Here is an 86,475-nt window from a genome sequence, read left to right as displayed (position 1 = left end):
AAGCGGGTTACTGCTTGTTTCGCTTTCCAGTTCTTCGCTTTCGCGTTTCCCTTTCCGGCGAGTCCGACTCTATCAGATCCTTTCGGGCCTGATTCTCAGTCAGCGGGTTTTGCCATCTCGGCCGTTGGGCCGTTCCGACGAGTGAGACTTTAGCGGAATCCCCGGCCCCGACGCTAATCGGGTCACCTTCGAACGCTCATTCCTCATTTCGCACGTGCGCACATGAAAACGAGACGACAGATGTCGTTCGTATCGAGTGGTTCCTGCGGAATGGCTGTCCGGGGACCGACCGGAGTCGGCGCTCACGTCGGACAACTCGGAGCACACTACGGATCGGGGTCGGGCGTGTCAACTCCCCTCCGGCCACCTGCGTCGCGGAAGGCCAGCCTGTAGTCGCGCGGGCTGGTGGCGAGGTGGGTCGCGAAGTGCTGGCGCATCGTGATCTCGCTGCCGAAGCCCGCGCGGCGGGCGACCTCGGGAAGGGCCAGGTCGGTCCGTTCCAGCAGCTTCTGGGCGGCGGCCACGCGTTGTGTGATCAGCCAGCGCATCGGTGTCGTCCCCGTACTGGCCTGGAAGTGCCGGGCGAAGGTCCGCGGCGACATGCCGGCCAGGGAGGCGAGTCCGGCCACCGTGTGGGGCTCCCCCAGACGGGTCAGCGCGTGGGCCCGTACCTCGGCGAGGGCGTCGGCGTCCCGGTCGGTCCCGGGCGTGGGGTGTTCGATGAACTGCGCCTGGGTCCCCGTACGGAAAGGCGCCGTCACCATCGAACGCGCGATCGTCGCCGCCGCTTCCGCCCCATGGGTCGTCCGTACGAGGTGCAGGCAGAGATCGATGCCCGCCGCCGTGCCTGCCGAGGTCCATATGTTGTCCTCGTGGACGAAGAGCGCGTCCCCCACCACGTTCACCCGTGGATACCGGTCCTGGAGCAGTTCGGTGAGGTTCCAGTGGGTGACCGCCCTGCGGCCGTCCAGAAGCCCTGCCTGGGCCAGCGTGAAAGCGCCCCCGCAGAGCGCGGCGATCGGCGTACCCCGGTTGTGGGCGCGGCGCAGGGCGTCGAGCACCGGCGCCGGCGCCGGCGTCAGGTGGTCGTCCAGGCCGGGGACCACGACGAGATCGGCGCGGTCCAGCCACGACAGTGCGCGGTCGGGTGTCAGGGACAGGCCGCCGCGCAACGGAACGGGGTGCGGACCGTCGGCGGCGCGGCGCAGGTCGAACGCCGGCACACCCCGGTCGGTGCGGTCGACCCCCCACACCTCCGTGATGACGGAGACGTCGAAGGCGCGGATACCGGGAAAGGCGACCAGAGCGATACGGCCAGGTCGGCCCACAGGCGCACTCATGGTGGCAGTAAAGCATCGATCGATGACTTCTCCACCTCTGGGAACCCGCGCGTGCCGGGAGCAGAGTGGTGGGCATGGAGATCACGGAGAACGCAGCGCTGGTAGTCGTCGACGTGCAGAGGGGGTTCGAGGACGAGACGTACTGGGGTCCGCGCAACAACCCGGAGGCCGACCGGAAGATCGCGGAGCTGCTCGACGCCTGGCAGACCAGCGGCAGGCCCGTCGTGTTCGTACGGCACGACTCGCTCAAGCCGGACTCACCGCTGCGAGTGGGAGGGGCCGGCAATGCCTTCAAGGAATACGTCGAGGAACGTCGTGGAAAAGGCACCGGACCTGAGCTGTTCCTGACGAAGTCGGTGAACTCCGCTTTCTACGGCACGCCCGATCTGGACGCCTGGCTGCGTGCGGCAGGGGTGCGGCAGATCGTGGTGGCGGGGATCCAGACCAACATGTGCGCGGAGACGACGGCCCGCATGGGCGGCAATCTGGGGTACGAGGTGTTCTTCGCCCTCGACGCCACGCACACCTACGACGCGGTGGGCCCCTGGGGCTGGAAGCTGAGCGCCGACGAGCTGGCGCGGGCCACCGCCGTGACCCTGCACGGCGGTGGGTTCGCGAAGGTGGTGCGCAGCGAGGAACTGGTGGCGGCTGTGCGGTAGCGCGGCTCAGCCGTTGCCGGTGGCCAGCTCACGGCTTCGGTCACGGGCCGCTTCGAGCGCGGCGATGAGAGCGGCCCGTACCCCGTGGTTCTCCAGCTCGCGGATCGCGCTGATGGTGGTGCCGGCCGGGCTGGTGACGGCTTCGCGGAGCTTGACCGGGTGTTCGCCGCTGTCCCGGAGCATGACCGCGGCGCCGATGGCGGCCTGCACGATGAGGTCGTGCGCCTGGGCGCGGGGCAGGCCGAGCAGGATGCCCGCGTCGGTCATGGCCTCCACGAGGAAGTAGAAGTACGCGGGTCCCGAGCCGGACAGCGCGGTGGCCGCGTCCTGCTGGGATTCCGGGACCCGGGCGGTCTTGCCCACGCCGCCGAAGATCTCCTCCGCGTGGTCGAGGTGGGCGGCGGTGGCGTGGCTGCCCGCCGAGATGACGGACATGCCCTCGTCCACCAGGACGGGGGTGTTCGGCATGACGCGGACGACCGGGGTGCCCTCGGTGAGCCGGTCCTCGATGAAGCCGGTCGTGATGCCGGCGGCGGCGGTGATGACGAGGCGGTCGGCGGTGAGGTGGGGGGCGAGCTCGTCGAGGAGCGTGCCCATGTCCTGGGGCTTGACCGCGAGGATGAGGATGTCGGCGCTCTTGGCCGCCTCGGCGTTGGTGACGGTGTGGACGCCGTAGCGGGTCCGGAGCTCCTCGGCGCGCTCGGGACGGCGCGTGGTGACCAGCAGGTCGGAGGCCCGCCAGCCCGCCCGGATCATGCCACTGAGCAGGGCCTCGCCGATCTTTCCTGTGCCGAGGACTGCGACTGTCTGGGTCATGCGGTTCATCCTCCGGGGGCGGTACGCGGTACTGGTGGTGGCCGCCATCCTCGCACCGCGTCCTCAGACGGTGCGGCGACGGAGGGTGGCCGCGCCCAGGCAGAGGACGAGCAGGGCGCACCCCGCGACGATCAGGATGTCGCGGTAGAAGTCGGCGGTGACGTCGGTGTGGGTGAGGACCTGGTTCATCCCGTCGACGGCGTACGACATCGGCAGGACGTCGGAGACGGCCTCCAGGGCGGGGTGCATCTGGTCGCGCGGGGTGAAGAGCCCGCACAGCAGCAGCTGCGGGAAGATCACCGCCGGCATGAACTGGACCGCCTGGAACTCGGAGGTGGCGAACGCCGAGACGAACAGGCCGAGCGCCGTGCCGAGCAGGGCGTCGAGCAGGGCCACCACGAGCAGCAGCCAGGGGGAACCGACGACGTCGAGGCCCAGCACCCATACGGATACGGCGGTGGCCAGGACGGACTGGACCACGGCGATGGCGCCGAAGGCCAGGGCGTACCCGGCGATCAGGTCGCCCTTGCCGAGGGGCATGGTGAGCAGGCGTTCGAGGGTGCCCGAGGTGCGTTCACGCAGGGTGGCGATCGAGGTCACGAGGAACATCGTGATCAGCGGGAAGATGCCGAGCAGCGAGGCGCCGATGGAGTCGAAGGTGTCCGGACCGGAGTCGAAGACGTAGCGCAGCAGGGTGATCAGGAGGACCGGGAGGATCAGCAGCAGGGCGAGGGTCCGGGGGTCGTGGCGGAGCTGGCGCAGGACGCGGGCGGCGGTGGCGAGGGTGCGCGCCGTGCTGAGTGCGGGGGCGTCGGTGCTCATCGGGTGGTCTCCTGGCGGGTGGCCGCGGCCTCGTCCACGAGGTGGAGGAACGCCTCTTCCACGGTGGCGGAGCCGGTTCGGGTGCGGAGGGCGTCGGGGGTGTCGTCGGCGAGGATCTCGCCTTCGCGCATGAGCAGCAGCCGGTGGCAGCGTTCGGCCTCGTCCATGACGTGCGAGGACACGAGGACGGTGGTGCCCCGGTCGGCGGCGAGACCGTGGAAGAGGTTCCACAGGTCGCGGCGGAGTACGGGGTCGAGGCCCACGGTCGGCTCGTCGAGCACCAGGAGTTCGGGGGTGCCGAGCAGGGCGACGGCGAGCGAGACGCGGCTGCGCTGACCGCCGGAGAGGTTGCCCGCGAGGGCCTCGGCATGGCTCGCGAGGTCGACGTCGTCGACGGCGCGGGTGACGGCTTCCTCGCGTGCGGCGCGGTTCCCTCGGCCCGGCAGGAGTACGGCCGCGAAGTAGTCCAGGTTCTGCCGGACGGTCAGGTCGGCGTAGACCGAGGGTGCCTGGGTGACGTAGCCGACCCGTGTCCGCACAGCTGGGTGACCGGCGGGGCGCCCGAGGACGTGGAGGGTGCCCGTGACCTTGGCCTGACTGCCGACGACCGCCCGCATGAGGGTCGACTTGCCGCAGCCGGACGGGCCGAGGAGACCGGTGATCCTGCCCTGCTCGACAGTGAAGTCGAGGCCGCGCAGGACCGTGCGGTCTCCTCGTACGACGGTGAGGCCGCGGGCCTCGACGGCGCTCGTGTCCGTCACGCGCGAGGAATTCATCATGTGATGAATATTGATCCCGCCGGAGGTACGCCGTCAAGCGATGCGGCGGGCAGGTCCGGGGAGATCAGCGGACCAGCACCGCGACCTCCACCACGTACCGCTCCTCGACCCGGCCGTCGGGGAAGACCGCGGCCAGGTGACGGCGCTCCTCGTCCAGGAACCTGCGGGTGGACGCCTCGCCGTCGGCGCCCTGGACCAGGAACGCGGAGTGGCTGGAGAGGTTGGCGAGGTGGGTGTCGACCGGCACCGTTCGCGACCACCGCAGCAGTCGTCGCGCGAACGCCTCGCCGGGCAGCTGCCGGAGGTTCCGCGAGCCGGCGCCGCCCGGTGCGCCGTGGGCGCTGTCGCCGGTGCCGAAGTGGCGGCGCAGCCGGCTGTCCTGGTCGGCCGTCCAGGGGGTGGAGTGGTCGGCGACGTTCCACCAGAGCGCGAGGGCGCCGCCGGGTCGCAGGACGCGCAGCGCCTCGGGGAGGGAACGGTCGGGGTCGGTCCAGTGCCAGGACTGGGCGTAGGTGATCAGGTCGGCCGACGCGCCGGCCAGCGGGAGACGGTTGCCGTCGCCCCGGACCACGGGCACGGCGGGCAGCGACCGTCGCAGTTCAGCTGCCATGCCGGGCCCCGGCTCGACGGCGGTGACCCGAGCGCCCCGGGCACACAGGAGGCGGGTGGCGATGCCCGTCCCCGCACCGACGTCGACGACACGGGCGCCGCGCAGAGGGCGGCCGGCCAGCTCCTCGACGGTGTCGAGGAGAACGGGCGGATAGGAGGGGCGTGCGGCGGCGTACAGGGCGGCGGCACGGTCGAACGAGAGGGCGCGGGGCGCTGATGCGGGCATGCTCCATCGTGCCCGGGCCCCGGCGTGCGCGGGGCGTTCTTCGCGTCGGCGGCCTCATCGGCGTACGCGGGGCATGAGACATCGGCGGCTCGTCCGCGCCAGGTCGGCGGCCTCACCGGGGCTGCCGGGGAATGCTCCCGGCCGCTTCAGCGGCCTCGGGGCCGCTTGCCCTTGCCGCTCTTGGCGCTCTTGCGGGCCGCCGGGTTCCCGGTGCGGGACGAGCGGCGCTTCACGTACCGGGCGAGCGCCTCTTCGTACTCCGTACGCCGCAGCTTCTCGCCCGGCGCCTCGGTGAGGGAGCGGAAGAAGTAGGCGAGCAGCGATCCGATGAAACCGATCGACTTCAGGCCGCGCAGCCTGTCCTCCTGGGAGGGGTCGGCCGGGCGGCGGGTGAAGCCCTCCCACGTCTTGCGGAAGGCGATGGCGCTGCAGACCGCGAACATCAGCACCACGAGCAGGCCGACGAAGCTGCCGACCTCGGCGATCTCCAGCCCCTGGTAGGCGAAGCGCAGGACGAAGCACGAGGCGACCGCCGCCGCGAGGGACCCGACGGTGGCCCCCACGCGCCGCAGCCCGTACCCACCGTCGTGGTCGACCCAGGTCGTGCCGAAGAGACGGAGGGGTTCGGGCTGCGGCCCCGGTGCGGTGGCGCCGGGCGCCGTGCTGCCGGAGGGCGTGCCGGATGCTTCGCTGTTCTCGCTCACGGGATCGATTATCCCCGGGCGGGCTCCGGGTCCGTCAGTCGCAGCGCTGGGCGATGTAACCGTCACTGCCCGTGCGGACGTAGGCGTCGGACACGAACTGGCCGTTGGCGATGTTGTCCCAGAGGTTCGACGTGCCGTACGGACCGGAGATCCACTCCCCCGGCATCTGGCAGTAGACCGGGACGCTCATCCCGTAGGGCAGTGTCCGCACGATCCCGTACTGCGTTCCCGGCCCCCTGCGGACGTTGACGCGGTAGCCGGGCGCGATCGGGTAGACGACGGTCGCCGCGGCGAGCGCCGTCACCTCCTGCGCGCCGGTCTCCTCGACGTCCGTGGTGGCGGTCGCGACGTCCGTGGCGACGTTCTCCTCAACACCCATGCGGGCCTCCCCCGTTGAAAGCGATGCGTGTGACGCGCAGGCTAACAAGCCCCACGCTCCTCGCACGCACCATCGACTAGGCTCCGTGCGTCGCGCTTGCGGTCGAACACACGGGGGTGGGCGATGCCGCCGCTGCGAGGGACCGGATCACATCCGGAAGCGGAGCATCCTGAATACGCCGGGCGGTACCGGCTGGAGGCATGCCTCGGAGCGGGCGGCATGGGTGTCGTCCACCTGGCACGCTCCCCCTCCGGGCTACAGCTCGCGGTCAAGGTGGTGCACCGCCAGCACGCTGCGGACCCGGAGTTCAGGGCGCGTTTCCGTCAGGAGGTCGCGGCTGCCCGACGGGTCAGCGGGGCGTTCACCGCACCGGTCGTGGACGCCGACCCGACGGCGGCGCTGCCCTGGATGGCCACCCTGTACGTGCCGGGGCCGACGCTCTCCGCGCAGGTGAAGCGGAACGGCCCGATGAGCCCGGCCGAACTGCGCAGGCTCACGGCGGGGCTCGCCGAGGCCCTGCGCGACATCCATCGGGCCGGGGTCATCCACCGGGACCTCAAGCCGAGCAACGTGCTGCTCCCCGACTCCGGGCCCAAGGTCATCGACTTCGGGATATCCCGGCCATACGACAGCGATCTGCGTACGGAGACGGGCAAGCTGATCGGGTCTCCGCCCTACATGGCGCCCGAGCAGTTCCAGCGGCCCCGCGAGGTCGGTCCCGCCGCCGACGTGTTCGCGCTCGGGGCGGTGCTGGTGCACGCGGCGACGGGGCGGGGCCCCTTCGACTCGGGCAGCCCGTACCTCGTGGCCTACCAGGTGGTGCACGACGAGGCGGACCTGACCGGCGTGTCGGCGGACCTCGCGCCGCTGGTGGGGCGCTGCCTCGCGAAGGACCCCGCGGAGCGCCCCACTCCGGACGAGATCATGGCCGCGCTGCATCCTCCGTCGTACGAGGCGGCGGCCTTCATCCCGGGGCAGCGCGCGCCGCTCGCCGTCGAGGGCGGCCGGGCGGCGCCCGTGAAGGCCGCGCCCGAGGAGGCGGCGGAGACGGCCACCCACGTCAGGGCGGCGAACGGGGCGGCCTCCGGCTCCGGCGCGGGGACCGGCCGCGGCGCACGCCGCGGGCTCGTGGTGGCCGCCGCGCTGTCGGTCCTGGTGGCCTCGGGCGTCTGGGCGGTCCTCGCGCGTTCCGGAACGCCGTCGGCCGAGGTGCGGGGCGGCGGGCCCCAGCGCCCGGCGGCCTTCGTGCCGTGGCAGACACCGCTGAGGTCCCAGGCGGGTTCGACTCCGGCGTGCGCCCCCGCCGGTGCCTCGCTGTACTGCGTCTCCCCGGGATACGGCGCCGCGGCTCTGGATCCGTCGCACGGGCGGGTGCTCTGGTCGCACCCGGAGAAGGCTCCGGGTCGGTCCGGCCCGGCGTCCGGGGGCGCCCGTCCAGGCGGCACGGTGGCCGGGAACGTGGCCTGTGCCGTCGTGCCCGGCGAGGTGCTGCGCGCGTACGCCACGGCCACGGGCACGGAGCTGTGGCGCAAGGACCTCTCCGCGTACCTCGACACCCCGTTCCCGGCGGGGGACCTGCTGCTGACGGCCCGGCAGGACGGCACGCTCCAGGCGCTCGACGCGGGGACCGGGGCGTCCCGCTGGCGGCACGGCGTCCCGGGGCACCACGCGCCGGCGTACGCGCTGTACGAGGAGGGTTCCGGTGTGGCGTACGTCTTCGAGAACTCGGCGCAGGGCAGCACCACGCTCGTCACGGCACTCGAGGCGAGGACCGGGGACACCGTCTGGCAGCGCAGGCTGGCCGGGCTGCTCACCCCGGCCGGGACCTCGGGCGGGGCACTCCTGCTGACCGCGATGAACGAGAAGGCCCAGACGACCGGCCTCGTCCGCTACGACCCGGCGCGCCGTGCGGAGACCAGGGTGCCGCTGCCCTTCCGGATGAACGCCCCGGAGACCGTGCTCGACGGGGACACCGCCCTGCTGCTGGAGCGTGGCGGCACTCTGCTGGCCGTCGACATCCGCCCGGGTGCGGCACACACCGAGCGGTGGCGGCTGGAGACGGCCGTCGGGACGACCTCGGCGCCGGTTCTCGGAGCGGGCGGCCGGCTGTACTTCTCGGCCGCCGACGGGCGGCTGCTCGCCGTCGACACGGAGCACGGGACCCTGCTGGGCCAGACGCGGCCGAGGCTCAGGGCGGGGAAGCTCAGCCACGCCTCCTCGCTGCCCGCCCCCGTGGTCCTGGGCGGGAGCGTCGTCGGGAGCGCCCCGGACGGGACCGTCTTCGCCGTGGACGCGAACGACCCCGCCGCCTGGTGAGACCAGGGGCGGGGCCGGGTGGTGGCGCTGTGGGTCAGCCGAGCTTGGAGACGTCGCGGACCGCGCCTCGGTCCGCGCTCGTCGCCATCGCGGCGTACGCGCGCAGGGCAGCCGAGACCTTGCGCTCGCGGTTCTTCGGCGCGTACACGCCGTTCAGCGCCTCGCGCCGGGCGGCCAGTTCCGCGTCGGGCACGAGGAGTTCGATGGAGCGGTTCGGGATGTCGATCCGGATCCGGTCGCCGTCCTCGACGAGCGCGATCGTGCCGCCGGAGGCCGCCTCGGGCGAAGCGTGGCCGATCGACAGGCCGGACGTGCCGCCGGAGAAGCGGCCGTCGGTGACGAGCGCGCAGCTCTTGCCGAGGCCACGGCCCTTCAGGAAGGACGTCGGGTAGAGCATCTCCTGCATGCCGGGGCCACCGCGCGGGCCCTCGTAACGGATGACGACGACGTCGCCCTCCTTGATCTCCTTGCGGAGGATCTTGTCGACGGCGTCCTCCTGGGACTCGCAGACGACGGCAGGGCCCTCGAAGGTCCAGATCGACTCGTCGACGCCCGCCGTCTTCACGACACAGCCGTCCACGGCGAGGTTGCCCTTGAGGACCGCCAGGCCGCCGTCCTTGGAGTACGCGTGCTCCAGGTCGCGGATACAGCCGCCGGCCGCGTCCAGGTCGAGGGTGTCCCAGCGCTCGGACTGCGAGAAGGCGGTCGCGCTGCGGACGCATCCGGGGGCCGCGTGCCACAGCTCGACGGCCTCGGGCGACGGGGAGCCGCCGCGGATGTCCCAGTTCTTCAGCCACTCGGCGAGGGTGTCGGAGTGGACGGAGTGCACGTCCTCGTTCAGCAGGCCACCGCGGTGCAGCTCACCGAGGAGGGCGGGGATGCCGCCGGCCCGGTGGACGTCCTCCATGTAGTACGTACCGCCGGGGGCGACGTTGGGGGCGACCTTCGACAGGCAGGGGACGCGGCGCGAGACCTCGTTGATGTCGTCGAGGTCGTAGGCGAGCTCGGCCTCCTCGGCGGCGGCGAGCAGGTGCAGGATCGTGTTCGTCGAGCCGCCCATGGCGATGTCGAGCGCCATGGCGTTGTCGAACGCGGCGCGGGTGCCGATCGAGCGCGGCAGGACGGTCTCGTCGTCCTGCTCGTAGTAGCGCTTGGTGATCTCGACGACCGTGCGGCCTGCCTCCTCGTACAGCGCCTTGCGGGCGGTGTGCGTGGCGAGGACGGAGCCGTTGCCGGGCAGGGAGAGGCCGAGGACCTCGGTCAGGCAGTTCATCGAGTTGGCCGTGAACATGCCGGAACAGCTGCCACAGGTGGGGCAGGCGTTCTCCTCGATGCGGAGGATGTCCTCGTCGGAGATGGACTCGTCCACCGCGTCGCTGATCGCGTTGACCAGGTCGAGCTTGCGGACCGTGCCGTCGACGAGGGTGGCCTTGCCGGCCTCCATCGGACCGCCGGAGACGAACACCGTGGGGATGTTGAGGCGCATCGCGGCCATCAGCATGCCGGGGGTGATCTTGTCGCAGTTGGAGATGCAGATCAGGGCGTCGGCGCAGTGGGCCTCGACCATGTACTCCACGCTGTCCGCGATGAGGTCGCGGGAGGGCAGGCTGTAGAGCATGCCGCCGTGGCCCATGGCGATGCCGTCGTCCACCGCGATGGTGTTGAACTCGCGGGGCACCGCTCCCGCGGCCTTGATGGCCTCGGAGACGATCCGGCCGACGGGGGCGAGGTGCGTGTGGCCCGGCACGAACTCGGTGAAGGAGTTGGCCACCGCGATGATCGGCTTGCCAATGTCCTCACTGGCTACGCCGGACGCCCGCATAAGGGCGCGGGCGCCCGCCATGTTGCGGCCGTGGGTGACAGTGCGGGACCTCAGCTGGGGCATCGTCTCTCGCTCCTTCGACAGAAAAGACTGCTACCGAGGTTACGCCTCCCGTGCCAAGATCTGGACACGCTGTCCGTAATGCGGGATGCGGAACTCAACGGGCGGACAGCTGCGGCGCTTTCCCGGCCCCGCCCGCCCGGCCGCGGTCGCGGCACCCGCGCACCGAGCCGGCACCCGCCCGCACCGGCCGGCCCGTGCCGCACCGGCCGGCGGGTTCCGCATCGCGCACGACGCCGGCCGCCGCGTTCCGCACGGCCCGTCGCACCGGCCGCCGCGTGTCACACCGCGGGCAGCGCCTGGAGCCGTTCGCCGTGCAGGGCGGCCAGCCGCTTGCCTCCAGCGACCACGTACCACTGTTCCAGGGAGCCCTTGCCGTCGTTGTAGGTCCAGCGGAGCTTGCCGTCCCGCGCGTCGTAGGCCTGGACACCGCCGTCCTCGTCGAACTCCGTGGCGCCGTAGAGCGTGTCCCCGACCTTGGCGAACTGGAGCGGCACCGAGACGTCGAGCAGGTCGGGGTTGTGCCACCGCCGCTCGCCCGTGGCCGGGTCGACGGCCCACAGCGCGTGGGCGCTGTCCGAGGCGTAGAGCACCCCGTCGAGGATGCTCGGGCCGTTGAACGAGGAGAACTCCTCGGTCGCCAGCGACCAGCGCTCGCTGCCGTCCTCCACCGACCAGGCACGCAGGTGCCGGCCGTCGGCGACGTACACCACCCCCTCCTGCACGGCGATCCTCTCGAAGTTGGAGCTGCTGATCTTCTTCGTCCACAGCTGGCGGCCCGTCGCGGCGTCCCGGACGGTCAGGTTCTTGCGGTGGTCCGTGTAGACCAGCCGGCCGTCCCGCACCACGGAGGTGATGCCGGACTCCTCGGTCCCCGCGTCCCTGCGCTCGGTCCAGACGGCCTTGCCGGTGCCGATGTCGATGGCGGCTATCACGTTGTGCCGGGAACTGAGGTCCTTCTCCAGGATGCCCGCGATCACGTAGACGTGGTCCTTGTCGGCGCCGACGGGCCGGGGCTGGGCGTACCGCCCGTCCAGGCGGCTGCGCCAGGTCTCCTTGCCCGTGGCCGGGTCCAGACCCACGAGGTCACCGTCGTACGTACCGCTGGCCAGGTAGAGCGTGCCCTCACTGATGATCAGCCGCGCGCCGGGCTGGGCGGCGCCCTCCAGGGACCAGAGCTGCTCACCGGTGGCGAGGTCCCGGCCCACCAGGGGGTCACCGGCCACCAGCACCACGTTCCCGGCGACGGCGAGCACCTCCTGGTTGCCGAGGGTGCCCGCCTTGGCCTCGTGCTGCCACAGGGCGCGCGGCGCGGTCCCGGCGGGCGGTGTGGTGAACGCGTCCCCGCCCTCGGCTCCGCCACCGGGCTTCGAGGCCGCCGCACCCCCGGCGGGATCCGGCTCCTCCGGACCGCAGGCCGTCGTCAGCGCACCGGTCAGCACGAGACCGAGCCCCGCTCCGGCCATCCGCAGCAGGTTGCGGCGCGGCAGGGTGGCGGACTGGGCACTCCGCGCCGGCCCTTCCTGGCTGTTCGCGTTCCGAGTCGTCATGTTCCCGCTCCCCCATTTTTCGTTGCCATTCGCGACGTACGGCCGCGGTGGACGGATTGCGCACAGCCAAGCATCAGGATTCGGACAGGTCAGCACCTGATACAGATCCGCAACACCGTTGTGCATCCACCGGCACAGCCGTCACACGAGCAAAACCGGGGAGGGTCAGCGTTCCGCGAGGTACCGCTGCAGGGTGGGGGCCACCATGGCGACGATCTTCTCCGGTTCCGCCGACGCCAGCGGCTCGGCCTTGATCACGTACCGCAGCACCGCGATGCCGACCATGTGCGAGGCCGCGAGTTCGGCCCGGAAGGTCGGGTCGGGTACGTCCAATTCCGCCGCGATCCGCTCCAGCAGCCGCCGCAGCACGAAGCCGCGCAGCACCCTCGCCGCGGCCTCGTGGGTGAGCGCGGAGCGAAGTGTCGCCAGCATCGGCGCCCGCGACACCGGGTTCTCCCACACGCCGATGAAGTAACGCGCCAGCCGCTCGCCCAGGTCCTGCCGGGGACCTTCGAGGATCTCGGGGAGGACGAGCGCCGGCTCGAAGGAGACCTCCACGGCCGCGGCGAAGACCTCGTCCTTCGTGCCGAAGTAGTGGTGGACCAGGGCCGCGTCGACGCCGGCCGCCTTGGCGACGCCCCGGATCGACGTCTTGTCGTAGCCGCGCTCGGCGAACTCGGTGCGGGCCGCCTCCAGGATCCGGGTCCGCGCGTCGGGGCCCGTGGCGCGCGCCGTGCGCGGAGGCCGGCCCCGTCGCCGGGGGGCGGGGCCGTCGGTGCCCGGGGTCACTGGCCGGGCGTCCGCGCCGACGAGGCCAGGTGGAGCCGGGTGAAGGCGAGGGCCTCCGCGAGGTCGGCCTCACGTTCGGCCGACGACATGGCGCGCCGGGTGTTGACCTCGATGACCACATGGCCGTCGAAGGAACTGCGGGCCAGCCTCTCCAGCAGCTCCGCGCACGGCTGGTCGCCCCTGCCGGGCACCAGGTGCTCGTCCTTGCCCGAGCCCTTGCCGTCGGCGAGGTGGACGTGGGCGAGCCGGTCGCCCATCCGGTCCACCATGGCCAGGCTGTCGGTGCGCGCGGTCGAGGTGTGCGAGAGGTCGACGGTGAAGTGCCGGTAGTCGTCGTTGCTGACGTCCCAGGCGGGGGCGTACGCGAGCATCTCGCGGTCCCGGTAGCGCCACGGGTACATGTTCTCCACCGCGAAGCGCACATCGGTCTCGTCCGCCATGCGCCAGATGCCGCTGACGAAGTCACGGGCGTAGTTGCGCTGCCACCGGAACGGCGGATGGACGACCACCGTCGAGGCCCCGAGCTTCTCGGCAGCGGCCCTGGCCCGCTGGAGTTTCACCCACGGGTCGGTGGACCAGACCCGCTGGGTGATCAGCAGGCAGGGCGCGTGCACGGCGAGGATCGGGACCTGGTGGTAGTCCGACAGCCGCTGCAGCGCCTCGACGTCCTGGCTCACCGGGTCGGTCCACACCATGACCTCGACGCCGTCGTAGCCCAGGCGCGCAGCGATCTCGAAGGCCGTCGCCGTCGACTCCGGATAGACCGAGGCCGTCGACAGGGCGACCTTCGCATCCGGGATGCGCACCACTGGTTCTGCCACGTGGACAGGGTACGGGCAGCGGTACGCCTCGCCGAGGGACCCCGGCTGAAAGTGAGCAGGACCATGGCCCGGTCCGGCCACGGGACGGGCGGTCAGGCGAGGGCCGCCTGCTCCGCCGGCAGGTGGTCGAGGCGGCGCAGGATGACCCCCTCGCGCAGCGCCCAGGGGCATATCTCCAGCTCCTCGACGCCGAACAGGTCCATCGCCCCCTCGGCGACCAGCGCCCCCCCGAGGAGTTGCGCGGCGCGTCCGGGAGTGACCCCGGGAAGCCCGCCACGCTGCTCCACCGTCATCACCGACAGCTTCGGCACCCACTCCTCCAAGGCCTTACGGGTGAGGACGCGCTGGACGTACAGGCCCTCGGCTGAGCGGGCCGCGCCCGAGATCCTGGCGAGCTGCCGGAAGGTCTTGGAGGTCCCGACGACGTGGTCGGGCGGGCCCAGCCGGGTGAAGTCGCCCACCGTACGGGCGATTCCGGCGCGGACATGGCGGCGCAGCGCCCGCACGTCGGCCGGATCGGGCGGATCGCCCGGCAGCCACGCGGCGGTGAGGCGGCCGGCGCCGAACGGCAGCGAGACCGCGGCGTCGGGCTCCTCGTCCATCCCGTACCCGACCTCCAGCGAACCGCCGCCGATGTCGAGGACCAGCAGCTTCCCCGCGGACCAGCCGAACCAGCGGCGGGCGGCCAGGAAGGTCAGCCGGGCCTCCTCCTCGCCGCTGAGGACGGCGAGGGCGACACCGGTCTCGTCCCGCACCCGGGTCAGCACCTCGTCGGCGTTGCTCGCCTCACGCACGGCCGAAGTGGCGAACGCCAGCACGTCCTCGCACCCCTTGTCCTCGGCCGCCTGGAGCGCGTCGGCGACCGTCGTCACGAGGCGTTCCACGCCCTCGGGGCCGATGGCGCCGTCCCGGTCGAGGAGTTCGGCCAGCCGCAGCTCCGCCTTGTGCGAGTGCGCGGGCAGCGGGCGGGCGCCGGGGTGCGCGTCGACCACCAGCAGGTGCACCGTGTTCGACCCCACGTCGAGGACTCCGAGTCTCATACGCGCACGCTACTGCGGCTTACTCTGGGCGCGTGCCAAAGACGAAAAAGGCGAAGCCGGACAAAGCCACGAAGAAGCAGCGGAAAGCGAAGCAGGAGATGCAGCAGCCGGAAGCAACGGGGCCCGGCGGGCCCGACGAGAAGGGGCTCGACTTCGCGCGGGCCTGGGTCGAATTCCCCGACCCCGCCGACGACGAACAGGTCTACCGCTGCGATCTGACCTGGCTGACCTCCCGGTGGTCCTGCATCTTCGGCAGCGGCTGCCAGGGCATCCAGGCAGGCCGCGCCGACGACGGGTGCTGCACGCTGGGCGCCCACTTCTCGGACGAGGACGACGAGAAGCGGGTGGCCGGTCACGTGGCGCGGCTCACACCGGAGCTGTGGCAGTTCCACGACGTCGGCACGAAGACGGGCTGGGTGGGCGTCGACGAGGACGGCGAACGCCAGACGCGGCGCTGGGAGGGTTCCTGCATCTTCCAGAACCGGCCCGGCTTCGCGGGCGGAGCGGGCTGCTCGCTGCACATCCTGGCGCTGCGGGAGGGCAAGGAGCCGCTGGAGACCAAGCCCGACGTGTGCTGGCAGCTGCCGGTCCGCCGGACCTACGACTGGATCGACCGGCCCGACGACACCCGCGTGCTCCAGATCTCGATCGGGGAGTACGACCGGCGGGGCTGGGGACCCGGCGGCCACGACCTCCACTGGTGGTGCACCTCCGCCACCTCGGCGCACGGGGCGGGCGAACCGGTCTACGTGTCCTACCGGCCCGAGCTCACCGAGATGATGGGCGAGGAGGCCTACGACCGGCTGGCCGAGCTGTGCGAACAGCGGCTGGCGTCGCTGCTCCCGATGGCGCCGCATCCGGCGGACCCCGCCTGAGGCAGGAGGGCCACCGCTTGGCGTACGGGGGCCCGGCCTGCGGTGGCCGAACGTTCCGTCTCGCTCCCGGGCCGCCGGCCGCGTCATCCGGCCGCCCCGGGCGAGGAGCCGGAGGGCGCCGGGTCCGACGGCGCGGGTTCGGTGGAACCGCCGCTCGGTGAGGGCGTGGGAGAGCCGGGGGTCTCCGTCGGCTGCTCCGTCGGTGTGGGCGTCGGGTCCGGCGACTGCGGCGGGGACGGGGACGGCTCGGTCGGCGGCGGGGTGGACGGCGTGGGGCCGGGGGGCTGCGTGGACGGGGACGGCGAGGGGTGCGGGCTCGGGGGGCGGGGTGACGTGGCGCCGTTTCCGGTGATCGCGACCGCCGATCCCGTCGGGCTCAGCACGACCCGGGCGCTCCAGGCGCCCCGCGGTTCGGCCGCGCCGTTCACGAAGACGTAGAAGGTGACGCTGCGGCCCGGAGCGACCGTGCCGGACGTGCGGCTGAGGTGCAGCCATGCGGCGTCGGTGCGTGCCGACCAGGCGACGGGCTCGGTGCCGGTCGCGGTCAGGGTGATCGCCGTACGGCTGCCGGACGAGCGGGCCGAGACCGTGAGGGTGCCCGCCCCCTGCGGGCCGGGCCCCACGCTGATGACCTCGGCGGAGACGTCCGGCGTCCGCGGGTCCCGGGTGAAGGCGCGGTCCCTCTCGGGGCGTGCGTTGCCCGCGTTCTCGTAGTGGTCGTACGTGTCGCCGTCGAGCCCGGACCCTCCGTCGGTGTCCGCCGCGCTGACCGAGGTGTCGCGCCCCTCGCCGGTCAGCGGCGCACCCCGGTAGGCGGCCCACAGGGCGATCACCGGGGCGGCGACCACGGTCGCCACCACCGTCGTCGTCACGACCCGGGCGCGCACCCTGTCCCGGCGCGCGGCGTGGTCCTTGGGGTCCAGCGGGAAGCCGGTCCGGCCGAAGCGCGGCGCGCCGGACCGGGAGCGCCGGGCGTGGGCCAGGGCGACGCGCACGGAGGGGCGGGGCGCCTCGACGACCGGCAGGGCCGCCGCAGGGGTGACGGCGGCTCCGGGCCAGGGCCCGGCGGCTCCGGCCCGCTCGGCGGCGCGGCGGCAGCGGGGGCAGTCGTCGACGTGCCGGACGAGCTCCCGGCGCAGGGCCGCGGAGAGCAGCACCTGAGGGGTTCCGGTGAGCCGGGCGACGGCCGGGCAGTCGCCCTTCTCGACGACGGCGAGGGCGGCGCGCGTGCGCTCCACCTCGCAGGCGGCACCCGCCAGGAGCTCCCGGGCACTGCTGGGGTCGAGGCCGAGGACGGCGGCGACGGCGCGCGGCGTGAGCCCGTGGCGGACCGCGAGCTCCAGGGCCTCGCGCTGCTCGGGGGTGGTGCCCGCCGCCTCGGGCCAGGCCAGCTGGGCGAGTTCACGCCGACGCGCTTCCGCCGCCGGGGACTCCGGGGCGCCGGCGGCGGGGATGGCGGCGTCCTCCGGGGTGGCGCCGCCTCCGGCCGGACGGGCCGTCGCGGGTGGCGCGGCCTGCCGCCGGTGCGCCTGGCGGCCCCGCCGCTGTTCGGTGAGCGCCCGCAGGCACATCCACCGGGCCAGGGCGTACAGCCAGGATTTACGTTCCTCCTCGGCCGTGGGGCACCGGCCGTCCTGCCGTTCGGCGATCGCGAGGACCGCGCCGAGCGCGTCCGTGGCGGCCTCGTGGTCGCAGAGCACGGAGAGGCAGTAGGTGAACAGGCCGTCGAGATACGGCTCGTAACGTGCGGGCGAGCGCTGCGCCGTCGGACGGGCCGTACGACGGTGCGCCCGGTGGTGTGCGCCGGTGCGGTGTGCGGGGGTCTCCAGCCTGCTGCTCGTCACGGGGCGACCGTAGGCAGATGAGGGCGGAAGCATGACAGCACTTTCCGACATTTAATCCTTACGAGTGACGGTCTCCCTCGAAAGGGGACAGGAATCCCGTTTTCCTCAGGAACTACCGCATCGGTCACATGTTCGCTCCGGCTCGCCCGCGGCCGTCGCTGTCAGAGCCCACCTATACGGTGACGTCATGGCTGCCCGTACGAAATCCGCCAAGGACCGTCCGTCCTACCGCTGCACCGAATGCGGCTGGACGACGGCCAAATGGCTCGGCCGCTGCCCCGAGTGCCAGGCCTGGGGGACGGTCGAGGAGTTCGGCGGCGCCCCCGCGGTGCGCACGACCGCGGCGGGCCGGGTCTCCTCCGCCGCGCTCCCGATCGGCCAGGTCGACAGCAGGCAGGCCACCGCCCGCTCGACCGGGGTCGGGGAGCTCGACCGCGTGCTCGGCGGAGGGCTGGTCCCCGGCGCCGTCGTGCTGCTCGCGGGCGAGCCGGGCGTGGGGAAGTCGACGCTCCTGCTGGACGTGGCCGCGAAGGCGGCGAGCGAGGACCACCGCACGCTCTACGTCACCGCCGAGGAGTCCGCGAGCCAGGTCCGGATGCGGGCCGACCGGATCAGGGCGATCAACGACCATCTGTACCTGGCGGCCGAGACCGATCTCTCCGCGGTGCTGGGACATCTGGACGCGGTCAAGCCGTCCCTGCTCGTCCTCGACTCCGTACAGACCGTCGCCTCGCCGGAGATCGACGGCGCGCCCGGCGGCATGGCACAGGTCAGGGAGGTCGCGGGCGCTCTCATCAGGGCCTCGAAGGACCGCGGCATGTCCACGCTCCTGGTCGGCCACGTCACGAAGGACGGGGCGATCGCGGGGCCCCGGCTCCTGGAGCACCTCGTCGACGTGGTGCTGTCCTTCGAGGGCGACCGGCACGCCCGCCTCCGGCTCGTGCGCGGTGTGAAGAACAGGTACGGCGCGACGGACGAGGTCGGCTGCTTCGAGCTGCACGACGAGGGGATCACGGGGCTCGCCGACCCCTCCGGGCTCTTCCTCACGCGCCGCGACGAGCCCGTCCCCGGCACCTGCCTGACGGTCACGCTGGAGGGCAAGCGCCCGCTCGTCGCCGAGGTGCAGGCGCTGACGGTGGATTCACAGATCCCTTCGCCCCGGCGCACCACCTCGGGCCTGGAGACCTCCCGGGTCTCGATGATGCTGGCCGTCCTGGAGCAGCGGGGCCGGATCAGCGCGCTCGGCAAGCGGGACATCTACAGCGCGACGGTGGGCGGCGTGAAGCTCACGGAGCCCGCGGCGGACCTCGCGATCGCGCTGGCCCTGGCCAGCGCGGCCAGCGACACTCCGCTCCCGAAGAACCTGGTCGCGATCGGTGAGGTGGGTCTCGCCGGGGAGGTCCGGAGGGTGACCGGGGTCCAGCGCCGGCTGGCCGAGGCGTACCGTCTGGGGTTCAAGCACGCCCTGGTTCCGCGGGATCCGGGGAGGGTCCCGGCCGGTATGAAGGTCACGGAAGTCGCCGACATGGGCGACGCCCTCAGAGCCCTCCCCCGCAGGTCTCGTCAGGACGGACCACGGGAGGACGGCGCACGCCGGTAGACTTTGCCCTGGTCTCGCCCGCCCGTACGAACGGTATGAGGGACGCAAGGGCACCGCAAACCTGTGACCGGAGGAGTGCAGTGGCAGCCAACGACCGGGCAGCATCGCCCGGAAAGTCCGGCCAAGGCACGGGTAACGAGGCGCTGATGCGCGCCTCGTTGAGCGCGGTCGCGCCCGGAACGGCCCTCCGGGACGGCCTGGAGCGCATCCTCCGTGGCAACACCGGCGGCCTCATCGTTCTCGGTATGGACAAAACCGTCGAATCCATGTGTACCGGCGGCTTCGTGCTGGACGTGGAGTTCACGTCGACCCGTCTGCGCGAACTGTGCAAGCTGGACGGCGCGATGATCCTCGACAAGGACATGACCAAGATCCTCCGGGCCGGCGTGCAGCTGGTCCCGGACGCCTCCATCCCCACCGAGGAGACGGGTACCCGCCACCGCACGGCGGACCGGGTCTCCAAGGCCTGCGGTTTCCCCGTGGTCTCGGTCTCCCAGTCGATGCGGCTGATCGCGCTGTACGTGGACGGGGAGCGGCGGGTCCTGGAGGAGTCGTCCGCGATCCTCTCCCGCGCCAATCAGGCGCTCGCCACCCTGGAGCGCTACAAGCTCAGGCTGGACGAGGTCGCCGGCACGCTCTCCGCCCTGGAGATCGAGGACCTGGTCACTGTCCGGGACGTGACGGCCGTCTCCCAGCGGCTTGAGATGGTGCGCAGGATCGCCACGGAGATCGCCGAGTACGTCGTGGAGCTGGGCACCGACGGCCGTCTGCTCGCGCTCCAGCTGGACGAGTTGATCGCGGGAGTGGAGCCGGAGCGGGAGCTGGTCGTGCGCGACTACGTCCCCGAACCGACCGCGAAGCGGTCACGTACGGTCGCGGAGGCGCTGTCCGAGCTGGACACGCTCAGCCACACCGAGCTGCTCGAACTTCCGGTGGTGGCGCGGGCCCTGGGTTACAGCGGCTCACCGGAGACGCTGGACTCGGCGGTCTCCCCCCGTGGCTTCCGGCTGCTGGCCAAGGTCCCGCGGCTGCCCGGGGCGATCATCGAGCGGCTGGTGGAGCACTTCGGCGGTCTGCAGAAGCTGCTCGCCGCCAGCGTGGACGACCTCCAGGCGGTGGACGGGGTCGGCGAGGCACGGGCCCGGAGCGTGCGCGAAGGCCTCTCGCGGCTGGCGGAGTCCTCGATCCTCGAGCGGTACGTCTGAGGGCTGTCGCTCCGGAGCCACTTCCGGGGTGTGAGCGTCCCGGAGCCACTTCCGGGGTGTGAGTCCCGGAGCCACTTCCGGGAATCCTCCTGCCCGGCACACGGGTTCGCGTGCCCGGTCCGCGTGCCTCCGGGGTGCGGAGGGCGTCGTGCGGAATCGATTCTTCAGCGCGGGGCGGCGGTTGGCCCCCGCCGGAGTTCATCCCCGGCGGGGGCCTGCCGAGTTGTCAGTCCTTGGCCAGCACGAACGAGGCGCGCAGGACACTCTCGCCCGGGATCTTCGCTTCCAGCAGGTAGGTGCCCGGCCCGGCGGCACCGGCGGGCGGCGTGGCGCACTTGGGCGCGCTCGTCCCGCGGTTCCAGTCCACGGTGTGGACGACCGTCCCACCTGCCGGGACCTTCAGGAAGAGGGCCCCGGTCTTCGGGCAGTCCGCGGAGGACCACAGCCGCTCGTCGTCCTCGCCGGCTTCGGTGATCGTGAGGACCGCGCTCCTGGGCCCGAGATCGGCCTTGCAGTCGGCGGCCGAGGTGTTGCTCACGGTCAGCCGGAAGCGCGGCTTGTCGTCGGGGCCGTAGCTGAGCTCGGTCTTCAGGGTCAACCGCAGTGTGGCGGGCGTGCAGTCGGGGAGCGGGGAGCCGGCCGGAACCTGCTGCCCACCGCTCGTCCCGCCGCTCGTCCCCGCGCCCGCACCCGCCGAGGTGGAGCCCTCCGGGCCGCCGGTTCCCGAACCGGCCTCCCCGGCCGGACCGGTGGCCCCGCCGCTCTCTCCGGAGCCCGTGGACCCGCCGGTTCCCGACTCCCCCGACTCGTCGCGTCCGCCCGGGGGTTGCCCGACGACCGGGCCCGAGCTGGAGGGGCCGGGCGTGATGGACGGGGCGGGGTCCGAGCCTCCGGGCTTGCCGTCGTCCTGGCCGCCTCCGCTGCCGCCACCCGAGGTGACGGCCCACGCAACCAGGGCCGCGAGCAGCGCGATCACCAGCACCGCTACTGCTCTCCTGCGCCAGTAGATGCTGGAGGGAAGCGGCCCGACCGGATTGCGCATAGATCCCACGGACCGAACTGTACGAGAGATCCACGCCAACTCCGGCCCCCAACCGCCGCTCTGATCCACAAGTTTTCCGGATCATCATCACGGCTCGGCCGTTCCCGGGCAGTTATGGCCGCTTTGCACCGGCTCGGACATGGTCCGGGCCGTACGAAGGGACAGAACGGGTGGCGTTATCACCCCGTGAGCCCTCAGCCGGGGCGACACCCCCGCCGCCGTGCCCCCTGCCGGGTCTTCCGTGCCAGGATCGTAGGTGCGATGACTGCCACGACTTCGACACAGACGCCCCCCGCCTCCCTCCATGCCCCCGTCATCGGGTGGTTCGAGCAGCACGCCCGCGATCTGCCCTGGCGCCGCCCCGAAGCGGGCGCCTGGGGTGTGATGGTGAGCGAGTTCATGCTGCAGCAGACCCCGGTGAACCGGGTCCTCCCGGTCTACGAGCAGTGGATGGCCCGCTGGCCACGCCCCGCCGACCTGGCCGCCGACGCACCGGGCGAAGCCGTCCGCGCCTGGGGCCGGCTCGGCTACCCGCGCCGCGCGCTACGCCTGCACGGGGCCGCGCAGGCGATAACGGAACGCCACGGCGGCGATGTGCCGAGCGAGCACGGCCAACTGCTCGCACTCCCCGGGATCGGGGAGTACACGGCCGCGGCCGTGGCCTCGTTCGCCTACGGGCAGCGTCATGCCGTACTCGACACGAACGTCCGCCGGGTGTTCGCCCGGGCCGCCAGCGGCATCCAGTACCCGCCGAACGCGACGACCGCCGCCGAGCGCAAGCTCGCACGCGCACTGCTCCCCGAGGAGGACGAGCGGGCCGCCAGCTGGGCGGCGGCCACGATGGAACTCGGCGCGCTGGTCTGCACCGCGAAGAACGAGGACTGCGGGCGCTGCCCGATCTCCGGGCAGTGCGCCTGGCTGCTCGCCGGCAAGCCCGCCCACCAGGGGCCGCCGCGCCGCGGTCAGACGTACGCCGGTACCGACCGCCAGGTGCGGGGCCGGCTGCTGGCGGTGCTGCGTGACGCGGTCACGCCGGTGCCGCAGTCCGCGCTGGACGCGGTGTGGGAGGAGCCCGTGCAGCGGGCACGCGCCCTCGACGGCCTGGTGGCGGACGGTCTGGTCGAGCCCCTGGCGAACGGCCGGTACCGGCTGCCCCTGGCCTGACGCACGCACGGCTGTCCAGCGGCTGTTACACAACCGATGGACAGCCGTGCGTCCGCGTACGGCTGCTCCGCACACCCTCGTGACAACGCCTCCGTAACGTCACCGACGTCGGCGAAGGGACCGAACGGCCGACGGCGGTACGACGGGGATTCACGGGGACGGAGGCGGTTGTGATGGCGCAGGGCGAGGTGCTCGGCTTCGAAGAGTACGTACGGACCCGGCAGGACGCGCTGCTGCGCAGTGCCCGCCGGCTCGTGCCCGACCCCGTGGACGCGCAGGACCTGCTGCAGACCGCGCTGGTGCGCACGCTCGGCCGGTGGGACGGCATCGCCGACAAGTCCCTGGCCGACGCCTATCTGCGCCGTGTCATGATCAACACGCGTACGGAGTGGTGGCGGGCCCGCAAGCTCGACGAGGTGCCCACCGAGCAGCTGCCCGACGCGAGCGTCGACGACGGGACCGAGCAGCGGGCCGACCGTGCCCTGCTCATGGACGTGCTCGGCGTGCTGGCTCCCAAGCAGCGCAGCGTGGTCGTGCTGCGACACTGGGAGCAGATGAGCACGGAGGAGACGGCCGCGGCGCTCGGCATGTCCCCCGGTACGGTGAAGAGCACGCTGCACCGCGCCCTGGCACGGCTCCGTCAGGAGCTGGAGGACCGTGCGGCCCGGAGCGGCGAGTCCGAGGGGGCACCCGCGCCGGCACGGATTCCCGCACAGCGGGACAGGCGTCATGACGAGCGGGGGCGGGAGCGGTGCGCGGCCTGACAGGCAGCGGGGGCGGCAGGACGGCGGGCCGCAGAGGGCTCGGGGCGACCATGGCGGGGAGCACGGCGGTCGCCGGGCTCGCCGCCCTCGGGCTGTTCTGCTCCGGCTGCTCCACGGGCGGTACGGGCACCCGCGACGAAGGCCCCGCCGGTACCCAGCAGGTCGCGGTGGCCACCCCGTCGAGCGCCGTCCCCGCGGGGACGGCCGAGCCGATGCCCCGGGTCGACGCCGTGCGGCTGGTGAAGGCCGACCCCGAGGTGAGCCGTCGGCTCAAGCAGGACCTGAAGCCCTGCACCGGTGACGAGTACCCGGTCGACACCTCCTACGGCACGCTCACCGACGGGTCCTCGGCCGATGTCGTGGTCAACGTGATGACCTGCGGCGATTCGGTGGGCGTCGGTACGTACGTCTACCGCAGGCTCGCCGACGGTACGTACGGGAACGTCTTCGCCGCCGAGGTCCCCGCCGTCTACGGGACGATCGACCGGGGCGATCTGGTGGTCACCACCCAGGTGTACGGCTCGAAGGACTCGGTCGCCTTCCCCTCGGGCGAGGACGTCGTCACCTACCACTGGGCCTCCGGCCGGTTCACGGAGACCGACCGGGTGCACAACGACTTCAACCGGGCCGTCGGCGGCGGGGAGGCCGCCCTCCCCGCACCGCAGACGACGACGCAGAACTGAGAGCCGCTCGCATGGCAGAGACCCATGTCCTCTTCGTGGAGGACGACGACGTCATCCGCGAGGCCACCCAGCTCGCCCTGGAGCGGGTCGGCTTCGCGGTCACCGCGGTGCCCGACGGCCTGCTGGGCCTGGAGGCGTTCCGGGCGGACCGCCCGGACATCGCGCTGCTGGACGTGATGGTGCCGGGACTGGACGGGGTCAGCCTGTGCCGGCGCATCCGTGACGAGTCGACCGTGCCCGTGATCATGCTGTCCGCGCGGGCCGACGCGATCGACGTGGTGCTCGGCCTGGAGGCCGGGGCCGACGACTACGTCACCAAGCCCTTCGACGGGGCGGTCCTGGTCGCGCGCATCCGCGCCGTGCTGCGGCGCTTCGGCCATGCCGCCGGGGCGGGCGGCCGGGCCGACACGGGCGCCGGGTCCCCGGACGGCGCCGACGGCGTACTGGTCTTCGGTGACGTCGAGATCGACACCGAGGGCATGGAGGTACGCCGAGGGGGCGCGCACGTGGGTCTCACACCGACGGAAATGCGGCTGCTGCTGGAGTTCTCCTCGGCTCCCGGGACCGTGCTCTCCCGGGACAGGCTCCTGGAGCGGGTGTGGGACTACGGCTGGGGCGGCGACACGCGGGTCGTCGACGTGCACGTGCAGCGGCTGCGCACCAAGATCGGGCAGGACCGGATCGAGACGGTCCGCGGCTTCGGCTACAAGCTGCGCGCATGAGGCGGCTGGCGCTGCGGACCGGGGTCCGCTGGAAGATCAGCATCGCGATCGCCGCGGTCGGCGCGCTCATCGCGCTGGCGCTGAGCCTCGTCGTCCACAACGCCGCCCGTGTCTCGATGCTGGAGAACGCCCGCGAGGTGCAGCTGGAGCGCCTGCTGTTCGCCCAGCGGCTGTACGAGGCGACGAACACGCAGAAGCAGTCCCCGAAGTTCGGCGCCAAGATCAACGACCCGGCGCTGCCGCCGGGCCTGCGCGAGCGGATACGGGAGAACAGGCGCGCCACCCACGTCGACGAGTACGCGGACGGGGTGCCGGACGTCTGGGCGGCCGTCCCGCTGGCCAACGGCGACGTCCTGTCGCTGCACACCCGCTTCGCCGACCGCAGCGCCACGATCATGGGCGACCTCGACCGGGCACTGATCATCGGATCGGTCTCGGTCGTCGTCGGCGGCTGCGCCCTGGGCGTCCTGATCGGCGGCCAGCTGTCCCGGAGGCTGCGCAAGGCCGCGGCGGCGGCCGGCAAGGTCGCCCAGGGCAACACGGAGGTCCGCGTGCGGGAGGCCGTCGGGGGCGTGGTGCGCGACGAGACCGACGAGCTGGCCAGGGCGGTGGACGCCCTGACCGACGCGCTGAACGAGCGGATCGAGGCGGAGCGCCGGGTCACCGCGGACATCGCGCACGAGCTGCGCACCCCGGTGACGGGGCTGCTCACCGCGGCGGAGCTGCTGCCCCCTGGGCGGCCGACGGAGCTCGTACGGGACAGGGCGCAGGCGATGCGGACCCTGGTCGAGGACGTCCTGGAGGTCGCCAGGCTGGACAGCGCCTCGGAGCGGGCCGAGCTCCAGGAACTGCCGCTGGGCGAGTTCGTGAGCCGGCGGGTCAGGCTGCTGGATCCGGAGATCGCGGTACGGGTGGTGCACGAGTCCTGGGTGTCCACGGACCCGCGACGGCTGGAACGCATCCTGGGCAATCTGCTGGGGAACGCGGCCAAGCACGGCGCGGGACCGGTCGAGGTCACGGTCGAGGGCCGGGTGGTCCGGATCCGCGATCACGGGCCGGGCTTCCCTGAGGCGCTGCTGCGGGAGGGGCCGAGCCGCTTCCGTACCGGCAGCAGTGACCGGTCGGTGCGGGGGCACGGCCTGGGGCTGACGATCGCCACCGGGCAGGCGCGTGTCCTGGGCGCCCGGCTGACGTTCCGCAACGCGGAGCCGCCCGGGGACCCCGAAAGCGCGGGCGGGGCGGTGGCCGTGCTCTGGCTCCCCGAGCACGCGCCCACGAACACCGGAAGTTTCCCCGTCCTGCGGCAGGCCGACCTGGACTGAGCGGTGGACGCGCACACCCGGGCCCCGGAGACGAGTCGTCTCCGGGGCCCGGGTGTGTCACGCGGCTGCTCAGGCGTTCTGCGACGCCTTGGCAGGCGGGGAGGGCTTCGTTCCGGTGGAGTCCTCGGGGCCGGTGGAGCCGGCGGCGGCCTCCTCGGGGCCGGTGGCCGGCGTCTGCGGCTCGGCGGCGCCCCGGAGCGGGACCTCCTTGACGAACAGCGCCGCCACCAGGGCGATCACCGCGACCGAGCCGCCGACCAGGAAGGCGATGTGCGTGCCGGAGGCCACGGCGTACTCGTACGCCTCGCGGGCCGCGTCCGGGAGCTTCGCCAGGCTCGCCGCGTCCAGCTGTGCGGACCCCTCCGTCACCGCGGCACCGCCGCGGGCCGCCATCTCGTCCTGCACCCGTCCGGTGAACAGGGCTCCCATGATCGCGACTCCGAAGGAGCTGCCGAGCGTACGGAAGAGGGTGGTGGCGGAGGAGGCGACGCCCATGTCCTTGAGCTCGACGCTGTTCTGCGCGACGAGCATCGTGATCTGCATCAGGAAGCCCATGCCCGCACCGAGCACCGCCATGTAGACGCCGGACGTGAGGCGCGAGGTGCCGGTGTCCATGGTGGCGAGCAGGAGGAGCCCGCCGACCATCAGGACGCTGCCGGCGATCGGGAAGATCTTGTACTTGCCGGTGCCGGTGGTGATCCGGCCCGCCACCAGCGAGACGATCATCATCGCGAGCAGCATCGGCAGGAGGAGCAGCCCGGAGTTGGTCGCCGAGGCCCCCTGGACCGACTGCTGGTAGAGGGGGAGGAAGAGCACCGCCCCGAACATCACGAAGCCCGTCATGAAGCCGACGACCGACATGAGGGTGAAGTTCCGGCTGCGGAAGATGTGGAGCGGCATGATCGGTTCGGCGGCCTTCGTCTCCACGAAGACGAAACCGACCAGGGAGGCCACGCCGAGGGCGATCAGCTCCATGATCACGGCCGAGCTCCAGGCGTACTCCGTACCGCCCCAGGTGGTGACCAGCACGATCGCGGTGATGCCCACGGTGAGGAGTGCCGCGCCCAGATAGTCGACCCGGGCCGTCGAGCGCTCCTTCCGGGGGAGGTGCAGTACGGCGGTGACCATGGCCAGCGCGACCGCGCCCAGCGGGATGTTGATGTAGAAGCTCCAGCGCCAGCCCAGGTGGTCGGTGATGGTGCCGCCGACCAGCGGCCCGCCGATCATGGCGATCGCCATCACCCCGGCCATCATGCCCTGGTACCTGCCGCGCTCCCTGGGCGGAACCAGGTCACCGAGGATCGCCATGACGCCGACCATCAGTCCACCCGCGCCGAGTCCCTGGACCGCGCGGAAGCCGATCAGCTGGCCCATGTCCTGGGCCATGCCGCTCAGGACCGAGCCGATCAGGAAGATCACGATGGAGGTGAGGAAGACGCCCTTGCGCCCGTAGAGGTCGCCGAGCTTGCCCCAGATCGGGGTGGAGGCCGCGGTGGCCAGGGTGTAGGCGGTGACCACCCAGGAAAGGTGCTCCAGCCCGCCCAGATCGCCGACGATGGTCGGCATCGCGGTGCCGACGATCAGATTGTCGAGCATGGCCAGCAGCATCGTGATCATCAGGGCGAGGACCACCACCCTGACACTGCGCGCCGCCGGCTCGGCCGGCGTCTCCGCCGCCTTCTTCCTGAGTTCCGCCATCTCGTGCTCCCCGATCCCCTGAAACCCCTGGTCTGCCGCCATCCGGGCACTTACTTGCCGCCCGGCTAGCTGACTACACTGAGGGAAGGTAGACCCGTAACTAGCCGGGCGTCAAGTAAGTTCTTGGGAGAGTCACATGGGCAGCACGCCGCAGCCGCGCCGGGGCAACACCCGCCAGCGCATTCAGGACGTCGCCCTGGACCTCTTCGCCGAGCAGGGGTACGAGAAGACGTCGCTCCGCGAGATCGCTGAACGGCTCGGGGTCACCAAGGCGGCGCTGTACTACCACTTCAAGACCAAGGAAGACATCCTCACCAGCACCTTCGACGACATGAACCGGCCGATCGAGGAGCTCCTGGAGTGGGGCAGGCAGCAGCCGCGGACCCTGGAGACCAAGAAGGAGATCCTGGTCCGTTACAGCGAGGTGCTCGAGACGGCCGCGCCGCTCTTCGTCTTCGTGCAGGAGAACCAGGCGACGGTGCGCGAGCTGAAGATCGGGCACACCATCAAGCACCGGGTCATCGCCCTGGTGGACCTGATCAAGGAACCCGACGCCGCCCTCACCGACCAGGTGCGCTGCTTCACGGCCCTGATGGCCATGCACGCGGGCGTCTTCGCCCTCAAGGACGCCGAAGGCGACCCCGGTGAGAAGCGCAGGGCTGCTCTCGAGGTCGCCGTCGAGCTGGTGACCAGGGCCCATGAACAGGACCCCGGAGGCGCCGCGTAGGACGGGCGCCGGTCACGTCAGATGTGGACGTGCACGGAGTTCAGGAACGAGACCGGGTTGATCGCCGAGCCGTAGTTCGGGGTGGTCCGGATCTCGAAGTGCAGGTGCGGGCCGCTGGAGTTTCCGGTGTTGCCGGACAGGGCGATCTTCTCGCCCGTCTTCACGTGCTCGCCGATCTTCACCTGGATCTTCGACAGGTGGGCGTACTGCGAGTACGTGCCGTTGGCGTGCTTGATCACGACGGCGTTGCCGTACGCGGGACCGTCGCCACCGCCGTTGGGGCCGGCCTTGACGACCGTACCGGTGTGGGCGGCCTCGACCTTGGTGCCGACCGGCACCGCGAAGTCCTGGCCGGAGTGCTTGTTGCTCCAGCGGTCGCCGCCGGTGCCGTAGGTGGCGCTCAGCACGTACTTGTGGACCGGGGCCTTCCAGGAGGCGGCCTTCTTCTTCGCCGCGGCCTTCTTCTTGGCAGCCGCCTTCTTCTTGGCGTCGGCCTTCTCGGCCTTGTCGGTCTTCGCCTTCTCGGCGGCCTTGCTCTGGGCGGTCGCCTGCTGGGCGATCGAGCCGGCGGTGGTGGCACCGGTGAGGACCGCGGTGTCCGACGTGCCGGACGCGAACGCCGCGCCCGCACCGAACACCATCGACGCACCCAGGCCGGCGGCCACGACGGCGCCACTGACGCGGGACATGGACGGGCGGCGGGAGTGCTGGAACGTAACGCGCTTCGACATGCGGGGAGAACCTCCGGGGTGACTGGACCCAGTGCTCGGACCGGGCTTGCTCCACCTTGGTAACCCGCACCCCCATCCACACTCAAACCCCCCATCTACGATCAAAAGCCGTAGTCGAGGGGGCGGGAATTCATCGTCGACACCCACCCGGAAGCAGTGGACGATCTTCCCGGACATTTCCCGGAGAGCGGGTTTAACCCCAGCTCCAAGCGCATCTTTCCCGGACACAGGCCAGAAATACGGTCATACCGCCCCAAACGCCAAAAGCCTCGGACGGGGAGGGCCGAAGGTCCCTGCGCCGGTCTCCACCACTTCTCCTAAGGTGACTAGTAGGCCTCGAAAGGCCTGTGCGCCTTGTCACCGCCGGTGGGCCCGAAGCCTGTCCGTTTCGGGACCTTCGGTCCTGCGGCCTGACTGCGCCGGCCGCCACCTGCCCAGCACCCTGCGAAGGTCTCAGCAGGGAGAACAAGGCGGGCGGCCAGGGACGGCCTGGGGCGTCGAGGCGGGCGCCGACACCGCCCGGTCCACGGGCAGCACGCACACGGCTCATCGACCAGGTGGTGCTGACCTGCGCCCACGTCGTCACCAGGGGGAGGACGGTGCCCCTTCGCCGACCTCGCGCTCAGCTCACGGCGTCCGGGGTCCGGGTCGACCACGCCCTCGACGCGGCCCTGCTCCGGGCCGAGGGGGCCGATGATCGGGGCGGGGACCGGCGGCTCAGCCGCAGGGCGGGGACCGGCGGCTCGGCCTGGTGAGCACCTGGCAGGCCGTCCACGGCTGCGAGAGCACGGGCCACCCCCCTTATCCAGCGGTAGGGCTCCGAGAAGCGCGCGGAGGCCGAGCGGTACCCCGCGACCCCCCTGCCCATGGTGGAACGGCTGCGCCGGGGACCGGCGTGCGACCTCGACCCGCCTCCGTCCGGCCGGTCGAGGAGCCCTCGGTGCTCTCCGGCGGCCTCGTGTGGGCGGGGGATGGACTGCTCGGCACCGCCCGTCAGGTGCCACGAGCACTACGGCCCCCAGCTCCGCCACGAAAGCGCCCGGGGCCGCTTCCCCGAGGCCCTGCGGTACGAGATGAGCTGGGGCGTCACGACACCCGTACTGGACCGGGCGTCAGGGCGCCCGGTGCGACCTGTACACGCCCTCGGGCCTGGGAGCCCCCGGTCCCTCTCCATCCCGCCCCCAGGGCCCCAGGGCCCCACCGGGTCGACTCACGCTGCTCGCCGTCCGCCCCAGGGCGCCGCTCCACAGCGTCACCGAACCCGGCACGGCCACGCTCGCTCCTGTGGCGGGTGGGCCGACCGCCCACCTCGGCGCTCCAGGGACGCGTGGAACCCTCAGGCCTGTTCCCCTTCGGTCCCCCTGCGGTCCCTGCGCCGGCCGGGCGCTCCTCCTCGTCGACGGCCCGTCGAGGCGGATTGGCTCGGCACCGAGGGCTCCGAGCGCTCCGAGGGCACCGATGGCTCCCAGGCGCTCCGACTGCCACCGATACGGAACGAGGCCATCCAGTCCTTCGGCGCGTCGCGGCACAGGGCCGCGCGGCCGGCCGCGAGCGAGGACCTGGAGCGGCTGAACCGACCTGAGGCGGGACCTCGCGGCAGTTCGCCCAGAACTCCACCCTCCGGGCACCCTCCCCCCACGCACCGAGGGCGGTGATCCGCCGGATGGGAGGACCGGGCGACCGGCTCCACACCTCGCCCACTCATCCGCTCCCGGCGGGAACTCACGGCAAAAAGGGGCTGCCCCGGACCGAAACCGGTCCGGGGCAGCCCCTTCGACGCTCAGGCGCTACGCGCCCTACGCCTCCTTCGTCAGGTTCGGGCCGCCGCCCGCCGCCTGCTCGATCGGCGGGACGTCGGGCAGTGCCGACTTCTCCTCGCCACGGAACGAGAACTTCTTCTCGTCCCCTTCGCCCTCGGTGTCCACGACCACGATGTGACCGGGGCGCAGCTCACCGAAGAGGATCTTCTCCGAGAGGATGTCCTCGATCTCGCGCTGGATCGTCCGGCGCAGCGGCCGGGCGCCCATCACGGGGTCGTAACCCTTCTTCGCGAGCAGCGACTTGGCCTCGGCACTGAGCTCGATGCCCATGTCGCGGTCCTTGAGACGCTCGTCCACCTTCGCGACCATCAGGTCGACGATCTGGATGATGTCTTCCTCGGTCAGCTGGTGGAAGACGACCGTGTCGTCGACACGGTTGAGGAACTCGGGCCGGAAGTGCTGCTTGAGCTCTTCGTTGACCTTGACCTTCATCCGCTCGTAGTTCGTCTTGACGTCGCCCTGGGCGGCGAAGCCCAGGTTGAAGCCCTTCGAGATGTCCCGGGTCCCGAGGTTGGTCGTCATGATGATGACCGTGTTCTTGAAGTCCACGACCCGGCCCTGGGAGTCGGTCAGACGACCGTCCTCCAGAATCTGGAGCAGGGAATTGAAGATATCGGGGTGGGCCTTCTCGACCTCGTCGAAGAGGACGACGGAGAACGGCTTGCGGCGCACCTTCTCCGTGAGCTGGCCGCCCTCCTCGTAGCCCACGTAACCGGGGGGCGAACCGAAGAGACGGGAAACCGTGTGCTTCTCGCTGAACTCCGACATGTCGAGGGAGATCAGCGCGTCCTCGTCACCGAAGAGGAATTCGGCGAGCGTCTTGGAGAGCTCCGTCTTACCGACACCGGACGGGCCGGCGAAGATGAACGAGCCACCCGGGCGCTTCGGGTCCTTCAGGCCGGCTCGCGTACGGCGGATCGCCTGCGAGAGGGCCTTGATGGCGTCCTTCTGCCCGATGACGCGCTTGTGGAGCTCGTCCTCCATGCGCAGCAGACGCGAGGACTCCTCCTCGGTCAGCTTGAAGACCGGGATGCCGGTGGCGGTGGCCAGGACCTCGGCGATGAGCTCGCCGTCGACCTCGGCGACGACGTCCATGTCGCCGGCCTTCCACTCCTTCTCCCGCTTGGCCTTCGCCGCCAGCAGCTGCTTCTCCTTGTCGCGGAGCGAAGCTGCCTTCTCGAAGTCCTGGGAGTCGATGGCCGACTCCTTGTCGCGGCGGACGCCCGCGATCTTCTCGTCGAACTCACGGAGGTCCGGCGGCGCGGTCATCCGGCGGATGCGCATCCGGGAACCGGCCTCGTCGATGAGGTCGATCGCCTTGTCCGGCAGGAAGCGGTCCGAGATGTAGCGGTCGGCCAGGGTGGCGGCCTGGACCAGCGCCTCGTCCGTGATGGAGACCCTGTGGTGGGCCTCGTAACGGTCGCGCAGGCCCTTGAGGATCTCGATGGTGTGCGGCAGCGACGGCTCCGCGACCTGGATGGGCTGGAAGCGGCGCTCGAGCGCGGCGTCCTTCTCCAGGTGCTTGCGGTACTCGTCGAGCGTCGTGGCACCGATGGTCTGGAGCTCGCCTCGCGCCAGCATGGGCTTGAGGATGCTCGCCGCGTCGATCGCGCCCTCGGCGGCGCCCGCACCCACGAGGGTGTGGAGCTCGTCGATGAACAGGATGATGTCGCCGCGGGTGCGGATCTCCTTCAGGACCTTCTTCAGGCGCTCCTCGAAGTCACCTCGGTAGCGGGAACCCGCCACCAGGGCGCCGAGGTCCAGGGTGTAGAGGTGCTTGTCCTTGAGGGTCTCGGGCACCTCGCCCTTGACGATGGCCTGGGCCAGTCCCTCGACGACCGCCGTCTTGCCGACGCCGGGCTCGCCGATGAGGACCGGGTTGTTCTTGGTACGGCGGGAGAGCACCTGCATGACCCGCTCGATCTCCTTCTCGCGCCCGATGACCGGGTCGAGCTTGGATTCGCGAGCGGCCTGGGTGAGATTCCGGCCGAACTGGTCGAGCACCAGGGACGTGGAGGGCGTGCCCTCCGAGGGGCCGCCTGCGGTGGCAGCCTCCTTGCCTCCCGAGTACCCGGAGAGCAGCTGGATGACCTGCTGCCGCACCCGGTTCAGGTCGGCGCCCAGCTTCACGAGGACCTGGGCCGCGACGCCCTCGCCCTCGCGGATGAGGCCGAGCAGGATGTGCTCCGTGCCGATGTAGTTGTGGCCGAGCTGAAGTGCCTCGCGGAGCGACAGCTCCAGGACCTTCTTGGCCCGGGGGGTGAAGGGGATGTGCCCGGACGGGGCCTGCTGGCCCTGACCGATGATCTCCTCCACCTGCTGGCGGACCGCCTCGAGCGAAATCCCGAGGCTCTCCAGGGCCTTAGCGGCGACACCCTCACCCTCGTGGATCAGGCCCAGGAGGATGTGCTCGGTGCCGATGTAGTTGTGGTTGAGCATCCGGGCTTCTTCCTGAGCCAGGACGACAACCCGCCGCGCGCGGTCGGTGAACCTCTCGAACATCGTTAATCGCTCCTCAGAGCGGTCAGGCAGTAAGGGGTCGGTCCCCTCCCTGTCCTTCCGCAGCTTAGTCCCGCAAGCGGGGACCGCTCATTTCAACTGCCGACACCCGGCCTTGCTACCTGGCGGATCCCCCGCCCCGAACGCCGACAACTGCTCCAACCCGATGGTGCGAGACGATGTTCCCGCAGGCCAGGCAGATAGCCCTTTCGCCAGTACGCCGATGGCGAACGTGAGACGCTTTTGCCCGCGTGTCGCCCCTTCCCACTAGGGATGTCTTACCCGCACCCACTGACAGTCCATGCGGCGCACCCCCGTTTCCTCCGCTACGGGCGAACAACTTCGCGCCGCCGGACGCTCCCGCACTCCCTCTTGACGGACACAGGGAGCAGTCGATCATGCGCGGTGCGTAACCCTGAGGCGGGTTGGGCGGTTCATCGGACATGGCTTCCCTCGTCCCGCCTCCCCGCTCGGCGCCGGATTCCGACGGCTGCGCGCAGTGGTACGCACGCGAGCTGGACTGGGCCACGGCGGACTCGTCGCCGGTGCGGCTGCTGACGGGGCTGCGCTTCGACGTGCTGGAGGTGCCGGCCGCGGCCGGTCACGCGGCACTGCGCCGTGTCGGACCCACCGGCCCGGTGGCACTGGCAGGTGGTCGGATGCGGCTGCTGGTGGCCGCGGGCAGCGCCGACGAAATCCCCGGGCTGCTCGCCTGGCTGGAGTGGGGCGGGATCTCCCTCGACCTCACCGCCCTCGGGCACGGCGGGCACATCACGGCTCCGCTGCCGCCCGGCTGGGCAGCGGCGGGCTCGCCGGGGGCCGCGTCCTGGCTGCGGCCCCCTGGGACGCGCCAGGAGGTGGAGCTGTCGCTCCCGGCCCTCGGCGGCCTCGGGAGCAGGGGTGGGGATGCTCCCGATCTCGTACGACTCGTCGACGCGGCGGCAACGGAATGCCACCGGGTCAGGCTCACGCACGCACGGACACGCCTGCGGGCCCATCGGCCGACAGGTCAGCCGTTGGCCTTCTCGTAAGCCTCACGGATCTCGGCCGGAACACGGCCACGGTCATTCACATTGTGTCCGTTCTCGCGCGCCCACCGACGGATCTCGGCAGTGTCCTTGTTGCCACCGGTAACGGCGCGGCCCTTGCCACGGCCGGTCGCGGCGCGGCCACCGGTGCGACGGCCGCTCTTGGTGTACGGCTCGAGAAGACCACGGAGCTTGTCCGCGTTGGTCGTCGTGAGGTCGATCTCGTAGGTCTTGCCGTCCAGAGCGAACGTCACCGTCTCGTCCGCCTCGCCACCGTCGAGGTCGTCAACAAGAAGGACCTGAACCTTCTGTGCCACCGGATTTCCTTTCATCGAAAATGCAGTACGCGGAAAGGAAACCGCTTTTCCCGGGAAAACACAAACCCCTGGGAGAGGTTCAGGAGTGCAAGAACACGGGAAACATGCGCGATTCGGACATAGGGTTCCGGCGTCTTCCGCCGTTCACAGGTGCAGAAGCATCCGGCTGTTGCCCAAGGTGTTCGGCTTCACTCGTTCGAGACCGAGGAACTCGGCGACACCCTCGTCATAGGAACGCAGCAGCTCACTGTAGACATCTCCGTCGACCGGCGTCTCTCCGATCTCGGTGAAGCCGTGCGAGGCGAAGAAGTCCACTTCGAAGGTGAGACAGAAAACCCGGCGCACACCCAGCCAGCGCGCGGTCTGCAAGAGCTTGTCCAGCACCTGGTGGCCGACTCCGGCGCCCTTGATACCGAGGTCGACGGCGAGAGTACGCACTTCGGCGAGGTCTTCCCACATCACGTGCAGTGCGCCGCAGCCGACGACACGGGCGTCCTCGTCGCGTTCGGCGACCCAGAACTCCTGGATGTCCTCGTAAAGCGTCACCGTCGCTTTGTCGAGCAGGATGCCTTGGGAGACGTAGCCGTCAAGGAGTCCACGGACGGCCGCCACATCGCTCGTCCTGGCACGGCGGACGGTGATGGCCGGCTTATTTACCGACGGGCCGGTATGAAGATCTGCGCCCGACACGGTTTCCGGGCCGGTATGAGCTCCGGTTTGCGATGCGGCGCGGTGCGCGGTTTGCGGCTGCTCTGAGGACATCCCCCGACGCTATCGCCCGCTCTCCGGTGGCGCTTCATCGGCTACGGTCCTGTCGCCGGGGCCGCTCTCGGAGGGTTCGGGGAAGGCGGGTGCGACGACGCGCATCGCGTCGCCGAGAGCCTCGCGTTGCTCGGCGGACATCATGCCGAAGAAGGCGACCAGTGCGGCAGCCGGGTTGTCGCTCTGCGACCAGGCTTCGTTCATCAGTGCGGCCGAGTATGCGGCGCGGGTGGAGACCGCCGTATATCGATATGCCCGGCCGTCGACTTCGCGGCGCACCCAGCCCTTCTGATGGAGATTGTCCATTACCGTCATGACGGTCGTGTACGCGATGGACCGTTCCTGTTGAAGGTCCTCGAGAACTTCCCGCACCGTGACCGGTCGGTTCCATTGCCAGACCCGTGTCATCACGGCGTCTTCCAGCTCTCCCAATTGGCGAGGCACAGCATCACCTTAGTGCTAGATGTCTGGAATGGGATATTTCTGGGACGACGAAAGGGCGCACGGCTCCAGCGGAGCCGTGCGCCCTTCGTACTCCTCGGGCCGGAAGCCCTAGGCCCGCGGGGCCTGCTCGGCGGCCTCGGCACGGGCGATCGCCGCGTCCACGGCGGCGTCCTCCTTGGCCTTGTTCGGGCCGCCCTGGCTTTTGATGATCGTCACGACGACGCCGATGAAGAAGACGGCCATCACCACGGGGGGAACGAGCGCGGATACGTAGTCCATGCCGTCCAGGGTAGCGAGCCCGGCATTCCGGTCGGTGCCGGGCACCCCTTCAGGCGTGGCGCCGCTCAGCAGACGGCGCGCTCCTCCGGCGGGGTGGCCGGTGCGGGCCGCCGGCGGGGCGGGAAGACCTCGGACGGTTTCGGCATGGGCCGCTCGCCGGGGGACGGCGGCCGGGACGGGGTGGCGGGTCGCGCCGGGGTCCGGGGCCGCTCGGGGTCCTCGGCCGCCGCCGTGCCGCCGACGAGGGCCAGTAGCCTGCTGCGCGGCGCGGGTGCCCTGACGGGAACCGCGCGCCCGGCCAGCCGCGCCCGCACCGAGCGCTCGGCGAGCACCTGGCAGCGCTCCAGGAGGGCCGCGGCGACCGGTCCGCCGCGCAGGGCCCGGAGCGCCGCGAGATCGTCGGGACGGGGGTCGTAACCCGCCGCGAGGGCGTCCTGGAGGAGTTCCAGGTAGCCGCTGAGCGAGCCGGGGAGCGCTTCGCGGTAGCGGGCGAGATCGGCGAGGAGGAAGGCGCGCAGCCGGCCGGCCTCGCTCACCGCCTCGTCCACCGCGCCCGCGAGCCGCAGGCAGTCCTGGACATCCTCTTCCGGCAGGGGCGTGGGGTGGAGGGCGTTGGCGAGAGCGCGTCGGAGCACCCGGAGCTCGTCCGCGCTGAACGCCATGCCGCCGCGTGATCCGTAGGGCGTGGGCATGACGCGACAATACGTGCTAAATGGACAAAATCCGCTTAACTGGCCGCCTTGCGGCGCGGCGCCGGGCACCGCACCGCCGGACCGTTCCCGCAGGTGGCCGCAGGCGTGCGCTACATCCGGGCGATGTTGCGCTCGTACACCAGGCGCAGCCCGATGAGCGTCAGCCAGGGTTCGTGCTCGTCGATGACGGAGGAGTCCTTCAACACCATCGGAGCAAGGCCTCCGGTCGCGATGACGGTGACCTCGTCGGGGTCGGCCGCCAGCTCCTTCTTCATCCGCTCCACGACACCGTCGATCTGTCCGGCGAAGCCGTACACGATGCCGGACTGCATGGCCTCGACGGTGTTCTTGCCGATCACGCTGCGCGGCCTGGCGAGCTCGATCTTGCGCAGCTGGGCGCCCTTCGCGCCGAGGGCCTCCACCGAGATCTCGATGCCGGGGGCGATGACCCCACCCGCGTACTCCCCACGCGCCGACACGGCGTCGAAGGTGGTGGCGGTGCCGAGGTCGACGACGATCGCCGGGCCTCCGTAGAGCTCGACGGCGGCGACCGCGTTGACGATACGGTCCGCGCCGACCTCCTTCGGGTTGTCCATCAGGACGGGGACGCCGGTCTTGACGCCCGGCTCCACGAGCACCGCCGGGACGTCGCCGTAGTAGCGCCGGGTGACCTCGCGGAGCTCGTGCAGCACGGCGGGGACCGTCGAGCAGATCGCGATGCCCTCGATGCCGTCACCGAGTTCCATGCCGAGCAGGGGGTGCATGCCCATCAGGCCCTGGAGCAGCACGGCGAGCTCGTCGGCCGTGCGTCGGGCGTCGGTGGAGATCCGCCAGTGCTCGACGATCTCCTCCCCGTCGAACAGCCCGAGGACGGTGTGGGAGTTGCCGACGTCGATGGTGAGCAGCATCAGGCGTCGGCCCCGTCGGTCGGCGTGACGTCGCGGAAGTCCAGGCCGATGTCGAGGATCGGCGAGGAGTGCGTGAGCGCGCCGACGGCCAGGTAGTCCACCCCCGCCTCGGCATAGGCCCGGGCGGAGTCGAGGGAGAGCCGGCCGGAGGACTCCAGGAGCGCCCGGCCTCCGACGAGGGCGACCGCCTCCGCGGTGGCGGACGGGGTGAAGTTGTCGAGCAGGATCAGGTCGGCGCCCGCGTCGAGCACCTCGCGCACCTGCTCCAGCGTGTCGACCTCGACCTCGATCGCGAGGTCCGGGTATGCCTTCCTGACCCGCGTGAACGCCTCGGCGACGCCCCCTGCGGCGATCACGTGGTTGTCCTTGACCAGCGCGGCGTCCACGAGCGACATCCGGTGGTTGACGCCGCCGCCGCAGCGCACCGCGTACTTCTCCAGGGCGCGCAGCCCCGGAGTCGTCTTGCGGGTGTCACGGACCCGGGCCTTGGAGCCTTCGAGCACGTCGGCCCAGGCGCGGGTCGCGGTGGCGATCCCGGAGAGCCGGCAGAGCAGGTTGAGCGCACTGCGCTCGCCGGTGAGCAGGTCACGCGTGCGGGTGGTGACCGTCAGCAGCTTCTGCCCGGGCACGACACGGTCGCCGTCCTCGACGTGGCGCTCGACCTCGAACTCCTCCGTGCAGACGATCGACAGGACGGCCTCGGCGACGCGCAGACCTGCGACGACGCCCGCCTCACGGGCGGTGAAGTCACCGGTGGCGACGGCGTCCACCGGGACGGTGGCGACGGTGGTGACGTCCTCGCCCCCGTCGAGGTCCTCCTCGATCGCGACATGGGCGATGTCCTCGACCTGCACCGGGTCCAGCCCCGCGTCGGAGAGCAGCTGGGCGAGCGCGGGGTCGAGGCCGCACTCCAGACCGTCGGGGTCGTAGCCGTCACCGCAGCCGCAGCCGTCGCCGCAGCCGCTCGCGGACTCGGCGGGGACGCCGATGTGGATCAGCGGTACGTCCACGGGCGTGGGGCGCGGATTCTCTTCGGGCGTGCTCACGGTTACGGCTCCTCGGGGGCGTCGGCGGGCTGGTTGCGGAGGCTGGTGGGCGGCGCGGTGTCCGCCGGGTGCGCGGGGTCCTCGGCGCGTACGGGCGGGAACGCGGCACCGTCCGTGGTGCGGACGACGGGCTGCCGGTCGGGGGTGACGCGCACGACGAGGTGGCGGAGCCAGGCGGAGTCGTCGCGGTCCGGGAAGTCCTCGCGCCAGTGGCAGCCACGGGTCTCCTCGCGCTCCCGGGCGGCGGCGACCAGCACCCGCGAGACGAGGAGCAGGTTGGTGGCCTCCCACGCCTCGACCCCGGGCACGGCGTCCTTGGGGCCGTCCTCCTCGGCGGCGGCCGTGCGGAGCGCCTCCAGCTCCTCGGCGGCGGTGGCCAGGCTGGCGGCGGAGCGGATGACTCCGGCGCCTCGGGTCATGATGCGCTGGATCGTGGTGCGGGACTCGGCGGTGAGCAGCGGGACGGTGGCCGTGCCGACGGCGTCGGCCTCCTGCACCCGCCCGGCCCCGGCCCGGGGGGTCTCGCCGGCTCCCCCGGCCCCGGGGGAGCCGGTGATGTCCGCCGCGATGCGCTCGGCGAAGACCAGTCCCTCCAGGAGGGAGTTGGACGCGAGCCTGTTCGCGCCGTGCACACCCGTGCAGGCGACCTCGCCGCAGGCGTACAGGCCGGGCACGGTCGTACGCCCGCTGAGGTCCGTACGCACACCGCCCGAGGCGTAGTGCGCGGCGGGGGCCACCGGGATCGGCTCGGTCACGGGGTCGATGCCGTGGGCGCGGCAGGCGGCGAGGATCGTCGGGAAGCGCTGCTCCCACATCTCGGCGCCGAAGTGACGGGCGTCGAGATACATGTGCTCGGTGCCCTGGAGGTGCATCTGGCGGGTGATGGCCTTGGCGACGATGTCGCGGGGGGCCAGCTCGGCGAGCTCGTGCGTGCCGAGCATGAAGCGGGTGCCGGACGCGTCGACGAGATGGGCGCCCTCGCCCCGTACGGCCTCGGACACCAGCGGCTGCTGGCCTTCCGAGTCGGCGCCCAGAAACAGGACGGTCGGATGGAACTGGACGAATTCGAGGTCGGACACCTCCGCGCCCGCCCGCAGTGCGAGCGCCACCCCGTCGCCGGTGGAGACCGGCGGGTTGGTGGTGGCGGAGAAGACCTGGCCCATGCCGCCGGTGGCCAGGACCACGGCAGGGGCGCGGACGGCACCGACGCCGTCGTGCTGGCCCTCACCCATGACGTGCAGGGTGACGCCTTCGGTACGGCCCTCGGCGTCCGTGAGCAGGTCCAGGACCAGGGCGTTCTCGATGGTGCGCAGGGCGGCCGAGCGCACCGCGCCGACCAGGGCGCGGGAGATCTCCGCGCCCGTCGCGTCGCCTCCCGCGTGGGCGATCCGGCGGCGGTGGTGGCCGCCCTCACGGGTCAGGGCGATCGCACCGGTGTCGGTGGTGTCGAAGTGGGCGCCGGTGTCGATCAGCCTGCGGACCGCGTCGGGGCCCTCCGTCACCAGCGCGCGCACCGCGGTCTCGTCGCACAGTCCGGCCCCGGCGACCAGGGTGTCGTCGAGGTGTTGCTCCGGGGTGTCGCCCTCGCCGAGCGCCGCGGCGATGCCGCCCTGGGCCCAGCGGGTGGAACCGTCGTCGAGGCGCGCCTTGGTGACGACGACGGTCGCGAGGCCGGCCGCGGCGCAGCGCAGCGCGGTGGTCAGGCCGGCCACGCCGGAGCCGACCACGACCACGTCCGCTTCGATGGCCCAGCCGGGGGCGGGGGCTGTCAGCCGTATTCCGGTCACGTGAGGGCTCCGAGGGTCAGCGGGATGTTGTCGATCAGCCGGGTGCTGCCCACCCGGGCGGCGACGGCGAGGAGTGCCTCGCCGGTGACGCGGTCGTCCGGGATCTCGGTGAAGTCGGCCGGGTCCACGAGCGCCACGTAGTCCAGCACGAGCGGCACGGCGGCCTCGGCGGCCTCGTCCAGCACGGCCTGTGCGGCGGCCCGCACCGCGGCCGGTGCCACGGTCGGCCTGGCCAGCGCCACCGCCTGGGTGTCGGCCGCTGCCCTGGCCTCCCCGAGCCGGGTGAGGGCCGCGGCCCGGCCCTGACGCTCCGGGACCGTCCTGGCGCGGGCGTGCAGCGCCTGCTGCGCGGCCAGCCGGTCACGGGCCGCGAACAGGGCCCGGGGCAGGGCCAGCGCGGTGTGCCGCTCCTCGGCGGAGAGGAAGCGGTTGCGGCTGGAGAGCGCGAGGCCGTCCGGGTCACGGACGGTGGGTACGGCGACGATGTCCATGCCGAAGTTGAGGTCCCTCACCATGCGGCGGACCAGCGCCAGCTGCTGGGCGTCCTTCTGCCCGAAGAACGCCGCGTCCGGCCGGGTGAGGTGGAGGAGCTTCGCGACGACGGTGAGCATGCCGTCGAAGTGCCCCGGGCGGTGGGCGCCCTCCAGCCGCTCGCCCATGGGGCCCGAGACGATCCTGACCTGCGGGTCACCGCCGGGGTAGACCTCGTCGACGGACGGGGCGAAGACCGCGTCGGCCCCGGCCTCCGAGGCGACGGCGAGGTCGGCGTCCAGGGTGCGGGGGTAGCGGTCGAGGTCGGCCGCCTCTCCGAACTGGAGCGGGTTGACGAAGACGGTGACCACGACCTGGCCGGCGGGCCCCGCGGCGTCACGCGCCGCGCGGATCAGGGTGGCGTGGCCCTCGTGGAGCGCGCCCATCGTCATGACGACGGCGCGGCGTGCCCCGGGGGCCCGGCCGAGGGCGCCCAGCTCGGCGGCGGTGCTCAGCAGGGTGGCGGGTGCGGTGTTCATCGGCTCTCCCCCGGTCCGGGCTGGTCAGGACCGTGTGTTCCGTTCGTCCCGTTCATGGGATTGCTGTCCGAGAGGACGCCGAGGAGGTCCTCCGCGAGTTCCGCCTTGAGCAGCCCGTGATCCAGCGCCCGGTCGGCAGTGGCGCGGGCCATGGCGAGATATCCGGCCACCGTCTGCGGAGCGTGCAGCCGCAGCTCGCGGATGTGCGCGGACACCGTGCCGGCGTCGCCACGGGCGACGGGGCCGGTCAGGGCCGCGTCGCCGGAGCGCAGGGCGTTGTCGAGCGCGGCGCCCAGGAGGGGGCCGAGCATCCGGTCCGGGGCGCCCACACCGGCCTTGGCCAGCAGCTCCATGGACTGCGCGACGAGGGTGACCAGGTGGTTCGCGCCGAGCGCGAGCGCGGCGTGGTAGAGCGGCCGGGACTCCTCGGCGATCCATTCGGGCTCGCCGCCCATCTCGATGACGAGCGCCTCGGCGGCGAGCCTGAGCTCCTCCGGGGCGGTGACCCCGAAGGAGCAGCCGGCCAGCCGCTGGACGTCGACGGAGGTACCGGTGAAGGTCATCGCCGGGTGGAGCGCCAGCGGCAGGGCACCGGCCCGGAGCGCCGGGTCGAGCACCTTCGCGCCGTACCGTCCGGAGGTGTGCACGAGCAGTTGACCGGGACGCACGGCGCCGGTCTCGGCGAGGCCTTCGACCAGGCCGGGCAGTGCGTCGTCGGGCACGGTCAGCAGCACGAGCTCGGCCCGGGCGAGCACCTCGGCGGGGGTCACCAGGGGGACGTCGGGGAGCAGTGCGGCGGCCCGGCGCACCGACGCGTCGGAGACGCCCGACACCGCGACCGGGCGGTGTCCGGCGAGTTGCAGCGAGGCGGCGAGTGCGGGCCCGACCCGTCCCGCGCCCACGACTCCGACGGTGAGGCGGGCAGGGCGGTCCCTCGCGTCGAGGGGGTCCTTCGAAACTGATGCGTTCACGCGGCGACGGCCTTCCGTTCCAGTCCGCGGCGGGTACCGGACGATTTCTCTGCATGCTACGCCAGCGTTTCGGTACACCTCACGGCCGTCCACACCCTGTGGATAACTTCTGGCGGCGAGGGAACCCGCGGTGGGCGGCGCCGGCGGTCCGGGTGATGATCGTCCCATGGGAGTCACCGATGAGCAGAAGCAGCGGAACCGCAGGCTGACCGCGTGGAAGCGATCCGGAAAGGTGCTGGCGCGGGCCGCCGCCGACCAGACACTGGCCGAACGGCTGACCGCACTGGCCGCCGGCGCGGGCACGGTCCACGACCTGGACGCGTGGACGGACGTGTACGGCGACGGAGTCGTGGCCGAGGTCGAGCGGCGCACCGCGGACCTGCTGGGGACGGAGGCCGCGGCCTTCTTCCCGACCGGGACGATGGCCCAGCAGGTGGCGCTGCGGTGCTGGGCCGGGAGGACGGGCAGTCCGGTCGTGGCGCTGCATCCGCTCTCCCATCCCGAAGTGCACGAGCGGGGCGCCCTCGCCTCGGTGAGCGGGCTGCGCACGGTGCATCCCACGAGCGCTCCCCGGCAGGCCACCGCCGAGGAGATCCGGGACTTCGCCGAGCCCTTCGGCACGCTCATGGTGGAGCTTCCGCTGCGGGACGCGGGCTTCGTGCTGCCCTCCTGGGAGGACCTGGAGGCGGCCGTGGCAGCCGCCCGGGAGCGGGACGCCGTGGTGCATCTGGACGGGGCGCGGCTGTGGGAGTGCACGCCGCACCTCGGGCGGAGCCTCGCGGAGATCGCCGCGCTCGCCGACAGCGTGTACGTGTCGTTCTACAAGTCACTGGACGGCCTCTCCGGAGCGGTGCTCGCCGGCTCCGAATCCCTGGTCGAGGAGGCCCGCACCTGGCGCCACCGGTACGGCGGCCAGGTCTTCCAGCAGTATCCGGCGGCCCTGTCCGCCCTGCTGGGCCTGGAGCGGGAGCTGCCCAGGCTGCCGTCGTACGTCGCGCATGCGAAGGTGGTCGCCGGCGCCCTGGCGGAGGGCTTCACCGGCTCCGCGGTCCCGTGGTTCCGGATCCATCCCGAGCCCCCGCACACGCACCAGTTCCAGGTCTGGCTGCCGTACGCCGCGGACGTCCTGGACGAGGCGTCGGTGCGGCAGGCCGAGGAGACGGGCGTGACCCTCTTCCGGCGCTGGTTCGCGGCTCCCGCCGGGCCGCCCGGACTCTCGTACACCGAGGTCACGGTCGCGGCGCCGGGGCTGGAGTGGACCGCGCAGGACGTCCGGGAAGCGGTGGCGGAGTTCGAGGCACGGCTGGTGCAGGGCCCGCGCGAGGGCGGCCGGCGCAGGGCCTGCGGAGAGAGCGGGCGGAGAAGCTGAGGCCAAGGGCTGCCAGCCCCCTCGCGCCCGGCGTCACGCCAGGGGCGGCCGGTGGGTAGCCGTCCAGGCGCGGATCCGCGCGCGGATCGAGCGCAGGACCTCCCGGTCGTGCGTGCCGGGAAGCGGGGGCGGCGCCACGCCCTGCCGAGCCGCCCGAAAGCTGTCGAGCATCTGCTGCTGAACGATGTCCATGCCTCCAGCCTGAACCCGTCGTCGCAGGTCCGCCCGTGGATTGACGACCGTGGTCAATCCGCGTCCTGACCCGTCTCCGCACCCCGCACTATGGAGGGGTGAGTGTGCACATCGACATCGCGGGACTGCCTCCCGAACGCATAATCTTCGAGACCTCCCCTCTGGCCGAGCTGGGGCTCGCCCTGCACGCGCTCTCCGAGCCGGGCCACCATCCCGGCCTGCACGGCTGGGTGACGGCGACCTCCGCCGCGCTGGAGCCCGACCTCGCGGACCGGCTCCACGAGGCGGAGTTCCTCTGGCGGCACACCTTCTCCGACGTCTTCATGCCCTTCGCCGGTGTCCGTGGCGGAGACGGCAGGACCGGTACGACCCTCGCCGAGGACCTGGACATCCTGGACAAGCTCGACGACGAGCGCTTCGTCTCCGCCGCCCTGGAGTTCACCTGCACGAGCCTCTACGGCACGGGCACACCGTCACCACTCACGGACACCGCCATGCGGGACCGCGCGCTGTACATGGCAGCGGCCCGAGGATCTCAGCAGCTGGAGTTCACCCAGCAGCTGCTGGACGACCCCGTCTCCGTACGCGGCTGGATCAGGCGCCTGCTGGAGGACTGCGACCAGGCCTTCTTCGCCGACACCTGGCGGCGTGCCGAGGTCCAGCTCGTCGCCGACGCCCGGCACAAGACGGAGCTCCTGCGGCACAAGGGCATCCCGGCCGCACTGAGCGCGGTCTCCGCGGCCATGTCCCTGGACGAGGAGACCGGCAGGATCAGCGTCGACAAGCTGACCCAGGGCAGGACCGACTACTCGGGCTCGGCGGGCCGCACCGGTCTCACCCTCATCCCGACCAGTTTCGGCTGGCCGCACCTGATGGTGCTGCACGCGCCGGGATGGCGCCCCGTGATCCACTACCCGGTGCACCGCCCCGAGCTGCCCTCCCCCGCCTCCGTGGAGCTGCTCCGGCTCCGGATGGAGGCGCTGGCCCACCCCATGCGCATGCGGATCTGCCGCGACCTGGCCCGGTCCTCGTACACGACCGGCGAGCTCGCCTCGTCCCACGGCATCACACCGCCCGAGGTCTCCCGTCATCTCGCGGTGCTCAGGAAGGCGAGCCTGCTCACCACCCGGCGGCGCGGGAGGTACGTCCTGCACGCCCTGGACCTGACGGTGGTGGCCCGGCTCGGCAGCGACTTCCTGGAGGGGGTGCTCCGCTGAACGGCACGGTGTCCCCGGCCGGCCCGGCGGACCGGTTCAGCCCGCCCCGCCCCCGGCCCTGACCAGCCCCGTCTCGTACGCGAGGACCACGACCTGGACGCGGTCGCGCAGCGCCAGTTTGGTGAGGATGCGGCCGACGTGGGTCTTCACGGTCGCCTCGGAGAGCACCAGCCGCCCCGCGATCTCGCCGTTCGACAGGCCTTGCGCGACCAGCAGCATCACCTCGCGCTCGCGCTCGGTCAGCTTCCCGACGTGCTTGTTCTGCGGCTCCTGCGTGGTACTCGGCAGCATCGGCGAGAACCGGTCGAGCAGCCGGCGGGTCGTGGAGGGTGCCACCACGGCGTCGCCGCTGTGCACCGAGCGGATCGCGGAGAGCAGCTCGCCCGGAGGCACGTCCTTGAGCATGAAGCCGCTGGCGCCCGCCTTCAGGCCGGAGAAGGCGTACTCGTCCAGATCGAACGTGGTCAGGATCAGCACCTTGGGCGGATCGGTCTGCGCGCAGATGCGCCGGGTCGCCTCCACGCCGTCGAGCCGCGGCATGCGTACGTCCATCAGCACCACGTCGACGGCGGTGGACCGCAGGATCTCGATCGCCGCGGCCCCGTCACCCGCCTCCGCGACGACCTCCATGTCCGGCTGTGCGGCGAGCACCATCCGGAAGCCCGTACGCAAAAGCACCTGGTCGTCGACGAGCATCACGCGGATCGCCATGAGGTGTCCTGTCCTTCCGTCACTGGTTCGCGGGCTTGAGCGGAAGCAGCGCGCTGATCCGGAAGCCGCCGCCCTGGCGCGGGCCCGCGTCCAGCGTGCCGCCCACCATGCCGACCCGCTCACGCATGCCGATCATCCCCTGTCCGGCACCGTCGATCCCGCCGTCCTCGTACAGCTCGTGCGGCGCTCCCCGGCCGTCGTCCTCGACGAGGAGGCCCAGCCCGTCGTCGAAGTAGACGAGCCGCACGCTCGCCCCGGCGTCCGGGCCGCCGTGCTTACGGGTGTTGGTGAGCGCTTCCTGCACGATGCGGTAGGCGGTCAGCTCGACCCCGCTCGGGAGCGGACGCGGAGTGCCCTCGATCTTGAAGTCGACCGCCAGGCCGGTCTCCCGCACCTTGCCCACGAGCTCCTCGATCTGCTCGACGTCGGGCTGGGGGACGTACTCCCCGCTCTCCTGGGCATCGCCTGTCCGCAGCACCCCGAGCAGCCGCCGCATCTCGGCCAGCGCCTGACGGCCGGTGCTGGAGATGGTCTCCAGTGCCTGGCGCGCCTGGTCCGGCGAGGAGTCCATCACGTAGGCGGCGCCGTCGGCCTGGACCACCATCACCGAGACGTTGTGCGCGACGACGTCGTGCAGCTCGCGGGCGATACGGGCGCGTTCGGCCGCCACCGCCACCTTCGACTGCGCCTCACGCTCCCGCTCCAGCCGGGCGGCGCGCTCCTCCAGCTGACTGAAGTAGGCCCGCCTGGTGCGTATCGAGTCACCCAGCACCCAGGCCAGGACGAAAGGCACCGTCATGATGACGACGTAGCCGACGGTCTGCGCCCAGCCGCCCGTGGGGGCGTCGTCCGGCCAGCGGAGCCGCGAGATCCCGGCCGCGGCCAGGCTGCACCCGAGCGCGAGCCGGGACGCCCACCGGTCCCCGACCGTGGCGACGGTGTACGTGATCACCAGCATCGCGAAGTCCGCGACGTCCGGGCGCACCCCGAACAGCAGCTGCGCGACACCCATCACGATCGCGAGCAGCAGCATCTTCTCCGGCGCACGGCGGCGCAGCGCGACCACCACGCACAGACCGACGGCGAGCGGCACCGCCGCGATGCGCTCCAGGCTGCTGCCGGTCCGGTCGGCCACGATGGACACGCCGGAGAACCCGAGGAGACAGACAGCCCAGAGGATGTCGACGCCCGTCGGGTGTCTGCGGATGAAATCGTAGAAGCGCTGCACGTTACCCAGCGTAGGGACAGCTGATCGATACCAGGTCAGCCGAAGGACCGATCCGGCTCCTGGGACCGTACTCCCCAAGGTGGAGACTTGCCTACGTGACGTATGACTGGTGCCGCTGGCGGGAAGCCGCAGAGTCCGCTTTGTACGGCGAAAAGGGTTTCTACCGGCGCCTGGAAGGCCCGGCGGGCCATTTCCGCACCTCCGTGCACGCCTCCCCGCTCTTCGCGACCGCCGTCGCCCGGCTGCTCGTCGCCACGGCACGGGAGCTCGGCACGGACCGCGTCGACCTGGTCGACATGGGGGCGGGCCGGGGTGAGCTGGTGACCGGGGTCCTTGCGGCGCTCCGGGACGGCGCCCTCGGCCCCGCGCCCGCCGTGAGGGCGTACGCGGTGGAGATCGCCCCGCGCCCCGAGGACCTCGACCCCGCGGTCGAGTGGTGCGCCGAACCTCCCCGGGGCGTACGGGGGCTGCTCTTCGCCAACGAGTGGCTGGACAACGTGCCCACCGAAGTCGCGGAGGCGGACGCCGACGGGGTGGCCCGCTACGTCCTCGTCCGCGCGGACGGCACCGAACGGCTGGGCGATCCCGTGACCGGGGCGGATGCCGAGTGGCTGGACCGCTGGTGGCCGCTGTCGCGGCCGGGCGACCGTGCGGAGATCGGCCGGCCCCGCGACCAGGCCTGGGCCGGGGCCGTCGCGTCACTGACCGCCGGAACGGCCGTGGCGGTGGACTACGCGCATGTACGCGCGGCCAGGCCGCCGTTCGGGACGCTGACCGGCTTCCGGGACGGCCGCGAGGTGCGGCCCGTGCCCGACGGCAGCTGCGACCTGACCTCTCACGTGGCCCTGGACGCGTGCGCCGCGGCGGTCGGCGGAGCCGAGCTCCTGGACCAGCGGACGGCGCTGCGGGAGCTGGGCATCAGCGGCGAACGCCCGCCCCTGGCCAGGGCCTCGGCGGATCCGGCCGGCTATGTGCGGGCACTCGCCTCGGCGGGCGAGGCCGCGGAGCTCACGGCGCGGGGCGGTCTGGGCGACTTCGGCTGGCTGCGGCGACGGGTCGCGGACGGCGGGGAGGGAGAGCGGGGCCCGGCCGGCGAGGAGGGATACTGTCCCGCATGACGGAGACGACGATCGGCATCGGCGGCGCGGCGGAGAGCACCGACATGGTGCTGAACATCGGTCCCCAGCACCCCTCGACGCACGGTGTGCTCCGGCTGCGGCTCGTGCTGGACGGCGAGCGGATCCAGCAGGCCGAGCCGGTCATCGGCTACATGCACCGGGGTGCGGAGAAGCTCTTCGAGGCCCGGGACTACCGCCAGATCATCATGCTCGCCAACCGGCACGACTGGCTCTCGGCGTTCTCCAACGAGCTCGGGGTCGTCATGGCCGTGGAGCGCATGCTCGGCATGGAGGTCCCGGAGCGCGCGGTCTGGACGAGAACACTGCTCGCGGAGCTGAACCGGGTCCTGAACCACCTCATGTTCCTCGGCTCCTATCCCCTCGAACTCGGCGGGATCACCCCGATGTTCCACGCCTTCCGGGAACGCGAGGAGCTCCAGGCCGCGATGGAGGAGGTCTCCGGCGGCCGGATGCACTACATGTTCAACCGGGTCGGCGGCCTCAAGGAGGACCTGCCCGCCGGCTGGCTCGGCCGGGCCAGGGGCGCCGTGGCGTCCGTGCGTTCGCGGATGGACGTGTACGACCGCCTGGTGCTCGGCAACGAGATCTTCCGGGGCCGCACCCGGGGTGTGGGGGTGCTGTCCGCCGACGCCGTGCACGCCTACGGGGTCTCCGGCCCGATCGCCCGTGCTTCCGGTGTCGACTTCGACCTGCGGCGCGACGAGCCGTATCTCGCGTACGGGGAGCTCCGGGACACGCTCAAGGTCGTGACCCGCTCGGAGGGCGACTGCCTGGCCCGGTTCGAGTGCCTGCTGGAGCAGACGCACAACGCGCTGGACCTCGCCGACGCCTGCCTGGACCGGATCGCCGACCTGGCGCCCGGCCCCATCAACCAGCGGCTGCCCAAGGTGCTGAAGGCGCCGGAGGGCCACACCTACGCCTGGACCGAGAACCCCCTGGGCATCAACGGCTACTACCTGGTCTCCACGGGCGAGAAGACCCCGTACCGGCTGAAGCTGCGCTCCGCCTCGTACAACAACATCCAGGCCCTGACGGAGCTGCTGCCGGGCACGCTCGTCGCCGACATGGTGGCGATCCTGGGATCGCTGTTCTTCGTCGTCGGGGACATCGACAAGTAGCCCCGGGAGAGCTCCGGCGGCCGGAGACCCCTGGCCGCCGCCGGGGCCGGGGCGGCCTCCGGCGGACCGGGATGCCCGGCCGGACCGAGCGGCGGCACGGGGGGACGAGGGGCCGCCGGGCCGGGAGACGGCAGGCCGACCGGGAGGCCGCAGCCGGACCGAGCCCTCAGCCCGGCCGAGAAGCCCCTGTCGGACCTGGAGTCCTCAGGAGGAGATCGCCCGCAGCTCGACGACGTCCAGCTGCTCGGTGTCGTCGTGCGGGGTGAGGTCGATGACCTTGCCGACCGCGCGGTTCTCGGCCGCGCCCGTGCGGTGCGCCGCCAGCGCCTCCTCGCCCACCACGTCCGCGAGGTCCTCGTTCTGCACCGACTCGATCGCGGCGCTCGCCTTCTGCGTGCCGAAGAAGTCGAAGCTTCCCTGCGGGACGAGATGGCGGCGGGCCGCGGCGTACGGCACGACGGCGGACGCCGCGGGCACCGTGCGCGGCGGACGCACCTGAGCGGGCGACAGCTGCGGGGCGGGCAGGGCGGTCTGGGGCCGGCGGTGCTGGAGGTCACCCGCTCCGGCGACCGCCGCGTGCTTCCCCTTCGATCCGTTTCCCTCCGCGTCCCGTTCGGCGGTGCGCTCCGCCAGGTCCCGCTGCCTGGCCAGCTCCGCGGTGCGGCGGGCCTCCTGCAGCGCGGCGTTGCGCGAGAGGTCCTGGAGCGCCTGGGCGGCCCTCAGATAGGCACCGGGAGTCGGTGTGGACGGGCTCGGCAGCAGCTCACGCGGGCCGGCGGCCTCGATGGCGAGCTGCCTGCGGCCCTCCAGCGCGGTGGCCCGCTCCGTCTCCGCGTTGGCGTAACGGCGGAGCAGCGCGGCGTGTTCGTTCCGCAGCCCGGCGAGCTCCACGCGCTTGCGGCGCAGCTTGGTCTCCAGCCGGGTGCGCAGTTCCCGTGATTCCTCGAGGTCCGCCTCGATCTCGGCTATGCGCTCCTCGGTCTTCCACTCGTCGCTGGCCCGTGCCCGGGTCAGTTCCGCGACGCGCAGCCCGGCGGCCCGGTCCCAGCTGCGCATCAGACAGGCGCCGGTGACGGCGGCGACCGCCGTCACGGCCACCAGCGCCCGCAGAGCGGGCGGTTCCGCGAGGAGCCATGCGCCGGCGGCACAGAGGACCGGCACTCCGGCCAGCACCGCGGGCGGCAGGATTCTGTGAAGGGGCGGCGAATGGCGGTGTCGTCCTCGTGGCATGGCGCGAAATTTACCGTGCGTACGAGTCACTTGGGAGGCCGCCCGGCAATCTGTTCCCCGCCGGTTACCTTGCGGCCTCTCAAGTGGCCCCGTGAAACGCCCTTCTACTTCTTGATCAAGCCCTTCGACCGCAGATAGTCGGCGGCCGCATCGGCGGGCTTGGCACGCTCGGCATCGACCTTGCGGTTCAGTTCCGCGAGATCCTGCGTGGTGAGCACTCCGGTGAGCTTCGCGAGAGTCTCCGCGATCTCCGGCGCGCCCGCGTCCTCGGCATTGACCACCGGCAGGACGTTGTCCGCGTTCTGCAGCTTCTTGTCGTCCTCGAGGAACACCAGCCCGTACGGTTCGAGCACCGCGTCCGTGGTGGTCGTGAGGACCAGCTGATCCTTGCCGTCCTTGACCGCCTGCTTGGACTGCGGTGTGCCGACACCCTTGGGGTCGATACCCGTGACATCGATGCCGTACGTCTGCTTCAGACCGGGCGCGCAGAACGGCCGCACCTCGCACTCGTCCCCCGCCGCGATCTTCACCTTGATCTTCGAGCTGCCGAGATCGGAAAGCGTCCGCAGGTCGTTCTTCTCGGCGAATTCCTTCGAGACCGCGAAGGCGTTCTGGTCGACCGCGTCGCCCGGCGGAAGGACCTTCAGCCCGAGCGGGGTGGCGAGCTTCTCGAGGGCGGCGACCGTGGCCGTCACGTCACCCGAGGCGACGGGGCTCTTCTCGGCCTCCTTCGCCCCGTTGACCTTGGCGTTGAGGAATTCCGCGAGGGTCGCGGCGTATTCCGGTACGACGTCGATCTCGCCCTTCTCCAGCGAGGGTTCGTACAGTTCGCGGTTCTTCACCGTGGTGATCGATGCGTCGTATCCGGCGTCGCCCAGAATCTGTGCGTAGAGCTCGGCCAGCACCTTGGACTCGGTGAAGGCCGCGGCGCCCACGACGAGCGAGCCCTTCTTGGAGCCTCCGCCCGAGGCCGCGTCCGAGCCGCCCTTCTCCTGCTCCAGGCTGTCGCCGCCGCAGGCGACGAGCGACCCTGCCAGTGCGACCACTCCGACGACCGCACCCGCTATGCGCGAGGTCCTGCTCATGCTGTTCTCCGTCCGCGAAAAAAATTGGTGTGCACAGTCCGAAAAGTCCGCGCGTTCACACGGTCCTGCGGCGGCGCAGGGGCGACAGCAGCCGGTCGAGCGCCACGAGCACGCCCTCCACCACCAGCGCCAGGAGCGCGACCAGTACGGCGCCCGCGAAGACCTGCGCCGTGTCGTAGGTGTTGAAACCCGCGGTGATGATCCTGCCCAGCCCGCCGAGGCCCACCATCGCGGCGATCGATGCGGTCGCGACGACCTGGACGGCGGCGGACCGCAGACCGGTCATGATCATCGGGTAGGCGAGCGGGAGTTCGACCCGCACGAAGAGCTGCCTCGGGGACATCCCCATGCCCCGGGCGGCCTCCAGCACCGACCGGTCCACCTCCCTCATCCCGACGTAGGCGTTCGTCAGCAGCGGAGGCACGGCGAACAGCACCAGCGCGATGACGGTGGGGAGATAGCCGGAGTTGCGCAGGGGCGTCATCATGAAGAGGGCGAGCACCGCGAACACCGGGACCGCACGGCCCACGTTGGAGAGGTTGACGGCCAGCGCGCCCCCCTTGCCCACGTGCCCGAGATACAGCGCGAGGGGCAGAGCGATCGCGCAGGCCACCGCGAGGGCGAGCCCGCTGACGTACAGATGCTCCGCCAGGCGGTGCGCCGCCCCGGCCTCCCCCGTCCAGTTGCCGCCCGTGGTGAGCCAGTCCCAGGCCTCCCCGATGACGCCCATGGATCAGACCGCCTCCGTCTTCGCGATGCCCGCCCCGGCGGATGCCCGGGCGGGCGTCCGTATCCGGGTCCAGGGCGTGAGCAGGCGCTGCACCCCGAGCAGCAGCAGATCCGCGGCCACCGCGAGCAGGACGCAGAGCACCGAGGCGGTGAGCACCTGGGCCTTGAAGAAGCTGGGCAGCGCGTCCTCGATGAGGTTGCCGAGGCCACCCTTGCCGACGAGGGAGCCGACCGTCGTCAGTGCGACCGTCGAGACCGTCGCGATCCGCAGGCCGGCCATCAGCGCGGGCAGCGCGAGGGGGAGTTCGACCTCCCAGAGGAGCCGGGCGGGGCCGTAGCCCATGCCCTTCGCGGCCTCGCGGGCCTCGTCCGGCACCGCTTCGAGGCCGGCGAGGATGTTGCGCACGAGAATGGTCAGCGAGTACAGCACCAGGCCGGTGACCACGAGCGCCGCCGACAGGCCGAAGAGCGGCAGCAGGAGCGAGAACATCGCGAGCGACGGCACGGTGTAGAGCACGGTGGTGAGTCCCAGCACCGGGCCGGCGAAATGCCTGCCCCTGCGTGCGAGCAGCGCGAGCGGAAATGCGACCGCGAGCCCTATCAGCACGGAAGCCGCCGTGATCCAGATGTGCTGGACGGTCGCTTCCGTCAACTCATGGCTGCGGGAGCGCAGATACTCCCCGCAGATCCAGTCGTTCGCCACCAGGCAGTTCTGCTCAGCCATCCGCCCCCACCTCCTGTTTGCCCTCGCGATGTCGCCCCGGCCCTCTCTCGGGTGACCCTATCCCCGACCACCGACAATCGCCGAGGCTGTCGTATTCCGGCAACATGGCCTTCACAGGACCCGCGTCACAATGGGGAATCATGATCCGTTTCGAGCACGTCACCAAGCGGTACGCGGACGGCACCACCGCCGTCGACGGCCTTTCCTTCGAGGTCGCCGAGGGTGAACTGGTCACGCTCGTCGGACCTTCCGGCTGCGGCAAGACGACCACCATGAAGATGGTGAACCGCCTGATCGAACCGACCGAGGGACGGATATTCCTCGACGGGGACGACATATCCGCCATCGACCCGGTACAACTCCGGCGCCGCATCGGCTATGTGATCCAGCAGGTCGGCCTCTTCCCGCACAAGACGGTCCTGGAGAACACGGCGACCGTCCCCCATCTCCTCGGCTGGAAGCGGGAAAAGGGGAAGCGGCGCGCCGCCGAACTGCTCGATCTCGTCGGACTGGATCCTTCCGTTTATGGCGACCGTTATCCGGAGCAGCTTTCCGGCGGCCAGCGTCAACGCGTGGGCGTGGCACGGGCCTTGGCGGCGGACCCGCCGGTCCTGCTGATGGACGAGCCTTTCGGCGCGGTCGACCCGGTCGTCCGTGAGCGGCTCCAGAACGAATTCCTGAAACTGCAGGCGCAGGTCCGCAAGACCGTCCTGTTCGTCACGCACGACATCGAGGAGGCCGTGCGGCTCGGCGACCGGATCGCCGTGTACGGGCAGGGCCGCATCGAGCAGTTCGACACCCCGGCCACCGTGCTCGGCGCCCCGGCGACGCCGTACGTCGCCGATTTCGTGGGGGCCGACCGCGGTCTGAAGCGGCTCTCGGTCACCCCGGTCGAGGAGAGCGATCTGGACCAGCCGCCGGTCGTCCATCTCGACGACCCGCTGGCGAAGGCGACCGAGCGGCTGCGGGCGCAGGGCGCGCGCTGGGCCGTCGTCCTGGACGGCCGGGACAATCTGCACGGCTGGATCTCCGCGGACGACGCGGCGGCGGCCGACGGCACGGTCCGCGAGCACGCCCGGCGCATGGAGGCGTGGCTTCCGCTGGGCGCGCCGCTCAAGCAGGCCTTCGCCACGATGCTCCAGCACGACGCGGGCTGGATCGCCGTCGTCGACGAGGGGAGCGTCGGCCGCTTCCTCGGGGTCCTCACCCCGGCCCGGCTCCACGAGGCCCTGCGCCGGTCGATCGACGCCGACGCGCAGGACGTGCCGCGCTCGCAGGTCGCCGTGGAGACGGTGGCGGGCACCGGCTCCCGGTGAACCCTCGACAGGGGGACGGCATCTGGTGAGCCCTCGGCCGAGGGACGACACCTGGTCAGCCCTCGGCCGGGGGGACGGCACCTGGTGAGCCCTCGGCCGGGGAACAGCTCCCGGTGAGGTTCGCCCGGACGGCCCCGCCCCGGGGCTCCCGCTCCAGGAGGGAGCTTCCCCCGGACGGCGGGGCGGGCGCCTCCCCCTGACGGCGGAAAGAGGGAAAGCCGGATCAAGGGCACGCGCCCGGGGCCGGTGGGCCCGAGGGGCCTTCCCGGAGCCCGCCCCTCCCCGTCGCCGGGCGGTACGGCGGAAGGCCTTCCCTGCTCGCGGGCCCGGGCAGCCCCTTCCCGGGCCTACGCTGGTCGCATGAGTACGTTGCGAGGACGGGGCACGGTCCAAGGTCTGCCGGAGTGGGACCGCTGTGCGGTCATGGGGGTCGTCAATGTGACACCCGACTCCTTCTCCGACGGCGGCCACTGGTTCGACACCACGGCGGCGATCAAGCACGGCCTCGAACTGGTGGCCGAGGGGGCGGATCTCATCGACGTCGGCGGCGAGTCGACCCGCCCGGGCGCGACCCGGGTGGACGAGGCCGAGGAACTGCGGCGGGTCATCCCCGTCGTGCGGGGACTGGCCTCCGAGGGCGTGACCGTCTCCGTGGACACCATGCGCGCCAGCGTCGCCGAGCAGTCGGTGACAGCCGGCGCAGCCCTGGTCAACGACGTGAGCGGCGGCCTGGCCGACCCGGACATGATCCGGGTCGTCGCCGCCGCCGGAGTGCCGTTCGTCGTCATGCACTGGCGCGGTTTCAGCGAGTCGATGAACAGCCGCGCGGTCTACGGGGACGTCGTCGGGGAGGTCGTGGCGGAGCTCAGGGAGCGCATGGACGCCGTGATCGCGGGCGGGGTGGACCCCGCCAAGCTGGTCATCGACCCCGGCCTCGGCTTCGCCAAGGACGCCGCCCAGGACCTCGCACTCGTCGCGCACCTGGACCGGCTGCGTGATCTGGGCCGGCCCCTGCTCGTCGCCGCCTCGCGCAAGCGTTTCCTCGGCCACGTCCTGGCAGGCGAGGACTCGGCCCCACCCCCCGCACGCGAACGGGACGCGGCGACGGCCGCCATCTCCGCCCTCTCGGCCAACGCGGGCGCCTGGGCGGTCCGCGTCCACGCCGTACGGCCCACGGCCGACGCGGTGCGCGTCGCCCGCGCCGTCGAAGGAGCCGCGTGAGCGCCGCCCGCGACGAGCACGAGGAGGCCGCCGCCGACATCGCGGCGGTCGAGGAGGCCAACACCGCCTTCTACGAGGCGATGGAGCGGGGCGACCTCGACGCCCTCTCCGGTCTCTGGCTCCCCGGCGAGGACCTCACGGTCTCCTGCGTGCACCCGGGCTGGCCGGTGCTCACGGGCCGCGGTGAGGTGCTGCGGAGCTACGCCTTGATCATGGCGAACACCGAGTACATCCAGTTCTTCCTGACCGACGTCGGGGTCTCGATGACCGGCGACACGGCCCTGGTCACCTGCACCGAGAACATCCTCAGCGGCGGCCCGGCGGAGGACGGCAACGCGCTCGGCCCGCTCGTCGGCCAGCTCGTCGTCGCCACCAACGTGTTCCGGCGCACACCCGAGGGGTGGAAGCTGTGGTCGCATCACGGTTCCCCCGTACTGGCCGAAACCGGCGAGGAAGAGGACGAAGAGCCGTCCTCCTGAGCCGCGGCGTCCCCCCGGAGGGATTGACCCGCGTGATCACGGGGTATACGCGGCTATCAACCCCTGGCGGGCCAGCGCGCGTCCCCCCGTGCGCGGGCCCTGTCGGTGCTCGCGGGTAGATTCGGAAGACGGCACCTCACCGCCCGCACGCGGCAGGGTGCCTCCAGAGACGACGAACAGCAGGAGTGATTCGCGTGGATCGTGTCGCGCTGCGCGGCCTCAAGGCCCGTGGGCACCACGGTGTCTTCCCCAAGGAACGCGAAGAGGGCCAGACCTTCATCGTGGACCTGGTGCTCGGCCTCGACACCCGCCCCGCGGCAGCCGCCGACGACCTGTCGAAGACGGTCCACTACGGCGTGGTCGCCGAGGAGGTGGTCGGTGTCGTCCAGGGTGAGCCGGTCGATCTGATCGAGACCCTCGCGGAACGCATCGCGCAGCAGTGCCTCAAGCACGACGGGGTCGAGGAGGTCGAGGTCGTCGTCCACAAGCCGGACGCGCCGATCACCGTCCCCTTCGACGACGTGACCATCACCATCACCCGGAGCCGAGCATGACTGCATTTTCCACCGAAGGGCAGAGCGACCCGACCGTACAGCCGGTTCCCGCCGCCGTGGTCGAGCAGGTCGACGCGGCAGACGTCACCCTGTCCAACCCCAAACTGGCCGTGATCTCCCTCGGCTCAAACCTCGGCAACCGCCTGGAGACCCTCCAGGGCGCCGTCGACGCCTTGGAGGACACCCCGGGCCTCCGGGTCAAGGCCGTCTCCCCGGTCTACGAGACGGAGCCCTGGGGCGTCGACCCCGGCTCCCAGCCCTCGTACTTCAACGCGGTGATCGTCGTGAAGACGACACTGCCCCCCTCCTCCCTGCTGGAGCGCGGCCAGGCCATCGAGGAAGCCTTCGACCGGGTCCGCGAGGAGCGCTGGGGGCCGCGCACGATCGACGTCGACATCGTGTCGTACGCCGACGTCGTCTCCGACGACCCGCTGCTCACCCTTCCGCACCCGCGCGCCCACGAGCGCGCCTTCGTCCTCGCGCCCTGGCACGACGTGGACCCGGAGGGCCGGCTGCCCGGCGCGGGTCCGGTGTCCGAACTGCTGGCCGGCGTCGGCCGCGAAGGAGTGCTGCCCCGGCCCGACCTGGAACTCCGTCTCCCTGAGTAGTCGTTAGGCTCAAGGACGAACGAAACGGCGACGGCCCGGGTGGACGACCCGGGCCGGACGCCACGGGCCACGGCGGCGAAAGGCGGCACTCTCGGTGAAGCAACTACGGCTCCGGCTCCTGGCCGGACTCTTCGCCGGGGCCGGCGTGCTGTCCTGGGGCGGAGCGCGCCTCTGGGACTCCCTGGGCAGCCTGCCGAGCGTGCCCCTCGCCGCGCCCATCGTGCTGGCCGCGATCGCCGTCGTCCTGCTCGCCACGGCCCTTTCCATCCGGTCCCGGCTGCGCGCCCAGCGGGAGCGCCGTCCCGGGGCGAAGGGCGTGGAGCCGCTGATGGCGGCGCGCGCCCTGGTGTTCGGCCAGGCGAGCGCGCTCGTCGCCTCCCTGGTCGCCGGGATGTACGGCGGCACCGGCGTCTTCCTGCTCGGCTCACTCGACGTACCGCCCCGCCGGGACCAGGCCATCTACGCGGGCTTCGCGGTCCTCGCGGGTGTCGCGGTCGTCGCCGCCGCCTTCTTCCTCGAGCGCGTCTGCAAGCTCCCGGAGGACGACGACAGGAACACCGCCCAGGCCGCCTGAGGCCTCCGGTCCGGATCAGTCCTGACCCGCCGGACCGGCCACCGGGTCCTCGATCGGCGTGACCGGTCCCCGAGGCGGTCGAGCGGGCCGTCGAGGGCGGAGGACACCAGGTTCATCGGCGTCCCGCAGGCGTGCCCTCCCATCGGCCCGTGGGTCGCGGGGCGGCCGGCGAGCCGCTCGTACCACCGGACGGCCGCTCGATGTCCATGACGGGGCGCTGCGACCGGCACAGGGGCGAACGACACGGGAGGACTCCCCCCGTCACGGGCTCGGCCCGTGCCGCCGGACCACTCGGCCGGGCCCCCGGCACTCGGCGACGCCCCGGGTACCGCCCGGTTCAGCGCGCCATGATCAGGCTCATCGCCTCGGCGCGCGTGGCCGGATCACGCAGCTGTCCCCGCACCGCGGAGGTGAGCGTCTTGGCCCCGGGCTTGCGGATGCCGCGCATCGACATGCACATGTGCTCGCACTCCACGACGACGATGACCCCGCGCGGCTCCAGGATCGCCATGAGGGACTCCGCGATCTGCGTGGTGAGGCGCTCCTGGACCTGCGGCCGACGGGCGTAGACGTCGACCAGCCGCGCGAGCTTCGACAGACCCGTGATCTTGCCTGAGGTCGCCGGGATGTAGCCGACGTGGGCCACCCCGTGGAACGGCACCAGGTGGTGCTCACAGGTGCTGAACACCTCGATGTCCTTGACGAGCACCATCTCGTCGTGGCCGAGGTCGAACGTCGTCGTCAGAACGTCCTCGGGCTCCTGGTGGAGGCCGGCGAATATCTCCTTGTACGCACGTGCCACGCGGCCAGGCGTCTCCAGCAGACCTTCGCGGTCCGGATCCTCCCCGACCGCGATGAGCAGTTCCCGTACGGCGGCCTCGGCCCGCTTCTCGTCGAATACGCCGATCGAACCCTGCCCGTCGAGCGTCACCGGGTCGGTCATCTGTGCCTCGTTCCTCTGTGCAGTCACATGCGCAGGCCCGCCCGGACCTCGGAGAAGAAGGCAGGCATGGCGCAGGCGTACGAAAAAGCCGCGCCCCCACAGGCTAGAACCTGAGGGGCGCGGCATCCATTCCGGGCCTGGTGGAGCCCCCGTGACGGGGGCCACACCGGGTCGGGCCGGGACTAGCTCTCGGGACGGTCCTCCGGAAGCGGCTCCGGGGAAGCGCCGTTGCTCTTCGTGATGTCCGTCGGAGCGATCTCCGGGGTGGCCGAACCATTGGCAGCGCCGTTGGTCAGAGCCAGCTCCTTGGGAGACAGCACCGGCGGACGCGTCGACGGAGTGCGCCGGGCGGAACCGGTCCACGCCGGACGGGCCGGGCGCTTCACGATCGGGGCGAAGATCTCGGCGATCTGTTCCTTGCCGAGCGTCTCCTTCTCGAGAAGCTCCAGGACCAGCGCGTCGAGGATGTCGCGATTCTCCACGAGGATTTCCCACGCGTCGTTGTGCGCGGTCTCGATGAGCTTCTTGACCTCTTCGTCGACGAGCGCGGCGACCTCTTCGGAGTAATCCCGCTGGTGGCCCATCTCCCGGCCCACGAAGGGCTCGGTGTTGTCGCCGCCGAACTTGATCGCACCGAGGCGCTCGGTCATGCCGTACTGCGTGACCATCGCGCGGGCCGTGGCGGTGGCCTTCTCGATGTCGTTCGCAGCGCCGGTCGTCGGGTCGTGGAAGACCAGCTCCTCGGCCGCGCGCCCGCCCAGCATGTACGCCAGCTGGTCGAGCATCTCGTTGCGCGTCGTGGAGTACTTGTCCTCCTCCGGGAGCACCATCGTGTAACCGAGGGCACGTCCACGGGAGAGGATCGTGATCTTGTGGACCGGGTCCGACTGGGGTGAGGCCGCCGCGACCAGGGCGTGTCCGCCCTCGTGGTACGCGGTGATCTTCTTTTCCTTCTCGGACATGATCCGGGTCCGCTTCTGCGGGCCCGCCACGACGCGGTCGATGGCCTCGTCGAGCATGTGGTTGTCGATCAGCTTCTTGTTGCTGCGCGCGGTGAGGAGCGCCGCTTCGTTCAGCACGTTCGACAGGTCGGCACCGGTGAAGCCCGGGGTACGACGGGCGACCGCGTTGAGGTCGACGTCCTCCGCGACGGGCTTGCCCTTCTGGTGCACCTTGAGGATCTCCAGGCGGCCCTGCATGTCCGGGCGGTCGACGGCGATCTGCCGGTCGAAGCGTCCGGGACGCAGCAGCGCCGGGTCCAGGATGTCCGGCCGGTTCGTGGCGGCGATCAGGATGACGCCGCCCTTCACGTCGAAGCCGTCCATCTCGACGAGCAGCTGGTTGAGCGTCTGCTCGCGCTCGTCGTGACCGCCGCCCATGCCCGCACCGCGGTGCCGGCCGACGGCGTCGATCTCGTCGACGAAGACGATGGCCGGGGCGTTCGCCTTGGCCTGCTCGAAGAGGTCACGGACACGGGAGGCACCGACACCGACGAACATCTCGACGAAGTCGGAACCGGAGATCGAGTAGAACGGCACGCCCGCCTCGCCCGCGACGGCGCGAGCGAGCAGCGTCTTACCCGTTCCGGGCGGCCCGTACAGCAGGACACCCTTGGGGATCTTGGCGCCGACGGCCTGGAACTTCGCCGGCTCCTGGAGGAATTCCTTGATCTCGTACAGTTCCTCGACGGCCTCGTCCGACCCCGCCACGTCGGCGAACGTCGTCTTCGGCGTGTCCTTGGTGATCAGCTTGGCCTTGGACTTGCCGAACTGCATGACCTTGGAGCCGCCGCCCTGCATCTGATTCATCAGAAACAGGAACACGACCACGATCAGGACGAAGGGCAGCAGGGAGAGAAGGATCGAGACGAACGGGGACTGCTTCGACGGCGAGACGGTGTAACCCTTCTCGATGTCACCGCTCTCGAACTTCTTCTGCAACGTGTCGGCCAGCTCGACACCCTGGTTGCCGATGTAGCTCGCCTGGAACTTGCTGCCGGACTCGCCCTCGAGCTTCTGCTTGTCCTTCAGCTCGATCTTCAGGATCTGTTCGTCACCGGTGGTCAGCTTGGCCTGCTCCACCTGGTTCTTACTGATCGCCTGGATCACCTTGCCGGTGTCCACCGTCTTGTAGCCGCCGGACGAGCCGACGACCTGCATCAGCACGACCACGGCGAGGACGGCCAGCACGATCCACATGACCGGCCCACGGAAGTATCGCTTCACGTCCATCCATACGGAGCGAAGACGCCCCGTCCCTCCTGCCCGTAGGTAAATGCTGCTGTGAGAAAAGACTGTTCTTCGGACGGTACCCCAGCATTGTCACCCGTGACCGCAGTGGACGTCCGACAAACCCGTCTTCGAAGGCTCCAACGGCCCGAACGCCACAAGGGTTCCCGGGAGTCCGGCCGGGTTCGGCCGGGTCCCGTGGGGCCGGACGGGTCAGCCGCCGTAGACGTGAGGGGCGAGCGTACCGACGAAGGGGAGGTTGCGGTACTTCTCCGCGTAGTCCAGTCCGTAGCCGACGACGAACTCGTTGGGGATGTCGAAGCCGACCCACTTCACGTCGATCGCGACCTTGGCGGCGTCCGGCTTGCGCAGCAGCGTGCAGACCTCCAGGCTCGCGGGTTCGCGGGAGCCGAGGTTGGTCAGCAGCCAGGACAGCGTCAGCCCCGAGTCGATGATGTCCTCGACGATCAGGACGTGCTTGCCCTTGATGTCGGTGTCGAGGTCCTTGAGGATCCGGACGACGCCCGAGGACTGGGTGCCCGCGCCGTACGAGGAGACGGCCATCCAGTCCATGGTGACGGGGGTGGACAGCGCGCGGGCCAGGTCCGCCATGACCATCACCGCGCCCTTGAGCACGCCGACGATGAGCAGGTCCTTGCCCGCGTACTCCGCGTCGATCTTCGCTGCCAGCTCGACGAGCTTCGCGTCGATCTCTTCCTTGGTGAGGAGCACCGACTGAAGGTCGGTGCCCATGTCCTTCTCGTTCACCCGCGTCTCTTTCTCTGCCCTGCCGGACCCGGACTGTTCCCCGGGGCCGGACCGGCGTTTCGCCTGCACTTCAGCCGCTTGCGCTTCAGCTCTGCCGAATCACCAGTCTGCCACCCTGGCGCCGCACCTCGACGCGGCCGGGCAGGTTGATGGCGCCCTGGCCGCGCCAGCCGGTGATGAGCCGGTCGACTTCCTCGATGTGACGGGCGAAGAGGGAACCGGCCGGGGAGCCGGCGTCGATCACGGCGCGGCGCAGCACCCGGCGGCGTACCGCGGGCGGCAGGACGGAAAGCTTGGCGCACTCCAGCCGTCCGTCGTCGTCCCGGACCGAACCGGCGGCCTCGGCGGCCCAGGTGTCGAGGGCGTCGGCATCGTCCCGGGAGAGCTGAGCCGTACGGGCGAGAGCTTCCACCACACCTTTGCCCAGCGCCTTCTCCAGGGCGGGCAGGCCCTCGTGGCGCAGCCGGGAGCGGGTGTAGGCGGGGTCGATGTTGTGAGGATCGTCCCAGACCGGGATCGCCTGCACGAGACAGGCCTTGCGGGCGGTCTGCCGGTCGAGCTGGAGGAAGGGGCGGCGGTAGCGGCCCGAGGGGCCCGAGGCGGCGGCCATCCCGGAGAGCGAGCGGATGCCCGAGCCCCGCGCGAGGCCGAGCAGGACGGTCTCGGCCTGGTCGTCGCGGGTGTGGCCCAGCAGGACGGCGGCGGCGCCGAGGCGCTCCGCCGCCGCGTCCAAAGCGGCGTAGCGGGCCTCACGGGCGGCGGCTTCGGGGCCGCCCTCACGGCCGACCTGGACGGCCACGGCCTCGACCGGGTCGAGCCGCATCTCGCCGAGCCGGGTGACGACCTCGTCGGCGCGGAGGCCGGAACCGGGCTGGAGGTTGTGGTCGACGGTGATGCCACCCGCGCGGACGGGGAGCTTGCGCGACTCGAAGGCCAGCGCGGAGGCGAGCGCCATCGAGTCGGCACCCCCGGAGCACGCGACGAGCACCAGCGGGGTGTCGGGGCGTTCCGGAAGCCCGGGGCGCCGGACGCCGGCGCCGGCTTCGGCCAACTCGGCGTGGCCGGCCTGTGCGCGGTGCCGGCTGTATTCGGTGACGACGTCGTGGAGTACGCGGCGGACCGCCAGGCGTATCGCCGCGACCGCAGGATGGGGACCCATGTCCGGTGCCCTTCGGGTGGAGTTCTGGGAGGGGTGCCTCGGGGCGCCGGGACGGAGTCCCGTCACTCAGAGTGCGTCGATGGTGACAGAGCCAAGCTGTTCATCGAGCATTGCACGCCTTCCCATGCCCCTATGGTCCCTCGGATGGGTGATTGGAGGGGCAATCTTCCGCCACCGGACCGGCCATGATCACGAATCTGCCCTACGGTGCACCCGCGCCACCCAGTCCGCCGGTGCGGCGATCTCGGCCTTGGTCGGGAGGGTGTTGGGAGAGGTCCACACCCGGTTGAAGCCGTCCATGCCGACCTCGTCGACCACGGCCCGGACGAACTTCTCGCCGTCGCGGTACTGCCGGAGCTTGGCGTCGAGACCCAGGAGCTTGCGGAGCGCCAGGTCCAGCCGGCTCGCGCCGCGTGCCCTGCGCTGCTGGAACTTCTCCCGGATCTCGGCGACGGAACCCACCACCTCGGGGCCCACCCCGTCCATCACGAAGTCGGCGTGCCCTTCGAGCAGGGACATCACGGCGGTGAGACGGCCCAGGATCTCGCGCTGGGACGGCGTCTGGACGATCTCGACGAGGCTGCGCCCGCCCTCGTCGCCCTCCTCGCCCTCGGGGCGGCTGCCGCCGGTGAAGGTCTGCGCGGCCTCGCGGAGGCGTTCGAGGACGGTCATCGGGTCGACGTCGGTCTCGTCCAGGAAGGCCTGGATCTCGCCCTGCAAGTGGTCGCGGAGCCAGGGGACTCCGGTGAACTGGGTGCGGTGCGTCTCCTCGTGGAGGGCCACCCAGAGCCGGAAGTCGTGGGGGTCGACCTCGAGTTCGCGTTCGACGTGGACGATGTTGGGAGCGACGAGGAGCAGCCGGCCGCCGCCCTCGGCCGAGCCGGGCAGTTCGCGCGTGGCGGGGGCGAAGGTCTCGTACTGGCCGAGGACGCGGGAGGCGAGGAACGAGAGCAGCATGCCCAGCTCGACGCCGGTCACCTTGCCGCCCACCGCGCCGAGCACGGCGTTGCCCGGGCCGCCGCCACGCCGGTCCTGCAGCTTCCCCAGCAGCGGACGCAGCAGTTCGCGGAAGCCCGCCACGTTGGCCCTGATCCAGCCCGCCCGGTCGACGACCAGGACGGGGGTGTCCTCGGGTTCGTGCCCGTCCGGGATCATCCGGGTGAACGAACGGACGTGCTCCTCCGAGGCCTTGGCATGCCTGCGGAGCTCGGCCACGACGGCCCGGGCCTCCTCACGGCTGATCTCGGGACCCGGCCTCACGAACCGGGTCGCTGTCGCGACCGCGAGATTCCAGTCGACCATCTCGGCACCACCGATGCTCGTCATGCGTCAACCGTACGTGAGGTGGTCGCCCCGTGGTGGGGTGTCAGGCGGTCATCCGGCCGCTCCGGTGAGGGCGGCTGCCAGCGTGTCCAGTGCGGCCTCCGCCTCGTCCGGGGATGTGGTGCCGGAGGCCAGGAAGGCGAAGGCGAGCAGCCGTCCCTTCGCGTCGACCGCCGTACCGGCCAGGCTGTTCACCCCGGTGAGGGTGCCCGTCTTGGCCCTGATCAGGCCCGTTCCACGGGAGGTCGCCGTGTAGCGGTCACCGAGGGTGCCGCTGAAACCCGCCACCGGGAGGCCCGTGAGGACCGGACGGAGCTCGGGGTGGTCCGGATCCGCCGCCAGCGCGAGCAGTCCGGCCAGCAGGGTGGCCGTCACCTTGTCGGCGCGGTCGAGACCGCTGCCGTCGGCCAGCCGGGCACCGGCCGTCGGCAGGCCCAGCGCCTTCAGACGCGCGGTGACCGCCCGGCGGCCTCCCGCGAAGGAGGCCGGCTCGCCCGCCTTGAGCGCGGTCTGCCGGGCCAGCGCCTCGGCGATGTCGTTGTCGCTGTTGGTCAGGGCGCGTTCGACGAGCGCGGAGAGCGGTGCGGACAGATGCGTCGCCACCGTCCGGGCCCCGGCGGCGGTCCGCCCGGGCGTGGGCCCGGACCGCGTCTCGACACCGGCCTCGTCCAGCAGCTCCGCGAAGGTGCGCGCCGCGTCACCGGCGGGGTCGTCGGTGCGGGGGGCCGGTCCCCGGGTGCTCCCGTCCAGGCGGCCCTCGTCGGCCATGAGCGCGCTGACACGAGCGATGTTCTCGTTGCGGCCGATCGGGTGCACGGCCGGTCCCGAGTAGCGCGAGGTGTCGTACGTCAGCCGGACGGCCCCGGCGCCGTCGGCGCGCAGGGAGCGCGCGGTGTCGGCGGCCAGGGAGCGCAGGGCTGCCTCGTCCAGGGTGGGATCGCCGCCCCCGGCAAGGGTGACCGTCCGGGAGTCCGGGGAGAGCCGGACCGTCGTGGCGATGCGGTGATGGGGCCCGAGCGCGGAGAGCGCTGCGGCGGCCGTGGCGATCTTCACCGTGGAGGCGGGGGTCATCGGGGTCGTCGCGCCGTCGGCGTACACCTGCTCGCCGGTGGCCACGTCGACGACCACCGCGGTACGCACGGAACCGAGGGCGGGAGAGTCCAGCAGCGGGGCGAGGGCAGCCGCCAGCGCGTTCTTCCCGGCCGCGGCCGAGTGTCCTGCCGTGTCACCCAGGGCGGTCAGAACGGGGGGCGCGCTGGGGGCGGGTGCCGGCGTGTCCGACGCCTCCCCTTGGTGATGTGCGCCACCTGCACGCTCCTGGACGGCTGCGAGGTCCCGCTCGGCCTTACGCTGACCGGAGTCCCACGGACCGGCGGCCAGCACGGCACCGACGGCGACCACCAGGCCGAGCACGGCGGAGCCTGCGACGAGCCGGAGGTCCTGCGAACCGCTCCCGCGCTTCAGGTACGTCGGGGCTTTCCACCCGCCCCACCTGTTCAACGGTTCCTCCGTCGGTTTCTCCACCGGCTCGGCCACCGTTGACCAGCCCCTTTCGCGAGCACTCGTCTGCGTGAGGGACACTTAACCACCAGTCGTATGTGTTGATCATGGAGGAGCCACCCGTGGAGTTCGACGTCACCATCGAGATCCCGAAGGGTTCGCGGAACAAGTACGAGGTGGACCACGAGACCGGTCGGATCCGCCTGGACCGTCGACTCTTCACCTCGACCAGCTACCCGGCCGACTACGGCTTCGTAGAGAACACCCTCGGCGAGGACGGCGACCCGCTGGACGCGCTGGTCATCCTGGACGAGCCGACCTTCCCCGGCTGCCTCATCAAGTGCCGTGCCATCGGCATGTTCCGGATGACCGACGAGGCCGGCGGCGACGACAAGCTGCTGTGCGTCCCGGCGTCCGACCCCCGGGTGGAGCACCTGCGCGACATCCACCACGTGTCGGAGTTCGACCGCCTGGAGATCCAGCACTTCTTCGAGGTCTACAAGGACCTGGAGCCCGGCAAGTCCGTCGAGGGCGCCGACTGGGTCGGCCGCGCCGAGGCGGAGGCCGAGATCGAGGCCTCCTACAAGCGCCTCGAGGCGCAGGGCGGCTCGCACTGACGTGATCCTTCCGGTTCCGCTTACGGGCGGGACGGTACGGGTCACGGGGTACGGGGCCGAGCGGCCCCGTTGACCGTTCACCACGGGCGGCGCACCTTCACCGGTGTGCCGCCCGTTGTGCGTCGCCCCCCATGTCCGTGCCCATACTGGGCAGAAGCGCTCCCAGGACGGAACGGGCGGTCGAGGAGGAACGAGGTCGAGTGGTGGCGGAACAGGGCGGTCCCGAGGACCAGAAGCCCCAGTCCGACGAGGCACGCAGCGCGTTCGTCCCGCCGGCCGGTGTGGAGCAGCCGCCACCGTCCGAGGACGACCACCCCACATCGGAATTCGCCCTTCCGGCGGGACTGCACACCGATCCGTCCGCGACGTCCGGGCCCGGCTCGGGTTCCGGTTCCGGCCCGGGGACCGGCGGCTCGGGGTCCGACACCCTCTCCTCCGCCTTCGTGCCCCCGAGCGGCTACCAGGCGCAGCCCCACCCGCCGGCCTTCACGCCCGCGCACGGCATTCCGATGGTCCGGCTGACCAAGGAAGCCCCGTGGCAGGACCGGATGCGCACGATGCTCCGGATGCCCGTCTTCGAGCGCCCGGCACCCGAGATGGTGCAGAAGACGGACGACTCGGGTCCCGCCGTCCCCCGCGTGCTCGACCTGACCCTCCGCATCGGCGAACTGCTGCTCGCGGGCGGCGAGGGCGCCGAGGACGTCGAGGCGGCCATGTTCGCGGTCTCGCGCTCCTACGGACTCGACCGCTGCGAGCCGACGGTCACCTTCACGCTGCTGTCCATCTCGCACCAGCCGTCGCTTGTCGACGACCCGGTGACGGCCAGCCGCACCGTACGCCGCCGGGGCACCGACTACACCCGGCTGGCCGCGGTGTTCCGGCTGATCGACGACATCACCACGGCCGAGCACGTCGAGGTCTCGCTGGAGGAGGCCTACCGGCGCCTGGCCGAGATCCGCCGTAACCGTCACCCGTACCCGGGCTGGGTACTGACCGTCGCCGCCGGGCTCCTCGCCGGATCGGCATCGGTACTGGTCGGCGGTGGCGTGCTGGTCTTCCTGGTGGCGGCGGCGGGCGCCATGCTCGGCGACCGGCTGGCCTGGCTGTGCGCCGGCCGCGGGTTGCCGGAGTTCTACCAGTTCACGGCCGCGGCCATGCCGCCGGCGGCGATGGGCATCGCGCTGACCCTCACGCATTCGACGGACATCCGGCCGTCAGCGGTGATCACCGGTGGACTCTTCGCCCTGCTGCCGGGGCGGGCCCTGGTCGCCGGCGTGCAGGACGGCCTGACCGGCTACTACATCACCGCCGGGGCCCGGCTCCTGGAGGTCATGTACTTCTTCATCGGCATCGTGGCGGGGGTGCTGCTGATGCTCTATCTGGGCGTCCAGCTCGGCGCCCAGCTGAACCCGGAGGCACGCTTCGTGCCGAACGACCGGCCGGTGCTCCAGATCCTCGCCTCGATGCTCCTCACACTGGCCTTCGCCGTCCTGCTCCAGCAGGAGCGCTCGACCGTGCTGGCGGTGACCCTGAACGGGGGCGTGGCCTGGGTGATCTACGGCGCGATGGCCCGCACCGGCGGGATCTCCCCGGTGGCGGCGACGGCGGTCGCGGCCGGTCTGGTGGGACTGTTCGGCCAGCTGCTCTCGCGCTACCGCTACACGTCGTCGCTGCCGTACATCACGGCGGCGATCGGCCCGCTGCTGCCCGGTTCGGCGACCTACTTCGGTCTGCTGGGTGTGGCCCAGAACGAGGTGGACGCGGGGCTCGCCTCGCTCTTCACCGCTGTCGCCACGGCGCTGGCGATCGCCATCGGTGTCAATCTGGGGAGCGAGATCTCCCGGCTCTTCATGCGCGTCCCCGGCGCGGTCGAGGGCGCCTCCCGCCGGGCGGCCAAGCGGACCCGCGGCTTCTGACACAACGGAACGGCGCCCTGGTCCCGTGCGGGACCAGGGCGCCGTTCCGTGAGTGCGGGGTCAGCGACCGTTCTGCCAGCCGTACCGGCCGTCGCCGTCCTGGTCCTCGCCGCGGCCGTACTGACCGGGCTGACCGGGCTGACCGGGCTGACCGGGCTGACCGGCGTCGTACCGGCCGTCGTGACCGGCGTCGTAGGGGGCCGCCTGGCCACTGCCGTACTGGCCGTCGGTCTGGCCGTCGCCGTACGGGCCTGCCTGGCCGTTGCCGTACTGACCGCCCTGGGCGGCGTACTGGCCGCCGCCGTACCGGCCGTCCTGAGCGCCGCCGTACTGGCCCGCCTGGGCGCCGTACTGGCCGTTGCCGTACTGACCGCCCTGGTCGGCGTACTGACCGCCCCCGTACTGACCCGGCTGCGCACCGCCGTACTGACCGCCCTGCGCACCGCCGTACTGACCGCCCTGCGCGCCGCCGTACTGACCACCCTGCGCTCCGTACTGCCCCCCGCCCTGGGCGCCGTACTGGCCCGCCTGGGCGCCGCCGTACTGACCACCCTGCGCTCCGTACTGCCCCCCGCCCTGGGCGCCGTACTGGCCCGCCTGGGCGCCGCCGTACTGACCGCCCTGCGCGGCGCCGTACTGGCCCGCCTGAGCGCCGTACTGGCCGTTGCCGTACTGACCGCCCTGGTCGGCGTACTGACCGCCCCCGTACTGACCCGGCTGCGCACCGCCGTACTGACCGCCCTGCGCACCGCCGTACTGACCGCCCTGCGCTCCGTACTGGCCGTTGCCGTACGGCTGGGCGCCGTACGAGGCTGCCGGGTCGTTGTCGTACGGGCCGGCCGCCGGGCCCTGGCCGTTTCCGGGGCCGGCCTGCGGGCCGCCGCCCGTGCCGGGGCCGCCGTCCGAGGCGCCGTTGCCGTCCTCGTCCTGCCGCGCCGCCGCTTCCTTCTTCGACGTGCTGCGGGCGCGCAGGAACTCGATCACGATCGGCACCACGGAGATCAGCACGATCAGGATGAGGATCATCTCGATGTTCTCGTGCACGAAGTCGATCTTGCCGAGGGCCGCCCCCAGCAGCGTCACACCGACGCCCCAGAGCACGCCGCCGATGATGTTGAAGGTGATGAAGGAGCGGTAGTTCATCCGGCTCACGCCGGCGATGATCGGCGTGAAGGTCCGCACGATGGGCACGAAGCGGGCCAGCACCAGCGACTTCGGGCCGTACTTCTCGAAGAAGTCGTGGGCCTTCTCGACGTTCTCCTGCTTGAAGAGACGGGAGTCCGGGCGCTTGAAGAGCGCGGGGCCCACCTTGCGGCCGAAGAGATAGCCCACCTGGTCACCGATGATCGCCGCCAGGGCGACCAGGAGGCAGACGAGCCACAGGGGGTACTTCAGGTCGCCCGTGGTCACCAGGAGACCCGTGGTGAACAGCAGGGAGTCACCCGGCAGGAAGAAGCCGATGAGCAGCCCGGACTCGGCGAAGACGATGAGCAGGAGGCCGGGCAGCCCGAAGGTGTTGAGCAGGTAATCCGGGTCCAGCCAGCTCGGGCCGAGCGCAAGCGTATTCAAGGGTCCGGGCTCCAGGGTCGGTCGATGTGCGGCGGCGGCGTGGCAGCCCCAAGCTATCAACGCCGGGGAGGACGCCTGGGTTCCACTGGCGTAAGCGGGGATGCGCGCGGAACGTACCGGGGCAAAGCTTTCCGCAGGAGGTGCCACATCATGGGCATTGAGGACTACGGCGGCGGACAGACACCCCGGGCGGACGTCCTGGTCGTCACCACGAACGACGTACCCGGCTATCAGGTGACGCAGGTCATCGGCGAGGTGTTCGGGCTCACGGTGCGCTCCCGCCACCTCGGCAGCCAGATCGGGGCCGGTCTGAAGTCGATGGTCGGCGGTGAGCTGAAGGGCCTGACCAAGACCCTCGTCGAGACCCGCAACCAGGCGATGGAGCGGCTCGTCGAGCAGGCCAGGGCCCGCGGCGCGAACGCGGTGCTGATGATGCGGTTCGACGTCAGCGAGGCGGCCGACGTGGGCACCGAGGTCTGCGCCTACGGCACGGCGGCCGTGATCAGCAACTCCTGAGCGGTTCGTTCGCCCTCCCTTCCGCCCCCATGACCGGCCTTGTGGCCGAAAGCTGAGAGGACCGTCCGCACATGCCACTCCACCAGGGTTCAGGCGGCGCGGACGCGTCGTCGGACGAACACCGCAGGCTCGCCCTCAATCCCTTCTTCGGAGAGGCCGACCCCACGGCCCCGATGATCGCCGCCCCTCCGACGCACCAGCTCCCGGACGGACCGCTGCCGCCGTCCACCGCCTACCGGCTCGTCCATGACGAGCTGATGCTGGACGGGAACTCCCGCCTCAACCTCGCGACCTTCGTCACGACCTGGATGGAGCCCCAGGCCGGCGTGCTGATGGCCGAGTGCCGCGACAAGAACATGATCGACAAGGACGAGTACCCGCGGACCGCCGAGCTGGAGCGGCGGTGCGTGTCGATGCTCGCCGACCTCTGGAACGCCCCTGACCCGTCGACCGCGGTGGGCTGCTCGACCACCGGGTCGAGCGAGGCCTGCATGCTGGCCGGGATGGCGCTCAAGCGGCGCTGGTCGGCCAGGAACGCCGACCGCTATCCGGGGAACGCGAAGCCCAACCTGGTGATGGGCGTCAACGTGCAGGTGTGCTGGGAGAAGTTCTGCACGTTCTGGGAGGTCGAGCCGCGCCAGGTGCCGATGGAGGGCGAGCGTTTCCATCTGGACCCCCAGGCGGCTGCCGAGCTGTGCGACGAGAACACCATCGGCGTCGTCGGCATCCTGGGTTCGACCTTCGACGGTTCCTACGAGCCGATCGCGGAGCTGTGCGCGGCCCTGGACGATCTCCAGGAGCGCACCGGGCTCGACATCCCCGTGCATGTGGACGGGGCGTCCGGGGCGATGATCGCCCCCTTCCTCGACACCGACCTGGTGTGGGACTTCCGGCTGCCCCGGGTGTCCTCGATCAACACCTCAGGACACAAGTTCGGCCTGGTCTACCCGGGTGTGGGCTGGGCGCTGTGGCGCACACCGGCGGAGCTGCCTGAGGAGCTGGTGTTCCGGGTCAACTACCTGGGCGGCGACATGCCGACCTTCGCGCTGAACTTCTCCCGGCCCGGCGCTCAGGTGGTGGCGCAGTACTACACGTTCCTGCGGCTGGGCCGGGAGGGGTACCGGGCCGTTCAGCAGGCGTCCCGGGACATCGCCCGGCATCTGGCCCAGGAGTTCGAGGCCCTGGACGACTTCCGGCTGCTGAGCCAGGGGGACGAACTTCCGGTGTTCGCCGTGACGACGAAGCCCGACGTCCGGGCGTACGACGTCTTCGACGTGTCGCGGCGGCTGCGTGAGCGGGGCTGGCTGGTGCCCGCGTACACCTTCCCCGCCAACCGGCAGGACCTGGCGGTGCTGCGTGTGGTCTGCCGCAACGGATTCTCCTCGGACCTGGCGGAGATGCTGCTGGACGACCTGCGGGGGCTCCTGCCGGAACTACGCGCCCAGGCCCACCCGCTGAACAGGGACAAGGCGGCCCAGACGGCGTTCCACCACTGAGGGAGCCGGGCGGCCGGCCCGGTGTCAGCGGGAGTCCCCGGGGTCGGGGACTCCCGTCGCGTAGGGATTCTCCCGGCCCGGGGGGAGCACCCCGACGAAGGGCTCGCCCTCACCCGCGAAGGTGTACGCCCCCGCCTCGATCCGTGCGATCAGGCCCCGGGTCCACTCGGCACCCGAGTCGGCCGAGTGCACCCACATGCTCATGATCTCGCCGATGTGCCCCAGCGCGGCAGGGCCTTCGGCCGGCGTGTAGTGCTCCGTGACCGAGGCCCGCCAGCCCTCGATCGCGGCGACGCGCTCACGCAGGAGCGCCACCGCCTCGGCCCGTTCGAGGTCGACGATGAAGCCGATACCGGCCGAGAGCACGTCCACGCTCTGGTCGTACGAGGTGAGCGAGGCGCGCAACAGGGCGAAGAACTCCTCGGTGCCCCGCTCGGTGATCTCGTACTCCGTACGGGGCGGGCCGCCGGCCGTGGACGGGGCCACCTCGTGGGCGAGGAGCAGTTCCTGCTTCGCCATCTGCTTGAGCGCGTGGTAGATCGACCCGGGCTTGGCGCTCGACCACTCGTGGGCGCCCCAGTACTCCAGGTCGTTGCGCACCTGATAGCCGTGCGCACGGCCGTGCTGACGCACGGCGCCCAGGACCAGGAGCCGGATCGCGGACATACCACCCACCCCTTGAGCTCAGCTTCGACCAGGGTAAGGGCTGTCCCGACAGCCCTTAGCCCACGTCCGCGGCGACGAGGTCGAGCGCCTTCCTGCCGTCCAGGGACTCGCGGAGGATGTCGGCGTGCCCCGCGTGCCTGGCCAGCTCCTCGACCAGATGGACCAACAGCCAGCGCATGGAACAGCGGCCGTCCTCGGGGAACCAGGGCGCCGGGGGCAGCGGGAAGGTGTCGTCCATGCTGTCGACCTCGTGGCGGATGAAGGTGTCGGTCTCGGCGGCGACCTCAGCCCAGAAGTCGAGAATCCGGGGCACGGTCTCGTCGCCGACGAGACGGAAGCTGTCGGCCCATGTCTCCTGGCTCCGCTGCTTCTCGTTCGGACGCTGCTGGGCCAGCCGCAGCCAGTTGAGCTCCATCTCGGCGACGTGCTTGACCAGCCCGGAGAGCGAGAGTTCGCTCGGAACGGGACGGCCGGCCGCCTGCTCCTCCGTGAGGCCGAGCACCGAGCGCCGGATCGCTCCGCGCTGCGCCTCGACGAATGCGAGGAGCGCGCCGCGCTCGTCTCCGGGAGCCTCTGCGGGAACGTGAGTGACCATGGTGTCCGCCTTCGTCCGTACGTGATGTGCAACGGATGCCACCGTACGAATCCATCAGGTCAGGACGTGACCTGTATCGCGCCCGGAGCCGCGCCGGAAGGGCGGATCAGAAGGGGAAGACCGTCCGCCCGTGCTGGACCGATATCCACTTCCATGTGGTGAACGCCTCCACGGCGGCCTCACCGTTCAGTCGTCCCATGCCTGACCGCTTCTCGCCGCCGAACGCCACCAGCGGGTCGTCCTGCACGGTCCCGCCGTTGACATGGAACATCCCGCCGGCGATGCGCCGCGCGAACCGCACCCCGCGCTCCGCGTCCGCCGTGTGCACGGCACCGCTCAGCCCGTAGGGGCTGTCGTTGACGATGCGTACGGCGTCGTCCTCACCGTCGAACGGCATCAGCAGTGCCACGGGCCCGAAGATCTCCTGCCGCAGCAGGGGCGAGTCCTCCGGCAGGCCGGTCAGCACGGTCGGCTCGACGAGATTGCCGCGCGTACGGCCCCGTACGAGCGCGGTGGCACCCGCCGCGACGGCCCCGTCGACGAGCGCCGTGAGCGCCTCCGCCTGGAATTCGCTGATGACCGGACCGATGCGGGTCTCCGGGTCACGCGGGTCGCCCGTCCTGAGAGCGGAGACCGCGGCCGTGAAGCGCTCGGTGAACTCCGCCTCCACGGACCGGTCCACCAGGATGCGGTTGGCGGCCATGCTGACCTGCCCCTGGAACAGGAACCGGCTGTGGACGGCAGCCCGCACCGCGTGGTCGAGATCCGCGTCCTCGAGCACCACCAGGGCGCTGTTGCCGCTGAGTTCGAGAATGGTGCGCTTGAACATCCCGGCGGCGATCGCGGCGACATGACGGCCGACCCGGTCCGAGCCGGTGAACGAGATCACCTTCGGCACCGGGTGCTCGATGAACGTGTCACCGATCTCGGCGCTGTCGGTGATCAGGACGTTGAGGAGCCCGGGGGGCAGACCGGCGTCCTCGAAGATCCGGGCGACCAGACCGCCGCCGGCTATCGGGGCGTTCTGATGGGGCTTCACCACGACCGCGTTGCCCAGCGCCAGGGCGGGAGCCACGGTCTTCATCGTGACCAGGAAGGGGAAGTTGAAGGCGCTGATGACCCCTACGACACCGACGGGCAGACGGTAGACCCGGTTCTCCTTGCCGTCCGCGAGCGAGGGCAGGAGCCGGCCCATGACGCCGAGCGCCTGACCGGCCGCCTCCCGCAGGAACTCCAGTGCGGCACGCACCTCGTACCCGGCGCGGAAGCGGGTGCCGCCGAGCTCGTCGATGATCAGCTCGACGATTTCGTCCGTGCGTTCCTCGACCAGTCGCGCGGCCTTCTCCAGAACGGCACGCCGCTCATAGGGACTGACCGTCTCCCATTCCCGCTGCGCGCGCTCGGCCGCACGGTAGGCGAGATCGGCTTCGGCGGCGGTGGCCACGGTGACGGAACAGAGTTTCTCGCCGTTGTAGGGATTGAAATCGATGATGTCCCACGAACCACTGCCGGTCAGCCACTCGCCGTCGATGTACTGGTGGGCCAGTTCACTGGGGAAGGACATTCAATCCCTTACTGCAGGCGCAGACTCCTGTGGACACTCATGTTACCGACGAATCAGGTCAGTTGCAGGAGTCCTCGGAGAAGATCCCGGCTCTCCTCGGGGCCCGGGCTGTCCGCGTGGAGCCGCACCATGGCCTTTTCGTACAGGGCGACTTCCTCGGCCTTGTCCAGATAGAGCGCACTTGTCAGCTGCTCCAGATAGACGATGTCCGACAGATCGGATTCCGGGAAACGCAGCATCGTGAATGCACCGCTCTCGCCGGCATGACCGCCGAAACTGAACGGCATCACCTGGAGGGTGATGTTCGGCTGCTCCGACATGTCGATCAGATGCCGCAGCTGGGCCCGCATCACCTCGCGCCCGCCGTAGGGGCGGCGCAGCGCGGCCTCGTCGAGCACGGCGTGGAAGCGGGGGGCCCGCTCGGAGACGAGAGCCTTCTGGCGGGCCAGGCGCAGCGCGACCCTGCGGTCGATCTCCGCCGCCGGGGCGCCGGGCATACCGCGCGCCACCACCGCGTGGGCGTACGCCTCCGTCTGCAACAGCCCGTGGACGAACTGCACTTCGTAGATCCGGATGAGCGAGGCCGCCCCCTCCAGACCGATGTATGTCTGGAACCAGCCGGGCAGCACGTCGCCGTAGCTGTGCCACCAACCCGCCACATTGGCCTCACGGGCCAGACCGAGGAGGGAGTCCCGCTCCGCCTCGTCCGTGACTCCGTACAGCGTGAGCAGGTCCTCGACGTCCCTGGCCTTGAAGCTCACCCGTCCCAACTCCATGCGGCTGATCTTCGATTCGGAGGCGCGGATGGAGTAGCCGGCCGCCTCACGGGTGATACCGCGCGATTCGCGCAGACGCCTGAGCTGTGAGCCCAGCAGGATGCGCCGCACCACAGAACCACTCGACTCGCCTGCCGACACTGGCTTCCGACCCTCCCCATCGCTTCCCGTACACCGGAGCTCCCCCGAACCCCGGAGCCGGATTCTGCCACCAAAACGCTTCAGCCCGTACTCATTCGATTACAGAAATGGCAAGACTTTCCGAAAGCTCCAAAACTATGAAGCGGAAGAAATGAGTCCGAACCGGCACGCTACCGGGCAGGTCCGGCGCGTGCACGTGCATCTGCCCTTGCATCTGCCGTGCGCATTCGGAACCATGGTCCTCGCGCACCTGCGTGCTCGTTCGTGTTGTGCCGCTGTACCCGCAATGCCCGCTTCAAGCAGTGCCGCTACAGCCGCGAATCCCGGGAGTGCCTCGTATGGGGACGAATGGATCGACGATGCTCGAGCCGTTACGGCAGGGGCTTCCCCCGATCGACCCCTCGGCGGTCGCGGGCTCGGCCTCCTGCACGCTGCCGGCCCGGTACGAAGCGGTGGGCGGAGCACGGAAGTTCACCCGTACGACACTCACCTCGTGGGACCTGGGCGACCGCTTCGACGATGTCGCCCTGGTCGTGTCCGAGCTGGTCACGAACGCGCTGCGGCACGCCCTCCCGGCCGATGCCCCGCGGGAACGGCACGACTGCGCCGTGCGGCTGCATCTGATGCGCTGGACCTCGCGGCTGGTGTGCGCGGTGCGCGACCCCAGCGAGGAGAGCCCGGTCGCGGGCGAGGCGCCGGACTCGGCCGAGTCCGGCCGGGGGCTGTTCCTGGTGGAGTCGTTCAGCGACGGGTGGGGCTGGTACCCCTCCCCCGTGCCCGCCGGCGACACCCCTCCCGAGGGAGGGCTCGGCAAGGTGGTCTGGGCGCTGTTCCGGCTGCCCGACCACACGGCGGCGGAGCGGCCCGTTCCGGCGGATGCGTACGCCGACCACGCGTAGGGCGCCCCACCCTGGTCCGCGGGCGTGCGCTCAGCCGCCCGCGACCAGATGGTCGAACTCCCCGTCCTTGACGCCCAGCAGGAGCGCCTCTATCTCGGCCGGCGTATAGACGAGCGCGGGCCCGTCCGGGTGGCGCGAGTTGCGCATCGCCACATTTCCGCCGGGCAGTTTCGCGAACTCCACGCAGGACCCCTGGGAGTTGCTGTGTCTGCTCTTCTGCCAGACGACTCCGCGAAGCTCTGTGGCCGCCATGCCGTTGTACACGTGGTGCACAGGACGCTCCCCGAGTTGCAAGGTGCAAGTGTCAACTAGCTCGGATCATAGCTGTGTTCATATGCCAATGCATGAGCAGATGCACGTGCACGCGGGGTGCGCGCGCGATTACAGTTTTTCCCCCGATGCGCTCAGCGTGTTCCCCGCTTCCACGCTTCCATGAGCAAGAGACGAACGGCACGCCAATTTGGCTCCCGCACAACGGAGTTGTTCTTGAAACCCCTGATAGCTTGGCGCCGTCCTCGGGCCGTGAATCAGTAAGGGGGAACTCCACATGGACAACATGGACCGGCTTCCGCGCACGGGTGCCCTGATCGCCGCGGCGCTCACCGTCGCGCTCTCCCTCACCGCCTGCGGCGGGGGCGGTGACGACGAGGCGACGGGCACGACCCCGTCCGCCCGCTCCGGTTCCCCGCGGAGCACGGCTCCCGCCGCCGACGACAGCGCGGAGACGGTGGAAGCGGCCAAGGCGCTGGAAGGCACCTGGACGGGCGGCTCGAAGAGCGACCCCGTCGCCCTGTCGGTCACGTCGGGCAAGGCGGCGCTCATCGCCGACCGGCACGTCTGTCAGGGCGAGGTGAAGCACACGGGCGAGGTGGTGCTCGCACTGAAGTGCCTCGACGGAAACACCGACCGCGCCCGGGGCACCGTCGAGTCGAACGACGGCGGGAAGCTCGTCCTCTCCTGGGAGGACGGGACCGAGGACACCCTGACCAGGACCCCCACCAGCACCGCCTCCCCAGCTCTCCCCACCCCCTGAGCGCCCCGGTCTACGTCGCCCGGCCGCTGCTGATCCGCAGCGACTGCGAGAAGTCCTCCAAGGCGTGCAGCAGCAGGGTGGCCCCGTTGCGCACGAAGGAGTCGGGAGGCGGATCCGTGACGGTGTCCCGGAGCGCGAGCACCTCCCGGACCGGCTCCCAGTCCGGGAGACGCCTCTCCCGTACCGCTTTCGCGCCCGCCTCCGTCACCTCCCGCAGCACGCGCGCCAGGTCGGCCGCCTCGGGCACGGGGTTGGCCGAAGCAGCGGGCAGATGCGCCTCCATGAGCATGGCCACCCTGCCGAACTGCGCGAGTGCGTCCTGCGCGTCCGCGGCGGCGGTCCGGGAGATGCCCCGGTGGCGCACCGGCTCGTGCCGGGCGTTCTCCAGCGCCTCCTGCCAGGCGACGCGGGCCTCCCTCGTGGTCAGCAGCGCGGTGCGTACGTCGTCGAGGCTCCTGGAGGCGGGATCGGCGTACCGGTCGAGGACCGTGGCCGCGTACCGCCCGTCCGTGATCAGCCAGTGGGCGAGCCGGTCGCGCAGCCTCGGGGTCTCCCAGGCCGGGTAGACGGCGTACGCGGTCATCGCCAGCAGCCCGCCGACGAGGGTCAGCACGACGCGCTCCGGCACGGTCTGCGACCAGTCGTCGCCCCCCATGCCGAGCAGGAAGACGACGTAGGCGGAGACGCAGACCTGGCCGACCGCGTATCCGGTGCGCATCAGCAGGTACATCAGCCCGGCGCTGATGACGGCGAGCAGGGCGGAGAGCCCGGCCGTCGGATGGAACGCCTGCACGATCCCGGTGGCGACGGCGACCCCGAGCACGGTGCCCAGGAAGCGGGCCACGGAACGGGAGTACGTCTGGACGAATTCCGGCCGCATCACCATCACCGCGGTCATCGGGGCCCAGTAGCCGTGGCCGAGAGGCAGGACCGCCCCCAGCAGGTAGCCCACCGCGGTCACCGCGGAGACGCGGATCGCGTGACGCAGGATCGTCGACCCCCTGCGCAGTTCGCGGCGCATGGAGCGGTACACGACGGGGATCAGCCGCAGCAGGGTCGGGCGGCGGCGGTGCGGGACGAGCGGCTCACCGGGGGTCCTGTCGTCCGTACCGGTGCCCTCGGCGATCTCGATGACGTCGGCGAGGAGGGAGGCCAGCCGGTCGGCGGCACGGCGGGGCGGGCCGGTGAGGATCACCTCGGTGTCGGGGGACTTGAGCACCGAGAGGGCCGTCTCGTCCAGCCGCACCGGATCACCCTGGCGCACCGCCCGCGCGGCCGAGTCCAGGAGGGAACCGGCGGCGCCGAGCAGTTCACGGGCCCAGTACCGCTCGGGGCCCTCGGCCGGGACTCCCAGGGCGGGGTCGGCCAGCGAGGCGAGGACCGGGCGCAGCCGCTCGGCGACACCGCGCGCCCCGTGCAGGTCCGCGGGTCGGCGCCGGGCCTGCCGGGGGGTGACGGCGGCGGCGTTGCGGGCGGTCATCAGGGGGACGGGGTCGAAGGGTGCGACCGGGTCGTGGCGCAGCCGGCGGGCGTAGTCGGCCTCGGCGGTCAGGGCGTCGGCGAGCGCGTCACGCTGGGCGCCCCATCTGCGGACGGGGAAGAGCACGATCAGCGCCGCCTGGACCAGCCCGCCGACGGCCATCATCCCGGCGTGCGCGGCGGCGTCGGCGACCGAGGTGGGCAGGGTGATGGTGACCAGCATGATCGCGACGTTGGAACCGGCGATGATGCCGCCCGTGGGGCCTGCCGCCCAGGTCATCCCGGCCGCGAACGTCCAGACGATCAGGAGAGCGAGGAAGAGCACGGTGTGGGACACGGTGACGTAGCCGACGAACGTCGACACGGCCAGACTGGCCCCCGAGACCAGGGCCAGGACGGGCCGGGGACGCCAGCTGCGCTGGAAGGTGGCGATGGCGGCCTGGAAGGCGCCGAAGGCGGAGCCGGCCGCGATCACCGGCCCGAAGAGCGCGAGACTCACGCCGACCACCAGGGCGAGCCCGGCGGCCCCGCGCACCGCGATGAGCGGTTCGAGCCGCCGCCGCTCGATCGTCAGCCCCGAGCGCGCGGTCTCCTTCAGCGCCCGGAGCCAGCTCATGAGCCGAGCCTAGCCGGATTCACCGACAAGTCCGACTTGTGCAGCACTGGACGACCATGGCCCTTTCGTCCGAGCACCGAGCAGCCTCCGACGGGTCCGGCCCGCGAGGACACGCTCGTACGGGCGACGGACCGGAACGTGCGGCTCGCGCCGCCGGCCGTGAGAGTGCCGGGTCGTACGGGGCGACGGGCCCGGCCGCGCGGGCACGGGTCGCACGGTGCGAGCGGCCCGCCCCGCACGGTTGTCGCGCCTCCGGCGATCCGGTGGCCCTATCGGCCGAGGCGCGGGGTCCCGCCGCCCATCCTGGCGCGGTCGGCCGCCTCGGTTCCGCGCGTCCATCCCTCGGCGTCCGTCGCCCCGCGCAGCCGGGTCGTGGTGGTGCGCGGGAACATCCGCTCGGCCGTGTCCGTCACCGCGACGTCCCGGGCGGCCAGGACCGGCAGCAGAGCTCCGGCGCCCCCGTCCGGCCCGCCGCCTCGGTTCTCCTCACCGGCCGCCGCGGTGACCCGGGCGGTGTCGGCCGCGAGGCGGCTGCCCAGACGCTGCGCGTACGCCATGAGGAAGGACTGCCGGAAGGTCTTGGTCCGCTTGCGCCCGCCGGCCCGCTGTCCGGCCTCCGCCTTGGTCATCGCGGCGGTGCCCTGCACCAGCAGGGAGGTGAAAAGCAGTTCCACCGCCTCCAGATCGGGCGCGAAACCCACGACCGTGGTGAAGCCGAGATCGCTGTTCCACACCGCGCGGCAGCGGTTCGCCGAGGCGACGGAGTCGAGCAGGACCGCCTTCGCGCTCTCGTACGGGGCGTCCACGCCGATCCGGACCGCGCCCGGCGTCCCCTCGCCGTGCGTACGGGCGGCGAGGAGAGCCTCGTCGATGCTGTGCCGCGCCATCAGCTCCTGGGCCTTGGTGGTCAGTGCCTCGGCCTCCTCCGGGAAGCCGGTGGCCTCCGCCTTGGCGAGCAGCGCCCGGATCCTGGTCAGCATGCGGGGTTCGCCGGGTGCCGGCGGCCGGTGCGGGGCGTCGGCGGCCTTACCTGGGGCCGGTCCCACGGGTTCGATGGCGGGGAGCCGCAACAGGAGCCGGTAGAGCTCCAGGAGCGCCGAGGCGTAGGTGAAGCGGTCGGGCCGGTTGCGAGGGGCGGGGGCGGGCAGCCCCGCGATCTGGTCGGCCCAGCGAGGGGGGAGGGTCGCGTACGCCCCGGTCTCGGCCGTGATCAGCGCCGAGACGAGGGCGGGCGCCGGCTCCTCAAGCTCGCGCCGGACGGCCCGTACGACGTCGGCGGGCTGCCAGCCGCGCGCCCAGGCGCGCCGCACGAACTCCTCGCCCCGGCGGTGCAGCTCCTCGTCCGAGGACGGATCCGCCGCGAGGAGGGAGGCACCGGTGTCCAGGCCCGCGTCGCCTTCCGAGTACAGGGCCGCGGCACACGCCCGGTCGATCACCGATTCCATCGGGCCAGGGTAGGCGGCGACGGGTGGGTCAGTGCTCCCCGGGCAGCAGGACCAGCTTTCCGCGCACGTGTCCGGCCTCGCTCAGTTCCTGGGCCCGGGCCGCGTCACGGAGCGCGAAGGTCCGTTCGACGGGGATCCGCAGGCCGCCGACCGCGGCCTGTTCCGCGTACTCCGCGAGCCGTCTGCCCTCGTCAGGACGGACTCCGTCCCCGGCGGAGAAGGCCACGCCGTAGTGGGCCGCGTCCGGGTCCGCGATGGTGGCGATCCGCTCCGCCGTTCCGCCGCGCAGCCGCACCGAGTCCTCCAGGGCCCCCCGGCCGGCCGCGTCGAACACCGCGTCCACCCCCTGGGGCGCGGCCTCCTTGACCCGTTCCACCAGCCCTTGCCCGTACGCCACCGGCACGGCGCCGAGCACCCGCAGATAGTCGTGGTTGGCGGGGGATGCGGTGCCGATGACGGTCGCGCCCCGGGCGGCGGCCAGCTGGACGGCGGCGGAACCCACCGCCCCGGAGGCCCCGTGCAGGAGGAGGGTCTCGCCCTCGGCGACCGCCAGCTCGTCCAGCACCCGGGCGGCGGTGGCCGTGGCCACCGGCAGGGCCGCCGCCTCAGCCCAGCCCAGTCCTTCCGGCTTCGGGGCGACGGCGCCCACGTCGGCCAGGACGTACTCCGCGTACGCACCCGTCGTGCTCCGGCCGAGGACCTCGTCGCCGACCGCGAGCTCCGTGACACCCTCGCCGGTCTCGTCGACGACACCGGCGAACTCGCTGCCCGGTGTGGCGGGCAGCGGCGTGGGGAACGCCGCCTCCATCCAGCCGTTGCGGATCTTGTAGTCGACCGGATTGACCCCGGCGGCCCTCACCGCCACCCGGATCTGGCCGGGGCCGGCGTGGACGTCGTCGACCTGGGCCCGGTGCAGGACCCCGGGACCGCCGAACTCCTCGTACACGATCGCTTCCATCGCCGCCACTCCTCCGGGCCGTCCTCGCACGTGCCCGGCGCCGGCGCCAGGCCCTCCCCCACCGATACTCGCGCCAGTCGGACGCGCCCGCCCGGCGAGCCGGGAGCTCGCGGCCGGCGGGCCCGCCGTCCCGGCGCTGCGGGGCGCCGCCGGGCTCGCGATGGGGGCTCGCGCTCCGGGACCCGCCGGGGGCTCGCCCGTCCTCGCGCTCCCGGACCCGTCGGAGGCTGCGCGGTGCTCGCGCTCCAGGGCGCTGTCAGTGCCGGGTGCGAGACTCGGCCCATGACCGAACGCTGGGCTCTGGCCGCTGCGGAGGCCGGCGGCGCACTCCTGGTGCCGCTGGCGCGCGACGGTCTGCCCGCGGGTCCCGTCCTGTCCGAGCCCGACCTCGTCGAGTCCGTCCGTTCCCGCCCCGAGGTGGTCCGCTGGGTCTGGCGCTCGACCGCGGGGATCTACCCCCGGCTGCTCGCCGCGGGCGTCCGGGTCGAGCGGTGCTACGACATCGAGTGCGCCGAACTGCTGCTGCTCGGCCACGAAGGACGGCTCGGGGAACCCCGCTCCGCCCCGGCGGCCTGGGCCCGGCTGCGCAACGCCCCCGTGCCTCCCGACCCGCCGCCCCGTTCCGCCGAGCCCGGTTGCCAGTCCTCCCTCTTCGAGCCCCGCTCCGGCACCGACCTCCCGTTCGACGCGCTGCTCGACGTCTACGCGGAGCAGCAGCGCCGCCACGACGCGGCGGAACACCCGGGCAGGATGCGGCTGCTCACGGCCGCCGAATCGGCCGGCATGCTGGTCGCCGCCGAGATGAACCGAGCGGGCCTCCCCTGGCGGGCCGATGTGCACCGCGAGGTGCTGAACGGCCTGCTCGGCGAGCGGTACGCGGGCGGCGGCGAGCCCCGCCGCCTCGCCGAGGCCGCGGACGAGGTGTCGGCGGCCTTCGGCAGACGGGTGCGCCCCGATCTGCCGGCGGACGTCGTCAAGGCGTTCGCCCAGGCCGGGATCAAGGTGAGGTCGACCCGGCGCTGGGAGTTGCAGGAGCACGACCACCCCGCGGTGGAGCCCCTCATCCGCTACAAGAAGCTGTACCGCGTCTGGACGGCCCACGGCTGGAGCTGGCTCCAGGACTGGGTGCGCGAGGGCCGCTTCCGGCCCGAGTACCAGCCGGGGGGCACGGTCAGCGGGCGGTGGACGACCAACGGCGGTGGGGCTCTGCAGATCCCCAAGGTGATACGCCAGGCGGTCGTCGCCGACGAGGGCTGGCGGCTGGTCGTGGCGGACGCCGACCAGATGGAGCCGCGTGTGCTGGCGTCGATCTCCCGCGACCGGGGACTGATGGAGGTGGCGGGGCACGACGGCGACCTCTACAAGGCCCTGTCGGACCGGGCGTTCCACGGGGACCGCGACCACGCCAAACTGGCGCTGCTCGGCGCGATCTACGGGCAGACCTCGGGCGACGGCCTGAAGAATCTGGCCGCCCTGCGGCGCAGGTTCCCGCAGGCCGTGGCCTACGTCGACGACGCCGCCAAGGCAGGCGAGGAGGGCCGTCTCGTCCGCACCTGGCTGGGCCGTACGAGCCCGCCCGCCGCCGGGGCCGAGGAGGAGGACGAGGCGGGCATCCCGCAGGAGAGCGAGGAGCCGGCCTCCGAGGGGAGCGCCTACGGCTTCACACCGGGGTACGCCTCGTCGAACGCCCGGGCGCGGGGCCGGTTCACCCGCAATTTCGTGGTCCAGGGCAGCGCGGCGGACTGGGCGCTGCTGCTCCTCGCCGCGCTGCGGCAGACGCTGGCCGCCGGGGAGATGCGGGCGGAGCTGGTGTTCTTCCAGCACGACGAGGTGATCGTGCACTGCCCGGCCGAGGAGGCGCCCGCGGTGGTGGAGGCGATCCGGGAGGCCGGGGAGCGGGCGGGACGGATCGCGTTCGGCGAGACGCCGGTGCGGTTCCCGTTCAGCACGGCGGTCGTCGAGCGCTACTCGGACGCGAAGTAGCCCGCCCGGACCACAGGGGCGGCCGTCGGGCGGGCGAGGGGAGGGCAGGAGGCGGCCGATCGCCGTGGAGCGAGGAACTCGGCCGGACGCCCGGACCGGGACGGTGCCCCGGTCCGGGCCGCCGCGGCGTGGTTACACGCGCTCCCACAGAGCGGGGACCAGAGGCGGCTCCCATCCGGTGATCGCCGAGTGTGCCTGGAGACAGCGGTAGGAGATGCCGGCGTGGACCACACGGTCCCCCGCGCGGTAGGAGGTACCCGCCGCCCACGTGCCGCCCGGCTCGGTCGGGGGGTCGGTGGGGTCGGGGCTCGGCTGCTGGGCCACGTCGAGGACGAAGTCGAAGGTGCCCTGCCGCCCCGGTCCCGCGCTGCGGACGTTCATCAGCAGCGCGGGATCGTAGAGGGCGTCGGTCGCGTTGCGCGGTTCTCCCGGGAAGTACAGCTGCGTGGTCAGCACGGGCCCGCCGGGCGCCTGCGCCTTCACGTGGATGTGACGCGTGCGTCCCGGGTACAGGCCCGCCACCACCGTGGTGAGGGTGAAGGCCCCGTCGGCGTCGGTGAACTGGTGCCCGCGGAAGGCGAACCCGCTCATGTCGTACGCCCCCGAGGCGTCCGCCTGCCAGAAGTCCAGCAGCACCCCCCGCAGGGGCCGGCACGCCCGGCCGAAGGCGTACCCGCTGACGGTGAGCGGTGTACCGGGGGTCCCGGAGGTCACCAGACTGGTGCGGAGCGGGGAGCCGGGCTTGAAGTAGGGCCCCTCCATCTGCTCCGGCGTCGGATCGTCCCCGTCGTCACAGGCCGGGGTGAGCGCCGGCGGGGTGCCGCCGGAGCGGCTGTCACGGGCCAGGGCGACGCCTCCGCCCGCCAGCAGCGGCACGGCGCCCGCCGCGACGGCCGCACGCAGCAGGTTCTTCCGGCTGAGGGGACGACCCGCCGGGGCAGGTCCGGAGGCGTTGCGCGGGGTGCCGCCGGATGCCTCGGGGGGCACGGCTGAACTCTCGGTCATGGCTGCTTCCTCGGTGGGCTCGGGTGTACGGGGCCCGGCGGACTGCGCGGGCCGGTCAGGGAGACGGTCAGAGCCGCTGCCAGAGGGCGGGCACGTTCGGCGGCTGCCAGCCCGCCTGCGCCTGATGGCCCTGGAGGCAGCGGTAGCTCGCGCCGCCGTACGTCACCACCGCGCCGGAGGCGTACACCGTGCCCGCGGCCCAGGTGCCGCCCGGCTCGGTCGGCGGGTCGGTCGGCTCGGTGGGCGGATCGGTCGGGGTGCCGGCGGTGACGAGGGTGAGGCCGTACGCCGCCAGCGCCGGATTGACCGGCTGGTAGTACGTCGTACCGCCCTGGGAGCAGTTCCCGGAACCGCCCGACGTGACGCCCTGCGCCTGGCTTCCCGAGATGAAGGAGCCACCGGAGTCACCCGGTTCGGCGCAGACGCTGGTCCGGGTCACCCCGGTGATGGTGCCCTCCGGGTAGGTGACGCTGCTGTTGTGCTGCTGGATCGTGCCGCAGTGCCATCCCGTGGTCGAACCGGAGCGGCAGACCGAGGAGCCCGCCACCGCCTGCGTGGAACCGCTGACCGTCACATCGCCGTTGCCGTATCCGTTCACCAGCGCCCGGGGCGTCCAGTTGCTGTTGGTCGCGACCCAGGCGTAGTCACGGCCGGGGAAGGTGGAGGCCTGGAAGGACCCCTGGGCCTGCTGGCCGGCGCCTGTCGTCGTGACACCCGGGGTTCCGCAGTGGCCGGCGGTGACGAAGCCGTTCTGGGTACCGCGCTTGACGGGAAAGCCGATGGAACAACGGCCCGTGCCGTTCATGTAGTACGCGTCGCCGCCGCGCAGATCCGCGTAGGCGCGGGGCTGTTCGGCCGAGCGGTCGACGCGCACGAGGTCCCGGGACACACCGGCGGCGGTCAGGAGGGCGTCCGCCGCGGCGGCGCGGGCGGCGTTCACGACGACGCGGTTGGCACGGACGTCGACGTACCAGGAGGGCACGTCCTTCGGTGCCTTCCCCGACGCCACCTCGTCCAGGGCGGCCTTGGCCGCTTCGAGGTGTTCCAGGCTGTGGTCCACCACTTCGGCGCGGGCGCCCGCGGCCGTGATCCGGGGGACGTCGGCACGGTCGGT

80 protein-coding genes (1 of these 80 cut by a window edge) are annotated in these 86,475 nt (G+C 71.7%); 29 read left to right on the top strand and 51 right to left on the bottom strand.

From position 1 onward, the window contains the following. Positions 1-326: 326 nt before the first annotated feature. Positions 327-1,340, bottom strand: coding sequence for a GlxA family transcriptional regulator (locus ACFY8O_RS31550; protein WP_387908476.1), 1,014 nt, complete (start codon positions 1,338-1,340; stop codon positions 327-329). Between the two features lie 74 nt (positions 1,341-1,414). Here ACFY8O_RS31550 and ACFY8O_RS31545 point away from each other — a divergent pair, with 74 nt between their 5' ends. Beyond that, positions 1,415-1,999: a cysteine hydrolase family protein gene (locus ACFY8O_RS31545; RefSeq protein ID WP_387908474.1), complete on the top strand. Its 585-nt coding sequence runs from the start codon at positions 1,415-1,417 to the stop codon at positions 1,997-1,999. 6 nt (positions 2,000-2,005) lie between these two features. On the opposite strand, the gene proC is transcribed toward ACFY8O_RS31545, so the two are convergent. From proC to ACFY8O_RS31515, 6 genes are all read right to left on the bottom strand, one after another. Continuing rightward, on the bottom strand, positions 2,006-2,815 hold the full coding sequence (gene proC / locus ACFY8O_RS31540) for a pyrroline-5-carboxylate reductase (RefSeq protein WP_145809651.1): 810 nt from the start codon (positions 2,813-2,815) through the stop codon (positions 2,006-2,008). 63 nt (positions 2,816-2,878) lie between these two features. Next, the gene (locus ACFY8O_RS31535) at positions 2,879-3,637 is read right to left on the bottom strand and encodes an ABC transporter permease (protein ID WP_387908471.1); all 759 of its coding nucleotides are present in this window, start codon (positions 3,635-3,637) and stop codon (positions 2,879-2,881) included. Continuing rightward, positions 3,634-4,416: an ABC transporter ATP-binding protein gene (locus ACFY8O_RS31530; RefSeq protein WP_387908469.1), complete on the bottom strand. Its 783-nt coding sequence runs from the start codon at positions 4,414-4,416 to the stop codon at positions 3,634-3,636. The genes ACFY8O_RS31535 and ACFY8O_RS31530 overlap by 4 nt, the downstream gene beginning before the upstream one ends. A 64-nt stretch (positions 4,417-4,480) precedes the next feature. Further along, positions 4,481-5,251, bottom strand: a complete 771-nt coding sequence (locus ACFY8O_RS31525; protein ID WP_387908467.1) for a class I SAM-dependent methyltransferase — start codon at positions 5,249-5,251, stop codon at positions 4,481-4,483. Positions 5,252-5,397: 146 nt separating this feature from the next. Beyond that, positions 5,398-5,955: a hypothetical protein gene (locus ACFY8O_RS31520; protein ID WP_387908465.1), complete on the bottom strand. Its 558-nt coding sequence runs from the start codon at positions 5,953-5,955 to the stop codon at positions 5,398-5,400. Positions 5,956-5,989: 34 nt separating this feature from the next. Then, on the bottom strand, positions 5,990-6,334 hold the full coding sequence (locus tag ACFY8O_RS31515) for an SH3 domain-containing protein (protein WP_387908463.1): 345 nt from the start codon (positions 6,332-6,334) through the stop codon (positions 5,990-5,992). Between the two features lie 123 nt (positions 6,335-6,457). Here ACFY8O_RS31515 and ACFY8O_RS31510 point away from each other — a divergent pair, with 123 nt between their 5' ends. Beyond that, complete coding sequence (locus ACFY8O_RS31510; RefSeq protein WP_387908461.1) at positions 6,458-8,650, top strand: protein kinase domain-containing protein; 2,193 nt, start codon at positions 6,458-6,460, stop codon at positions 8,648-8,650. A 34-nt stretch (positions 8,651-8,684) separates the two neighbouring features. Here the strand turns inward: ACFY8O_RS31510 and ilvD are convergent, their stop codons facing one another. The 5 genes from ilvD to ACFY8O_RS31485 all read right to left on the bottom strand — a co-directional run bounded on the left by ilvD (position 8,685) and on the right by ACFY8O_RS31485 (position 14,732). Continuing rightward, entirely contained in the window at positions 8,685-10,535 is a 1,851-nt protein-coding gene (ilvD, locus tag ACFY8O_RS31505) for a dihydroxy-acid dehydratase (RefSeq protein ID WP_145809637.1), read from the bottom strand. 278 nt (positions 10,536-10,813) lie between these two features. Continuing rightward, on the bottom strand, positions 10,814-12,082 hold the full coding sequence (locus tag ACFY8O_RS31500) for a PQQ-binding-like beta-propeller repeat protein (protein WP_387908458.1): 1,269 nt from the start codon (positions 12,080-12,082) through the stop codon (positions 10,814-10,816). A 165-nt stretch (positions 12,083-12,247) separates the two neighbouring features. Next, the gene (locus ACFY8O_RS31495; RefSeq protein WP_387908456.1) at positions 12,248-12,871 is read right to left on the bottom strand and encodes a TetR/AcrR family transcriptional regulator; all 624 of its coding nucleotides are present in this window, start codon (positions 12,869-12,871) and stop codon (positions 12,248-12,250) included. Continuing rightward, a complete protein-coding gene (locus tag ACFY8O_RS31490) occupies positions 12,868-13,677 on the bottom strand; it encodes a sugar phosphate isomerase/epimerase family protein (RefSeq protein ID WP_387908492.1) in 810 nt (269 codons plus the stop codon). The genes ACFY8O_RS31495 and ACFY8O_RS31490 overlap by 4 nt, the downstream gene beginning before the upstream one ends. Positions 13,678-13,784: 107 nt before the next feature. Further along, on the bottom strand, positions 13,785-14,732 hold the full coding sequence (locus tag ACFY8O_RS31485; protein ID WP_387908454.1) for a Ppx/GppA phosphatase family protein: 948 nt from the start codon (positions 14,730-14,732) through the stop codon (positions 13,785-13,787). A gap of 32 nt (positions 14,733-14,764) precedes the next feature. Here ACFY8O_RS31485 and ACFY8O_RS31480 point away from each other — a divergent pair, with 32 nt between their 5' ends. Continuing rightward, a complete protein-coding gene (locus tag ACFY8O_RS31480) occupies positions 14,765-15,607 on the top strand; it encodes a hypothetical protein (protein ID WP_145809628.1) in 843 nt (280 codons plus the stop codon). Between the two features lie 83 nt (positions 15,608-15,690). On the opposite strand, the gene ACFY8O_RS31475 is transcribed toward ACFY8O_RS31480, so the two are convergent. Then, positions 15,691-17,451, bottom strand: coding sequence for a BACON domain-containing protein (locus ACFY8O_RS31475; RefSeq protein ID WP_449341835.1), 1,761 nt, complete (start codon positions 17,449-17,451; stop codon positions 15,691-15,693). 187 nt (positions 17,452-17,638) lie between these two features. Here ACFY8O_RS31475 and radA point away from each other — a divergent pair, with 187 nt between their 5' ends. Continuing rightward, positions 17,639-19,051 carry a DNA repair protein RadA gene (gene radA, locus ACFY8O_RS31470; protein WP_145809624.1) on the top strand — a complete coding sequence of 471 codons (1,413 nt, stop codon included), beginning with the start codon at positions 17,639-17,641 and terminating at the stop codon, positions 19,049-19,051. An 80-nt stretch (positions 19,052-19,131) separates the two neighbouring features. Next, a complete protein-coding gene (disA, locus tag ACFY8O_RS31465; RefSeq protein ID WP_145809622.1) occupies positions 19,132-20,256 on the top strand; it encodes a DNA integrity scanning diadenylate cyclase DisA in 1,125 nt (374 codons plus the stop codon). Positions 20,257-20,482: 226 nt separating this feature from the next. On the opposite strand, the gene ACFY8O_RS31460 is transcribed toward disA, so the two are convergent. Further along, positions 20,483-21,298 carry a hypothetical protein gene (locus ACFY8O_RS31460; RefSeq protein WP_387908490.1) on the bottom strand — a complete coding sequence of 272 codons (816 nt, stop codon included), beginning with the start codon at positions 21,296-21,298 and terminating at the stop codon, positions 20,483-20,485. 261 nt (positions 21,299-21,559) lie between these two features. On the opposite strand from ACFY8O_RS31460, the gene ACFY8O_RS31455 reads away from it, so the two are divergent. The 5 genes from ACFY8O_RS31455 to cseC all read left to right on the top strand — a co-directional run bounded on the left by ACFY8O_RS31455 (position 21,560) and on the right by cseC (position 25,953). Then, entirely contained in the window at positions 21,560-22,462 is a 903-nt protein-coding gene (locus tag ACFY8O_RS31455) for an A/G-specific adenine glycosylase (RefSeq protein ID WP_145809620.1), read from the top strand. Positions 22,463-22,635: 173 nt separating this feature from the next. Further along, positions 22,636-23,226: a SigE family RNA polymerase sigma factor gene (locus tag ACFY8O_RS31450; RefSeq protein WP_145809618.1), complete on the top strand. Its 591-nt coding sequence runs from the start codon at positions 22,636-22,638 to the stop codon at positions 23,224-23,226. Beyond that, positions 23,214-23,909, top strand: coding sequence for a hypothetical protein (locus tag ACFY8O_RS31445; RefSeq protein WP_387908445.1), 696 nt, complete (start codon positions 23,214-23,216; stop codon positions 23,907-23,909). The genes ACFY8O_RS31450 and ACFY8O_RS31445 overlap by 13 nt, the downstream gene beginning before the upstream one ends. 11 nt (positions 23,910-23,920) lie before the next feature. Next, a complete protein-coding gene (gene cseB, locus ACFY8O_RS31440) occupies positions 23,921-24,631 on the top strand; it encodes a two-component system response regulator CseB (RefSeq protein ID WP_145809616.1) in 711 nt (236 codons plus the stop codon). After that, positions 24,628-25,953, top strand: a complete 1,326-nt coding sequence (cseC, locus tag ACFY8O_RS31435) for a two-component system sensor histidine kinase CseC (protein ID WP_387908440.1) — start codon at positions 24,628-24,630, stop codon at positions 25,951-25,953. Before cseB ends, cseC begins: the two co-directional genes overlap by 4 nt. 69 nt (positions 25,954-26,022) lie before the next feature. Here cseC and ACFY8O_RS31430 read toward each other — a convergent pair whose 3' ends face one another. Beyond that, positions 26,023-27,651, bottom strand: coding sequence for an MDR family MFS transporter (locus ACFY8O_RS31430; RefSeq protein WP_387908438.1), 1,629 nt, complete (start codon positions 27,649-27,651; stop codon positions 26,023-26,025). 136 nt (positions 27,652-27,787) lie between these two features. Here ACFY8O_RS31430 and ACFY8O_RS31425 point away from each other — a divergent pair, with 136 nt between their 5' ends. Beyond that, positions 27,788-28,378 carry a TetR/AcrR family transcriptional regulator gene (locus tag ACFY8O_RS31425; protein ID WP_387908435.1) on the top strand — a complete coding sequence of 197 codons (591 nt, stop codon included), beginning with the start codon at positions 27,788-27,790 and terminating at the stop codon, positions 28,376-28,378. Positions 28,379-28,395: 17 nt separating this feature from the next. On the opposite strand, the gene ACFY8O_RS31420 is transcribed toward ACFY8O_RS31425, so the two are convergent. Both ACFY8O_RS31420 and ACFY8O_RS31415 read right to left on the bottom strand, forming a co-directional pair. Further along, positions 28,396-29,109, bottom strand: coding sequence for a M23 family metallopeptidase (locus tag ACFY8O_RS31420; protein ID WP_387908433.1), 714 nt, complete (start codon positions 29,107-29,109; stop codon positions 28,396-28,398). A 1,796-nt stretch (positions 29,110-30,905) separates the two neighbouring features. Beyond that, a complete protein-coding gene (locus ACFY8O_RS31415; protein ID WP_387908430.1) occupies positions 30,906-33,431 on the bottom strand; it encodes an ATP-dependent Clp protease ATP-binding subunit in 2,526 nt (841 codons plus the stop codon). A 440-nt stretch (positions 33,432-33,871) separates the two neighbouring features. Here ACFY8O_RS31415 and ACFY8O_RS31410 point away from each other — a divergent pair, with 440 nt between their 5' ends. Next, positions 33,872-34,459, top strand: coding sequence for an SCO3374 family protein (locus ACFY8O_RS31410; protein WP_387908427.1), 588 nt, complete (start codon positions 33,872-33,874; stop codon positions 34,457-34,459). Here ACFY8O_RS31410 and ACFY8O_RS31405 read toward each other — a convergent pair. The 10 genes from ACFY8O_RS31405 to ACFY8O_RS31360 all read right to left on the bottom strand — a co-directional run bounded on the left by ACFY8O_RS31405 (position 34,438) and on the right by ACFY8O_RS31360 (position 42,672). After that, positions 34,438-34,773: a histone-like nucleoid-structuring protein Lsr2 gene (locus ACFY8O_RS31405; protein ID WP_073750230.1), complete on the bottom strand. Its 336-nt coding sequence runs from the start codon at positions 34,771-34,773 to the stop codon at positions 34,438-34,440. The genes ACFY8O_RS31410 and ACFY8O_RS31405 overlap by 22 nt on opposite strands. A gap of 144 nt (positions 34,774-34,917) precedes the next feature. Continuing rightward, entirely contained in the window at positions 34,918-35,535 is a 618-nt protein-coding gene (locus ACFY8O_RS31400; RefSeq protein ID WP_387908423.1) for an amino-acid N-acetyltransferase, read from the bottom strand. Positions 35,536-35,544: 9 nt separating this feature from the next. Next, positions 35,545-35,979, bottom strand: coding sequence for a BlaI/MecI/CopY family transcriptional regulator (locus tag ACFY8O_RS31395; RefSeq protein ID WP_145809602.1), 435 nt, complete (start codon positions 35,977-35,979; stop codon positions 35,545-35,547). Positions 35,980-36,087: 108 nt separating this feature from the next. Then, entirely contained in the window at positions 36,088-36,258 is a 171-nt protein-coding gene (locus tag ACFY8O_RS31390) for a hypothetical protein (RefSeq protein WP_167526235.1), read from the bottom strand. 65 nt (positions 36,259-36,323) lie between these two features. Next, positions 36,324-36,920, bottom strand: a complete 597-nt coding sequence (locus tag ACFY8O_RS31385) for a hypothetical protein (RefSeq protein ID WP_387908488.1) — start codon at positions 36,918-36,920, stop codon at positions 36,324-36,326. A gap of 140 nt (positions 36,921-37,060) precedes the next feature. Continuing rightward, entirely contained in the window at positions 37,061-37,858 is a 798-nt protein-coding gene (locus ACFY8O_RS31380; protein WP_145809599.1) for a type III pantothenate kinase, read from the bottom strand. After that, on the bottom strand, positions 37,858-38,904 hold the full coding sequence (gene nadC / locus ACFY8O_RS31375) for a carboxylating nicotinate-nucleotide diphosphorylase (protein ID WP_387908418.1): 1,047 nt from the start codon (positions 38,902-38,904) through the stop codon (positions 37,858-37,860). The genes ACFY8O_RS31380 and nadC overlap by 1 nt, the downstream gene beginning before the upstream one ends. Before the next feature lie 2 nt (positions 38,905-38,906). Continuing rightward, positions 38,907-40,691, bottom strand: coding sequence for an L-aspartate oxidase (locus ACFY8O_RS31370; protein WP_387908416.1), 1,785 nt, complete (start codon positions 40,689-40,691; stop codon positions 38,907-38,909). Beyond that, the gene (gene panC, locus ACFY8O_RS31365; protein ID WP_145809593.1) at positions 40,688-41,701 is read right to left on the bottom strand and encodes a pantoate--beta-alanine ligase; all 1,014 of its coding nucleotides are present in this window, start codon (positions 41,699-41,701) and stop codon (positions 40,688-40,690) included. The genes ACFY8O_RS31370 and panC overlap by 4 nt, the downstream gene beginning before the upstream one ends. After that, positions 41,698-42,672: a Rossmann-like and DUF2520 domain-containing protein gene (locus ACFY8O_RS31360; protein ID WP_387908411.1), complete on the bottom strand. Its 975-nt coding sequence runs from the start codon at positions 42,670-42,672 to the stop codon at positions 41,698-41,700. Before ACFY8O_RS31360 ends, panC begins: the two co-directional genes overlap by 4 nt. 166 nt (positions 42,673-42,838) lie before the next feature. Here ACFY8O_RS31360 and ACFY8O_RS31355 point away from each other — a divergent pair, with 166 nt between their 5' ends. Further along, a complete protein-coding gene (locus ACFY8O_RS31355) occupies positions 42,839-44,041 on the top strand; it encodes a threonine aldolase family protein (RefSeq protein WP_387908408.1) in 1,203 nt (400 codons plus the stop codon). Between the two features lie 33 nt (positions 44,042-44,074). Here ACFY8O_RS31355 and ACFY8O_RS31350 read toward each other — a convergent pair whose 3' ends face one another. Next, on the bottom strand, positions 44,075-44,233 hold the full coding sequence (locus ACFY8O_RS31350; protein ID WP_167526234.1) for a hypothetical protein: 159 nt from the start codon (positions 44,231-44,233) through the stop codon (positions 44,075-44,077). Between the two features lie 104 nt (positions 44,234-44,337). On the opposite strand from ACFY8O_RS31350, the gene ACFY8O_RS31345 reads away from it, so the two are divergent. Beyond that, complete coding sequence (locus ACFY8O_RS31345; protein WP_387908486.1) at positions 44,338-45,450, top strand: DUF5937 family protein; 1,113 nt, start codon at positions 44,338-44,340, stop codon at positions 45,448-45,450. Between the two features lie 36 nt (positions 45,451-45,486). Here ACFY8O_RS31345 and ACFY8O_RS31340 read toward each other — a convergent pair whose 3' ends face one another. Both ACFY8O_RS31340 and ACFY8O_RS31335 read right to left on the bottom strand, forming a co-directional pair. After that, positions 45,487-46,161, bottom strand: coding sequence for a response regulator (locus tag ACFY8O_RS31340; RefSeq protein ID WP_145809588.1), 675 nt, complete (start codon positions 46,159-46,161; stop codon positions 45,487-45,489). A 19-nt stretch (positions 46,162-46,180) separates the two neighbouring features. Continuing rightward, positions 46,181-47,389, bottom strand: a complete 1,209-nt coding sequence (locus ACFY8O_RS31335) for a sensor histidine kinase (RefSeq protein ID WP_145809586.1) — start codon at positions 47,387-47,389, stop codon at positions 46,181-46,183. 95 nt (positions 47,390-47,484) lie between these two features. On the opposite strand from ACFY8O_RS31335, the gene ACFY8O_RS31330 reads away from it, so the two are divergent. Further along, positions 47,485-48,507 carry an SAM-dependent methyltransferase gene (locus ACFY8O_RS31330; protein WP_387908403.1) on the top strand — a complete coding sequence of 341 codons (1,023 nt, stop codon included), beginning with the start codon at positions 47,485-47,487 and terminating at the stop codon, positions 48,505-48,507. Further along, positions 48,504-49,646 carry an NADH-quinone oxidoreductase subunit D gene (locus ACFY8O_RS31325; protein WP_387908400.1) on the top strand — a complete coding sequence of 381 codons (1,143 nt, stop codon included), beginning with the start codon at positions 48,504-48,506 and terminating at the stop codon, positions 49,644-49,646. Before ACFY8O_RS31330 ends, ACFY8O_RS31325 begins: the two co-directional genes overlap by 4 nt. Before the next feature lie 204 nt (positions 49,647-49,850). On the opposite strand, the gene ACFY8O_RS31320 is transcribed toward ACFY8O_RS31325, so the two are convergent. The 4 genes from ACFY8O_RS31320 to ACFY8O_RS31305 form a co-directional block, all read right to left on the bottom strand. Then, positions 49,851-50,876, bottom strand: a complete 1,026-nt coding sequence (locus tag ACFY8O_RS31320; RefSeq protein ID WP_145809577.1) for a hypothetical protein — start codon at positions 50,874-50,876, stop codon at positions 49,851-49,853. 104 nt (positions 50,877-50,980) lie between these two features. Further along, complete coding sequence (locus ACFY8O_RS31315) at positions 50,981-51,961, bottom strand: ABC transporter substrate-binding protein (protein WP_387908397.1); 981 nt, start codon at positions 51,959-51,961, stop codon at positions 50,981-50,983. A 55-nt stretch (positions 51,962-52,016) separates the two neighbouring features. Continuing rightward, positions 52,017-52,691 carry an ABC transporter permease gene (locus ACFY8O_RS31310; protein ID WP_387908394.1) on the bottom strand — a complete coding sequence of 225 codons (675 nt, stop codon included), beginning with the start codon at positions 52,689-52,691 and terminating at the stop codon, positions 52,017-52,019. 3 nt (positions 52,692-52,694) lie between these two features. Beyond that, positions 52,695-53,414: an ABC transporter permease gene (locus ACFY8O_RS31305; RefSeq protein WP_387908391.1), complete on the bottom strand. Its 720-nt coding sequence runs from the start codon at positions 53,412-53,414 to the stop codon at positions 52,695-52,697. A 140-nt stretch (positions 53,415-53,554) separates the two neighbouring features. Between ACFY8O_RS31305 and ACFY8O_RS31300 the strand changes: the two genes are divergently transcribed. From ACFY8O_RS31300 to ACFY8O_RS31275, 6 genes are all read left to right on the top strand, one after another. Beyond that, a complete protein-coding gene (locus ACFY8O_RS31300; RefSeq protein WP_145809569.1) occupies positions 53,555-54,730 on the top strand; it encodes an ABC transporter ATP-binding protein in 1,176 nt (391 codons plus the stop codon). Positions 54,731-55,090: 360 nt separating this feature from the next. Next, complete coding sequence (gene folP, locus ACFY8O_RS31295) at positions 55,091-55,951, top strand: dihydropteroate synthase (RefSeq protein WP_387908387.1); 861 nt, start codon at positions 55,091-55,093, stop codon at positions 55,949-55,951. Continuing rightward, positions 55,948-56,430 (top strand): nuclear transport factor 2 family protein, encoded by a 483-nt coding sequence (locus ACFY8O_RS31290; protein ID WP_145809565.1) that lies wholly within the window; start codon positions 55,948-55,950, stop codon positions 56,428-56,430. Before folP ends, ACFY8O_RS31290 begins: the two co-directional genes overlap by 4 nt. A gap of 194 nt (positions 56,431-56,624) precedes the next feature. After that, the gene (folB, locus tag ACFY8O_RS31285) at positions 56,625-56,984 is read left to right on the top strand and encodes a dihydroneopterin aldolase (RefSeq protein WP_145809563.1); all 360 of its coding nucleotides are present in this window, start codon (positions 56,625-56,627) and stop codon (positions 56,982-56,984) included. Beyond that, positions 56,981-57,592 (top strand): 2-amino-4-hydroxy-6-hydroxymethyldihydropteridine diphosphokinase, encoded by a 612-nt coding sequence (gene folK / locus ACFY8O_RS31280; RefSeq protein WP_145809560.1) that lies wholly within the window; start codon positions 56,981-56,983, stop codon positions 57,590-57,592. Before folB ends, folK begins: the two co-directional genes overlap by 4 nt. Before the next feature lie 94 nt (positions 57,593-57,686). Beyond that, positions 57,687-58,166, top strand: a complete 480-nt coding sequence (locus tag ACFY8O_RS31275) for a DUF3180 domain-containing protein (RefSeq protein ID WP_145809556.1) — start codon at positions 57,687-57,689, stop codon at positions 58,164-58,166. Between the two features lie 337 nt (positions 58,167-58,503). On the opposite strand, the gene folE is transcribed toward ACFY8O_RS31275, so the two are convergent. From folE to dacB, 6 genes are all read right to left on the bottom strand, one after another. After that, entirely contained in the window at positions 58,504-59,109 is a 606-nt protein-coding gene (gene folE / locus ACFY8O_RS31270; protein ID WP_145809552.1) for a GTP cyclohydrolase I FolE, read from the bottom strand. Between the two features lie 182 nt (positions 59,110-59,291). Next, positions 59,292-61,340, bottom strand: coding sequence for an ATP-dependent zinc metalloprotease FtsH (ftsH, locus tag ACFY8O_RS31265; RefSeq protein WP_145809551.1), 2,049 nt, complete (start codon positions 61,338-61,340; stop codon positions 59,292-59,294). Positions 61,341-61,550: 210 nt separating this feature from the next. Next, a complete protein-coding gene (hpt, locus tag ACFY8O_RS31260) occupies positions 61,551-62,090 on the bottom strand; it encodes a hypoxanthine phosphoribosyltransferase (protein WP_014155504.1) in 540 nt (179 codons plus the stop codon). 100 nt (positions 62,091-62,190) lie between these two features. Continuing rightward, the gene (gene tilS / locus ACFY8O_RS31255) at positions 62,191-63,264 is read right to left on the bottom strand and encodes a tRNA lysidine(34) synthetase TilS (protein ID WP_387908380.1); all 1,074 of its coding nucleotides are present in this window, start codon (positions 63,262-63,264) and stop codon (positions 62,191-62,193) included. Positions 63,265-63,453: 189 nt separating this feature from the next. Beyond that, a complete protein-coding gene (locus tag ACFY8O_RS31250; RefSeq protein ID WP_145809547.1) occupies positions 63,454-64,590 on the bottom strand; it encodes a zinc-dependent metalloprotease in 1,137 nt (378 codons plus the stop codon). A 48-nt stretch (positions 64,591-64,638) separates the two neighbouring features. Further along, positions 64,639-66,123, bottom strand: a complete 1,485-nt coding sequence (dacB, locus tag ACFY8O_RS31245) for a D-alanyl-D-alanine carboxypeptidase/D-alanyl-D-alanine endopeptidase (protein ID WP_387908376.1) — start codon at positions 66,121-66,123, stop codon at positions 64,639-64,641. An 86-nt stretch (positions 66,124-66,209) separates the two neighbouring features. Here dacB and ACFY8O_RS31240 point away from each other — a divergent pair, with 86 nt between their 5' ends. Together ACFY8O_RS31240 and ACFY8O_RS31235 are read left to right on the top strand one after the other, a co-directional pair. Continuing rightward, entirely contained in the window at positions 66,210-66,704 is a 495-nt protein-coding gene (locus ACFY8O_RS31240; RefSeq protein ID WP_145809691.1) for an inorganic diphosphatase, read from the top strand. 200 nt (positions 66,705-66,904) lie between these two features. After that, entirely contained in the window at positions 66,905-68,620 is a 1,716-nt protein-coding gene (locus ACFY8O_RS31235) for a threonine/serine exporter family protein (RefSeq protein WP_145809543.1), read from the top strand. Between the two features lie 60 nt (positions 68,621-68,680). Here ACFY8O_RS31235 and ACFY8O_RS31230 read toward each other — a convergent pair whose 3' ends face one another. Next, positions 68,681-70,189 carry a DedA family protein gene (locus tag ACFY8O_RS31230; RefSeq protein ID WP_387908373.1) on the bottom strand — a complete coding sequence of 503 codons (1,509 nt, stop codon included), beginning with the start codon at positions 70,187-70,189 and terminating at the stop codon, positions 68,681-68,683. Between the two features lie 150 nt (positions 70,190-70,339). Here ACFY8O_RS31230 and ACFY8O_RS31225 point away from each other — a divergent pair, with 150 nt between their 5' ends. Together ACFY8O_RS31225 and ACFY8O_RS31220 are read left to right on the top strand one after the other, a co-directional pair. After that, positions 70,340-70,705: a YbjQ family protein gene (locus ACFY8O_RS31225; RefSeq protein WP_145809537.1), complete on the top strand. Its 366-nt coding sequence runs from the start codon at positions 70,340-70,342 to the stop codon at positions 70,703-70,705. A gap of 71 nt (positions 70,706-70,776) precedes the next feature. After that, a complete protein-coding gene (locus ACFY8O_RS31220) occupies positions 70,777-72,201 on the top strand; it encodes a glutamate decarboxylase (RefSeq protein WP_387908370.1) in 1,425 nt (474 codons plus the stop codon). A 24-nt stretch (positions 72,202-72,225) separates the two neighbouring features. Here the strand turns inward: ACFY8O_RS31220 and ACFY8O_RS31215 are convergent, their stop codons facing one another. The 4 genes from ACFY8O_RS31215 to ACFY8O_RS31200 all read right to left on the bottom strand — a co-directional run bounded on the left by ACFY8O_RS31215 (position 72,226) and on the right by ACFY8O_RS31200 (position 75,943). Next, positions 72,226-72,867, bottom strand: coding sequence for a PadR family transcriptional regulator (locus ACFY8O_RS31215; protein ID WP_145809531.1), 642 nt, complete (start codon positions 72,865-72,867; stop codon positions 72,226-72,228). A 55-nt stretch (positions 72,868-72,922) separates the two neighbouring features. Further along, positions 72,923-73,462: a DinB family protein gene (locus ACFY8O_RS31210; protein ID WP_387908367.1), complete on the bottom strand. Its 540-nt coding sequence runs from the start codon at positions 73,460-73,462 to the stop codon at positions 72,923-72,925. A gap of 106 nt (positions 73,463-73,568) precedes the next feature. Further along, positions 73,569-75,026, bottom strand: a complete 1,458-nt coding sequence (locus tag ACFY8O_RS31205) for an aldehyde dehydrogenase family protein (RefSeq protein ID WP_387908365.1) — start codon at positions 75,024-75,026, stop codon at positions 73,569-73,571. 53 nt (positions 75,027-75,079) lie between these two features. After that, positions 75,080-75,943 carry a helix-turn-helix domain-containing protein gene (locus ACFY8O_RS31200; RefSeq protein ID WP_145809527.1) on the bottom strand — a complete coding sequence of 288 codons (864 nt, stop codon included), beginning with the start codon at positions 75,941-75,943 and terminating at the stop codon, positions 75,080-75,082. Between the two features lie 359 nt (positions 75,944-76,302). Between ACFY8O_RS31200 and ACFY8O_RS31195 the strand changes: the two genes are divergently transcribed. Further along, entirely contained in the window at positions 76,303-76,842 is a 540-nt protein-coding gene (locus tag ACFY8O_RS31195; RefSeq protein WP_387908362.1) for an ATP-binding protein, read from the top strand. 30 nt (positions 76,843-76,872) lie between these two features. Here the strand turns inward: ACFY8O_RS31195 and ACFY8O_RS31190 are convergent, their stop codons facing one another. Then, the gene (locus tag ACFY8O_RS31190; protein WP_073750267.1) at positions 76,873-77,115 is read right to left on the bottom strand and encodes a DUF397 domain-containing protein; all 243 of its coding nucleotides are present in this window, start codon (positions 77,113-77,115) and stop codon (positions 76,873-76,875) included. 274 nt (positions 77,116-77,389) lie between these two features. Here ACFY8O_RS31190 and ACFY8O_RS31185 point away from each other — a divergent pair, with 274 nt between their 5' ends. Further along, the gene (locus ACFY8O_RS31185; protein ID WP_387908359.1) at positions 77,390-77,875 is read left to right on the top strand and encodes a hypothetical protein; all 486 of its coding nucleotides are present in this window, start codon (positions 77,390-77,392) and stop codon (positions 77,873-77,875) included. 10 nt (positions 77,876-77,885) lie between these two features. Here the strand turns inward: ACFY8O_RS31185 and ACFY8O_RS31180 are convergent, their stop codons facing one another. The 3 genes from ACFY8O_RS31180 to ACFY8O_RS31170 all read right to left on the bottom strand — a co-directional run bounded on the left by ACFY8O_RS31180 (position 77,886) and on the right by ACFY8O_RS31170 (position 82,373). Then, a complete protein-coding gene (locus tag ACFY8O_RS31180) occupies positions 77,886-79,970 on the bottom strand; it encodes an FUSC family protein (protein ID WP_387908356.1) in 2,085 nt (694 codons plus the stop codon). Positions 79,971-80,239: 269 nt separating this feature from the next. Continuing rightward, positions 80,240-81,415 (bottom strand): DUF2786 domain-containing protein, encoded by a 1,176-nt coding sequence (locus ACFY8O_RS31175; RefSeq protein ID WP_387908353.1) that lies wholly within the window; start codon positions 81,413-81,415, stop codon positions 80,240-80,242. Between the two features lie 28 nt (positions 81,416-81,443). Continuing rightward, a complete protein-coding gene (locus ACFY8O_RS31170; protein ID WP_387908350.1) occupies positions 81,444-82,373 on the bottom strand; it encodes an NADP-dependent oxidoreductase in 930 nt (309 codons plus the stop codon). 282 nt (positions 82,374-82,655) lie between these two features. Between ACFY8O_RS31170 and ACFY8O_RS31165 the strand changes: the two genes are divergently transcribed. Then, complete coding sequence (locus ACFY8O_RS31165; protein ID WP_387908347.1) at positions 82,656-84,356, top strand: bifunctional 3'-5' exonuclease/DNA polymerase; 1,701 nt, start codon at positions 82,656-82,658, stop codon at positions 84,354-84,356. A gap of 132 nt (positions 84,357-84,488) precedes the next feature. On the opposite strand, the gene ACFY8O_RS31160 is transcribed toward ACFY8O_RS31165, so the two are convergent. Both ACFY8O_RS31160 and ACFY8O_RS31155 read right to left on the bottom strand, forming a co-directional pair. Then, positions 84,489-85,361: a dioxygenase family protein gene (locus tag ACFY8O_RS31160; RefSeq protein ID WP_387908344.1), complete on the bottom strand. Its 873-nt coding sequence runs from the start codon at positions 85,359-85,361 to the stop codon at positions 84,489-84,491. 67 nt (positions 85,362-85,428) lie between these two features. Next, a protein-coding gene (locus ACFY8O_RS31155; protein WP_387908341.1) for an alpha-lytic protease prodomain-containing protein crosses the window boundary here: on the bottom strand, positions 85,429-86,475 show its 3' portion. It continues 312 nt past the right edge of the window; only the last 1,047 of its 1,359 coding nucleotides appear in the window; the start codon falls outside the window, past its right edge; it ends in the stop codon at positions 85,429-85,431.

The sequence above is a fragment of the Streptomyces argenteolus genome (assembly GCF_042902585.1).
GTDB classification, from domain to species: Bacteria; Actinomycetota; Actinomycetes; order Streptomycetales; family Streptomycetaceae; genus Streptomyces; species Streptomyces argenteolus.
This window is presented reverse-complemented; position numbering and strand designations above follow the sequence as displayed.

Excerpts from the sequence above, each read along its gene's own strand:
- ACFY8O_RS31390 (WP_167526235.1), bottom strand. The coding sequence starts at position 36,258 with ATGGACTACGTATCCGCGCTCGTTCCCCCCGTGGTGATGGCCGTCTTC.
- ACFY8O_RS31355 (WP_387908408.1), top strand. The coding sequence starts at position 42,839 with ATGGGAGTCACCGATGAGCAGAAGCAGCGGAACCGCAGGCTGACCGCG.
- ACFY8O_RS31420 (WP_387908433.1), bottom strand. The coding sequence starts at position 29,109 with ATGTCGAAGCGCGTTACGTTCCAGCACTCCCGCCGCCCGTCCATGTCC.
- ACFY8O_RS31210 (WP_387908367.1), bottom strand. The coding sequence starts at position 73,462 with ATGGTCACTCACGTTCCCGCAGAGGCTCCCGGAGACGAGCGCGGCGCG.
- ACFY8O_RS31305 (WP_387908391.1), bottom strand. The coding sequence starts at position 53,414 with ATGGCTGAGCAGAACTGCCTGGTGGCGAACGACTGGATCTGCGGGGAG.
- ACFY8O_RS31175 (WP_387908353.1), bottom strand. The coding sequence starts at position 81,415 with ATGGAATCGGTGATCGACCGGGCGTGTGCCGCGGCCCTGTACTCGGAA.
- ACFY8O_RS31300 (WP_145809569.1), top strand. The coding sequence starts at position 53,555 with ATGATCCGTTTCGAGCACGTCACCAAGCGGTACGCGGACGGCACCACC.
- ACFY8O_RS31545 (WP_387908474.1), top strand. The coding sequence starts at position 1,415 with ATGGAGATCACGGAGAACGCAGCGCTGGTAGTCGTCGACGTGCAGAGG.
- ACFY8O_RS31485 (WP_387908454.1), bottom strand. The coding sequence starts at position 14,732 with ATGAGACTCGGAGTCCTCGACGTGGGGTCGAACACGGTGCACCTGCTG.
- ACFY8O_RS31325 (WP_387908400.1), top strand. The coding sequence starts at position 48,504 with ATGACGGAGACGACGATCGGCATCGGCGGCGCGGCGGAGAGCACCGAC.
- ACFY8O_RS31400 (WP_387908423.1), bottom strand. The coding sequence starts at position 35,535 with ATGTCCTCAGAGCAGCCGCAAACCGCGCACCGCGCCGCATCGCAAACC.
- ACFY8O_RS31455 (WP_145809620.1), top strand. The coding sequence starts at position 21,560 with ATGACTGCCACGACTTCGACACAGACGCCCCCCGCCTCCCTCCATGCC.
- ACFY8O_RS31500 (WP_387908458.1), bottom strand. The coding sequence starts at position 12,082 with ATGACGACTCGGAACGCGAACAGCCAGGAAGGGCCGGCGCGGAGTGCC.
- ACFY8O_RS31385 (WP_387908488.1), bottom strand. The coding sequence starts at position 36,920 with ATGGCGTTCAGCGCGGACGAGCTCCGGGTGCTCCGACGCGCTCTCGCC.
- ACFY8O_RS31510 (WP_387908461.1), top strand. The coding sequence starts at position 6,458 with ATGCCGCCGCTGCGAGGGACCGGATCACATCCGGAAGCGGAGCATCCT.
- ACFY8O_RS31415 (WP_387908430.1), bottom strand. The coding sequence starts at position 33,431 with ATGTTCGAGAGGTTCACCGACCGCGCGCGGCGGGTTGTCGTCCTGGCT.
- ilvD (WP_145809637.1), bottom strand. The coding sequence starts at position 10,535 with ATGCCCCAGCTGAGGTCCCGCACTGTCACCCACGGCCGCAACATGGCG.
- ACFY8O_RS31425 (WP_387908435.1), top strand. The coding sequence starts at position 27,788 with ATGGGCAGCACGCCGCAGCCGCGCCGGGGCAACACCCGCCAGCGCATT.
- ACFY8O_RS31160 (WP_387908344.1), bottom strand. The coding sequence starts at position 85,361 with ATGACCGAGAGTTCAGCCGTGCCCCCCGAGGCATCCGGCGGCACCCCG.
- ACFY8O_RS31410 (WP_387908427.1), top strand. The coding sequence starts at position 33,872 with ATGGCTTCCCTCGTCCCGCCTCCCCGCTCGGCGCCGGATTCCGACGGC.
- ACFY8O_RS31450 (WP_145809618.1), top strand. The coding sequence starts at position 22,636 with ATGGCGCAGGGCGAGGTGCTCGGCTTCGAAGAGTACGTACGGACCCGG.
- ACFY8O_RS31460 (WP_387908490.1), bottom strand. The coding sequence starts at position 21,298 with ATGCGCAATCCGGTCGGGCCGCTTCCCTCCAGCATCTACTGGCGCAGG.
- ACFY8O_RS31530 (WP_387908469.1), bottom strand. The coding sequence starts at position 4,416 with ATGATGAATTCCTCGCGCGTGACGGACACGAGCGCCGTCGAGGCCCGC.
- ACFY8O_RS31430 (WP_387908438.1), bottom strand. The coding sequence starts at position 27,651 with ATGGCGGAACTCAGGAAGAAGGCGGCGGAGACGCCGGCCGAGCCGGCG.
- cseC (WP_387908440.1), top strand. The coding sequence starts at position 24,628 with ATGAGGCGGCTGGCGCTGCGGACCGGGGTCCGCTGGAAGATCAGCATC.
- panC (WP_145809593.1), bottom strand. The coding sequence starts at position 41,701 with ATGAACACCGCACCCGCCACCCTGCTGAGCACCGCCGCCGAGCTGGGC.
- tilS (WP_387908380.1), bottom strand. The coding sequence starts at position 63,264 with ATGGGTCCCCATCCTGCGGTCGCGGCGATACGCCTGGCGGTCCGCCGC.
- ACFY8O_RS31185 (WP_387908359.1), top strand. The coding sequence starts at position 77,390 with ATGGACAACATGGACCGGCTTCCGCGCACGGGTGCCCTGATCGCCGCG.
- ACFY8O_RS31170 (WP_387908350.1), bottom strand. The coding sequence starts at position 82,373 with ATGGAAGCGATCGTGTACGAGGAGTTCGGCGGTCCCGGGGTCCTGCAC.
- ACFY8O_RS31315 (WP_387908397.1), bottom strand. The coding sequence starts at position 51,961 with ATGAGCAGGACCTCGCGCATAGCGGGTGCGGTCGTCGGAGTGGTCGCA.
- ACFY8O_RS31195 (WP_387908362.1), top strand. The coding sequence starts at position 76,303 with ATGCTCGAGCCGTTACGGCAGGGGCTTCCCCCGATCGACCCCTCGGCG.
- ACFY8O_RS31310 (WP_387908394.1), bottom strand. The coding sequence starts at position 52,691 with ATGGGCGTCATCGGGGAGGCCTGGGACTGGCTCACCACGGGCGGCAAC.
- ACFY8O_RS31380 (WP_145809599.1), bottom strand. The coding sequence starts at position 37,858 with ATGCTGCTCACCATCGACGTCGGCAACTCCCACACCGTCCTCGGGCTG.
- ACFY8O_RS31535 (WP_387908471.1), bottom strand. The coding sequence starts at position 3,637 with ATGAGCACCGACGCCCCCGCACTCAGCACGGCGCGCACCCTCGCCACC.
- cseB (WP_145809616.1), top strand. The coding sequence starts at position 23,921 with ATGGCAGAGACCCATGTCCTCTTCGTGGAGGACGACGACGTCATCCGC.
- ftsH (WP_145809551.1), bottom strand. The coding sequence starts at position 61,340 with ATGGACGTGAAGCGATACTTCCGTGGGCCGGTCATGTGGATCGTGCTG.
- ACFY8O_RS31225 (WP_145809537.1), top strand. The coding sequence starts at position 70,340 with ATGGGCATTGAGGACTACGGCGGCGGACAGACACCCCGGGCGGACGTC.
- ACFY8O_RS31550 (WP_387908476.1), bottom strand. The coding sequence starts at position 1,340 with ATGAGTGCGCCTGTGGGCCGACCTGGCCGTATCGCTCTGGTCGCCTTT.
- ACFY8O_RS31220 (WP_387908370.1), top strand. The coding sequence starts at position 70,777 with ATGCCACTCCACCAGGGTTCAGGCGGCGCGGACGCGTCGTCGGACGAA.
- ACFY8O_RS31340 (WP_145809588.1), bottom strand. The coding sequence starts at position 46,161 with ATGGCGATCCGCGTGATGCTCGTCGACGACCAGGTGCTTTTGCGTACG.
- hpt (WP_014155504.1), bottom strand. The coding sequence starts at position 62,090 with ATGGGCACCGACCTTCAGTCGGTGCTCCTCACCAAGGAAGAGATCGAC.
- radA (WP_145809624.1), top strand. The coding sequence starts at position 17,639 with ATGGCTGCCCGTACGAAATCCGCCAAGGACCGTCCGTCCTACCGCTGC.
- folK (WP_145809560.1), top strand. The coding sequence starts at position 56,981 with ATGACTGCATTTTCCACCGAAGGGCAGAGCGACCCGACCGTACAGCCG.
- proC (WP_145809651.1), bottom strand. The coding sequence starts at position 2,815 with ATGACCCAGACAGTCGCAGTCCTCGGCACAGGAAAGATCGGCGAGGCC.
- folP (WP_387908387.1), top strand. The coding sequence starts at position 55,091 with ATGAGTACGTTGCGAGGACGGGGCACGGTCCAAGGTCTGCCGGAGTGG.
- ACFY8O_RS31320 (WP_145809577.1), bottom strand. The coding sequence starts at position 50,876 with ATGCCACGAGGACGACACCGCCATTCGCCGCCCCTTCACAGAATCCTG.
- ACFY8O_RS31250 (WP_145809547.1), bottom strand. The coding sequence starts at position 64,590 with ATGACGAGCATCGGTGGTGCCGAGATGGTCGACTGGAATCTCGCGGTC.
- ACFY8O_RS31205 (WP_387908365.1), bottom strand. The coding sequence starts at position 75,026 with ATGTCCTTCCCCAGTGAACTGGCCCACCAGTACATCGACGGCGAGTGG.
- ACFY8O_RS31515 (WP_387908463.1), bottom strand. The coding sequence starts at position 6,334 with ATGGGTGTTGAGGAGAACGTCGCCACGGACGTCGCGACCGCCACCACG.
- ACFY8O_RS31215 (WP_145809531.1), bottom strand. The coding sequence starts at position 72,867 with ATGTCCGCGATCCGGCTCCTGGTCCTGGGCGCCGTGCGTCAGCACGGC.
- ACFY8O_RS31350 (WP_167526234.1), bottom strand. The coding sequence starts at position 44,233 with ATGGACATCGTTCAGCAGCAGATGCTCGACAGCTTTCGGGCGGCTCGG.
- ACFY8O_RS31525 (WP_387908467.1), bottom strand. The coding sequence starts at position 5,251 with ATGCCCGCATCAGCGCCCCGCGCCCTCTCGTTCGACCGTGCCGCCGCC.
- ACFY8O_RS31165 (WP_387908347.1), top strand. The coding sequence starts at position 82,656 with ATGACCGAACGCTGGGCTCTGGCCGCTGCGGAGGCCGGCGGCGCACTC.
- ACFY8O_RS31180 (WP_387908356.1), bottom strand. The coding sequence starts at position 79,970 with ATGAGCTGGCTCCGGGCGCTGAAGGAGACCGCGCGCTCGGGGCTGACG.
- folE (WP_145809552.1), bottom strand. The coding sequence starts at position 59,109 with ATGACCGACCCGGTGACGCTCGACGGGCAGGGTTCGATCGGCGTATTC.